This window comes from Aeromonas sp. 75A (assembly GCF_051919425.1).
Taxonomy (GTDB): Bacteria; Pseudomonadota; Gammaproteobacteria; order Enterobacterales; family Aeromonadaceae; genus Aeromonas; species Aeromonas veronii.
Map to the genome: position 1 here is coordinate 4122452 of NZ_JBQBES010000002.1, position 113620 is coordinate 4236071.

The 113620-nt window shown below is 59.6% G+C and carries 100 protein-coding genes, 7 tRNA genes and 3 pseudogenes (2 of these 110 cut by a window edge); 51 read left to right on the forward strand and 59 right to left on the reverse strand.

Features of this window, described 5'->3' with window-relative positions; all coding sequences use genetic code 11:
* Positions 1-284, forward strand: the final stretch of a protein-coding gene (locus ACTG2T_RS19135; RefSeq protein ID WP_330124590.1) for a SpoIIE family protein phosphatase. It extends 1207 nt beyond the left edge of the window; 284 of the gene's 1491 nt are visible here — the last part of the coding sequence; its start codon lies off the left edge, out of view; it ends in the stop codon at positions 282-284.
* 80 nt (positions 285-364) lie between these two features.
* Positions 365-1366 carry a glycosyltransferase family 4 protein gene (locus tag ACTG2T_RS19140; RefSeq protein ID WP_330124591.1) on the forward strand — a complete coding sequence of 334 codons (1002 nt, stop codon included), beginning with the start codon at positions 365-367 and terminating at the stop codon, positions 1364-1366.
* 286 nt (positions 1367-1652) lie between these two features.
* On the opposite strand, the gene ACTG2T_RS19145 is transcribed toward ACTG2T_RS19140, so the two are convergent.
* From ACTG2T_RS19145 to ACTG2T_RS19155, 3 genes are read right to left on the reverse strand one after another with little or no spacing between them, the layout of a single operon-like run.
* A complete protein-coding gene (locus tag ACTG2T_RS19145) occupies positions 1653-2288 on the reverse strand; it encodes a sugar transferase (protein WP_216955256.1) in 636 nt (211 codons plus the stop codon).
* Positions 2285-3478, reverse strand: a complete 1194-nt coding sequence (locus ACTG2T_RS19150) for a glycosyltransferase family 2 protein (protein WP_279496140.1) — start codon at positions 3476-3478, stop codon at positions 2285-2287. The genes ACTG2T_RS19145 and ACTG2T_RS19150 overlap by 4 nt, the downstream gene beginning before the upstream one ends.
* A gap of 31 nt (positions 3479-3509) precedes the next feature.
* Positions 3510-4625 carry a glycosyltransferase gene (locus ACTG2T_RS19155; protein ID WP_323917115.1) on the reverse strand — a complete coding sequence of 372 codons (1116 nt, stop codon included), beginning with the start codon at positions 4623-4625 and terminating at the stop codon, positions 3510-3512.
* Positions 4626-4782: 157 nt separating this feature from the next.
* Between ACTG2T_RS19155 and ACTG2T_RS19160 the strand changes: the two genes are divergently transcribed.
* The 3 genes from ACTG2T_RS19160 to ACTG2T_RS19170 all read left to right on the forward strand — a co-directional run bounded on the left by ACTG2T_RS19160 (position 4783) and on the right by ACTG2T_RS19170 (position 8278).
* Positions 4783-6198 (forward strand): GumC family protein, encoded by a 1416-nt coding sequence (locus ACTG2T_RS19160; RefSeq protein WP_021230256.1) that lies wholly within the window; start codon positions 4783-4785, stop codon positions 6196-6198.
* 377 nt (positions 6199-6575) lie between these two features.
* Positions 6576-7406, forward strand: coding sequence for a hypothetical protein (locus ACTG2T_RS19165; protein ID WP_330124592.1), 831 nt, complete (start codon positions 6576-6578; stop codon positions 7404-7406).
* A gap of 245 nt (positions 7407-7651) precedes the next feature.
* The gene (locus ACTG2T_RS19170; protein ID WP_330124593.1) at positions 7652-8278 is read left to right on the forward strand and encodes a tetratricopeptide repeat protein; all 627 of its coding nucleotides are present in this window, start codon (positions 7652-7654) and stop codon (positions 8276-8278) included.
* A 103-nt stretch (positions 8279-8381) separates the two neighbouring features.
* Here the strand turns inward: ACTG2T_RS19170 and ACTG2T_RS19175 are convergent, their stop codons facing one another.
* The gene (locus ACTG2T_RS19175; protein WP_139433629.1) at positions 8382-9227 is read right to left on the reverse strand and encodes a DUF1194 domain-containing protein; all 846 of its coding nucleotides are present in this window, start codon (positions 9225-9227) and stop codon (positions 8382-8384) included.
* Between the two features lie 157 nt (positions 9228-9384).
* Between ACTG2T_RS19175 and ACTG2T_RS19180 the strand changes: the two genes are divergently transcribed.
* Both ACTG2T_RS19180 and ACTG2T_RS19185 read left to right on the forward strand, forming a co-directional pair.
* Positions 9385-10152: a hypothetical protein gene (locus tag ACTG2T_RS19180; RefSeq protein ID WP_330124594.1), complete on the forward strand. Its 768-nt coding sequence runs from the start codon at positions 9385-9387 to the stop codon at positions 10150-10152.
* Positions 10136-10585, forward strand: a complete 450-nt coding sequence (locus ACTG2T_RS19185; RefSeq protein ID WP_330124595.1) for a hypothetical protein — start codon at positions 10136-10138, stop codon at positions 10583-10585. Before ACTG2T_RS19180 ends, ACTG2T_RS19185 begins: the two co-directional genes overlap by 17 nt.
* Here the strand turns inward: ACTG2T_RS19185 and ACTG2T_RS19190 are convergent.
* The 4 genes from ACTG2T_RS19190 to ACTG2T_RS19205 are packed head-to-tail and all read right to left on the reverse strand — an operon-like array spanning position 10563 to position 15533.
* Positions 10563-11039: a hypothetical protein gene (locus ACTG2T_RS19190; protein ID WP_330124596.1), complete on the reverse strand. Its 477-nt coding sequence runs from the start codon at positions 11037-11039 to the stop codon at positions 10563-10565. The genes ACTG2T_RS19185 and ACTG2T_RS19190 overlap by 23 nt on opposite strands.
* Before the next feature lie 11 nt (positions 11040-11050).
* Positions 11051-13585 carry a hypothetical protein gene (locus ACTG2T_RS19195; RefSeq protein WP_330124597.1) on the reverse strand — a complete coding sequence of 845 codons (2535 nt, stop codon included), beginning with the start codon at positions 13583-13585 and terminating at the stop codon, positions 11051-11053.
* Positions 13582-14781 (reverse strand): glycosyltransferase, encoded by a 1200-nt coding sequence (locus ACTG2T_RS19200; RefSeq protein ID WP_330124598.1) that lies wholly within the window; start codon positions 14779-14781, stop codon positions 13582-13584. The genes ACTG2T_RS19195 and ACTG2T_RS19200 overlap by 4 nt, the downstream gene beginning before the upstream one ends.
* Positions 14778-15533, reverse strand: coding sequence for an acyltransferase (locus ACTG2T_RS19205; RefSeq protein ID WP_330124599.1), 756 nt, complete (start codon positions 15531-15533; stop codon positions 14778-14780). Before ACTG2T_RS19205 ends, ACTG2T_RS19200 begins: the two co-directional genes overlap by 4 nt.
* A 299-nt stretch (positions 15534-15832) precedes the next feature.
* Between ACTG2T_RS19205 and ACTG2T_RS19210 the strand changes: the two genes are divergently transcribed.
* From ACTG2T_RS19210 to ACTG2T_RS19225, 4 genes are read left to right on the forward strand one after another with little or no spacing between them, the layout of a single operon-like run.
* Positions 15833-17152: a lipopolysaccharide biosynthesis protein gene (locus ACTG2T_RS19210; protein WP_043819779.1), complete on the forward strand. Its 1320-nt coding sequence runs from the start codon at positions 15833-15835 to the stop codon at positions 17150-17152.
* Complete coding sequence (locus ACTG2T_RS19215; protein ID WP_330124600.1) at positions 17140-18546, forward strand: O-antigen ligase family protein; 1407 nt, start codon at positions 17140-17142, stop codon at positions 18544-18546. The genes ACTG2T_RS19210 and ACTG2T_RS19215 overlap by 13 nt, the downstream gene beginning before the upstream one ends.
* Positions 18543-19814, forward strand: coding sequence for a glycosyltransferase family 4 protein (locus ACTG2T_RS19220; protein WP_330124601.1), 1272 nt, complete (start codon positions 18543-18545; stop codon positions 19812-19814). The genes ACTG2T_RS19215 and ACTG2T_RS19220 overlap by 4 nt, the downstream gene beginning before the upstream one ends.
* Before the next feature lie 12 nt (positions 19815-19826).
* A complete protein-coding gene (locus ACTG2T_RS19225) occupies positions 19827-20963 on the forward strand; it encodes a glycosyltransferase family 4 protein (protein ID WP_330124602.1) in 1137 nt (378 codons plus the stop codon).
* Positions 20964-21013: 50 nt separating this feature from the next.
* Here the strand turns inward: ACTG2T_RS19225 and ACTG2T_RS19230 are convergent, their stop codons facing one another.
* The 3 genes from ACTG2T_RS19230 to ACTG2T_RS19240 form a co-directional block, all read right to left on the reverse strand.
* Positions 21014-22054, reverse strand: coding sequence for a GGDEF domain-containing protein (locus ACTG2T_RS19230; protein ID WP_330124603.1), 1041 nt, complete (start codon positions 22052-22054; stop codon positions 21014-21016).
* A gap of 302 nt (positions 22055-22356) precedes the next feature.
* Complete coding sequence (locus ACTG2T_RS19235; RefSeq protein ID WP_330124604.1) at positions 22357-25269, reverse strand: HD domain-containing phosphohydrolase; 2913 nt, start codon at positions 25267-25269, stop codon at positions 22357-22359.
* Between the two features lie 239 nt (positions 25270-25508).
* On the reverse strand, positions 25509-27125 hold the full coding sequence (locus tag ACTG2T_RS19240) for a response regulator (RefSeq protein WP_151286394.1): 1617 nt from the start codon (positions 27123-27125) through the stop codon (positions 25509-25511).
* 374 nt (positions 27126-27499) lie between these two features.
* Between ACTG2T_RS19240 and ACTG2T_RS19245 the strand changes: the two genes are divergently transcribed.
* From ACTG2T_RS19245 to ACTG2T_RS19310, 14 genes and pseudogenes are all read left to right on the forward strand, one after another.
* Positions 27500-27676, forward strand: coding sequence for a hypothetical protein (locus tag ACTG2T_RS19245; RefSeq protein WP_323891698.1), 177 nt, complete (start codon positions 27500-27502; stop codon positions 27674-27676).
* Positions 27673-31701: an ATP-binding protein gene (locus ACTG2T_RS19250; protein ID WP_330124605.1), complete on the forward strand. Its 4029-nt coding sequence runs from the start codon at positions 27673-27675 to the stop codon at positions 31699-31701. Before ACTG2T_RS19245 ends, ACTG2T_RS19250 begins: the two co-directional genes overlap by 4 nt.
* Before the next feature lie 955 nt (positions 31702-32656).
* Complete coding sequence (gene hybO / locus ACTG2T_RS19255) at positions 32657-33790, forward strand: hydrogenase 2 small subunit (RefSeq protein ID WP_005345182.1); 1134 nt, start codon at positions 32657-32659, stop codon at positions 33788-33790.
* Between the two features lie 2 nt (positions 33791-33792).
* A complete protein-coding gene (hybA, locus tag ACTG2T_RS19260; protein ID WP_330124606.1) occupies positions 33793-34839 on the forward strand; it encodes a hydrogenase 2 operon protein HybA in 1047 nt (348 codons plus the stop codon).
* Complete coding sequence (hybB, locus tag ACTG2T_RS19265) at positions 34832-36019, forward strand: Ni/Fe-hydrogenase cytochrome b subunit (protein WP_005351459.1); 1188 nt, start codon at positions 34832-34834, stop codon at positions 36017-36019. The genes hybA and hybB overlap by 8 nt, the downstream gene beginning before the upstream one ends.
* On the forward strand, positions 36016-37719 hold the full coding sequence (gene hybC / locus ACTG2T_RS19270; protein WP_216955265.1) for a hydrogenase 2 large subunit: 1704 nt from the start codon (positions 36016-36018) through the stop codon (positions 37717-37719). The genes hybB and hybC overlap by 4 nt, the downstream gene beginning before the upstream one ends.
* Complete coding sequence (locus ACTG2T_RS19275) at positions 37719-38249, forward strand: HyaD/HybD family hydrogenase maturation endopeptidase (RefSeq protein ID WP_204483671.1); 531 nt, start codon at positions 37719-37721, stop codon at positions 38247-38249. Before hybC ends, ACTG2T_RS19275 begins: the two co-directional genes overlap by 1 nt.
* Entirely contained in the window at positions 38231-38770 is a 540-nt protein-coding gene (gene hybE / locus ACTG2T_RS19280) for a hydrogenase-2 assembly chaperone (RefSeq protein WP_330124607.1), read from the forward strand. The genes ACTG2T_RS19275 and hybE overlap by 19 nt, the downstream gene beginning before the upstream one ends.
* Before the next feature lie 131 nt (positions 38771-38901).
* Positions 38902-40512 carry an ABC transporter substrate-binding protein gene (locus ACTG2T_RS19285; protein WP_330124608.1) on the forward strand — a complete coding sequence of 537 codons (1611 nt, stop codon included), beginning with the start codon at positions 38902-38904 and terminating at the stop codon, positions 40510-40512.
* Complete coding sequence (locus tag ACTG2T_RS19290) at positions 40497-41507, forward strand: ABC transporter permease (RefSeq protein ID WP_208736286.1); 1011 nt, start codon at positions 40497-40499, stop codon at positions 41505-41507. Before ACTG2T_RS19285 ends, ACTG2T_RS19290 begins: the two co-directional genes overlap by 16 nt.
* Positions 41497-42312: an ABC transporter permease gene (locus ACTG2T_RS19295; protein ID WP_330124609.1), complete on the forward strand. Its 816-nt coding sequence runs from the start codon at positions 41497-41499 to the stop codon at positions 42310-42312. Before ACTG2T_RS19290 ends, ACTG2T_RS19295 begins: the two co-directional genes overlap by 11 nt.
* Positions 42306-43093, forward strand: a pseudogene (locus tag ACTG2T_RS19300) (ATP-binding cassette domain-containing protein). Before ACTG2T_RS19295 ends, ACTG2T_RS19300 begins: the two are co-directional and overlap by 7 nt.
* On the forward strand, positions 43093-43725 hold the full coding sequence (locus tag ACTG2T_RS19305) for an ATP-binding cassette domain-containing protein (protein WP_330124611.1): 633 nt from the start codon (positions 43093-43095) through the stop codon (positions 43723-43725). Before ACTG2T_RS19300 ends, ACTG2T_RS19305 begins: the two are co-directional and overlap by 1 nt.
* Positions 43726-43959: 234 nt before the next feature.
* Complete coding sequence (locus tag ACTG2T_RS19310) at positions 43960-44808, forward strand: hypothetical protein (protein ID WP_139411675.1); 849 nt, start codon at positions 43960-43962, stop codon at positions 44806-44808.
* Between the two features lie 158 nt (positions 44809-44966).
* Here the strand turns inward: ACTG2T_RS19310 and hypB are convergent, their stop codons facing one another.
* Complete coding sequence (gene hypB / locus ACTG2T_RS19315) at positions 44967-45851, reverse strand: hydrogenase nickel incorporation protein HypB (protein ID WP_330124612.1); 885 nt, start codon at positions 45849-45851, stop codon at positions 44967-44969.
* Here hypB and ACTG2T_RS19320 point away from each other — a divergent pair.
* Entirely contained in the window at positions 45732-46130 is a 399-nt protein-coding gene (locus ACTG2T_RS19320) for a hypothetical protein (RefSeq protein WP_330124613.1), read from the forward strand. The genes hypB and ACTG2T_RS19320 overlap by 120 nt on opposite strands.
* Here the strand turns inward: ACTG2T_RS19320 and hypA are convergent.
* From hypA to ACTG2T_RS19405, 17 genes are all read right to left on the reverse strand, one after another.
* A complete protein-coding gene (gene hypA, locus ACTG2T_RS19325) occupies positions 46108-46449 on the reverse strand; it encodes a hydrogenase maturation nickel metallochaperone HypA (RefSeq protein WP_330124614.1) in 342 nt (113 codons plus the stop codon). The two genes, ACTG2T_RS19320 and hypA, sit on opposite strands and share 23 nt — an antisense overlap.
* Before the next feature lie 69 nt (positions 46450-46518).
* The gene (gene hypE, locus ACTG2T_RS19330; protein ID WP_330124615.1) at positions 46519-47523 is read right to left on the reverse strand and encodes a hydrogenase expression/formation protein HypE; all 1005 of its coding nucleotides are present in this window, start codon (positions 47521-47523) and stop codon (positions 46519-46521) included.
* Positions 47520-48632 (reverse strand): hydrogenase formation protein HypD, encoded by a 1113-nt coding sequence (gene hypD / locus ACTG2T_RS19335; RefSeq protein ID WP_330124616.1) that lies wholly within the window; start codon positions 48630-48632, stop codon positions 47520-47522. Before hypD ends, hypE begins: the two co-directional genes overlap by 4 nt.
* Positions 48626-48877 (reverse strand): HypC/HybG/HupF family hydrogenase formation chaperone, encoded by a 252-nt coding sequence (locus ACTG2T_RS19340; protein ID WP_043819819.1) that lies wholly within the window; start codon positions 48875-48877, stop codon positions 48626-48628. Before ACTG2T_RS19340 ends, hypD begins: the two co-directional genes overlap by 7 nt.
* 5 nt (positions 48878-48882) lie before the next feature.
* Positions 48883-51321 (reverse strand): carbamoyltransferase HypF, encoded by a 2439-nt coding sequence (hypF, locus tag ACTG2T_RS19345; protein ID WP_330124617.1) that lies wholly within the window; start codon positions 51319-51321, stop codon positions 48883-48885.
* Positions 51318-53201, reverse strand: coding sequence for a selenocysteine-specific translation elongation factor (gene selB, locus ACTG2T_RS19350; protein WP_330124618.1), 1884 nt, complete (start codon positions 53199-53201; stop codon positions 51318-51320). The genes hypF and selB overlap by 4 nt, the downstream gene beginning before the upstream one ends.
* A 4-nt stretch (positions 53202-53205) precedes the next feature.
* Complete coding sequence (selA, locus tag ACTG2T_RS19355; protein WP_330124619.1) at positions 53206-54684, reverse strand: L-seryl-tRNA(Sec) selenium transferase; 1479 nt, start codon at positions 54682-54684, stop codon at positions 53206-53208.
* Positions 54685-54998: 314 nt separating this feature from the next.
* A tRNA-Sec gene (locus ACTG2T_RS19360) sits at positions 54999-55090 on the reverse strand.
* A gap of 213 nt (positions 55091-55303) precedes the next feature.
* Positions 55304-55795, reverse strand: a complete 492-nt coding sequence (gene hycI / locus ACTG2T_RS19365; RefSeq protein ID WP_064336151.1) for a hydrogenase maturation peptidase HycI — start codon at positions 55793-55795, stop codon at positions 55304-55306.
* Positions 55795-56208 carry a formate hydrogenlyase maturation HycH family protein gene (locus tag ACTG2T_RS19370; protein WP_330124620.1) on the reverse strand — a complete coding sequence of 138 codons (414 nt, stop codon included), beginning with the start codon at positions 56206-56208 and terminating at the stop codon, positions 55795-55797. The genes hycI and ACTG2T_RS19370 overlap by 1 nt, the downstream gene beginning before the upstream one ends.
* Positions 56201-57016 (reverse strand): NADH-quinone oxidoreductase subunit B family protein, encoded by an 816-nt coding sequence (locus tag ACTG2T_RS19375; protein WP_005301886.1) that lies wholly within the window; start codon positions 57014-57016, stop codon positions 56201-56203. Before ACTG2T_RS19375 ends, ACTG2T_RS19370 begins: the two co-directional genes overlap by 8 nt.
* Entirely contained in the window at positions 57016-57594 is a 579-nt protein-coding gene (locus tag ACTG2T_RS19380; protein ID WP_005333322.1) for a formate hydrogenlyase complex iron-sulfur subunit, read from the reverse strand. Before ACTG2T_RS19380 ends, ACTG2T_RS19375 begins: the two co-directional genes overlap by 1 nt.
* Before the next feature lie 9 nt (positions 57595-57603).
* The gene (locus ACTG2T_RS19385) at positions 57604-59322 is read right to left on the reverse strand and encodes a hydrogenase large subunit (protein ID WP_040065714.1); all 1719 of its coding nucleotides are present in this window, start codon (positions 59320-59322) and stop codon (positions 57604-57606) included.
* 80 nt (positions 59323-59402) lie between these two features.
* Entirely contained in the window at positions 59403-60356 is a 954-nt protein-coding gene (locus ACTG2T_RS19390) for a respiratory chain complex I subunit 1 family protein (protein ID WP_330124621.1), read from the reverse strand.
* A 1-nt stretch (position 60357) separates the two neighbouring features.
* Positions 60358-62229 (reverse strand): hydrogenase 4 subunit B, encoded by a 1872-nt coding sequence (gene hyfB / locus ACTG2T_RS19395; RefSeq protein ID WP_330124622.1) that lies wholly within the window; start codon positions 62227-62229, stop codon positions 60358-60360.
* Positions 62229-62894 carry a 4Fe-4S dicluster domain-containing protein gene (locus tag ACTG2T_RS19400; protein ID WP_043170826.1) on the reverse strand — a complete coding sequence of 222 codons (666 nt, stop codon included), beginning with the start codon at positions 62892-62894 and terminating at the stop codon, positions 62229-62231. Before ACTG2T_RS19400 ends, hyfB begins: the two co-directional genes overlap by 1 nt.
* Before the next feature lie 388 nt (positions 62895-63282).
* Entirely contained in the window at positions 63283-64188 is a 906-nt protein-coding gene (locus ACTG2T_RS19405) for a LysR substrate-binding domain-containing protein (protein WP_127007745.1), read from the reverse strand.
* 102 nt (positions 64189-64290) lie between these two features.
* Here ACTG2T_RS19405 and ACTG2T_RS19410 point away from each other — a divergent pair, with 102 nt between their 5' ends.
* The 4 genes from ACTG2T_RS19410 (at position 64291) to ACTG2T_RS19425 (ending at position 68731) form a co-directional block, all read left to right on the forward strand.
* Complete coding sequence (locus tag ACTG2T_RS19410; RefSeq protein ID WP_005352390.1) at positions 64291-65283, forward strand: TDT family transporter; 993 nt, start codon at positions 64291-64293, stop codon at positions 65281-65283.
* Between the two features lie 255 nt (positions 65284-65538).
* Positions 65539-66528: a lauroyl-Kdo(2)-lipid IV(A) myristoyltransferase gene (lpxM, locus tag ACTG2T_RS19415; RefSeq protein ID WP_330124623.1), complete on the forward strand. Its 990-nt coding sequence runs from the start codon at positions 65539-65541 to the stop codon at positions 66526-66528.
* A gap of 151 nt (positions 66529-66679) precedes the next feature.
* Positions 66680-67675: an LpxL/LpxP family acyltransferase gene (locus ACTG2T_RS19420; RefSeq protein ID WP_330124624.1), complete on the forward strand. Its 996-nt coding sequence runs from the start codon at positions 66680-66682 to the stop codon at positions 67673-67675.
* A 195-nt stretch (positions 67676-67870) separates the two neighbouring features.
* A complete protein-coding gene (locus tag ACTG2T_RS19425) occupies positions 67871-68731 on the forward strand; it encodes a PA4780 family RIO1-like protein kinase (protein WP_330124625.1) in 861 nt (286 codons plus the stop codon).
* A 60-nt stretch (positions 68732-68791) separates the two neighbouring features.
* Here ACTG2T_RS19425 and ACTG2T_RS19430 read toward each other — a convergent pair whose 3' ends face one another.
* The 3 genes from ACTG2T_RS19430 to ACTG2T_RS19440 form a co-directional block, all read right to left on the reverse strand.
* Positions 68792-69316: a GNAT family N-acetyltransferase gene (locus ACTG2T_RS19430; RefSeq protein ID WP_330124626.1), complete on the reverse strand. Its 525-nt coding sequence runs from the start codon at positions 69314-69316 to the stop codon at positions 68792-68794.
* Positions 69313-70551, reverse strand: a complete 1239-nt coding sequence (locus ACTG2T_RS19435; RefSeq protein ID WP_330124627.1) for a GGDEF domain-containing protein — start codon at positions 70549-70551, stop codon at positions 69313-69315. Before ACTG2T_RS19435 ends, ACTG2T_RS19430 begins: the two co-directional genes overlap by 4 nt.
* A 263-nt stretch (positions 70552-70814) precedes the next feature.
* The gene (locus tag ACTG2T_RS19440; RefSeq protein WP_330124628.1) at positions 70815-71309 is read right to left on the reverse strand and encodes a prolyl-tRNA synthetase associated domain-containing protein; all 495 of its coding nucleotides are present in this window, start codon (positions 71307-71309) and stop codon (positions 70815-70817) included.
* A 166-nt stretch (positions 71310-71475) separates the two neighbouring features.
* On the opposite strand from ACTG2T_RS19440, the pseudogene ACTG2T_RS19445 reads away from it, so the two are divergent.
* Both ACTG2T_RS19445 and ACTG2T_RS19450 read left to right on the forward strand, forming a co-directional pair.
* Positions 71476-73901: pseudogene (locus ACTG2T_RS19445) on the forward strand (DNA polymerase II).
* A gap of 74 nt (positions 73902-73975) precedes the next feature.
* Positions 73976-74227: a DinI family protein gene (locus tag ACTG2T_RS19450; protein ID WP_005352362.1), complete on the forward strand. Its 252-nt coding sequence runs from the start codon at positions 73976-73978 to the stop codon at positions 74225-74227.
* Between the two features lie 175 nt (positions 74228-74402).
* On the opposite strand, the pseudogene ACTG2T_RS19455 reads toward ACTG2T_RS19450, so the two are convergent.
* The 5 genes and pseudogenes from ACTG2T_RS19455 to dcuC all read right to left on the reverse strand — a co-directional run bounded on the left by ACTG2T_RS19455 (position 74403) and on the right by dcuC (position 80863).
* A pseudogene (locus ACTG2T_RS19455) lies at positions 74403-75076 on the reverse strand (DUF2927 domain-containing protein).
* Between the two features lie 215 nt (positions 75077-75291).
* A complete protein-coding gene (locus tag ACTG2T_RS19460; protein ID WP_204419065.1) occupies positions 75292-75795 on the reverse strand; it encodes a M48 family metallopeptidase in 504 nt (167 codons plus the stop codon).
* A gap of 144 nt (positions 75796-75939) precedes the next feature.
* Positions 75940-77583 (reverse strand): hypothetical protein, encoded by a 1644-nt coding sequence (locus tag ACTG2T_RS19465; protein WP_330124631.1) that lies wholly within the window; start codon positions 77581-77583, stop codon positions 75940-75942.
* Between the two features lie 189 nt (positions 77584-77772).
* The gene (locus ACTG2T_RS19470) at positions 77773-79419 is read right to left on the reverse strand and encodes a bifunctional metallophosphatase/5'-nucleotidase (protein WP_330124632.1); all 1647 of its coding nucleotides are present in this window, start codon (positions 79417-79419) and stop codon (positions 77773-77775) included.
* A 91-nt stretch (positions 79420-79510) separates the two neighbouring features.
* Positions 79511-80863 carry an anaerobic C4-dicarboxylate transporter DcuC gene (dcuC, locus tag ACTG2T_RS19475; protein ID WP_005336914.1) on the reverse strand — a complete coding sequence of 451 codons (1353 nt, stop codon included), beginning with the start codon at positions 80861-80863 and terminating at the stop codon, positions 79511-79513.
* 195 nt (positions 80864-81058) lie between these two features.
* On the opposite strand from dcuC, the gene ACTG2T_RS19480 reads away from it, so the two are divergent.
* Both ACTG2T_RS19480 and ACTG2T_RS19485 read left to right on the forward strand, forming a co-directional pair.
* Positions 81059-81523, forward strand: a complete 465-nt coding sequence (locus ACTG2T_RS19480; RefSeq protein ID WP_330124633.1) for a hypothetical protein — start codon at positions 81059-81061, stop codon at positions 81521-81523.
* 183 nt (positions 81524-81706) lie between these two features.
* Complete coding sequence (locus tag ACTG2T_RS19485) at positions 81707-82303, forward strand: DUF922 domain-containing protein (RefSeq protein WP_330124634.1); 597 nt, start codon at positions 81707-81709, stop codon at positions 82301-82303.
* Positions 82304-82398: 95 nt separating this feature from the next.
* Here ACTG2T_RS19485 and mnmC read toward each other — a convergent pair whose 3' ends face one another.
* Positions 82399-84417 (reverse strand): bifunctional tRNA (5-methylaminomethyl-2-thiouridine)(34)-methyltransferase MnmD/FAD-dependent 5-carboxymethylaminomethyl-2-thiouridine(34) oxidoreductase MnmC, encoded by a 2019-nt coding sequence (mnmC, locus tag ACTG2T_RS19490; RefSeq protein ID WP_330124635.1) that lies wholly within the window; start codon positions 84415-84417, stop codon positions 82399-82401.
* Between the two features lie 90 nt (positions 84418-84507).
* Between mnmC and fabB the strand changes: the two genes are divergently transcribed.
* The gene (gene fabB, locus ACTG2T_RS19495; RefSeq protein ID WP_330124636.1) at positions 84508-85719 is read left to right on the forward strand and encodes a beta-ketoacyl-ACP synthase I; all 1212 of its coding nucleotides are present in this window, start codon (positions 84508-84510) and stop codon (positions 85717-85719) included.
* 325 nt (positions 85720-86044) lie between these two features.
* On the opposite strand, the gene ACTG2T_RS19500 is transcribed toward fabB, so the two are convergent.
* Positions 86045-87730 (reverse strand): aspartate:alanine antiporter, encoded by a 1686-nt coding sequence (locus ACTG2T_RS19500; RefSeq protein ID WP_019445829.1) that lies wholly within the window; start codon positions 87728-87730, stop codon positions 86045-86047.
* Between the two features lie 137 nt (positions 87731-87867).
* Between ACTG2T_RS19500 and ACTG2T_RS19505 the strand changes: the two genes are divergently transcribed.
* Positions 87868-88032 carry a hypothetical protein gene (locus tag ACTG2T_RS19505; protein ID WP_181224028.1) on the forward strand — a complete coding sequence of 55 codons (165 nt, stop codon included), beginning with the start codon at positions 87868-87870 and terminating at the stop codon, positions 88030-88032.
* A 472-nt stretch (positions 88033-88504) separates the two neighbouring features.
* Here ACTG2T_RS19505 and ACTG2T_RS19510 read toward each other — a convergent pair.
* Positions 88505-88580 (reverse strand) — tRNA-Asn (locus tag ACTG2T_RS19510).
* 133 nt (positions 88581-88713) lie between these two features.
* Between ACTG2T_RS19510 and uvrB the strand changes: the two genes are divergently transcribed.
* From uvrB to ACTG2T_RS19525, 3 genes are all read left to right on the forward strand, one after another.
* The gene (uvrB, locus tag ACTG2T_RS19515) at positions 88714-90726 is read left to right on the forward strand and encodes an excinuclease ABC subunit UvrB (protein WP_330124637.1); all 2013 of its coding nucleotides are present in this window, start codon (positions 88714-88716) and stop codon (positions 90724-90726) included.
* A complete protein-coding gene (locus ACTG2T_RS19520; RefSeq protein WP_213388687.1) occupies positions 90723-90980 on the forward strand; it encodes a YkvA family protein in 258 nt (85 codons plus the stop codon). Before uvrB ends, ACTG2T_RS19520 begins: the two co-directional genes overlap by 4 nt.
* Positions 90981-91159: 179 nt before the next feature.
* Positions 91160-91807 carry a DedA family protein gene (locus ACTG2T_RS19525; protein WP_019445832.1) on the forward strand — a complete coding sequence of 216 codons (648 nt, stop codon included), beginning with the start codon at positions 91160-91162 and terminating at the stop codon, positions 91805-91807.
* A gap of 77 nt (positions 91808-91884) precedes the next feature.
* Here the strand turns inward: ACTG2T_RS19525 and dsbB are convergent, their stop codons facing one another.
* Together dsbB and nhaB are read right to left on the reverse strand one after the other, a co-directional pair.
* Positions 91885-92406, reverse strand: coding sequence for a disulfide bond formation protein DsbB (gene dsbB, locus ACTG2T_RS19530; protein ID WP_139734721.1), 522 nt, complete (start codon positions 92404-92406; stop codon positions 91885-91887).
* Positions 92407-92504: 98 nt separating this feature from the next.
* The gene (gene nhaB, locus ACTG2T_RS19535; protein ID WP_120414355.1) at positions 92505-94085 is read right to left on the reverse strand and encodes a Na(+)/H(+) antiporter NhaB; all 1581 of its coding nucleotides are present in this window, start codon (positions 94083-94085) and stop codon (positions 92505-92507) included.
* Positions 94086-94418: 333 nt separating this feature from the next.
* Between nhaB and fadR the strand changes: the two genes are divergently transcribed.
* From fadR to ACTG2T_RS19565, 6 genes are all read left to right on the forward strand, one after another.
* Positions 94419-95132, forward strand: a complete 714-nt coding sequence (gene fadR / locus ACTG2T_RS19540; protein WP_026034983.1) for a fatty acid metabolism transcriptional regulator FadR — start codon at positions 94419-94421, stop codon at positions 95130-95132.
* A gap of 264 nt (positions 95133-95396) precedes the next feature.
* Positions 95397-95537: a TIGR02808 family protein gene (locus tag ACTG2T_RS19545; protein WP_005345965.1), complete on the forward strand. Its 141-nt coding sequence runs from the start codon at positions 95397-95399 to the stop codon at positions 95535-95537.
* A gap of 188 nt (positions 95538-95725) precedes the next feature.
* A complete protein-coding gene (locus tag ACTG2T_RS19550) occupies positions 95726-96283 on the forward strand; it encodes a YaeQ family protein (RefSeq protein WP_005352343.1) in 558 nt (185 codons plus the stop codon).
* 12 nt (positions 96284-96295) lie between these two features.
* Positions 96296-97180, forward strand: a complete 885-nt coding sequence (locus ACTG2T_RS19555; protein WP_330124638.1) for an AEC family transporter — start codon at positions 96296-96298, stop codon at positions 97178-97180.
* Positions 97181-97356: 176 nt separating this feature from the next.
* Positions 97357-97821, forward strand: coding sequence for a hypothetical protein (locus ACTG2T_RS19560; RefSeq protein ID WP_330124639.1), 465 nt, complete (start codon positions 97357-97359; stop codon positions 97819-97821).
* 283 nt (positions 97822-98104) lie between these two features.
* Entirely contained in the window at positions 98105-99940 is a 1836-nt protein-coding gene (locus tag ACTG2T_RS19565; protein ID WP_330124640.1) for a sigma 54-interacting transcriptional regulator, read from the forward strand.
* Between the two features lie 170 nt (positions 99941-100110).
* Here ACTG2T_RS19565 and ACTG2T_RS19570 read toward each other — a convergent pair.
* The 7 genes from ACTG2T_RS19570 to ACTG2T_RS19600 all read right to left on the reverse strand — a co-directional run bounded on the left by ACTG2T_RS19570 (position 100111) and on the right by ACTG2T_RS19600 (position 102494).
* Positions 100111-100187, reverse strand: a tRNA-Val gene (locus tag ACTG2T_RS19570).
* 38 nt (positions 100188-100225) lie between these two features.
* Positions 100226-100302, reverse strand: a tRNA-Val gene (locus tag ACTG2T_RS19575).
* A 34-nt stretch (positions 100303-100336) separates the two neighbouring features.
* Positions 100337-100413, reverse strand: a tRNA-Val gene (locus ACTG2T_RS19580).
* A gap of 18 nt (positions 100414-100431) precedes the next feature.
* Positions 100432-100508 (reverse strand) — tRNA-Val (locus tag ACTG2T_RS19585).
* Positions 100509-100521: 13 nt separating this feature from the next.
* Positions 100522-100598 (reverse strand) — tRNA-Val (locus ACTG2T_RS19590).
* Between the two features lie 159 nt (positions 100599-100757).
* The gene (locus ACTG2T_RS19595) at positions 100758-102137 is read right to left on the reverse strand and encodes an MATE family efflux transporter (protein WP_005360967.1); all 1380 of its coding nucleotides are present in this window, start codon (positions 102135-102137) and stop codon (positions 100758-100760) included.
* A 150-nt stretch (positions 102138-102287) separates the two neighbouring features.
* On the reverse strand, positions 102288-102494 hold the full coding sequence (locus ACTG2T_RS19600) for a YaeP family protein (protein ID WP_005352334.1): 207 nt from the start codon (positions 102492-102494) through the stop codon (positions 102288-102290).
* 130 nt (positions 102495-102624) lie between these two features.
* Here ACTG2T_RS19600 and ACTG2T_RS19605 point away from each other — a divergent pair, with 130 nt between their 5' ends.
* Both ACTG2T_RS19605 and ACTG2T_RS19610 read left to right on the forward strand, forming a co-directional pair.
* Positions 102625-103527, forward strand: a complete 903-nt coding sequence (locus ACTG2T_RS19605; protein WP_330124164.1) for a DMT family transporter — start codon at positions 102625-102627, stop codon at positions 103525-103527.
* A 103-nt stretch (positions 103528-103630) separates the two neighbouring features.
* A complete protein-coding gene (locus tag ACTG2T_RS19610; RefSeq protein WP_330124362.1) occupies positions 103631-104248 on the forward strand; it encodes a riboflavin synthase subunit alpha in 618 nt (205 codons plus the stop codon).
* A gap of 174 nt (positions 104249-104422) precedes the next feature.
* Here ACTG2T_RS19610 and ACTG2T_RS19615 read toward each other — a convergent pair whose 3' ends face one another.
* From ACTG2T_RS19615 to ACTG2T_RS19630, 4 genes are all read right to left on the reverse strand, one after another.
* The gene (locus tag ACTG2T_RS19615) at positions 104423-104626 is read right to left on the reverse strand and encodes a CPXCG motif-containing cysteine-rich protein (RefSeq protein WP_005336871.1); all 204 of its coding nucleotides are present in this window, start codon (positions 104624-104626) and stop codon (positions 104423-104425) included.
* 271 nt (positions 104627-104897) lie between these two features.
* Positions 104898-105557 (reverse strand): hexitol phosphatase HxpB, encoded by a 660-nt coding sequence (hxpB, locus tag ACTG2T_RS19620; protein ID WP_330124165.1) that lies wholly within the window; start codon positions 105555-105557, stop codon positions 104898-104900.
* A gap of 126 nt (positions 105558-105683) precedes the next feature.
* A complete protein-coding gene (gene purT, locus ACTG2T_RS19625; protein WP_330124166.1) occupies positions 105684-106862 on the reverse strand; it encodes a formate-dependent phosphoribosylglycinamide formyltransferase in 1179 nt (392 codons plus the stop codon).
* An 85-nt stretch (positions 106863-106947) separates the two neighbouring features.
* A complete protein-coding gene (locus ACTG2T_RS19630; protein WP_100653666.1) occupies positions 106948-107838 on the reverse strand; it encodes a DMT family transporter in 891 nt (296 codons plus the stop codon).
* Positions 107839-108064: 226 nt separating this feature from the next.
* Between ACTG2T_RS19630 and ACTG2T_RS19635 the strand changes: the two genes are divergently transcribed.
* The gene (locus tag ACTG2T_RS19635; protein WP_005352326.1) at positions 108065-108652 is read left to right on the forward strand and encodes an FMN-dependent NADH-azoreductase; all 588 of its coding nucleotides are present in this window, start codon (positions 108065-108067) and stop codon (positions 108650-108652) included.
* 199 nt (positions 108653-108851) lie between these two features.
* On the opposite strand, the gene ACTG2T_RS19640 is transcribed toward ACTG2T_RS19635, so the two are convergent.
* From ACTG2T_RS19640 to ACTG2T_RS19655, 4 genes are all read right to left on the reverse strand, one after another.
* Positions 108852-109031 (reverse strand): hypothetical protein, encoded by a 180-nt coding sequence (locus tag ACTG2T_RS19640; RefSeq protein WP_005336860.1) that lies wholly within the window; start codon positions 109029-109031, stop codon positions 108852-108854.
* A 163-nt stretch (positions 109032-109194) separates the two neighbouring features.
* Entirely contained in the window at positions 109195-109383 is a 189-nt protein-coding gene (locus ACTG2T_RS19645; protein WP_019445848.1) for a DUF4250 domain-containing protein, read from the reverse strand.
* A gap of 2 nt (positions 109384-109385) precedes the next feature.
* Positions 109386-109850, reverse strand: coding sequence for a MarR family winged helix-turn-helix transcriptional regulator (locus tag ACTG2T_RS19650; protein ID WP_005336856.1), 465 nt, complete (start codon positions 109848-109850; stop codon positions 109386-109388).
* Positions 109851-110020: 170 nt separating this feature from the next.
* Positions 110021-111235 (reverse strand): UPF0149 family protein, encoded by a 1215-nt coding sequence (locus tag ACTG2T_RS19655; protein ID WP_330124167.1) that lies wholly within the window; start codon positions 111233-111235, stop codon positions 110021-110023.
* A 231-nt stretch (positions 111236-111466) separates the two neighbouring features.
* On the opposite strand from ACTG2T_RS19655, the gene ACTG2T_RS19660 reads away from it, so the two are divergent.
* Positions 111467-112327, forward strand: a complete 861-nt coding sequence (locus ACTG2T_RS19660; RefSeq protein WP_005336853.1) for a CvfB family protein — start codon at positions 111467-111469, stop codon at positions 112325-112327.
* Position 112328: 1 nt separating this feature from the next.
* Positions 112329-112640, forward strand: coding sequence for a DUF1289 domain-containing protein (locus ACTG2T_RS19665; RefSeq protein WP_107683055.1), 312 nt, complete (start codon positions 112329-112331; stop codon positions 112638-112640).
* Positions 112641-112697: 57 nt separating this feature from the next.
* On the opposite strand, the gene ACTG2T_RS19670 is transcribed toward ACTG2T_RS19665, so the two are convergent.
* Entirely contained in the window at positions 112698-113021 is a 324-nt protein-coding gene (locus tag ACTG2T_RS19670; protein WP_005336851.1) for an HI1450 family dsDNA-mimic protein, read from the reverse strand.
* A gap of 147 nt (positions 113022-113168) precedes the next feature.
* On the opposite strand from ACTG2T_RS19670, the gene ACTG2T_RS19675 reads away from it, so the two are divergent.
* Positions 113169-113297, forward strand: coding sequence for a hypothetical protein (locus tag ACTG2T_RS19675; RefSeq protein ID WP_019445852.1), 129 nt, complete (start codon positions 113169-113171; stop codon positions 113295-113297).
* Positions 113298-113300: 3 nt separating this feature from the next.
* On the opposite strand, the gene mtgA is transcribed toward ACTG2T_RS19675, so the two are convergent.
* Positions 113301-113620, reverse strand: the end of a protein-coding gene (mtgA, locus tag ACTG2T_RS19680) for a monofunctional biosynthetic peptidoglycan transglycosylase (protein ID WP_439973812.1). 472 nt of this gene lie beyond the right edge of the window; only the last 320 of its 792 coding nucleotides appear in the window; its start codon lies off the right edge, out of view — the gene reads right to left on this strand; the stop codon is at positions 113301-113303.

Consider the following 113620-nt stretch of genomic DNA (forward strand, 5'->3'; position numbering starts at 1 on the left):
TGACCGGCCCCTTGCCCGGTTTGCGCCCGGATCCCCACTTCGTGACCAATGAGCGTCAGCTCAAGCCCGGCGAGATCCTGCTGTTCTGGACCGACGGCCTGCTCGATAGCCGTGATGCCGCAGAGCGCCAGTGCTGGGAGGCGCAGCTCAAGGCGATCTGCCTGACCTCGGGGCCCGGTCTTGAGCAACTGGCTCATCGCATTGCCCGCTGGTTTGATGAGCGCATCAATGATGCCGCCCTCGATGACATGACCCTCTTGCTGGTCGCCTGTCCCGGCGCCTGATCCTGCCCCTCTTTGCCTGACTGGCCCGCTCTATGCAGCGCCTCATTTCAGGTGGCATGGAGCCACGGGAGGAGGGCCTTATGTTACCCATGCAGCAGATCTGGCTGGCCATCGATGCGCGTCAGGTCGGTGGAATTGAAGTTCACATTATCCATCTCGCCAACGATCTGCTGGCCAGGGGATTTCGCCCCACCATAGTGCTGGTGAGCAACCATGGTATGACCCCTTTTACGACCCTGCTCAAACAACAGAGCTTGCCCTACGAGGTGTGCCAAAACAGCCGCGATTTTATGCGCCGTCTGGCCCGCCAGCCGGCTTCTGTGCTGGTCCACACCCACGGCTACAAGGCCGGGGTGCTGGGGCGGCTGACAGCCTGGTTTACCGGTAAATCGGTGGTCTCGACCTTTCACAGTGGGGATGACGGGGAAGGTTTGCTGAAGCTTTACAGCTGGCTGGATCGCACCACAGCGCGTTTTGCGAAGTGTATTGCAGTAAGCGAGCCCATCGCTCGCAAATTGCCTGTGCCAAGCACGGTGATCAGCAACTTTGTCCCCATGCCTGCGACGCCTGCATCGGTAACTGGCAACCGGATTGCCTTTGTCGGCCGCCTCTCGCCGGAAAAGGGGCCGGAGGCATTCTGCCAGCTGGCCGCCTTCTGCCCGGAGGGAGCGTTTCATCTCTACGGGGATGGCCCCATGAAAAGTGCCTTGTTGCAGCAGTATGGTGATCGCGTCCAGCTTCATGGTTTCCAGAACATGGCCAATGAGTGGCACAACATCGACCTGCTCTGCATCACTTCCCGCTTTGAAGGGTTGCCGCTGGTGGCCCTGGAGGCGATGGCCCACGGCATACCGGTTTGTACCTTTGCAGTGGGGGGCCTGGTCAATCTGATCGACCATAAATCCAATGGCTGGCTGGTGGAGCCCGGCCATGTGCGGGATATGGCGGAGCTGGTCAACTACTGGCTGCGCAGCGATGGGGTGGTGCGCAGCAAAATGAGTCAGGCGGCCAGCAACACCATCGCCCGCGGGTACAGCGTCAACAACAGGGTGACCGATATTCTAGCCGTCTACGGCGCCTGAATCACGGAGAAACCTGTCAAAACGAGTGGCCGTTGGCTACTCGTTTTTTTATGTGCCGGTGTTAGGGGTTGCTGGGGGCGGATTGCTTCTGTGATCACGCAACGCTCGGGTTTCTGCGGTTGGTCAAGCGGACATCAGGCCTTTGGATGAATGGGGCCAGATGATGGCGATCAGGCCGCTGGCTTCTCTGTGATCACCGCGGACGTGCCACAAAGATGCGCCATAAAAAAGGCCATTGCAGTGGCAATGGCCTGATGGTCTCGAGGTGTGGCTGAGATTGGCGGGATTAGCGCCCCTTTTTGCCAACCATGATGGCGATCGTCTTGCCAATGATATGTACATCCTGCACCAGCCAGCGCCAGGGGTGGAGCAGGGCGACCGAGTAGGCCAGATCGAACGCCAGCTTGCTGCGCACATCATCGAGCGACTCGTCGTAACCCTGATTGACCTGTGCCAGACCGGTAATGCCGGGGGCCACTTCATAGGTGCGTTCGATAAAGTACGGCACCGCATCTTCCAGCCGGTTGGCGATCCCAGGTCGCTCCGGACGGGGGCCGATCAGCGACATCTCCCCCTTGAGCACATTGATAAACTGCGGCAGCTCATCGAGCCGGGTTTTGCGCAGAAAGTCGCCGCTGCGGGTGATCCGGCTGTCCCCCTTGCCACACCAGACTGGCCCGGTGGCCGCCTCGGCGTCGGCGTGCATGGTGCGAAACTTGATCATGAAAAAGAGCTCGGTATGGGTGGCGTGGCTGCGCCCGATCCGCAACTGACGAAAGAACACTGGCCCCGGGCTATCGAGCCGGATGGCCAGCATGATCAGTGGCCACAGCGGCAGCGTCAGCAGCAGGCCAAGAGTGGCACCGAGCAGATCCATGCTGCGTTTGACCACCAGGGTCAATCTTGGAATGGGGTGTGTCATACGGCTTTCTCCTGTGACATGAAACGTATGGGGGCGCGCAGGCAGTAGCGCAGGGTGCCCATGCCGTTGTACCAGTGTCCGAGTACCAGATAGTGGATCTTGCGAAACAGATTGGGCCAGGGGTGGACAGGGGTCAGCTGGATCAGGATGACCAGCAGATACCCCAGCAGTTGCAGCCCCAGCAGCAGCTGAAACAGCAGAGATTGGGTAGCCAGCGGGATGGCGCAGAGCCACAGCAGGGTCAGGCAGAGCGGCATCAACACCCGCAGCCCCTTGCCACTGGCAAAGTTGAAGGCAACCCAGCCGAACTTGGGGTGCAGCAGGGGCAGCAACCGCAACAGCTGCTGGGTGTTGCCAGCCCCGATCCGCTTGCGCCGTGTCGCCTCCAGCGCGGCATCGGAAACTTCCAGCTCCAGTGCGGCGCAGCGATTGTCATAGACCGCCCGATACCCCTTGGCGATGGCCTGCATCGGCAGGATGAAATCGTCGTTGATGGTATCGGCGGCCAGTGGGGTGAGGCACTCCCGGCGCATCATGTAAAAGGCCCCATGGGCCCCCAGCATGCCGCCAAGGGCCGACTCGCAGAGCTTGATCTGGCTTTGATAGTGCCAGTAACTCTCCTCGCCCTGAGAGCCCGGTTGCCAGAACCGGTATGCTTCCCCGACCACCCCTACCTTGGGATCGGCAAAATGGGCGACCGCCAGCAGCAGGCTGTCGATGGGCAGTAGGGCCGAGACATCGGTGAGGGCCACCAGATCGCTGTGCACCCGGGTCATGGCCTCGTTGAGCACGGCGACCTTGCCGCGATTGCGGGGGTGATCAAACAGCCTGATCTGCAACTGCTGCAGGGCGGGATCACCGAGCTGGCTCAGCGCAATGGGGTAGCTGTTGTCGCTGCAACCATCGAAATGCACATGCACCCACAGCTTGTCGGCGGGGTAATCGAGGCTGGCGAGGTTTTGCAGCTTGGCCGCGATGGTCGCCGCCTCGTTGTAGACCGGCATCAGCAAAGTGATGGTCGGCAGCGCCTCATCGGCGGCCTCTGTTTTGAACCCTCGATCCAGAGGGCGCGGTGGATTGGCTACCTTGCGCGCCTGCCGACCACCAAATTTGAGCAGCAGGGGATAGCCGACATGGTGGTAGACCACCAGTACAGTGCACAGCCAGAACACGATCATGATCCATTCCATGGGATGCTCCTCTGGTCATCGGGTCGCTTGATCAGCGGCTGTAAAGCTGCTGATAGGCCTGAGCCATCCGGCTCAAGCTGCTTTGCTGGCACACAAACTCTCGGGTGACGGCACGCAGGCTATGGCACTGCAGCAACCCTTGTGCCAGAAGCTGGGCAAGGCGGCCGGGATCCCGCTCCGACAGGATATGGCCGCTGGCCTGGCAGACGATCTCTCTGGCCGCCCCCACGTCGCTCATCACCACCGGCACCCCGCAGGCCTGCGCTTCCAGCACGCAAAGCGGCATCCCTTCCGCCAGCGAGGGGAGGCAGAAGAGATCCAGCCCCTGATAGAAGCGCGGCATGTTTTCGACCAGCCCCAGAAAATGGACCCGATGGGCGATCCCCAGCTGCTGACACTGTTGTTGCAACGCATTTTGCAAACTGCCGACCCCTGCCAACGCAAGATGCACCTCCTGTGGCAGGGTGCGGATCGCCTCCAGCAGCAAGGTGTGACCCTTGACCGACTCAAGGCGGGCGGCGCACCCAATCAACTTGACCCCTTGCGGCAATCCCATCTCCTGACGGGCGAGGGCGGCGGCGCCCGGGGCAAAGCGCAGCTCATCGATGCCGTTGGGGATCACGGTTGGCGAAAGCTGGCCCAGCTTGGCCAGCAGCTGGTTGGCCACCGGCGTGGCATCGGCCACCAGAATGGGTTTGAAGGCGCGCAGTCCCCACAGGGCCAGCGTGCGCTGATGGGGATCATCGAGATACCAGGCATCGTGCTCTGTGTGTACCAGGGTGGGCACCCGGGCCAGCCGACTGGCCAGACCGCCATAGAGCATGGGCCCCAGATGGTGGGTATGTACTGCGACGGGCTTGAGTTGGCGCAGCAGTCGGGTGAGCCGCCAGAGGGTCGCCAGCGACCAGCCTGCGGGCTTTTCCAGGCAGTGAATATGGTCTGCGAAGGGATGCAGGGCGGGCCATGCACTTAGTACATCCCCTTTGTGCCCTTCGAGGGAGATGATATGCACCGGTTGCTCGGCAGGGCTCGCCTGCGTGAGGTTGAGCACCATGGTCTCCAGCCCGCCGGGCTGCAGGTGCTGCACTATTTGAACGATGGAGCTTCTGCGGGGATGGGGTCTGTGCGACGGGGTTGATGACAACATGGTTCGCGCTCCGGCAAGGGAAGGGGTAACACCCCGGATAACGGGAGAATGCGAATCTTGTACCACTCTTGCGATCTACCCACAGAGGCGATCAGCTCCTCTGGTGGCACTGCCTTTGCATCGTGCGAGGGGAGCGCTTTTCTCAGGGAGTGATGCCATGCCTGTCCAGTTCTATTACAACCTCTACATCATTCTCTTTGCCGCCTGGCGCCGTCGCTATCTGCTGGTGATCCCGGTACTGGTGATGCCGCTGGTGGGCGTGACGGTCGGCCTGCTCACCCCCAAGGAGTATGAGAGCCGCACCACCTTTATGGTGCCGCAAGATGCCAACCAGACCCCGACCCTCAAGGATCTGATCACTCAGGAGAGTCTCAAGGATCGCTTTGCGGTGCTCGAAGCCCTGCTGCGCAGCCGTTATGTACTGGATGGGGTGGCGCGGGATCGCGGTCTGGTCAATGACGAGACCCCGCCAGCCCAGCGTGATGCCATTATGGACTGGCTCTCGAGTGCCGTCTCGCTGCGGCTGATCGGTGATGAGGTGATCGAGATAAAGGTAAAAGCGGATTCGGCGGCCAACAGCGCCGGGCTGCTCGAAGCCATTTCGCGGCGTTTCTTCTTCAACCTGCTTAGCAAGGGGCGCCAGTCGGCGGAGTCGTCCGAGCGTTTCCTGCAAAGCCAGCTCGACAGCCGCCGCAGCGAACTGCAAGCGGCCGAGCAGCTGCTCGCCGACTTCAAACGGGAGCATGCCAGCGCCTTGCCCCAGCAGCAGAGTACCAACGTCGCCCGTCTCTATGGTTTGCAGGAGCGCTATGCCGAGAGCCTGATCACCCTGCAGCAGGCCAAGGCACGGGTCGATCAGCTATCGCTAGGGCAAGAGAGCCAGCTGGCCCGCCAACTGGATGAGAAGCTGCAGCTGATGCGTACCGAGCTGGTGTTGCTGCGAGCCCGCTACAGCGACGAGCACAGCAAGGTTCAGAGCCTGCGCTATCAGATTGACCAGTTGCAGCAGGAGTTTGAGCAGCTCAAATCCCAACCGGATATGGCCCGCGGGCCCGAGTGGCAGTTGGCCCAGACGCAGCTGACGGAGGCGGAGCAAAACGCCGCTGGCTTGAAGAGTCAGCTGGATGGGCTGGACAAGGTGGTCGACTCCCAGGGCGATACCGAGCGCCAGCTCGCCGAGCTGGAGCGGGATCTGGCGGTCAAGCGCACCCTCTATCAGGATTTGCTGCTGCGCTATGAGAAGGCCAAGGTGACCGGCGATCTGGGCAACTTCGAGCAGGGGGAGCGGATCAAGGTGATCGACAAGCCCTTTGCCCCCAGCAAGCCGAGCAACTACCCGCTCTGGCTATTTTTGCTGGCGGGCATTGTTGGCGGGCTGGGGCTGGGCTGCGGTCTGGCGCTGGTGGCCGAACTGGCGGATGCCAGCCTGCGCCGCTCCGATCAACTGGCCGCCCTGGTCAAGGCGCCGGTGCTAAGCCGCATTCCCTACTGCGAGCCGGTGCCGGACTATCCATCCAATAGTGATCATGCGCTGGATGGGCAGGTGCTGCCCTTGTCACCAGAACCGGGTTGATTGCCGTAAAAGCGGGCTATCAGCCGGAATCTGAATATTTCTGAAAAGGCCTTTTGATAAGGCCTTTTTTATATCGTGCAGATAGCGGAGTAAACACCGCGGCAAGCCGATAAAAGAGGAAATAGGCTGCATTTTCTATTTCCGTTTGTTGACTGTGGTTTTATCCAGTGATACAAGTGGAGCCGGCTCAAATCTATTGATAATGGACTCATAAATCAGTCGCTGGTTGGTAATACAGTGATTTTAATATTATCTATTGGTTGTGATGACGAGTGGTAGAGCGGAGTTAGATGGAAGGCGTTACTAACACATTAATAGCGCTTTCCATCTAATTACTGTTATGTGAATTATTGGAATCCTACGTAAGTGATTGAAATATGATTTCTGAAGACAACTGGCAAGATCACTATTGGAACTATCTGGCTCGCCTCGAAGTCGGTGCAATCGACCGAAGTTTTGAAGACTTAAAGCCTTGGGATTCTTTAGCTGAAGATTGTATGAACTTAGCTATTAAAGCTCCATTTCTCAAAGGTAAAAACTCAGGTTCAAAATCCATCAAACTTTCTGCTGCATTTTTGAAGCGTACCATGAGTGATTTTAGAGGTGCGTGGTTATTGATTAATTGGGGTTATCCTTACCAAGCTGCATGTGTCGCTGCTTCGCTTTATGAAAATGCACTTGTTGTTAATTGCCTTGTTGAGTGTCAAGACTTGGCTGATGAAGTTCTACTTAACAAGAATGGTGATGTTCCTTGGGGGGCTCAAAAACTTTGCAAAATGGCAGCATACAAAGATTTATACGGGAGCGTTCCGGATGAATTTCCAAATAATGATGAATTTAATACGGCTTGGAAAATGTGTTATCACAACTACAAGCTATTGTGCAAAATGAAGCACCCTACGTTACAACAGGTAGCAGATGAGACAAGGTCTGCCTTGAATCATAAAGGTGAGTTTGCAGTTATCCCATTACCGGACACTCGTAACGAAAGCCTCGCTTTGAAGCATATGTTGATGATTATCTGTATTTCCAAGCTGTTCTCTGCCACCAAATGTTTTGCAAAGGCTGTCGATTGTGCTTCTGATGATCCTGAATATGAGCAATTTTACAGTGAAGCACTAAAAGTGTACTCAAATTTAAGAAGATGTATCGGTGAAAGTAAAATTAAGGATATTTCGATCAAAGCATATGGGTTTAAATTCACATAACAAACTGTTTAAGAGTGGTGAAATTACATGTCAATATGGCAATAACGTCACGACCGGAGCCAGTTCGAGAGTAAGTGTTTTTGGGGAGGGGCGAAGTGGCAACCTGGGAGGGTTTTGATGAGTTTAATAGAAATATTGTAAAAAGACCGCGAATGTCCGATTACGCTTCGCTAATCGAACCTACAGCCCTTGCTTCCGGAAAATATCGAATGCTGCAAGGCAGCTTATTTTAAACTTGAGGATCGATGAATCAACCCATGGCGCTCACTGATGGCTACACGTTCTGCATCGCAGGCACCGGTACGGAATACCGCTTGTGCGCTCCCAATCTGCTCCCCGAAGCGGTAGACCCAATAGCCATGCAGGCTGCTGCCAATCAGTCCCTCGACCTACATCCCTGTGCTGCATTGTCACGAGCTGCTTCAAGAGCTCGGAGCGCTGCCGCCTTTATGTTGCTATGTGTGGGACGAGCCGCGCAGGCAGAAGCCATTCTCCGAGAGGTGATCTCCGCGCAGATGGTTTCAGAGGACGATGTTGCTCGCGTTAGCTCAGAACTACGCCTGGTGCAGGTTTTGCAGCGGCTCGACCGTTTGGACGAAGCTGTCAGCTTGGCCTCCCAAGTAGTTGAACGGTTGCAACCAAACTCCCTTATGCTGCATTTCGCACTGCATCATCTTGGCAAGGCTCTCGTACAGACCGGCGCCTATGATAACGCTCGCGCCGTGCTCTCAGAGGCTCTCTCTCTACGCCAGGCTCTTGGCAAGAGTGAACTTATTGCATCCACTCAGGAGGCGTTATCGTTGTTGCCCTCAGAAGAACAAGAGGCTCAGCATCCATATGGTCAGACCTGGCATATTGGTCAATCGGGCTAATTTCGTCAGGGCGACTAGCCTTTGTGCTCTGCATTCAGATCATCACCGTCACAAAAAAATCAGGGAGCCATAGCTCCCTAATCGCGACACACGGGGTGATTCACTAGCCGATGGCTGGCGTTTGTTGCCAGTTAGCTTGCTGCAGGCGTCCCTGATTACGGCGTTGATAGCGCCAGGCCAGCAGTAGCGGCATACCGAGCAGCAGCTGGGCGGCCAGCGGGATCTCCTCGATGGGGGCGGCCAGTGCCCCTTCCGGAATAATGCCCCCCTCAATTTCGGCCGCCAGTTTGAGCTCCAGCGCATTGCCAAAGTCGGCGAAGGTGGTGGCATTGATGACAAATGCATCCTGACCGCCCGCCACGTTCTCCACATACCACTCTTGCAGTACCCCATCGGCATAGTCCTGACCTATGGTGATGCCGTTGATGGTATCGATGCCGGAGGCGAGCAGTTGATCCCGCACGGTAGAGGTATCCAGCCCGTTGTTCTGGATACCGTCACCCGACACATCCATCACCTGGCGGGCGGCGGTGAAGTTGTTGGTATCAAACTGCTGGGCACCAAAGGCCATGGCCGAACCGGGGGCCGTCATCCCCGCATAGGGGCGTACCAGGGCATCCAGAGTGGCGGCGAAGTTGTTGATGGAGGTCATGTCGTAGAGGTGGAACCAGTCGGTCATCAGACTTTGCTGGTTGCTGCTGCTCCACATGATCATCTGTACGGCGATGGAGCCGAGTTTGCCGCCACTGGTGTCGAGGATGGCGCTTTGTACATCCTGACTGTAAAAGGCGTCCACATACCCCTGTAATTGCAGATTGAATTCCGATGAACTGACGCTGCCTGACACATCCATCAGCAGTTGCAGTTCGGTATCGACTTCGGTCAAGGCGTATGCGGGGGAGGTTACCAACAACATCCCCAGCAGCCCTGCCAACGGTTTGAGTTTCATTGCTCACTCCTTCTCCCTGGCGCTAGTGCCAGCAGGGGGAATGAATAAAGCGTGCCAGCTTTGTTGCATCCTCTGACTTGGCTTGATCCGGGTGAGGCCGGGCAGGCATGGAACTTGCGACAGGGGTCAAAAGCGCTGATAACCGGCAGGAGTTACGATGGAGATCCGTCCCTGGCAGTGGGCACCCAACTGGCTGCTACTTGGTTTGGCCAATCAGTGGGGCATGGTGTGGCTCAATATGGGCCACTTCAATCTGCTGGTGGTGTTGCTGATTGCTATCTGGTGGCAAATTGCATCGCGGGTTGCACCGAGCTGGCGCCCGCATCCACTGGCGCTCGCCCTCTTTATCCTGCTGATCCTGATCCCCAGCGCCAGTTGCAAGGCGCTGGCCTGTCTGCTGTTGGTGGCCTCGCTGTGGCGCCGTCATCAGAGTGGCGATGAGCGGGCGGTGTTGCAGATTGTGCTCGCCTTTACCGTGGCGGTGTTGTGGGGGCAGCAGGTGTTTGCCCTGCTCTCCGGCCCTGTGCTGGCGCTCGATGCCTGGGGGGTGGGCCAGTGGTTGCAGATGCTTGGCTGGGAGACTCGTCTTGATGGCAATCGCATCGAGCGGTTGGGGGGCCATGCCTTGATTGTGCTCAAGGGGTGCTCCTCGTTTTCTCAACTCTATCTGGTGGTGCTCTCCTGGCTGGTCTCCTGCTGCTGGCTGGCGCCGGAGCGCCCACTCTACCGGCAGTGGCCCATGTTGCTGCTGGTTTGCCTGCTCTATATCGGGGCCAATCAGCTGCGGCTGGTGCTGATGAGCCTGGATCTGCGCTGGTATGGCTGGCTGCATACCGGCTCGCTGGCCCAGCTCTATCAGTGGGCCATCATGTTGCTGGTGATGACCATCCTCTTTCTAAGGGAGCGCCATGATTCATCTATCTAGGGGATATCTGCTGCTGTTGCTGGTGGCGCTGCTCAGTGCTGCCGCCATGGGCTGGCGTTATCAGAACCGGGCAGTTAACGAGGGGGCCAAGCCCATGCTGCTGGAGCTGGTCCAGTTGGGATGGCGCTTGCGGGTGGCCACGCCGGTATTGGGCGGCACCTATGTCAGCTATCAGCTGGCCCATCCCCGCTGTGACGGCCTGTTGCAGGCCATGCTGGTGGCGCCGGATCAGGAGGCGATGTCAGTGACGCTGGCGAGTGAAGGGATGAGTCAGGGGGTAATGTTTTTAGGCGAGTTGCACCAGAGCCCGCCGCTGCTCTCGTACCGTCTTACCCAGGGTTGGCGCAAATTGTGGGGGCTGACCCCTTATCCCCTATATCGGGTGGCCTTGCCGACCACCTGCCTCGGCCTTATTGCGCCGCCGCTGGGGTGACCGACCCCGATTCACCGTTTGGCAGAATGCGGATCAGCAAGGTATTGGGGGCCAGCATGGGGTCATAGCGGGGCTCCAGTTCAATGGCGCGAGCTCCCAGCAAGCGGGTGAGTGCGGTCAGCCGCACGCTCGCCATCCGCGCACTCTCCAGCATGTCGGTTTGCAGCCCGGGGCCGCTTACCAGCGCAATCCGGGCCGGATCCTTGCGTCCTAAAAACTGATGCAACTGCTGCTCCTGATCCGCTGGCAGTTGTGTCTCCGCTTGCTGGTACTGCAGTTGCAGCTGGGGCTGTTCAGCCATTTGCTGTTCCCGCAACTGGTTGAGGATCGGCAGGGTCTCATTGACCGGCTCCTGACGGGCGCAACCGGTGAGGATCAGCAGCGGCAACATCAGGGGCAACAGGCGGCGCAGGGCGCAGTCTTTGGCTGTGGAGCGGGGAATCTGGTTGGCCATACGCAGTCACTTCAGGAGGATGAGTTGGCACCAGTTTGCAATGTTTTCAATCCCTTGGCCAGTTGTTCAATCTCGCGGCGCCACTGGATCCAGGCGGCAGAGGGCAGTTGCTCTGCCACCTGCCAGCGGGTCGGCAGCTGATCCCGCAGGCGCTCCAGCAGCAGGGCGGCTTCCACCTGATAGCGGGCCTCCTGCTCCAGCCAGGCGAGCCAGCGCAGATCCTCGATGGCTTGCTGCAACAGCAACAGATCGTGGGAGAGGCGGTGCGCCTCGCAGGCTTGCGGGCCGAGCAGCATAAAGTCGCTCTCCCGCCCGTCGGTGGGGTCATAGGGCAGGGCGGTGGGCATGCGGCCATGCCACTGCAAATAGCCCTCGGCGCCGCTTTGCCACAGATAGAACCCGGCGGCTCTCGGGGTGCCCAGATTGTAAAACCAGGGGGTGACCTTGTGCTGTCGCACCCGCGCCACATCGGCCTTGTCGGCGCCAAAACCTGCGTTGATCAGGGCAATCTCCACCTCTGCCAGCAGACCAACTTGACCCGGATGATTGAAGTGGCCTGCGCGGATCACCGCCGGATCCCGCCGTTTCATCTCCCGCGCCAGGCTGGTGATGGCGGGCAGGGTGGCGAGATCCGGCTCATCAAACAGGCTCCATGCCAGCGGGGGCAAGCCGCTGGCGGTCAGTGCCTGTTGCCGCGCCTGCCACTGATCAAGCTGGCTGGCAGGGTCACTCCCCCAGCGCTTGAGCGGGGTATAGGCCAGCAGGGGCGGCACAAAGCCGAGCCCGGCCGCCTCTCCCATGATCTCCCGCATCCCCGCCTCATCCTGTGGCAGGGCGGGTGAAAGGCCGCTGATCCCGAGCTTGGCGAGCCGCTCCAGATCGCAGCGACTGGCCTCTGCGATCTGCTGCTTTAGCGCCTCGGGGTCGGGGTTCAGCCAATTCAGATACGGGGGGGCTTCGACATAGATGCCGACCGGCTTGCTGGCCGCGGGCAGAGTCAGCGGCAGCACCTCGATAGTCAGCGGTAACTGCACCAGTTGCTGCTGGCTGAGCAGCTGAATATTGCCCAGATAGTGACCGGCAGGCGCATCGCGTGGGACGGTGATCTGCAGTACCAGACGCCGAGGTACGCCTGCCAGCAGGGTGAGTCCGACGATCCCCTCGACCAGCTCCTGATCCGAGGGGGCTAGCAGGGTGCCGCTCGCCTGCGGGCGAACCAGATGCCACTTGCCGTAATAGGGGGTCAGCGCCAGCGGCGATCCTGCCTGTTCGGGGGGCTGGATCACCAGCAATGGGGCCGGATCGTCGGTGGCGGCGTGGATGGCAAACTCCAGCAACAGCTGGCTGCCACGGGCGGCCAGCACCGGTTGCGCAGCTTGCGTCAACGCATCGGCTGCAGATAGCGGGGCGATCTGCAGGGTTGGGGCGGCATCCGTAATCGGCGTGAGGCTTAGCTGCTGCGAAGCTGGGGTTGGGGAATAGGGGGCCAGAGTCCACTTTTCCAAAAACAGCTGGCGCTGCTTGGTCAGCACGCTTGCGGTAGCGTCGGCCAATACGGCGAGATCTTTTCCACTATTCGGGAGAGCCTCTTTGCTGGTGCTGGCCGGATAGGGGGCAAGCAGCAGCCCCGCTAGGTATTTGGCATCCGGTGAGTGACCCACCAATGTGATAGTGAGCGGGCCGCCGCGGTGGTTCAGGGTGACATGGACCGGGCCGCCTTGACGCGCCCCGAACAGCTGCCAGGGATCCGGATTTGGCAGTGCCTCGCGGGATTGTCCCGCCAGATAGCGCTGCGTGAGCCACTCCTGTGGTTGCCACTGTTCGGCCCAGATGGGCTCGCCATTGACCAGCACGCTGCGCTCGAAGGGATGGGGCAGGTACTCCCATTCACCTGGGTCATCCAGCCAGAGGGTGAGCTGGTAGCGCCCCTTGGCGACCTCCAGCCGTACGCCATCCAGATTGCGCAGCCCATCGCGCACAAGGGCATCGCCGGAGGGGCGCAAGATGGGGGTGGGATGGCCAATCAGCCGGGGATCCCCCGGGCTCAGGGGCTCAAAGCCGGTAAAGCGGGGGGCGGTGGAGGCCCCCAGATCCAGCGCAATGGTGCCCTTAGGCAGGGTCAGACCGGGCACCCAGTACCAGCGGTGAATGGTCATGGAGGGGGCGTTATCGGCCATAAAGAGATAGAGCTTGGTGATTTTGTCCAACGCCAGCGCTCTGGGTTGGCTGGTGCGCCACTCGCTCAAGGCAAAGCGCTGGGTGAAGGGGCCGGGTGCGACAATCCGCTCCAGATTGACCCGGCTGCGGTAGTTGACCGAGGCCTCGTCGTCGATACGCAGGATCAGGGTTTGCGGGTGGGCGCTGGGGTTATGGCCCTCGATCACCAGTTCATCATCGCTGCCTATTGGCCAGTTGTGGGTGCTCAGATCGAGCCGCTGGGGTGTCTGGTTACTGGTTAGGGGCAGCGGGGTCTGCCCCTCCAGCCGGGTGGCGGCCATTGCTGCATGGCAGCAGAGCAGGATAACCAGCCAGAGCCCTCTGCTCATCTGGCCAGCCCCTTTAGCCAGTTGTTCAGCTCGGCAGCCTTGTGATCCCAGCTTTGCAGGGCCACCTGCTGTTGGCGAGTGTGGCGCCCTTCGCTGCGGGTGAGCCCCTCCCAGCCACTCTCCTGAAACCAGCCCGGATTGGATTGATCAAAGGCGGCCCGATTGATGGCCTGGGCCAGGCTCTCTCCATCGTGGGGCAGCTGGATCTGATCCCGATAGCCATCGAGAGCCGGAAAATCGGTGCTGACGATGGGGCGCCCTGCGGCCAGATACTCGCGCAATTTCAATGGATTGCAGGCACGGATCTGGGCGTTGTCGACAAAGGGCAGCAGACTCACCTGCCAGTGCTGGGCATAGGCCGCCAGCGTGTGATGGGGACGGGGCCCCAGCAGATGGATATTGGGGAGCCCCTTGAGGGGGGAGATATCGGTCTGGACCGGGCCAATCAGCACCAGATCCCAGTGAGGCAGGGCGGCAGCCGTCTCTGCCAGCAGGGGGATATCAATCCAGTCGCTCAGGCTGCCGTAAAATCCGGCAATGGGGCGGCCGGAGGGGAGATCCGCCGGGCGTTCTCTGGGGGGCATAAACAGCTCGAGATCCACGCCGTGGCTGAGGAGCCGGGTTTTATGGGGGGGAAAGCGGCTGGCCAGCGCGGGGCTGGCGGCCAGAATGAGATCGGCTTTTTCCACCAGTCGGGCTTCGCAGTGGGCAATGGCTTGATGATCCACCCCTGCCAGCGCCGAGAAGTCATCGCCGCAGTAGTAGATCACCGCCCTCTCATCCAGCTTGCCAATCAGATCGACGGCGCTGGGCAGGGAGATCCAGAGCAAGGGGCGATCCAGCTCGGGCAACTGGCGCCGGATCTGCGCCGCCAGCCAGTGGCCATTGATCTTGCCCGCCAGCCGACTGCCCGGCAGTGGCAAGGCGAGCGGCGGCAGAACCCGGGGGCTGCTGACCTCTGATGGCGCAACCGACTGGCTGCCAGCATGGCGCGCGCCGCACAGCACCGCCCCCAGTTTGCGGACGATACGGGTGAGATCATGGAGGGTAAAGCGGGGACAGCGCATGCCGATGGAGTTGACCCAGAGCACTTGATAATCGGGCAACAGACGCTTGATCAGGTGCTGGGTGCTGGAGGGGTGCTGGCCCCAATCCTCGCCCAATACCACCAGTTGCGGCAGTGAGTGTGGTTTCATGCAAAGGTCTCCGAAGCGTGTGCGGGGTCGCTGTGATCTTGTGGCTGCAAGGGGCGCAGTACGGTGGCCGGTACACCCGCAGCCAGCACACCTGCGGGCAGATCCCGGGTGACGACGCTGCCTGCGGCGACAATGGTGCCGGCGCCTATAGTGACACCGGCCATCACCATCACCCCGGTGCCAAGCCAGACATCCTGCTCCAGCACAATGGCCCCCACCTGTTCATCGCGATCCGGTTTACCAAGAGCGCGGTCGCGGGCGTTGACCGGGTGCCCCGGGTAGCCCGCCAGAAAGGCACGCCCTGCAATCCGGACGTTATCCCCCAGCACTATCTTGCTGCCTACCGCCAGGGTGGTCTGCCAGCCAATGCCGACATTGCGGCCAATCACCAGCTTTGGCGTCTGGCTCGATGCCCGGCCGCTGATGGTCATGGCGGCGCTGAGGCGGCAGTCGGCACCAATTTCGATGGTGACCGGACCGCTGATATAGGGGATGCCGCCATAGAGATAGAGGCGCGGGGCGGGGGCCGTGAGGCGAGATTGAAACAAGGGTGTCCACCAGAGGGTGCGGGTCAGGGTCGCCAGCGCGTTGTTGCCCAGCAGATAGAGCCGATAAAGCAGCCGATGCAGGGGTGGGATCACGGGGAGTGACCAGTGGCGGGCGCTTTTGGCCAGACGCCATACCCGGCGAGCCAGTGGCGTCTCTCCCTGTTTGGCCCAGCTTTTCATCCGGTGCAGGTTGATGGTGTTCATGGCGACCTCTCCCTCTGGTGCAGTCCGTTGCTCGCTAAGCAGAAAGCAGGGATCGGGCCAACAGGACGACCCCAGCGTGATCGGGCCAAATGGGGATAAGAGGAGAGTCAGATTGCGCCGGTCGGTGCAATTTGCAGCCAGCGTTGTGCAAAACGCAAATGCCAGTCTCATTCTGGGCTTGTTCAGGCCGGTTAAGCCGCACAGAGGGGCTATCGCTTCAGGGCGGGAGTGAGTGGCGTGGGCTTTGCATTAGCGGTAGCTGACCCGAAGCGGGATGCTTCGGGAGGCTGGGAGGCCCTATGAAACTTGGTGTAAACCAGATTGCCATGCTCTATTACGCCGGCGGCTTGCTCCTGATGAAGGGGATCTCCCTGCTGATGTTGCCGGTGCTGACCCATCAGCTGCTCCCTCGTGAATACGGTCAGCTGGAGGTGCTGCTCACCCTTATCAATCTGGGCTCCCTGATCCTTGGCTTCGGGCTGGTGGATGCCCTCTACCGCTTTGCCGGACTGGCGAAAGATGAGCAGGAGCGCCAGCAGGTGGTGGCCCGCATGTTTGGGCTGGTCTGGCTGATCGCCCTGGCCAGTCTGGTGCTGCTCTGGCTGTTGGCACCTGTGGTGCAAGCCTGGCTGCCGGTGGAAACCCGCCTTGCGGATGTGCGCTGGGTGCTTTGCGCCCTGCCGTTTGAAGGGGTGATCGGCGTGCCACTTGCATGGCTGCGGATGCGCAATCAGGCCCGGCTCTTTTTCGTGGCGACCGCAGGCAAGGCGGTGATCCAGTCGGTGCTGACCGGCTGGTGGCTTTGGCTCGGCTGGGGCGTGAGCGGGGTGCTGGCTTCCGGCACCCTGACCTGCGTTGCACTGGCGCTGCTGCTGAGCCTCTGGCAATGGCGAGATAGCGGGATCCGCTTTGACTGGCAGCACTATCGGCCGCTGCTGCGCTATGGATTGCCCCTGGTGGTGAGCGGGCTGGCAGGCTTTGCCCTGAGCGGACTGGATCGCTGGCTGCTGGCCGATGTGGTGGGGGAGGCGCTGCTTGCCTACTACGCGGTGGCGGGCAAGCTGGCGCTGGCGGTGGGGCTGTTGCTGCAACCCTTTGCCCTCTGGTGGTATCCCCGCCGTTTCATGCTGCTGCGCGAGCCGGATGGACTGCGGCTCAATGCCCACTACAGCGTGATGGGGTCGGTACTGGGGTTTGTCACCGCGGGCATCGTCGGGCTCACTGCCCCCTTGCTTATTCGCTGGCTGACTCCCGAGAGCTATCATGGAGCGATCGCCTATATTCCGCTGCTGGTGCTGGGTATGGCGGTGCGCAATGTTTCGGACTTGCTCAATGTCGGCTGCTTTAGCGGCGAGAAGAGCAATGCCCAGATGGTGATCAATCTGGGCTGCAGCGCCCTTGGGGTAGCAGGCTTTCTGCTCGCCATCCCCCCCTTCGGGGTCGCCGGGGTGATCTGGACCCTGCTGCTGGTCTATCTGGTACGGGCGCTGGCCTTTTATCTGGTGAGCCAGCGGTTGCTGCCGCTGCCGTATCGCCTCTCGACCCTCTGGGCCAGTTCCCTCGGGGCGCTGGCGATGGTCTGGCTCGGCCAATGGTGGGCAGGATCATGGCTCGTCTAACGCCAGCCATCTGGGCAAGCGCCATCTGTCTGGTGCTGGCCCTGCTCTGGTGGCGGTTGCCCCATCCCTTGCTGCTGCCGGTGCTCGGCCTTGCCATTCCCGCTATCTGGTTTGCCCTGCGCTGGCCCTTCTTGATGGTGCTGGGGTTTGTCACCTTCTCCTTTTTTCGGCTGCATGAGGTGTTCCCCCAGCTCTATCCCCTCAAGATCCCGCTGCTCTTCTCGCTGGCCGCCATCGGCGCACTGGTCTGGCACATTTTGCTGACCGGCCGGATCAAGCCCTACTGGAGTCCAGCCCTGAGCTGGCTGACGGCCTTCTTTGTGATGGTTTCCATCGGTGTGCTGTTTGCCAGCAACCGGGGCGAGGCGATCGCCACCTGGACCGGCAGCTATAGCAAGATCTATCTGATGACCCTGGCCTCCGCCTGGCTGGTGCGCACCCCGGGGGATTTTGCGCTGGCGGTGCGCACCTTCGTGGTAGCGGGTTGTCTGGTGGCGCTGGTGGCCCTCTACAACAAGGCGAGTGGGATCGGGCTGGTGGAGGGGACCCGGGTGACCATAGGGCGCGAGCTGGGCTCTGTGCTGGGGGATCCCAACGATCTGGCGCTGGTGCTGCTCTTTCCTGCCGGCTTTTCGCTGAGCTTGCTGCTCAATCAGGGCAATGGGGTGGGAGGGCGTTTGCTGGGGGGGCTTGGCTTTGCGCTGACTGCGGCCGCCATTATCGCCACCCAGAGCCGGGGTGGTTTGCTGGGTATCTGCGCCGTTGGTGGCCTGTTTGCCTGGCAGCGGGTGAAGTCGAAAACCCTGTTGATCTCGCTGGGTATGGTCGCGCTGGTGGTGCTGTTTGCCGCCGCCGGGATCAGCGATCGGGCATCTGGCGGCGCCGCCGAGAGCGGGGTCGATGCCTCGGCCATGGGGCGGATCTACGCCTGGCAAGCGGCCTGGGGCATGGCGCTGGGCCATCCGCTGGTGGGGGTGGGCTTGTCCAATTTCTATTACAACTACTTCTTCTACAGCCCCCATTGGGATGGACTCAATCATGCGGTGCACTCCACCTGGTTCGGGGTGCTGGCTGAAACCGGCTTTGTCGGGCTGGCGCTGTTTATCGGCATGGTGGCGGTGACCCTGCGCGGTGGCTGGCGTTGCCAGCTTGCTGGCATGCCTCCTGCAGTGATCACTGCGATGCAGGGGGTGATGGCCAGCATGGTTGGGTTTGTGATTTCGGGATCCTTCCTGACCCAGGGCTTTACCTGGCCCATCTATCTGGAATTGGCGCTGGCCGTCGCCGCCATCAAGTACGTGCAGCAGGCGGCCAGAGAGGTGAAGGCCACCTCTGAGGATCATCAGGAGGCAACCCGGTTGCCGGCAGTGCTACCAAAGGGAGCAAGAGGATGAACGCAACCCCTGTTTTGCTGGTTCACTACGGAGAGGACTGGATCCGCGGCAGCGAACGCTGCCTGCTGGATCTGCTGGCCCACCTCGATCGCAGCCGCTTTACGCCGTTGCTCTGGTGCAATAGCCCGACGCTGGCGGCAGAGGTGGCCACCCTCGGGGTAGAAACCATGGTCGAGCCGTTCAGCCTGCTGCTGGGATGGCAGGCGCCCCGTTTTGATCTTGCGGCCCATCGGTGCCTCTCCCGGCGAGCCAGAGAGCTCATCACCGAACGGCAGATTGGGCTGGTGCACGCCAACAGCGCGGCTCCTTGTCAGTGGCTGGCGGGGGTCTGTCGGGCGTTGCAGGTACCGCTGGTGTGCCACCTCCATGCCCGTTATCAGCCCAGAGACAGATTCAGCTTGCGGGTCCATCGGGCAAGTGTGCTGATCGGGGTGAGCGAGCCGGTGTTGACCGGTTGGCGCCAGGATGGCTGCGCGGCCGATCGGTTGATCCGGGTACCCAACGGGGTCGATGCCGCTCGCCTGAATGGCGGTGCTCACTGGCCGGTCGTCGGCATGCTGGGCTTGCCACCGGGGGATATGATCATCGCCACCGTTGGCTCCCTGATCAAACGCAAGGGGATTGATCTGCTGATCCGCTCGCTGGCTGCCCTGATGGCATCGGGGGAGGAGGCTCAGTTGCTGATTATTGGCAGCGGCCCGGAGCGGGAAGCATTGATGGCGTTGGCTGTCGAGCTCGGGGTGGCCGAGCGGGTCCACTTTTTGGGCGAGCGGCCGGACAGTGCCGCTATCTTGCGGGGCGGGGTGGATCTGCTGGTCTCCGGAGCCCGTGAGGAGGTGTTTGGTCTGACGTTGGCGGAGGCGGGCATGTTGGGGCTCCCGGTCAGTGCCTATCGGGTGGGCGGCATCCCCGAAGTGGTGGAGGAGGGGGTGACCGGCTTGCTGGCAACCCCGGGGGATTGGGCCGAGATGGCTGATCACTGGCGGCAATTGAGCAATCCGCAGCGCCGATGTGAAATGGGGCGGGCCGCTAAGTTGCGTGCCGCACAGTTGTTCACGGTGGCGCGCTATGTTGACGAGGTCACGGCGGTTTGGGACGCCGCGCTGGCTGGTCGTTGGCACGCAACGGCCCCCACACCCTTCCGACCACTCATTCATTGGGCGGGGCAACGACTCCTTGCCAGAGGTCGCAATATGCTGGCGAGTGGGATGGCAAGAGTGGCGCAAAAAGTGCAACTGGGGTTTGGCCGCCGCAAGGTGCCAGAGTAAGGGAGCAGCAAGATGAGCATGCAAACTGAGCCGGTGTTTGGAAAGATCATCGTCGTGGATCCCATCCCGTTTCGCGGTGGCTCCAAGGTTGCGACCGAAGTGCTGCTCGATGAGTTGGCCAAGCGGATGCCCGGGCTCACATGCCATGTGTTGACCCAGGATCCCGACTCCTGGTCCCGTTGTCAGCATCATCCTCTTTGGCTGCCCCACATATTGAAGGGGCGGGAGTCCGGCATCGGCTATCTGCTCAAACAGGGGTGGCAGACCCTGCTGATCCTCTGGCTGGTGTTTCGTCTGGGGGAGGTGAAGTGCCTGGTGGCGGCGTCCGGGCCGGGGGTGGATCTCTGCTGTTACTGGGCTGCCCGCTGGTTGCGGTGCCGGGTGGTTCAGCTGATCCATGGCCCTGTGGGGTGCTCGGGGCTCTCTGCCAGAGCCTTGCAACGGGCGAGTTTTGTCTTTTATCTGGAATCAACCCGCAGCTCCCTGGCGGCATTGCTGGCCCGGCTTGGCGAGACCGAGTTTCCGTCACACTGGCAGCCATTTACCAACGGCTTGAGCGAGATTGATTGGCCCAAAGCGACCCTGGGGGGGACTCGTATTTTGTGGGCGGCCTCGTTGCTACGCTGGAAAGGGCTGGAGACCATGCTGGCCGCCCATCAGATGATCCCTGACGCTCGCCCCGAGCTGATGGTGTGCTATCTGCAACCCAGGGGCACGCTGCAGCCCTGCAGCCAGCCTCAGCCACAGCTGCCAGACACGCACTGGTATGCCAACCCCGCCAATCTTGACGAGATCCGATCTCAATGCGGCATTTTTGTCTCCACCAGTCATCTGGAACCCTTTGGTCTCTCCATTCTGGAGGCCATGGCGGCAGGATTATGCGTAGTGATCCCGGCCGATGGCGCCTGGTGGGATCGACACCTCACCGATGAAGTGAATTGCCGCAAATATCAGCCAAACGATCCCGGCGATCTGGCGCGGGTGCTGGCCAGCCTCAATGCCATGCCCGACGTGATCAAGCGACTTGGCCATCATGCCCGCCTGCATGCCATGGCCCATTACAACGCGGCGGATACCTATCAAAGCACACTGGATCAGTGGGAAGGCATGTTGCGATGGGATGCGTTGAGCCTTGCCGTGCATGGTTAGCGCGCAGTGATTCCCCACGGGAAGGATGGTGGCGTATGAGGGACTTATGGTCAGACTGGTTGCGGGAGGCTGGGTGACTCCGCCACTCTGATGCAGTTACGGCCGGATGATTTGGCGGTGTAGAGCGCAGAATCAGCCAGTTTTACCAGTTCAGATGGCTGCCAGTGACTCGATGGTCTGAGGCAGGCAACACCCATGCTAACGGTCACCAGACCGGTGGCATTTTGTGCGTGTGGCTGCGCCAGTGCAAAAATCAGTCGCTGGATATGTTGGGCAATTTCATAGGCGGATTGACGCTCGACATGTGGCAGCAGGATGACAAATTCCTCTCCGCCGTAGCGAGCCACCAACTCCCCCGAGCGGCGCCCGGATTGCGCCAGGGTATGGGCCAGCAATCGAAGGCACTCGTCACCGGCAACGTGGCCATAGAGATCGTTGAACTGCTTGAAATGATCGATGTCGAGCATGATGAGCGCAATCGGCATCTCTGTCTGAATACAGTGTTCCCAGGCCTGGTTCAATGAGTTGTCGAACAGACGACGGTTGCCGATATTGGTGAGCCCGTCGGTATTGCTGAGCGCTTTCAGTTTCCGGTTCGCTTCCGCCAGCTCCTTGGTTCTGAGCTCGATAATGAGCTCCAGCTCATGTTGGCGCTCCTCCAGACTGGTCATCGGGTAAATTTCGCTTTCCCGAGCAGCACTGTAAGGGATGGAGATACTGCTGTGAGCAATTTTCCACACCATGGCTTCGTGTCGAAAAATCAGCACCAGTCTGGCGGTTCTGCGGGAGAGGATAGGTTCTGATTTCGGTAGATGGATATGGAAGAAGGCGGTCACAGCCACCACATCCGCGGCCAGATCTTGCAGGGTCACATCGAGTATTTCCAGGCGGATCCTGCCCGGGATCTGGGCAAAATCGCGGCGGGTTATCCGGATCCACTCATCCCTATCGGTAACCAGAACATCACTGCTGCCGGCAAAACCGCTGAAATTGTCGCTAAACCGCGTGGTGAGCCGATCATCCCGTGATGAATACATCTCGATGTACTCGTCAAACAGTGAGCGGATCAACTGTTCCCGTTCAGTGGTCATTGCGCTGGGCCCATGTGAAGTGGTCACGTTTTTCAAACGTTCGATTGAACTATAGTCAATTATGTCATTTTAATTGGCTATCTATCTTGATTTTTCTCGTTTTTTTGTTCAATTTCCGCACTTGGCAAGTGTCCGTAAGGTCAGTCAGAACAAGGTGCCATGTAGAGGGTTAGCATGGCTGTCCGGTGCATATCCTCCCCATCTCTATTGCGCATCGGGGTGACCACCGGTGACAAGACGGCGGGTCTGCATGCAGATCCCCAGACTGCAGGCATCAGGTAACTCAGAGTGCCTCGCGGCGATCAATGGCTGGCGAGATAGGGGCTGATATCCACCTCGTCAATGAGCTCCGGGCTCATGTAACGCTTGGCATAGCGCAGGTAGACGCCAGAGCGGAGAAAGAGCGCAAACAGCTCGGGGTCGATATGGTGATCCTGTTGCATGAATCCCATGATGCGGATGGCCTCCGAAAGAGATTTGGCTTTCTTGTAGGGGCGATCGCCGGCGGTCAGCGCCTCGAAGATATCGGCGATGGCCATCATCCGGGCAGGGATGCTCATCTCGTCCCGTTTCAGCCGCTTGGGATAACCAGTGCCATCCATCTTCTCATGGTGTCCCCCTGCGATTTCCGGCACCTGTTTCAGGTTGGCGGGGAAGGGGAGTTTTTCGAGCATGATGATGGTCTGGATCATGTGCTCGTTGATCTTGTAGCGCTCCTCATCTGTGAGGGTGCCCCGGCGGATGGCGAGGTTGTAGAGCTCGCCGCGGTTATAGAGGTATTCAGGGGTGTTGACCTGAAATCCCCAAGGGTTGTCAGGGGCAAGGCGGTCGCGGTTGCTGCGGGTGAAGAGGTGATCCGGGCGATCGGCCAACAAGGGTTCGGTGACCGGCAGCGGTGGCTCCGCGGCCCGCTCTTTGCGCGCCAGTTCATCCTGAGAGATCCCAATCCGATCGGAGAGCGTGCGCTGCCAGGTGCGGCCCGCGATCTGTTGCAGCCTTGCAATATCCTCTGTGGCCATAAATTCGCCCCCTTCGTTGCAACGGGCGATAAAGGCAAACTCCTCATCCAGCTGTTGCCACTGCTGTTGCAGCGTGGCCTGTAACGTGGCCTCATCACCCCCATGGAGACGTGCCTGCCAGTAGGCAATCTCGGCATCCCGTTTCAGCACTTCAAAGCGCATCCTGACCTCGTGAATGCGATCGCACAGGGTTTCCAGCTTGGTGGCCTTGTCGACCACAAACTCCGGAGTGGTGACTTTGCCGCAATCGTGCAGCCAGGCTGCGATATGTATTGCTTCCCACTGTTTTTCATCGAGCGAGAAGTGTTGGAAGGGGCCCTCCTTGGCCTCACATGCCGCTTCTGCCAGCATCTTGGTCAGTTCGGGGACTCGTTGACAGTGCCCACCGGTATAGGGGCTCTTGGCATCGATGGCCCCTGCGATGAGCTGGATAAAGGCTTCCAGCAGATTGCGCTGCTCCTCCAGCAGTCGCTGGGTGGTGAGTGCCACGGCGGCGGTGGAAGAGAGCGCGTTGACAAATGCCATCCGCTGCGGGGTCAGGGACTTCTTCCGTTCATCGATCAGAAACACCAGGGTGCCGAGCAGTTGGCCATCACGGTTATTCAGGGCAATCGGCCAGAAGGTCAGCGGCGTGTCGCTCTCCTCAATGTAGGGAAACAGGATCTGCAATTCGCTGGTGACCAATGCAACGGGTTCCAGTTCTACCCCTTGCAAGCTCTGGAACAGTGGATGTTTTGGCTGATTGAGGGTTCCGATACTGTGGATCGGCGTTTGCTCCTGCACCTCGCCATTCCAGCACAACCCTGCCAGATCCAGCGTCTTGTTGCCGCTATCGGAGAGGTAGAGCATGCAGCCTGTTGCACCGGTCAGTTGCTGCATTTCGGTGAGCAGCCGCACCAGCAAGCGGGGGAAACTGGTCTCGCTGGAGAGGGAGGTGGAAAGCTGCAAAAAGCGCTGGATGGTCGATTTCATGTCGCCCATGGCCTGGGAGAGATCGATGATTTCAGCAATATAGGAGTTGACTCTGATCGGATCGTTGAAGTCGAAGTGGGCGATTTTTCCTGCTTCTTGAGTCAGGTCATCAAGGGGCCTGGCGGCGGTTCTGGCGAGCTTGATGGCCGCGAACAGGGCAAAGATCAGGAAGATGCCCGACAGAAGGAAGGTCTGATTGCGAATGGTGAAGGCGGTGGCCAGCAACTCATCGACAGGTGCTGCAATCCAGAGGGTTAATTTTGACCCATCGGCTTCCGGTAAAGTGATACGCATTCCTTGCCAATCATTGCCCTCTGATTTAAAGGAAAGACTATCTGCCTTCTGATTCTGACTGGCATTCATCAAGTGTTGGATCATAGGCAGGTCGGCTTCGGTCACTCTTGCAAGTCGATAAGCGCCATGTTCATGAATCACCATCCCACCTTTATGACTTGTCATTAGCTCGCCCTGCTCATTGACGATGGCTAGACGCATATTGGGGGTTATCTTGGCGGATTTGAGCAGGCGCTCGATAGCTCGGAGGTTCAGGCTCATCCCTATGACGCCAGCCCCATTTTGCATTGGTTCGGCAAAACTCAGGTACATCTCCTGAGTATCGTGCGAGATATAGAGAGGGGATTGCACCAGCTGTCCACTCTGCTTGGCCTGAATAAACCATGGATGCTCTATTGGATCAAAAAATTGTCCTGATTCCTTTTGCCGTTCAATGATGGTGAGATTGTCGGCCAGCGCGAAGGTCTCCGTAAGAGTGGTTGCCTCTTGATGCCGGATGCTCTTCACGATCCAGCGGGTATTGGCGGGCGGCGTTAGGTGTTGTACCTCGGTGTCGGCAGGCCAGCGCATGAGCCAGAATAGATCGCCGTTGTTGTAACCGGCATACACCGCGTTGGCAGAAGGTTGTCCTTTGAGCAGGGTTGTCATGTAGGGAAGGCTGGCCATCCGCTCTGACAGGGTCTTGGCTTCGGTCAGGCGCTGTTGGGCGAACAGATTGACGCTTAAAGCTGAGGTGCTGAACAGCCCTTCTAAAGCCTGAGTGGTGATTTGGCCAATCAGGGTGAATCTGTCTTCAGCCTCTTTCATCAGCATGGTTTTGGTTTGCCGATATTGGTGACCAAGAGTGATCAAGGCAAACACCAGCAATAAACCCAGAAACAGATGGGCAATATGAACATACAAGGGGATAACGCGGCGAATGAGATTCATGTTATCTCCTTAAATGGATGGGTTTGTTGAGTGGGGTATAAATGAGATAGCCCAACAGGATAATAGGTAGCTTCATGGTGTTCGCCCTTGCTGCATGCATTAAAGAGACCCCGTTGCGTAAACCACCAGATGACGATAAATGGAAAGGGGTGATAAATCCTTTTTTTTATTCACCCATCGCACTAGCCAAAAATGATCCACGGCGATGTTACCGCAGAGTTCTGTGATCGTGATTCTTTTCACTCTGGATATGGATTGAAACCCTCTTTTTGCGGGAAGTGCGCCGAGATATTCAGCAGCCTGGTTTCTTCATCCAGCGACACAGTAACGGTGGCGCCATGGGCTTCCAGCATGATTTTGCCATGATAGCCATTGTGACTGTGTGCTTCTTTGTTGTTATTAGAGGATGGGAATCTGTCGAACAGAGAGAGGACATTGTTGATATCCAGCAAGGTCGAGCTATCAATATTTAAAATAATGCTGTCGGGGTATTTCAGACAGACAATTTCCACGCAGGAGGAGGGCTCCGCATGCTCACAAGCGAGCCGTGTCAATATTTGAAACGCGGAATAACAGAGAAATTCGTCACCTGCGATGAATAGCTCGTCATAAAGGTAATTTTTGGGTTTGGTCAGCTTGATATCGAGCTTTTTCTCGGCATAGAGATTTTTGAATTGCACCGCAAGCCGGTTGAAAATATTAAAGAGCTGGACTTTACCCGCTTTCAAAACAAAGGTGCCGGTTTCAATCTGGTAAATCTCGCTGGCCAGCCGGGTCAATGCCAGTGCATCGCCTACAGATTTTCTGGTGATGGATAGCTGGGTTTTTTGGAGCATGTTGAGCGATGAGTCGGCCGCCAGCTCTTCCAGCAGGTGTAGCGCGTTGAGCAGGGGCTCCCGAATTTCATAGCGGATATTGAACTCGAGGCTCTCTTTGAGCGCATTGAGCTCAAGCATCTGATCGAACTCTTTTTGCAGATCTCTTCTGGCATGCACCAGCCGCATCAGATTGGCAATGCGAAAACGCAGCATCTCGATGTCGATCGGCTTGGTGATAAAATCGACGGCCCCCAGTTTCATCGCCCGTTTACGGGAATAGATATCATCCAGTGCCGTCATAAAGACGATGGGGATGTGCTCTGAGTGGGGATGTTCACGCAAAATTCTGGCGACATCGAATCCGTTCAGGTTGGGCATCATGATATCGAGCAGCACCAGATCGGGTGGATTATCTGATTGGCAGATCCTGATCGCTTTTTCGCCATCCTTGACCAACTTGAGATGAAACTCTTTGCGAAATACCGAGGTGATCAGCATCAAATTATCTGGAACATCGTCAACCACCAGAATGGTTGGACTATCCTGATTGCTGGCGACCAGATCGCTGTTGGAAAAACGGTGCAAACGACCGAATTCAAATTGTGAAAGTGGGGGCTGCGACTGGCTGGTTGCCAACAGCAGCCGAGTGATCCTGGTTTTAAGGGTATCGGGCTTGAGCGGGGTCAAGATAATGTCAGAGACTTTCGCCTGGACAAATTGTTCTATCAATGGGCGATCTGTCCCTGAGGTCAGGGTCAAAAATGGCAGTGTGTGATGAGGTGCCCTACTGCGAATATTTTTCAGCAGCGTGAGCAAGTTTGCCGAATCGAGATCGATATTGCAGATGATCATGGCGGCAGGGCCATCAGCCACGCAACGTTCCAGCGCCTCGACACTCTCCACCACCGTAATCTGGCTTATGCCAATGGCTCGTAACTGATTGCATAGCGCATCGCTGTGCACATTATCTTTTTCCAGTACCAGCGTGGGCCCGGAAATTATTTTTGCTATGTCCATATGGCTATCTGATGTGCCCATCTGTCGCTGTATCCTGCCAGCTCATTTTGAGCATGATAATATAGGGTGCATGACCCTGGTCAACCGATACCTCTGCTACCTTGCGCTGGAAATATAAATCTGCAAGCTGGCTCATCACCCAACGTGATAAAGAGAGCAATCCGATATCATCATACCGTTGGTGCTGACCCATCTTCTGATGGTGTACAACCGCCATTACCCCATATCCACTTTTTTCTTGTATCCGGTTTATCCCTTGTGAGTTGCTGGCTCCTGTCGGGTTGTGCGCACATTTCAACCGGGTTGTCATGGCTGCCTGTCGGGGGATCCGTTATGGTGTGAGAAAGGTTGGCAGGGGTCGCCATCCTCCATCTTGGCAGGGAGAATCACGAGATATGGAACATCTTGCCCCGAGCGCGGCTCATCCTATGGTGCTGCTGGTTGATGATAAGAGTGGCTGCCACAAGTTGATGAATGCGCTGCTCGGTGAGTGCCTTTTATTGCACGTCTTCTCCTGTGAGGCGGTGCTGATGATGGTCAGGCAGAACGATGGAGCATGCTGTCAACCATGAAATCGCGTCTCTGGCACATTACTGCCGTGCTGTTGCTCTCCCTGATGTTGGCCACGCTGGTCGATGCCTTCTATCTGGAGCTGGAGCGGCAGGAGTATCGCCAGTCGCTGGATACCCGCATTCAGCGCGAGGGCGACAATCTGCAGCAACTGACCCTCTCAAGCAAGGGGATGGGGGCGGTGCAACTGGCTGGCCGCCTCAACCGCGAGATCCAGCAATCGTCACTGCTCGAGCGGGGGGAGCTGAGCCCGAGCGAAGCTCTGCAGGTGTTGGCGCAGGGGGTGAAGGCCAATCATGCCTTTGTTACCAATAAAGCAGGGGTGATTGTCCGTGATTGGGATGCGCTTGGCCGCCATGTCGTCGGGCAGGATGTGTCGTTTCGCTCCTACTTCAGGCAAGGGCTCAAGGGGCTGGAAACAGTAGATGCCGGGGTTAGCCTCAATACCGGCAAGCGGATGATCTATGTGGCGGCGCCAGTCTCTCACGATCGGGCGCAAGGAAGCGACATTACTGGGGTGGTGGTGGCGCGTTACGAGATGGCGCTGCTCGATACCTTTCTGGCCGGGTGGGGCGATACCATCGGTTTGCTGGTCTCGCCAGATGGAGTGGTGATGGCCAGCAACAAGAGCGATTGGCAAATGGCGGTGGTGGGACCGAACTCTGCCGCCAGGCAACAGCAGCTCTTTGCCTCTCGCCTATATGGACACTACTTTGCCCCGGATCGCAAACCGGTGATCCTGCCTGCACTCGATGGCAGTGAAGTTCGGATAGGGAAAGATAGCTATCTGGTGAGCCGCTTGCCTATCGAGTGGCACGATGCCAAAGGGCAGTGGACGCTGCTGCTGTTGGGCAATGTGGAACAGGCCGTGTCAGGATGGCGGCGAGTGGCCTTGTTCGGCACCGCCCTGTTGATATGTCTGAGCTCGGCCCTGCTCTGGCAGGGGCGGATGTTGCGTCGCCGCAGTATCCGCGAGCGCAACGAACAGTTTGCCTTCCAGCAGGCATTGATCGATACCCTGCCACATCCTCTCTTCTATACCGATAATCAGGGTCGCCTGCTGGGGGTAAATCGCGCCTTTACCAGCTCATTTGGTGGTGCCCGCCCGCTTGAGGGCAAGCGGTTGGCGGAGTTGCCCCAACTTGCCGGGTTGGACTCGGCGGATGAGGACAACACCTTGTTGAGGGTGGCTGGCAGCCAGGCCAGAACGCAGCATGAGGTGCGCCTGTTTTCGCCGGATGGCCGTCCTCTGGACATGCTCTATTTTCTCTCGGGGATCGAGCTTGCCGAGAGCGAGCGAAGCGGTGCGGTCGGCAGCCTGGTCGACATCACCCCGATCCGTGCCGCCGAGCAGGCCATGCGGGAGGCTCATGACCGGATAGCGGCAGATCGCCAGCGGCTGCACGAGAGCGAGCAGCGGATCCAGTCCATGGTGCGCAACGTACCGGGTATGGTCTATCGCTGCTTGCCTCATCATCCCTGGACAATGTTGTTCGTCAGCGACGAGGCGGAAAAATTAACCGGCTATCCCGCCAGCGATTTTGTCGATAACAGCCGCGATTTTGGTGACTTGATCCATCCTGATGACCTCGAACTGAGCAACCGCAACACCATCGATGCCATTGCCGAACATCGGCAATACATCAACGAGTACCGCATCTTCGATCGCTGGGGTCAGCTCCGCTGGGTCTACTCCATCGGACTCGCCACCTATGATGCCGAGGGTAAGGCCATCTATCTGGACGGGATCATCTTCGATTTCAGCGACCGCAAGCAGGCTGAGGCCGCCATGCTAGAAGCTAGGCAGATCGCCGAAGATGCCACCCGAACCAAGAGCGAATTTTTGGCCAACATGAGCCATGAGATCCGCACGCCAATGAATGCCATCATCGGCATGGCCCATCTGGTGCTGCAAACCTACCTCTCCCCCGAGCAGCACAACTATGTGAGCAAGATAGACAGAGCGGCGAACAACCTGCTCGGGATCCTCAACGACATCCTTGACTTCTCCAAGATGGAGGCGGGCAAGCTGCAACTGGAGAAGGTGGATTTCCAGCTCAACGAGGTGTTCGAGTGGCTGGCGGATCTTACGGCGTTTCGGGCGCGGGAAAAGGGGCTGGCGCTGCTGTTCGATCTGGCCGCTGATCTGCCTGACCGTTTGTGCGGCGATCCCCTGCGGCTTGGCCAGATCCTGCTCAACCTGACCAGCAATGCCATCAAGTTCACCGAGCAGGGAGAGGTGATTGTCCGGCTGGCACGCAGTAACGAGCGAGATGGCAAGATCTGGCTGCAGGGCAGTGTGCAGGATAGCGGTATCGGGATGACAGCCGAGCAGTGCCAGCGTCTCTTCCACTCCTTTGAACAGGCTGACAGCTCGACCACCCGCAAATATGGTGGCACCGGTCTTGGTTTGGCCATCACGCACAATCTGGTGCAACTGATGCACGGGGAGATCCGGGTGGAGAGCACCCCGGGGCAGGGCAGCGAGTTCCACTTCCGTATCTGTCTCGCCACCCTGGCGGATCAGGGTAAGGAGAAAGAGCAACGTGTGGCCATGCCGCTGGCGCCGCAGCGTCTGCTGTTGCTGGAGTCGTATCCTGCTTCGCGAGCGGCCATTCTCCACCAGCTGGCGGCGCTGCCTGTTGAGCTTGTCTGCGCGGACGAGCTCGCCGCGCTGCTGGCACTGCTGCATCAAGGCATCGCGGCGGGCAAACCCTGTGATCGAGTTGTGCTGGGCTGGCAGGAGGGGGAGAGCTGGTTGTCAGAGGTGCTGCAGGAGGTTGGCACGCTGGCAGCGCCGCCCGCGATCTTGCTGATCACCTCGGGCGATCCCGCACCGCTTGCCAGCAATGTTGCTGCGCTGGGGTTGGCGCCGTGTGATGTGCTGGCCCATCCGTTTACCCCGCAGGCACTGTGTCAGGCATTGTGTAAGGCGCAGGGGGGCGATGCCGTGGGACGAGAGGCGTTATCGGATGCAAGCCCCCATCATCAGGTTGCGCTGCCCGCTCATGGGCTGGCGGGGGCTCGTCTGCTGTTGGTGGATGATAACGACATGAACCGGGAGGTGGCGCTGGCCCTGCTGGGCAAGGAGCAGATCTCCCTGGTCTGTGCTTGCGATGGGGCACAGGCGCTCGCCCTGCTTGCGCAAGATCGCGGGTTTGACGGTATCCTGATGGATTGCCAGATGCCGGTGATGGACGGGTACACCGCGACCCGGTTGATCCGCGCCGATCCAGCGCTGGCCCGGATCCCCATTATCGCCATGACCGCCAGCACCATGGCCGGGGATAAAGAGAAGGCGCTGGCGGCAGGCATGAATGACCACATCGCCAAACCCTTGAATATGCCGCTGTTACTGGCGACCCTCTCGCACTGGATCAAGCCTGCCAGACCACTGGCTGCCGCCAGTAAGTTGCAGGTGACTGACGATGTGGCCCCTTGGCAAGAAGTGCCCGGCCTTGACGTGCCGCGGGGCATGGCCGTGATGGGGGGCGACAGTGCGCTCTACCACAATATGTTGCAGCGCTTCTGTAACGGGCAGCAGGGGTTTGAAGCCAGTTTCCACTCGGTATGGGTATCGGATGACAAAGTCACGGCCCGGCGTCTGGCTCACACCCTCAAGGGCAGTGCCAGCACCATAGGGGCGACCGGTGTGGCGGATCAGGCGGCGCTGCTCGAGCAAGCCTGTGAAGAGGGGGATGATGCAGGGGTCGCAACCCGCTTGCCATCCCTGATGGCCGAGCTGAAGCCCCTGCTGTCTGGGCTGGAAGCCGCGCTGGCAGTGTCCCCTGTGACGATGGGCGCTTCCCGAGGCATCGATGCCGGGATGCTGGCGGCGCAACTCCAGCAGTTGGGGGCCTTGCTGGCACAGAGCGATGCCCAGGCGTTGGCGCTTTGTCAGCAGATTGAGGCTGATCTGGCTGGCAGTGCATTGCCGCTGCGTGCTGCATTTCAAGAGGTGAGCCGGGCGGTCAACGAGTTCGAGTTCGATAAGGCGCTGCAGTTGCTGGCACCACTGCTTGGGTGATGGTTAACACCCTTATCGCTTGTCATGTTCATCGTCATCCCAACTCATTTTTTAGGGTTGCCATTGAACAAGAATAATTATCATCTATATCGATAGATATGGATATTTACGCTATGGTTAATTACGCAGGGTGACGTGAAGGTAAATAGTGTGAATACGTGCAGTAACATCTGTAACCGGATGAGCGAATGTATCGCGAGTTAAATATGATCACTATGTTGAAGGCAGCCTTCCACCTTGCCTTTTCTCTCTCCATTAATTTGAATGCAGATTCACGATGATGCGTAAACATATCCGTGAGTGCGATATTTTACTCACCAGCATCCAAGACAATAAAGAGTGGGGGGAGCGTATTGATATGCATACCTCTGCGGCACCTTTTCATTAAGCGGTGTTAAACGGCAGGGAGGCCAAGCGGGGTTGTGCTGTGTGGGCTCGCAGTAGAACGTGTCGCACTGAAGCGCAGGTAAAATGCAAACTGAAACCAAGCTACATGCAGGTAAATCGTGCCGTGCAGGCCGTGCTTGCTACCGGTGGCAGCTGGCCGTGAGACAGTTCTGGTGTGGGGAGGCAAGTCAGGAGGTTGTCCCGTGGATGACTGCATGAAATATGCAATGAGATGAGTAAAGATATATTCAATGGATCATTTATGGGTGGGCATCAGTATTGTGAAATGAGCGGTATAGCCAAGATTTCAATCATGTTAATTTGGCTCACAGTGAAAGAGAGGATATGCGGTGATTAATTATTTAATATCCAATTAAGTTCATAAAATTTACGGTATCGCTAAATATCTCTTAGGGGGTAATTAATTTCATTTGTGATGTGGCTCGCTATGAAAATAGGGGTAAGCCGGTCGAAATTGATAGAGATCAATACTGCAGGGTGGGTGAGTCCTTAGCATTTCCGCTATTAAGCATTTATCAAACAAGTGCTCACTACGGGAATAAGTAGAATGGTCGAGGATAATTTTTTATCGGCTCATGGGATTAATCGCCGTGATTTTATGAAATTGTGTGCCGGGATGGCCGCAACCCTGGGATTAAGTCAGCATGCCGTCGCCAAGATGGCCACTGCGCTCACCAGCCCCGAACGGCCGCCGGTGATCTGGATTGGGGCGCAGGAGTGCACCGGTTGTACCGAATCGCTGCTGCGCGCCACCCACCCCACCATCGAGAACCTGATCCTCAACACCATTTCGCTGGAGTACCACGAGGTACTCTCGGCGGCCTTTGGTCATCAGGCGGAAGAGAACAAGCACAACGCCATCAAGCGCTATAAAGGCAAGTATGTGCTGGTAGTGGATGGCTCCATTCCGCTCAAAGATGGTGGCGTCTACTGCATGGTGGCCGGTGAGCCTATCGTCGACCATATTCGCCGTGCTGCCGCCGACGCGGCTGCGGTGATCGCCATAGGCTCCTGTGCTGCCTGGGGCGGTGTGCCTGCCAGCGGCGGCAACCCGACCGGCGCGGTCAGCCTGGAAGAGGCGCTCGGCAATATCGGCACCCCGATCATCAATATCCCGGGATGCCCGCCCAATCCCCACAACTTCCTCACCACGGTTGCCTACTACATCACCTACGGCAAGCTGCCGGCGCTGGATAGCAAGAAGCGTCCGCTGTTTGCCTATGAGCGGCTGATCCACGAGAACTGCGAGCGCCGTCCGCACTTTGACGCAGGGCGTTTTGCCAAGGAGTTTGGTGATGAGGGCCACCGGCAGGGCTGGTGTCTCTACCATCTGGGCTGCAAGGGGCCGGAGACCTACGGCAACTGTTCAACTCTGGAGTTCTGCGATGTGGGCGGCGGCATCTGGCCGGTCGGCATCGGTCACCCCTGTTATGGCTGTAACGAGCAGGGGGTCGGTTTTAGCAAGGGGATCTTCCAGCTCGCCAAGGTAGAGAATCCGACTCCGAGGGTGGATAAACCCGATGTGAAGATCCAGGAGGGGGGCTATACCTCGCCCACCGCGACCGGCCTTATCGGTGGCGCCCTCGGGGTGCTGGTAGGGGTGAGTCTGATGACGGTGCGTGAACTCGGTCGCCAGCAGAAACGCCACGAAGCCGGGCAGCACCCATCACGGGAGGAGTAGCCGTGAACAGACGAAACTTCCTCAAATTTGCCTCCGTCGGCGCGCTGGCGGCGGGCACAGCCGTACCCGGCACCGCACTGGCGGCGGCCAAGAACAAGCCGCCCATTCCCGGCGCACTCGGCATGCTCTACGACTCCACCCTCTGCGTTGGCTGTCAGGCCTGTGTGGCGGAGTGTCAGCGCCTCAACGGCAACCCGGCCAATCCAGCCGGGGCGCAAACCTGGTCCAACAACGACAAGCTGACCCCCTACACCAACAACATCATTCAGGTGTGGAAGAGCGGCACTGGCGAGCACAAGGATCAGCTGGTGGATGGCTACGCCTACATCAAGAAGCAGTGCATGCACTGTGTCGATCCCAACTGCGTCTCTGTCTGTCCGGTGCAGGCTCTTAAAAAAGATCCCAAGACCGGCATCGTTCACTACGACCCGAGCGTCTGCACCGGCTGTCGCTACTGCATGGTGGGTTGCCCGTTCGATGTGCCCAAATATGACTATGACAACCCGCTGGGGGCGATCCACAAGTGCGAGCTCTGCAACCAGAAGGGGCTTGAGCGGATCGATCAGGGCAAGTTGCCTGGGTGTGTCGAGGTGTGCCCCACCGGCGCCGTCATCTTCGGCACCCGCGAGGAGCTGATGGCAGAAGCCAAGCGTCGTCTGCTGGCGACTCCGGGCAGCGAATATGCCTATCCGCGCCAGACCCTCTCTGCCAACGACCCTTACCTGCACGAAGTGCCCAACTACCAGCCTTACGTCTATGGCGAGAAGGAGGGGGGCGGCACCCAGGTGCTGGTGCTGGCCGGGGTGCCCTATACCAAGCTCGATATGCCCGATCTGCCGGAGCTCTCCTCCGGTGCCCGCTCCGAGCATATCCAGCACACCCTCTACAAGGGGATGGTGCTGCCCATGGTGGTGCTGACCGGCCTTTCGGTGCTCATTCGCCGCAACACCAAGAATGGTCACGATCACCATCACGATGATGGCCATGATCAGGTGAGTGCGCAGATCAAGGATCAGGGCACCACAAAGGGAGGCAAGGATCATGAGTAATCACAAGGCACATCCCCTCGGCGGCAAGCTGGTCAGCTGGCCTGTGCTGGTGCTGGCCCCCTTTGCCGTGTTGTGCGGCATGTTGATTTTAAAACGCCTCGTCTTCGGGCTGGGCTCGGTCACCGATCTGAATGGCGGCTACCCCTGGGGGCTCTGGATCTCGTTCGATCTCTTGATCGGTACCGGTTTCGCCTGTGGCGGCTGGGCGCTGGCCTGGGCTGTCTATGTGTTCAACAGGGGCGAGTATCACCCGCTGGTGCGACCGGCCCTGCTGGCGAGCCTGTTTGGCTACTCGCTGGGCGGCCTCTCCATCACCATCGACGTGGGGCGTTACTGGAACCTGCCGTACTTCTACCTGCCTGGGCACTTCAACACCTCCTCGGTGCTGTTCGAGACGGCGGTCTGCATGACCATCTATATCGGGGTGATGGCGCTGGAGTTCGCTCCCGTGCTCTTGGAGAAGTTCGGCTGGAAGGCGTCGCTCATTCGCCTCAACAAGATCATGTTCTTCGTGCTGGCGCTGGGGGCTCTGCTGCCCACCATGCACCAATCCTCCATGGGATCCTTGATGATCGTCGCGGGGGAGAAGATCCATCCGCTCTGGCAAAGCTACGAGCTGCTGCCGGTCTTTTCGCTGCTGACCGCATTTATCATGGGCTTCTCCATCGTGGTATTTGAGGGCTCTTTGGTGCAGGCCGGATTGGCGGGGCGGGGCCCCAACGAGAAGTCGCTCTTCTACAAGCTGACCCAGGTGATCGACATCTTCCTGATCCTGTTTGTGGCGCTGCGTTTTGCCGAGATCGTCATCCACGACAAGTCGGAGTATCTCTCAGAGTTCAATCGCTTCTCCATCATGTTCTGGAGCGAGATTGCGCTGATGATCTTCCCGCTGCTGGTGTTCCACTGGGACAAGAGCCGCCGGGATTCGCGCATGTTGTTCCTGGGGGCCCTCAGCATGCTGCTGGGCGCCGCCCTCTGGCGGCTGGATTACTCCCTGCTCGCCTTCAACCCCGGCAATGGCTACCACTACTTCCCCTCCGCGGAGGAGGTGCTGATCTCTCTGGGCTTTGTTGCCATCGAGGTGTGTGCCTATTTGCTGTTGATCCGGCTGCTGCCGGTACTGCCATCACTTGAACGTGTTCACCAAGATTATCAGGCCCGAGGGAAAGCCAACGTATGAGCCAACGTATCACCATAGACCCCATCACCCGCATTGAGGGGCACCTGCGTATCGACTGCGAAATCGAAGGCGGCAAAGTGACCAAAGCCTGGTCGTCCGGCACCATGTGGCGCGGGATGGAGGAGATCGTCAAGGGCAACGACCCGCGCGATGCCTGGATGATAGTGCAGCGCATCTGCGGGGTATGTACCTCCATTCACGCCATTGCCTCGGTGCGGGCGGTGGAGAACGCTATCGGCGCCAAGGTGCCGGTCAACGCCCAGTTTATCCGCAACCTCATCATCGCGGCCCACAACATCCACGATCACATCGTTCACTTCTATCAGCTCTCCGCGCTGGACTGGGTGGATATCACCGCAGCCCTTGAGGCCAATCCGCAAAAAGCGGCGGACATGCTCAAGGGGGTATCAACCTGGTCTCTCAACAGTGCTGATGAACTGACCAAGGTGCAGGATAAAATCCGCGCCCTGGTGGCGAGCGGCCAGCTTGGCATCTTTGCCAACGGCTACTGGGGTCACAAGGCGATGAAGCTGAGCCCGGAGGTGAACCTCATCGCCGTGGCCCACTACCTGCAGGCACTGGAGTGCCAGCGCGATGCCAACCGCATTGTCGCCATTCTGGGGGGCAAGAGCCCGCACATCCAGAATCTGGCGGTGGGCGGCGTGGCCAACCCCATCAATCTGGATGCGCCCAGCGTGCTCAACCTGGAGCGGCTGCTCTATGTGAAGAGCTTTATCGACCGGCTCGGCGAGTTTATCGAGCAGGTCTACAAGGTGGATGCCGCCATCATCGCCGCCCACTACCCCGAGTGGCTGAGTCTGGGGCAGGGGGCCAAGCACTATCTGAGCGTGCCGGAGCTGCCCACCGACGCTAACGGCGGCAGCTTCCTGATGCCGGGCGGCTATATCGAGAATGGCAATCTGACGGGTTATCGCCCCATCGAGAGCCATCAGGATGGCTGGCTGATGGACGGCATCGCCGAGAGCAACAAGCACGCCTGGTACAAGGATGACGAGCCCCTCAAACCCTGGGAGGGCAAGACCGAGCCCGATTACACCGGCTGGCAGGATGACGGCAAATACTCCTGGGTCAAATCCCCCACCTTCTACGGCAAGGTGGTGGAGGTGGGGCCGCTTGCAGACTTGCTGGTGAAACTGGCCGCCAAACACCCGGAGACGGTGGCGCATTTCGATCAGCTGAACGGCATTTATAAAGCGCTGACCGGCTCGGCCATCAAGACCGAGCAGCTGCACTCCACCATGGGCCGCATCATCGGCCGCGCGGTGCGCTGCTGCGTGCTCAAAGATACCCTGTCCCATCAGTGGAAGGCGCTGGTGGACAACATCGGCAAGGGGGATACCACCGCCTATATCAAGGCCGAGATCCCGGCGGACAAAGAGTTTCGCGGGGTGGGCTTTGAAGAGGCGCCGCGTGGCATGCTCTCCCACTGGATCGTCATCAAGGATGGCAAGATCGAGAACTATCAGGCGGTGGTGCCATCGACCTGGAACTCGGGCCCGCGCAACTTCAACGATGAACCCGGCCCCTACGAGCAATCTCTGGTGGGCACCCCGGTGGCGGATCCCGCCAAACCGCTGGAAGTGGTGCGCACCATCCACTCGTTCGACCCCTGCATGTCCTGCGCGGTGCACGTGGTTGATACCCAAAATGGCGAAACGACTCAGGTGAAGGTGCTGTGATGAACACCCTGATCCTAGGCGTGGGCAACCTGCTGTTGAGCGATGAGGCGGTGGGGGTTCGCATTGTCGAGGCGCTGGGGCGGGAATACCGTTTCGCCCCCGGCATCGAGCTGCTCGATGGCGGCACCGCCGGCATGGAGTTGCTCGAAGCGATGGCCAGTCGCGATCACATCATTCTGGTGGATGCGGTGCGCAGCGGTAATCCGCCGGGCACCGTGGTGACCCTGAAAGATGAGGAGATCCCGACCCTGTTTGGCCGCAAGATCTCCCCGCACCAGCTGGGACTGGCGGATGTGCTCTCGGCACTGCACATGACGGGGGAGTCGCCCAAGCGGCTCACCCTGATCGGGGTCGAGCCCGAATCCCTCGAGCCCCGCATCGGCCTCACCCCCGTGGTGGCTGCTGCCATGGGGGAGGCGACGGATCGGATTTTGACCCTGCTGGCAGCCGTTGGTGCGCCCGCGATTGCGCTCTCTGAGCAGGAGAAAGCTGAACAAGCACGGGAGGGCCTATGGCGCAGTCCCATTTAAGCGAGGTTGAGAGAGTGCTGGAGAGAGTACCGGAGACGGCGCAGGAATTTGCCGGTTTTGCAAGCGATCCCGCACCTCTGCTGGTAGCCCAGTACGAGCGGATCGCTCGCGAAGAGATGCAGGCGCTGCCCTTCTATCACGCCACCATGCCCATTGTGGCCGAGTGCACGTTGTTTGAAGGTCAGTGGCTCGGCTGCGTGCTCACCCCCTGGATGTTGAGCGTGGTGGTGCTGCCGGGGCCGGATCAGCTTTGGCCGGTACGCAGCAACAGCGATCGGCTCGCCCTGCAGCTCCCTTGCGGCAACATGACCTTTATGGTGGGTGAACTGCCCGAGACGGGACAGCTGCTGGCTTGCTCCCTGATGTCGCCGCTCGATCCCCATCTCGGTGCCGAGGAGGGGCGAGCACTGGTGAGCAGCACCCTCAAGATGCTGTTCTCCTTGCCGGTGCAGCAAGGGGCTGGCGGCGTGGATCTGGGTCGCAGACGGCTATTCGGTGCCCGGCGTGCTCAACCGGCATAGTCGCTAGGTTTCACGCGAAATCAAGTTTAGAATAGGGGGCCATTTTGGCCCCTCACTCCCATGTTCAGACACGCATTCCACCTCTTTTTTGAGTGATGATCCGTGAGTGGTACAAAACAAGAAGGATCCCCATGATTGTTCCACGCAATTCCCTTCGCCATTACTGTGGCACCAGTGCTGCCGCCCTGTTGACTCTGCTGCTGGGCACTGCCTCTCACGCGGCGCTGGCCGCAGCCCAACCTGTGCCTGCCGAGCTCAAGCTCGCCATCGGAGCTGAACCCACCGAAGGGTTTGACCCTCTGCTTGGCTGGAGTCACGGCAGCTATCTGCTGTTGCACAGCCCGCTGCTCAAGCAAAACGCCGACCTCAGCTGGCAGAACGTGCTCACCCAAACGGTGACTCCGAGCCAGGATGGCAAGGGGTGGCTTATCCGCCTCAAGCCGGATTTGAAATTCTCCAATGGCGCGCCGCTCACCGCCGAGGATGTGGCCTTCACCTACAACAGCGCAGCTCAGGGTGGCGGCAAGATCGACATGGGCAACTTTGTCTCGGCCAAGGTGCTCTCGCCTACCGAAGTTGCCATTACCCTGAGTGCCCCCCAGAGCACCTTCGTCAACGTGCTGGGATCCTTGGGGATAGTGTCGAAGCGGGATTACGATCCCAAGCGCTATGCTCGCGAGCCGGTCGGTGCCGGCCCTTACCGGTTGGTGAGCTTCCTGCCCGGTCAACAGCTGGTGGTGGAGGCGAACCCCTATTACGCCGGCGGCAACAATGACTTCAAGCGGCTGGTGTTTGTCTTTATCGATGAAGAGAGCGCCTATGCCGCCGCCCAGAGCAGCCAGCTTGATGTGGTGCGCATTGCCCCGTCGCTGGCGCCAACCGTGCCTGCTTCCCTTAAGCTCTGGGTGCGGCCGAGTGTCGAGAACCGCGGCATCGTCTTCCCCATTCCTCCTGCTGGTAAAAAAGATGCCAAGGGTTATCCCATCGGCAACGACGTGACCTCGGATGTAGCGGTGCGCCGCGCCATCAACTACGCCATCGACCGCAAGCTGCTGGCCGATCAACTGCTGGAAGGACATGCTATCCCCGCCTACAGCGCGGTAGAAGGCCTGCCCTGGCTGAACAAAGCCACCGCCTTCAAGGATGGCGATGCGGCCCACGCCAATGCCCTGCTCGATGAGGCGGGCTGGAAGATGGGCAGTGACGGCATTCGTCACAAAGGCGACCTGCGCGCCGCCGTTACCCTCTGGTACACCAGCGGTGACAGCACCCGCCGGGATCTGGCGGAAGCGGTGCGCGCCATGCTCAAACCAATCGGCCTCGAGGTGAGCCTCAAGTCCGGCAGCTGGGAGCAGGTGGAGCGGGAGATGCACGCCAATCCGGTGCTGATGGGGTGGGGGAGTCTGGATCCCATGGAGCTCTATCACCACTACCAGAGCGGCTCCGGTGGCGTGGAGTTCTACAACCCGGGCTACTACAGCAATCCTGTGGTGGATGGCCACCTCAAGCAGGCGCTGGATGCTCCGAACTGGCAGGCGGCCGTGCCGTTCTGGCAACAGGTGGAGTGGGATGGCAAAACGGGCGCCGGAGTGCAGGGAGATGCCGCCTGGGCCTGGCTGCTCAACGTGCAGCACACCTATCTGGCCAACCGCTGCATCGATCTTGGCAAGGGGGCGCCGGAAATTCACGGTAGCTGGTCACTCCTCAACAACCTGCAGGATTGGCGGTGGACGTGCCGTTAAGTTCGCCTTTGAGTCATTCAGGTTATCTGTTGCTAAAAGCCCTGCTGCGTCTGGCAGGGCTGCTCTGTCTGGTCTCGGTCGCCACCTTTGTGCTGCTGAGTTACTCCCCCATCGACCCCATCAAGGCCTATATCGGCAACGATCTGCTCCATGTGCCGCCGGAGCAGTACGCCCGCATTGCCGCTCGCTGGGGGCTGGATCAACCGCTCTGGCTGCGCTACTGGCACTGGTTTACCCAGGTGCTGCAGGGGGATCTCGGTTACTCCATGCTCTACAACGCGCCTGTGGGTGAAGTCATAGGCCAGCGCTTTGCTGCCTCCTTCCTGCTGCTGGCGGGCGCCTGGCTGCTCTCCGGCTTTTTCGGGATTTTGCTGGGCCTCTGCGCCGGTCGCTATCTCAACCGCTTGCCCGATCGCCTGATTTGCCGTTTTGCCTATCTGCTCGCCTCCTTGCCCACCTTCTGGGTCGGCCTGTTGCTGCTCGCCCTGTTTGCGGTGCACTGGCCGCTACTGCCGGTCTGCTGCGCCTGGACGCCGGGGCTCGCTGCCGATGAGGCGGATTGGGTCATGCGGTTGCGTCATCTGCTGCTGCCGGTGACCACGCTCGCCTTGCTCGGGCTGGGCAATATTGCCCTGCATACCCGAGCGCGGGTGGCCGAGGTGCTGGAGAGCGACTTTATTCGCTACGCCCGCGCTCAGGGGGATGGCGGCTGGCCCATGCTGCGTTTTCATGTGCTGCGCCACGCCCTGACCCCGGCGCTCTGCCTGCAGTTTGCCTCCCTTGGCGAGCTGATTGGCGGATCGCTCTTGGCCGAAAAGGTCTTCTCCTATCCGGGGCTCGGCCAGGCCACCGTGGATGCGGGGCTGCGGGGCGATATCCCCCTGCTGATGGGCATAGTGCTCTTCTGCACCCTGCTGGTCTTTATTGGCAACACTGTGGCCAGTGTGCTGTTGGCCCGCATCAATCGGGGCTGGGAGGGTGAGCATGCTGTTTAATCCGTTTCCCTCCATACTGCGGCTGGTTTTTGCTCTGCTCGGATTGGCGCTGCTGGCCACTTACGGCTGGAGCCTCTCTCATCAGGATGTGCCGATGGATCTGCTGGCCCGTCAGCAGCCCCCCTCGCTGGCCCACTGGTTCGGCACCGATCAGATGGGGCGGGATCTCTGGTTGCGGGCCTTTCAGGGCACCCTCACCAGTCTGGAGCTGGGCATCAGCACGGCACTCTGCAGTGGCCTGCTGGCCATGGTGGCGGCAAGCCTTTCGCTGGTTCATCGCAGATGTGATGCGGCGGTGCGAATGGTGATCGACGCTATGCTGGCGTTGCCCCATATGCTGCTGCTGATCCTTATCTGCTTTACCGTGGGGGGTGGTATGCGCGGGGTGATCCTGGCGGTGGCGCTCACCCACTGGCCCAAGCTGGCGCTCATTCTCTGCGCAGAAGCGCGGCGGATCGCCTGCAGCGACTATGTGGTGCTGGCCCGCTGTCAGGGGATGGGGGCGCTGCGTCGCTGGCGTACCCACCTGTTGCCGGGGCTTTTGCCTCAATGGTTTATCGGCACCCTGCTGATGTTTCCCCATGCGGTGCTGCACAGCGCGGCCTTGAGCTTTCTCGGCTTTGGTCTGGCGGCCCACGAGGCCTCGCTGGGCCTGCTGCTGGCCGATGCCCTGCGTTATCTGGCCGGCGGTGGCTGGTGGCTAGCCCTCTTCCCGGGACTGATGTTGCTGCTGCTGGTGTTGCTGTTTGATCAGGCTACCCGCGCCTTGCAACAGCTGTTGTGGCACAGGAGTGAACCATGCTGAGTTTTGACCATGTGACCATAGAGGCGGCCCACTACTCCTGGCTGGGGCGGCGCAGCTGGCAGCCTTTGCTGACCGATATCAGCCTGCAACTGGCGCCGGGGGAGATAGTGGCGCTGGTGGGGGGAGCGGCGAGGGCAAGAGCCTGTTGCTGCAAAGCGCCCTGACCCTGCTACCGGACAACCTGAGGATGCGCGGCACCATCTCCCTCGATGGCGTGCCCCTGTGTGATGCCAGTAGGGCCGGTCTGCGCGGGCACACCCTCTGCTATGTGCCACAGGGGGTAAGCGCCCTCAATCCATTGCTGACGGTGGAGCGTCAGCTGGGGCGTGCGGCACGCCTCTGCGGCCAGAGCGGTTCCCGCGAGCGGCTCGGCGAGCAACTGCTGCGCTACCAGTTGCCCGCGACCACCTTGGATAGCTATCCGCGCCAGCTCTCCGGCGGCATGGCCAAGCGCATTCTGGCCTGCACTGCGGCCCTCGGCGGCGCTCGCTACATTCTGGCAGACGAGATCACCGCCTGGCTCGACGAGGAGCTGGCCTGTCTGCTGCTCGGTCAGTTGCGTGAATTGGCCAATCAGGGCAGCGGTATCCTCTGGGTCACCCACGATCTGGCGCTGGCGGCCCGCTTTGCCGATCGCATAGTCGCGCTCCATAAGGGCCAAGTGAGCGATACCTTGAGCAGCCACCATCTGCGGCAAGGGCAGGGGAGCGAGATGCTCAGAGCCCACTGGCAGGCGCTGCCCGAGTTCAACGCGCTCTTCTCTGTGCCGGAGGTTTCCTGATGTTGGAAGTACGAAATCTCACTATCGCCCAGGGGGAACGTCCCCTCTGGCAGGGGTTATCGCTGACGGTGAAAGCGGGCGAGCGGCTCGGCATTTCTGCTCCGAGCGGCCATGGCAAGACCACGCTGGGGCGGGTATTGGCGGGTTGGCAGCCTGTTCGGGGAAGCGGGGAAATACGACTGGATGGGCAGCCGGTGCCTGAACAGGCAAAAGGTTATAACCCCATCCAGCTGGTGCTCCAGCACCCGGAACTGACCTTCAATCCCTATCGCACCACTGGGCAGGCGCTGTGGGATGTGTGGCGCCCCGATGACGCCATGCTGGCCCGCTTTATGGTCAAGCCTGAATGGCTCGGTCGCAAGCCCGGTCAGCTATCCGGTGGCGAGCTGGCCCGCATAGCGCTGCTGCGTGCCCTCGATCCTCGCACTCGTCTGCTGATTGCCGATGAGGTGACTGCCCAGCTGGACCCGCAAATTCAGCGCCAGCTCTGGCGGGAGTTGATGGTTGAATGCGAGCAGCGCGGGCTTGGCATGCTTGTCTTCAGTCACCAGCAGGCGCTGCTGCGCCAGGTCTGCCATCGGGTGGACATATTTGATATGTGTCCATTTATCTCAAAAGCCTTAACTAACTGAAATCGTGTTTTAATGTTTCTCATTAGTTGGGATGAAAACCTTTCGGATTTGGCTGATATTTATTAGAATTCCATCTAAAACGATGACTTGGTAAACCAAAATAATAAAATTGTTATTTATAGTTTTTGATTTGAAAGCGCTGTACATGTTAGTCGATATATCTTATCTTTCGTGGGCCTCAATGGAGGCTTTACGTGAAAATTGATGTGATTTATGTCACGCATGGGATGAATTATGAAGGCTATTTACATTTCTATTTTAGCTATGGCATTTGGTGTTAATGCAACAGTCGTCGAATACCAACTAGAGCAAGATGGTATTGTCGATGGAGTGGTAACTGAAGGGACTTCTATTGCTTTAAAAGTCAACAAGCAACAGGGTGCATTCTCTGGATATGATGAATCCTTTGTCACACGGGGATCATTTTCGGACAATGAGAAAGTTATACGCTTTGATAAAACAACAAAAGACAATGTTAGTTACTATATTGGGACTAAGTCTGAAGATGGTCAGTATAAAGGTAACTGGTACGATTCGAATGGAAACGGTGGTGATTTCCGTCTTTTAAGTCCCGATGCTGAAAGCGAAGGATGCTCTGGTGCAATTCAAACTGGCTGGTACAATGGCCAGTACTGTAATATGGATGTTGATGGCGGAGGCTGGCAACTTGTTGCTATCCGAATGGGAGGTAGTGTTGGTAGTTCAGTCGATAAAATAACGACTCTTGATAAGAGTCAGTATATTAGAAGTGAAGAATGGATAAGTCTCAAGAAAAAAATGAAAGAGATCCTTTTCGTTCAACCAAATACTGGCGTTTGGGGTGTTATGAATATATTGTCTGCAAGTGCAAAAGATATATGTGAACCACTATCTGATGATCTAGGTTCACGGGTACTTCTGCATGCAGAGGATTCTGGATGTGATGGGAGTGGTCTGGATTATATTTATGTCGGACATCCTCAAGAAGTGTATCAAGGAAACTTATATTTTCATTCTAAAAAATTTCCACTTTGGACTATCGATGGTAGGAGTAATAGCCAAGAGTACTCTTATAGCGACCAGTTAATGGTGTATGTGAGATAAAAAAGACTATATATCTCTTCTTAATAGTGGGTCAGTGCAGAAGGTATTGAATGCTTAAGGCCCTACTATTTAGCAATCAGCATATAGAAGAGGGAGGCATCAGCCTCCCTCTCTCTCTTGTTATCCGCCACTGGTAACGGTATTTAACCGGTTCTGGTTCAGGCCGTGGCCAGCCAGTTAAGCCAGGCATCCATCCCTTCGCCTGTGGTGGCGCTGACCTGGATCACCTGGATATAGGGGTTGACCCGTTTGGCGTTCTCGATGCAGCGGGCCACGTCAAAGCTGACATAGGGCAGCAGATCGATCTTGTTGATCACCATCAGCTGGGCGGCGGCAAACATATCCGGGTATTTCAGCGGCTTCTCTTCCCCCTCGGTGACGGAGAGGATCGCCACCTTGTACTTCTCGCCGAGATCGAAGCTGGCGGGGCAGACCAGATTACCCACGTTCTCGATAAAGAGAATTCCCCCCTCATTGGCGGGCAGCTGGTGGCAGGCGTCGTGGACCATCTTGGCATCCAGATGGCAGCCCTTGCCGGTGTTGATCTGCACGGCAGGGACGCCGGTGGCGCGGATACGGTCCGCATCGGCGCTGGTTTGCTGATCCCCTTCGATCACCGCGCAGGGGCGCTTGTCGGCCAGCTGGCGCAGAGTTTCGCACAGCAAAGTGGTCTTGCCTGAACCCGGGCTAGAGACCAGGTTGAGCACCAGCTGGGCCGCCTCGTCGAAGTGTTCGCGGTTGTGGGCCGCCAGCGCATTGTTCTTGGCCAGCACATCCATCTCGATGGCGATCAGCTGGCGCTGCCCCATGCCGGGCACCGACAATCCCGCTTCCCCTTTGCCGTAGTGCAGATCACCCTGCTGATGGTCATGGTCATGGTCATGGTCATGGTCATGGTCATGGTCATGGTCATGGTCATGGTCATGGTCATGGTCATGGGGATGCGCGTGGGAATGGCCGTGGTCATGAGAGTGGGCATGATGATGGTCGTGGGGGTGATCATGCTGGTGCTCATGCGGGTGATCATGCCCCTCGTGGCTCATCGGTGCCCGGACCCCGTGGTAGTGGTGATGGACATCCCCCTGATGGTGATAGTGGTGGTGAATGATCAGGGTGCGCGGCGCACTCTGCTCGTGGTCATGATGGTGATGGGCGTCATGAGCATGATGATGGCCATGCTCATGCTCATGCTCATGCTCATGCTCATGTTCATGGTGATGTTCATGTTCGTGATGATGCTCATGATCGTGCTCATGGCTGGCGATCCGCGCCTGGCCGCATCCGCATACGCTACACATATCAACTTACCTCGATGTCGGTGATGCGCAGGCTATCACCCTGCGCGACTCGTAATTTGTATCCGCCACACTCGGGGCAGGCTTGCCCGCGCTCGGTGAGGGTGACCGTCTGGTTGCAGTCGTAACACCAGGCCTCTGCCGCCTGGTGCTGAAAGTGCAGTTGGGCCCCTTCGACGGCGGTGCCCTTGGCGGCCGCCTCGAAACAGAAGGCAATGGTGTCCGGGTCGACGCAGGAGAAGCTGCCGACTTCGAACCAGAGGGCGGTCACCCTGGTAAAGCCCCGCTGGGTGGCCTGCTCGGCGGCCAGATCGATGGCGGCCATGGCCAGAGACATTTCGTGCATGGTGGCTCCTTAACCGATATGGAGAGGAGCAGTGACTCCTCCCTGTAATTGACGGAACGGCATGGCTGCTCAACAGATCCGCGGCAGCAGCTCCCCTTGCGGCAGCTCCAGATAACGGCGGCTGCCCCAGGGGTTGTTGAGGATCACCTTGTGGCGATCGCTCGCCTGCGCCACGCCGATCTGGCTGGCGGCGGAGTTGAATTGCCGCAAGATGCCCAGCGCGTCCTGCGCCTGTTCGGCAGGCAGGGCCAGCACCATGGTTCCCTCGTTGGCGAGATCATGGGGCTCGAAACCGTAGAGCTCGCACAGGCCGCGCACCGGGTCGCACACCGGAATGGCGGACTCCTCCAGCTCGATGGCAACGCCGGAGGCGCTGCTCCATTCGTTGAGCACGGCGGCAAGGCCACCGCGGGTGGCGTCGCGCAGGGCGTGCGGGGTAATGCCAGCCTGCAGCAGCGCTTCGACCTGCGGCCAGAGGGTGGTGCAGTCGCTCTTGAGATCGGATCCCAGTTGCAGGGCGTCACGGGCCATCAGGATGCAGGCGCCGTGGCTGCCGATATCCCGCGACACCAGAATGGCGTCACCGGCCTTGAGGTTGCGTACCGAGATGCCCCGGCTCTGCTCAGGCAGAGGGAAGGTGCCGACCCCGCTGGTGTTGATAAAGATCTTGTCGGCTGCCCCCTTGGGCACCACCTTGGTGTCGCCGCAGACGATGCGGGCGCCGCTTTTGGCAAGCTCTGCTGCCATCGACTCGACGATGCGGGCGAGATCGGCGTAGGGGAACCCCTCCTCGATGATAAAGCTGGCGCTCAGATACTCGGGTTTGGCCCCCATCATGGCGAGATCGTTGACCGTCCCGGCGATGGCCAGCTTGCCGATATCGCCCCCCTCGAAGAAGAGCGGCGAGACGGTAAAGCTGTCGGTGGTGAAGGCTACGGGGCCGTTTACCGGCAGCAGGGCGGCATCTTCACCGCGCAGCAGGATCTCGTTGCCAAAGTGGCGAAAGAAGAGCTGGTTGATCAGCTGGTTCATCTCGACACCGCCGCCGCCGTGGCTTAACTGAATTTCTCTCATTGGATCCCCATATATCGGTAGTAGGCATTGCAGGCCCCTTCGGAGCTGACCATGCAGCTGCCCATGGGCTGGGTCGGGGTGCAGCCCCGGCCAAAGACTTTGCACTGGTTCGGTTTGGCCAGGCCGCGCAGGATATCGGCGCACTGGCACGCTTTGTGGTCATCGATGGGGGTCTGATTGAGCGCAAAGTGGCGCTCCGCATCGCGCTTGGCAAAGGCATCCCGCAGGCGCAGGGCGGAGGCGTTGATATCCCCCAGACCTCGCCAGCGAAAGTGCTCGCGGGTCTCGAAAAAGCGCTCGACCAGCCGCTGGGCGGCTTTATTGCCGCTGGCGGTGACGGCACGGCTGTACTGCACCTCCAGCGCGTAGCGACCCTCCACCTTCTGGCGCACCATCATCAAGAGCGCCTCCATCACATCCACCGGCTCGAAGCCGCTCACCACCACAGGCACCTGATAGCGATCGACGATGGGCAGGTAGATATCGGCGCCGGTGATGACGCTGACGTGGGAGGGGCCGATAAAGGCGTTCACCTTGGCCACCCCGTCGGCCATCACCGCATGAATGGCAGGGGGCACCAGCACATGGTTGATATGAAACAGCAGGTTCAGGGCCCCTTGCTCTTCCGCGGCAGCCAAGAGCGCCGCAGTCATCGGGGTGGAGGTCTCGAAGCCGATGGCGAAGAAGACCACGGTTTTCTCCGGATTCTCACGGGCGATGCGCAGGGCGTCGAGGGGGTCATAGACCGGGCGGATATCGCTCCCCTTGGCCCGCTGCTGGGCCAGCGTGCCCTTGGAGCCCGGCACCCGGATCATGTCCCCCAGGGTGACCAGAATAACGTTCGGTTGGCTAGCCAGCTCGATGGCCTGATCGATGCGTTCTTTCGGCATGATGCAGACCGGGCAGCCGGGGCCGTGAACGAACTCGATGCTGGCTGGCAGCAGCTGGTGCAGGCCGTACTTCATGATGGTGTGGGTATGGCCGCCACACACCTCCATCACCCGCAGCGGTTCGGGCAGATTTTTGGCCAGTTCGGTGATCTGGGCGGCGAGGGCGCGGATCACCTCGGGCTGGCGAAAGCCCTGGAACAGATCATTCAAGGTCAGCATGGCAAGATATCCTGTTTGGGCATCAGGGCCACCATCTGGCGGAAGCTCTCGAGGCTGGCCTGCGCCTCCTCTTCGTCAATCTTGCTCATCACAAAGCCGATATGGAGCAGCACATAGTCGCCAATGTTGAGAGGCTCTTCGAGCAGCATGCAGCTGACGCGCCGCTGCACTCCCAGGGTGTCGACGGTGACGCAGTTGTCTTCGGGGTGCAGCTGCACCACCTGAGAGGGGATGGATAGACACATGGATTTCAGGACTCCGACAAGGTGGCACAGCCGGCTGTGGTTGGGCGGTGCGTGGCAATATGGTGGATGGCAAACCAGAGCTGACCGGCGGCGATGCCACCGTCATTGAGCGGCAGGGTTTCGCTGGTCAATACCTGCCGGCCAGCCGCTTCGAGAGCGGGCACCAGCTGGTCCATCAGCACCCGGTTTTGAAAAACGCCGCCCCCGAGCGCCACCGGATAGCCGGGGAAGCGCTCGGCAAGGGCAACAACCAGCTTGCTGATGGCGCGGATAAAGCCGGCGGCCAGGCTAGCGGTGGAGGTGCCTTTTCTCTGCTCGCTGATAAGGGTATTGATGAGCTCTGCCCACTCGATCTGCAGTGGCCCCTCTGTTGATTGGCTGAGATCAAAGGCGAGGGGGAAGGGTTGTTCGTCGGGGGTGAGCTGCAAGGCGGTCGCCTCCAGCAGGAGCCCGGCTTCGCCCTCGTAATCCGGGGTGTCGATCAGCCCCAGCAGCGCCGCCACCGCATCGAACAGACGGCCGATGGAGCTGGTGTAGGGAGCGTTGCGACCCAACTGCCAGAGCTGGTGCAGGTTGCTGATCCGCTTAAGGGGCAGTTGCTTGATCAACGGAATATCGAGGGCGCTGATCTGCTCCACGCCATAGGATTCGAACAGCAGCCCCAGTAGCTGGCGCACCGGCTCGCGGATGGCCGCCTCGCCGCCAATCAGCTTGAAGGGTGCAAGGTGAGCAACCCGCTCAAATCCATGAACGTCTGTGATCAGCAGCTCGCCGCCCCAGAGGGTGTCGTCATCGCCAAGGCCGGTGCCATCGAAGGCAACACCCAGCACCGGGCCCGTGATGTCGTGCTCGGCCATCACCCCCAGCAGGTGGGCGTGATGGTGCTGCACCTCGAGGTGGGTCGCACCCTGATCGCGGCAGTAATTCTTGGCCCACTGGTGGCTGAGGTAGCCGGGGTGGCGATCCGAGACCAGCAGTTCTGACTTGAGATCGTAGAGTTCGCGAAAGGTGGTCAGGGTCTGCTCGAAGTGCTCCTGCATCGGCAGGCTGTGCAGATCGCCGATATAGGGGCTGTAGATGCGCTGGCGACCGAAGGCGAGCGCCAGCTGGTTCTTCTGCTGCGCCCCGACCGCCAAGAGCGGCACCCTGACCGCCTCTTGCAAGCTGGGAGTGCAGGGGGCATAGCCCCGGGCGAGGCGCAACGTCTGGCGCCGCCCGCCTGCCCACTGCACCAGACTGTCGTCGCACGGGTGCAGGATGGGGCGGTTGTGATCCAGGATGCCGCCAATCTCGCTGCCGAGTTCCCTGACCACCTCTTCACACTCGATAAGGATCGGGCTGCCGCGACCATTGGCGCTGGTGGCCACCAGCGGCATGGCACAGGCATCCAGCAGCAATTGGTGCAGCGGGGTGTAAGGGAGCATGACCCCAAGGTAGGGGATGCCGGGGGCGATCCCCTCGGCCAGCGGTGCGGTTGTCAGTAGGGATTCTGAGTGCCGATCATCATTTTTGCGCTTGCGCAGCAAGGTGATGGGTCTGGCCTGAGAGGCGAGCAGCGTCCACTCTGCCCCGCAGCCGGTGACATGCAATTTGGCCTCGGCAAGGGAGCCCATCATCACCGCCAGCGGCTTGCGCGCGCGCCGCTTGAGCGTTCGCAATCTGGCAACACTCTGTTCATTGCGGGCATCACACATCAGGTGATAACCCCCCATCCCCTTGACCGCAATCAGCGCCCCCGCTTGCAGGGCGCTTGCAGCGGCCTGCAGGGCATCCTCGCGCTCGGCCAAGGCATCGCCACGGCCATTCCGCCAACTGAGGTGGGGCCCACACTCGGGGCAGCTCACCGGCTGGGCGTGGTAGCGTCTGTCCAGCGGATTTTCATAGGCCGCCGCACAGCGCGGGCACATGGCAAAGCCTGCCATGGCGGTATGGGGTCTGTCGTAGGGGAGGCGGCGGATGATGGTGTAGCGCGGGCCGCAGTGGGTGCAGTTGGTAAAGGGGTAGCGATGGTGGCGATCGTTGGGGTTGGCCACGTCCGTGGCGCACGCCTCGCACATCCCCTGATCCGGCGAGATGGCGACCGTGGCCGCGCTCTGCTGCTGGCTCGCTTTAATTCGAAACTGGCCATGAAATTGGCCATCGAAGTCGGGATCATGAGCAAGGGGCAGTTCCCGCTCGCTGAAGTGATCGATGCGGCTCAGTGGCGGCGCCAGTTCCCGCAGTTCGCGGGCAAAGCTGACCAGCTGCTCAGGCGATCCTTCGGCGCCGATGGTGACGCCGTTGGCATCGTTCAACACATAGCCGGCAAGGCCGTGGCGCAGTGCCAGTCCATAGACGAAGGGGCGAAAGCCGACCCCCTGCACGATCCCGTCGATATGAAATTCGCGGCGTAGCCGGTTGGCCACAGGATTGGCAGAGCCAGAGGGGGCGATGGTGGCGCTCATGCAGGCTCCATCTCATCTTGAGTCTGCGGCAAACGCAGCACCCGGCGCTCGTTCTCCTCGCGCCGCACCCAGCCATCCATCTCCATGCGCAGGCAGAACGGAATGGCGTATTTGCGCGACAAACCGGTGATCTCCTTGAGGGATGCCATGTCGATCAGATCTCCCACCTGCTGGCCCGCCAGCACGGCGGTGACCATCTGGTTGTAAAGGGCGGCGTCGTAGTAGATGGGGCCATCGAGCTGCACCAGATACTTGAGTCGCGCTAGATTGCGCAGCTGCTTTTGCAACGCGCCTTTTTGTTGCAAGCCCTGCTGCAGGGCGGCGGGCAGCTTGCGGGTGATAAAGGGATCCAGCTCCACGCCGCCGGGGCCCAGTTTACCGGGCTCGTAACCCTCCTTGCCTTGATCTCGCACCACCTTGAGCACCAGCTGCGCCTCTTCCCCCAGATCATCTTCCGACTCGCCGCTGCCCGGCTGCCACTTGTCATGGTGCAGGCGAATGTGCTGCTCGCTCTTGAGCTGCTGGAGCAGGGCCTGAGTGACCGGCAGGGCGATGCCAAAGCGGGTTGCCAGCTCCGCAGCGCTGAGCGGTTCGCTGGCCATCGTGGCGAGCAGCTGGTCGCGGCTTTGGGCCAGCCAGTGGTTGTCCAGCAGCCACTCACCGAGGGGAGTGACCTGTTCGGGCTGCTGGTCAAAGCGGCCGGCCAGCACATAGCCGTTGAGCCCCAGTTGCAGGGTGGCCGGGTTGTAGTGTTCGAGTTCATCTGGCAGCTCGCCCAGCAGGGCGTGCAGCGTCTTGCGTCTGGTGGGGTGGATGTCGCCGCACCAGACGATGCAGGCGCCGTGCAGCAGTTCGCTGCTGCCGTGGCGAATAATGGCGAGCGGCTGACCAAAGAAGCAGGGAATGGGGCTGGCAAAGATCAGCCGCGCCAGCCGGGTATCCTTGATGGGAACAAAACGGGCCCGGCCATGCCAGCTGCCAAGGGCCACTTCCACCTCCTGCGTGCGCAGTGTCTTGCTACTCAGGCTCTCGGCGTTGAGCCGCACGATAAGGTGGGTGGCCGCCTCGCACTGGCCAGCGGCGCTGGTAAGGCAGTGGCCGCGTGCCACCTCCTTGTGGGGCACTTTTTTAAGGCCCACCGCCACCCGGCAGACGGCGCCAATCTCGTCGACGCTCTGGTGATAGGCCTGCAGGGAGCGCACCTGCACCTCCCGATCGGCGGGGTAGAGGCGCAGCTTGTCTCCCACCTTGAGGCTGCCCTGTTGCAAGGTGCCGGTGAGCACGGTGCCGGTACCATTGGCGGTAAAGACCCTGTCCACATACAGTCGCGGGGCGCTCTGCTCGCGGGCAGCGTGTGAGGCTGGCAGTTCGGCAAGCTGGCGCACGATGGCGGTGTGCAGGGCGGCCATATTGGCGCCGGTCTTGGCACTGACGCTGACGATGTCGGGCACCATGCCGCTCTCGTCCATCACCCGCTCCAGCAGGCTCTCTTCAAGGAGCTCCAGCTCGTCGGGGGAGACCAGATCGCACTTGTTGATGCAGACCAAGAGGCGCGGTACCCCCATCGCCTTGAGCAGGCGCAGGTGATCGCCGGTCATCGGCATCCACCCCTCGTCGGCGGCAATGACCAGCAGCACCAGATCCAGACTCCAGAGCCCCGCCACCATGTTGCGGATATAGCGCTCGTGGCCGGGCACGTCGATGACGCCTATGGTGTTGCCCTGACCGTCATCGAAGTGGGCAAAGCCGAGATCCTGGGTCATGCCGATGGCCTGCTCGTGGGCGCGGGCCGTGGTGATGCCGGTGAGGGCCTTGATCAGCAGGGTTTTGCCATGATCCACGTGGCCGGCAAGACCGATAACGGCGCGATAGGGGGTCATGGGATCAGGGCTCCTCGGTCGCATTTGTTGCATTGAACGGGGCGGGCAGCAGCAATTCCTTGAGTTGGGCGATCAGCAGTTCCATTTCGGTCGGCAGCAGGGTGGCCATATTGAGCAGCACCTTCTGCTGGCGCACGGTGGCGATGACCGGCACCGGCAGTTCGCGCAAATCATCGAGCAGCTGCTGGGCCGGGCGCGAGTCGGTGCACTCCAGCGCAGGGGCCGGGTAGAACTCGTCCGGCAAGGTGCCACCGCCCACCACCAGCTGGGCGGGGACCGGCACAAAACAGCCGGGCAGGGCGGCCATCAGCCGGGAGGCTCTCGCCTGCATGGCGGCAGAGTTGCTCAAGGTGCGCTGGGCGATACCCTCGCCGACGGGAGACTTGTTGAGCTTGTGGATGAGCAGGCGTTCGAGCAGGGAGTAGACGATGCGGCTCGGGCGGAAGGTGCGCATCATAGGGTGTTTTTCCAGCCGCTTGATAAGGTCGCTGCGGCCGCTGATGATGCCCGATTGCGGGCCCCCCAAGAGCTTGTCGCCTGAGTAGCAGACCAGATCCGCCCCCGCCTTGATGTACTGGCGCACCGAGGTTTCATCCGGTGCAAACTCTTCGGTGGTCAACCCCGAGCCCTGATCCACCGCCAGCACTACGTGCTCGGGCAGGGCGCGGGCCACTTCGCCGATATCGGGGGATTCGGTAAAGCCGCGAATGGCGAAATTGGATCTGTGCACCATCAGTACCAGCGCGGTCTGATCGGTGATGGCATCGAGGTAATCTTTGGCGGTAGTGATATTGGTAGTGCCCACCTCCACCAGTTTGGCGCCGGAGAGGGCCAGAATATCGGGGATGCGAAAGCCGCCGCCAATCTGGATCTGCTCGCCGCGCGAGACGATCACCTCGCGCCCCTTGGCCACCTCCTGCAGCAGCAAAAAGAGCGAAGCGGCGTTGTTGTTGACCACCAGCGAATCCTCGGCCTGGGTGAGGCAACGGAGCAGGGGAGCGATCAGCCCCTTGCGCCCGCCGCGCTTGCCGGTGGCGAGATCCAGCTCCAGATTGTTGTAGCCGGTGTTGAGGTCACGCACCTCGTCCCACAGATCGGCACTTAACGGCGAACGCCCCAAATTGGTATGCACCAGGGTGCCGGTGGCGTTGATCACCCGGGTTTGACGCTGGCGCAACTGCTGTTGGCAGCGTTTGGCAATCAGCGCCTCGATCTGCTCGGGGGCGACGCCGTGCTGGCGAAAATCTTCGCTCTGGCGCAGCTCGCTCAGGGTGTCGCGCACCGCCTGAGTCACCAGCGGGCGGCTCAGCGCTTCGATAAACCCGGCGAGAAAGGGTTGCTGCAGCAGCTGTTCCACTTGCGGCAAACGGCGCGTTGGTTGCTGGCCGGGCTGTTGCTGTGAATCTGGCAGTGAATCGTCGGCAGCCGTACCTGATGCGGGCTGGCGGTGGGGGATAGCTGACGCGTGAGACGAGTTCGGCATGGGATTACCAGTGCAGTGCGTGGGTTCGGGATGCGCACCGGTTTGCCGATAGAGAGGCCGAGCTGACGGGTTATGGCACTGCTGGCGATTTGCGGATGACTGCAAATTGGGTGCATCAATGAGCGGGTATAAATTAAGGCTGCATCGATGTTGATAAATTAATTTTTGGCCAGCGAGATAACCTGAGTTCGGATTATATTGGCAAGCGGCAAGCACCTTTTTTAAGGTATTACTTCAAACATATTGAACAAACAATGGAAATAACATTCAGGCCGACAAATTCAGCGAGAGAGTATTTGTTCAATAGATAAATTTGGCGGAAGAGGCAGGAATCGAACCTGCCAAAGCCTTCTCGGCTCACATCGGTTTTGAAGACCGAGGAGGCCACCAGACCCCATCAACTTCCGTAACGGTCGCCATTTTGTGGCAAATTTCTGTGACTGGCAACGCTTTTTTTGTCATAAAAAAGCGAGAGTTAGCGATTTTTTGAAAAAATCAAAGAACCTTGTTTTATATCAAGTTCAGCACAATTAGCCCGATGTTTTTAATTTAACATCGGGCCTTGATCACATTGCCGTAACCGTCGATCAATAACGGTCGTTAACAACTCGATAAATAATCACCGGTTGGCGTTGGCAATATTCCACTGATCCAGTTTATCTATTAACAGACCGGTATCCCTGGCGGCATCAAGATGCTGATAAAGATAATCCATCGCCTCGCTCACCATCTCGGTCATCGGGAAGGAGAACGCCACGATGGCCGGTTGTACCCCGACAAAGATCACCTCGGGGACAAAGGTCTTGAGCTCGTCGATCAGGAAATTGAGCGGCATATTGTGGGTCGAGAAGATAAACATCTCGGCGATGGTCTCGGGGGGGATCACCTGCAGGGTTCCCGCCTTCTCGCCGATCTCGGCGGCATCCACCAGCACCACCCGCTCCGGTTGCAGCTCCCGCACCTTGTAGACCACATTTTCCGGCGCGATGCCGCCGTCGATATGGATCCAGCCGGGCAGGGGTGCGGCTTGCAGCTTGTCGGCGAGATAGGGGCCGGCACCGTCGTCCCCCATCATGGCATTGCCCACGGTCAACACGAGATTGCAGCCCATCAGCGGCTCCTTACCATCAAGTACATATGGGGGTCGTTAAAGAGGGCGGTGAGCTGATCCATAAAGGTGTTGGTCCAGCCCAGCTCCTGCTCATCGAGTAGATTGTCGGCTTTGCGCAGTCGGTCGAAGGCGTAGGCCAGCATATGGCAGTGCTCGCGATAGATGGTGATCTCGCCAAAGGTGAGAAATCCCTCCATCTTGCGGCGCGCTTCACTCCCCTCTGGCAGCTTGGCCACCCAGTCGCGATAACCGATCAGCGAGCAGACCAGGTCTGCTCGCAGGCAATCGACGATACCGAGGTGGTGGCCGATGGCGAGGCTGTAGTACATCACCTCCTTTGCCTCTTCCGGCACGTCAAACTGCTCGTCGACGAACTTGCGCGAGAGGCGATAGAAGAAAACCTCGTCAGCCATGCACCGCCTCTCCCTTGCCGGCCGCCCGGTTGAGGCAGGCATTTGCGAGGTTGTTGACGATCTCCGCCAGACGGGGATCGTCGTGCTGATCGAGGTAGCTCTGGATGCGCAGATCCACATCCTGCTGGGTCGCCCCTTCGAGCAGGGCCATAAACTCGTCGGCGATGATCCGCCCCTGCCGATAACCGGCCATGCGGCGCGCTTCGCGCTCGATCATCACCCGAATTTCGTTGGGGATGCCGGTGTGGCGCAGCTCGACCCGTTCACCCGGTTGCACCTCGTGGCTGGTGGCTTTGAGTTTCTGCTCAAGCAGACCGAGCGCCACCGCAAAGCCGTAGATGGTGGCTGCCGGTGTGGGGGGGCAGCCGGGGATATAGACATCCACCGGCACAATCTTGTCGGTGCCGCCCCAGACGCAGTAGAGGTCGTGGAAGATGCCGCCGTCACAGCCGCAGGCGCCGTAGGCGATACAGATCTTGGGATCGGGCGCCGCCTCGTAGGCGCGCAGGGCCGGAACCCGCATCGCCCGGGTCACCGCGCCGGTAAAGAGCAGGATGTCGGCGTGGCGGGGGGAGGCGACCACCTTGATGCCGAAACGCTCGGCATCGAACAGCGGGGTGATGGTGGCGAAGATCTCGATCTCGCAGGCGTTGCAGCCGCCGCAATCGACCCGGTAGACATAGGCCGAGCGGCGAATGTCCTTGAGCAGGGTCTTCTTGAGTTTGGTGATCTCGGGATCCTGTGCCAGCGGTACAGCGCGGGTATGGGCATGGCCGACAACCGGTTCTATGCCTTTGATCTTGCTCATCACATCCACTCCTTTTGTGCGGCCATCGGTGTGGCTATCGGTGTGATCAGGGCCGAGTCAGGCTGGCTCAGCATGCTCTGTTTTCGTTTGCAGTCGGGGCAGTGGTGCAGTCGCTCTGGCGGCGCTAGCGGCTTGGCATCGCGAGCCAGCGGTGTGCCTGCCTGCTTGAGTGTGTCCTCCACCAGCGCCACCAGCTTGCTCGGGGCAAAGTAGGTGCCGCACAGGGTGCAGGGGGCCAGCGCGAAGCGGGCCTCCTCATAGAGGTCCGCCTTGTTGGTCACCGCCAGCTCGAATTCAGGGGAGAGGGCGATGGCGCGGGTCGGGCAGACCTCCTCGCAGCGGCCGCAGAAGATGCAGCGCGCCATGGAGATCTCCCAGCGCCGTTCGCCGGTCTCCATGTCAACTTCCATCACCAGCGCATTGGCCGGGCAGGCCTTGGTGCAGGCGGCGCAGGCGATGCACTGATCCGCCTGATATTTGGGTTTGCCGCGAAAATCCCGGTTCACCTCATAAGGGGCGAAGGGGTACTTGGCGGTCGGGGTGCCAGCCTTGAGGATGGTCTTGAACAGCTTGATCATGATGACCCCTTATTTCAGCGGAGAGTTTTTGCGATCGATGCCGTAGCGCTCGATCTCCTTGTAGGAGACCACGGTGGATTTGCCCTTCTTGGGGTCGACCAGGGTGACCCGGTCGGTACAGGAGTAGCAGGGATCCAGACTGCCGATGATGAGCGGCGCGTCCGCCACGGTATTGCCGCGCAGCATGTAGCGCAGAGCAGGCCAGTTGGCGTAGGTGGCGGCGCGGCAGCGCCAGCGGAACAGCTTCTGGTTGTCCCCGGTCATGCTCCAGTGGACGTTCTCGCCGCGGGGCGCCTCGGTAAAGCCCAGCGCAAACTTGCCCGGCTGGTAGGTGAAGCCTTCGGTGAGCAGTGGCCCTTCCGGCAGGTGCTCAAGGCCGAACTCAATCATGTCGAGGGAGTCGTAGAGCTCGTGGATCCGCACCAGTACCCGGGATTGCACGTCGCAACCCGCCTTGGTCTGGATCTCCATCGGCAGCTCGCGATAGCCGGCAAAGTCGTGGACCCGACGCACGTCGCGCTTGAAGCCGCTCGCCCGCACCATGGGACCGACGCAGCTGAAATCGCGGGCAATTTGCGGCTCGAGCTTGCCGATACCGATGAGGCGGGAGGAGATGTTGGCGGTATCAAGCAGCATGGCCACCAGGGGTTTGAGCTCATCACGGAGCTCGCGCACCAGCTGGGCACCCTTGATGCGATCTTCCTTGAAGATGTCGCGGCGCACCCCGCCAATCAGGTTGAGACCGTAGGTCTTGCGGGCGCCGGTCAGCAGCTCGGCCAGGGTCATGGATTTCTCCCGCACCCGGAAGAACTGCATAAAGCCGGTGTCGAAACCGGTGAAGTGGCTCGACAGGCCGATGTTGAGGATATGGCTGTGCAGGCGCTCCACCTCCAGCAGCACGGCGCGGATCATCTTGGCCCGCTCCGGCACCGGAATGCCCATGGCGTTCTCCACCGAGGTGGTGTAGGCGACGCTGTGGGTAAAGCCGCAGATGCCGCAGACCCGGTCGGTCAGAAACGCCACTTCGTTATAGCCCATGCGGGTTTCCGCCAGCTTCTCCATGCCGCGATGGACATAGAAGAGGCGGTAGTCGGCATCGATGATGTCTTCCCCATCGACGAACAGACGAAAGTGCCCCGGCTCGTCCGAAGTGATATGCAGCGGGCCGACCGGCACGATGCGGTTGGCATCACTGCCGAGCTCATTGACGAAGGGGTAGGTCTCGGTGTCGGTGGTGGGCATCGGGCGCTGGCGATAATCCATGGCGTCCTTGCGCAGCGGGTGGATATCCTCCGGCCAGTCATCCGGCAGTACCAGACGGCGTTCGTCCGGCAGGCCGATGGCGCGCAGGCCATACATGTCGCGGATCTCCCGCTCGCCCCATACCGCCGCCGGAATGGTCGGGGTGATGGAGGGGTACTCCTGGGTATCGGCATCCACCAGCACCTTGACGGTGATCCAGCACTTGGTGTCGCCCTCCATGGAGAAGACGTGGTAGACGGCGAAGTGGCCGTTGAGGCTGCGCTCGTCATTGGCAAAGGAGAGCGGAAGCCAGCCCCCCAGCTGGTGGAAGATCAGGCTGGCCGTCTCGACCAGACTGGTGGGCTTGACGGTAATGGTGGCCTGATCGGCGGTTTGCCACTCCTCGTCGACGATGGCGTGGGGCAGTTGTGCTCGCACCTGCTGGATGTAGTCGCAGCCGATGCGATCCGAAATGGCGATGGTCATGCAGTTCTCACTTTAATGTTCGGGAATGAGCATTCGGTAAAGGTGAAATCGGAAAAAGTTGCTGTGCTGGCGGGCATGGCTCAGACCCCGACCAGATAGGCGAGCAGCGCCAGCAGGGCCAGCCCCAACCCGTAGCGGGTGAGCTTGTGGGTGCGCACGAACTGGGTGCGGGCCATGGCGTTTTCGATGATGCCGGCCAGCAAAAAGGCCACCAGCAGCTTGCAGGCGAGGATCAGCGCCGCGCCGATGAGCGCGGGCAGACTCCAGTTGGCCGCCTTGCCGAAGGGCATGAAAATCACCAGAAAGAGCTGCACCACCACCAGTTGCTTGAGGCCGATGGAGAGCTTGAGCAGGGCGAGGCCCGCACCGGAATACTCGGTGAGTGGCCCCTCCTGCAGCTCCTGCTCGGCTTCGGCGCAGTCAAAGGGCAGCTTGCCCATCTCGACAAACACCGCGAAGGCGCAGGCAGCGCCAGCCAGCAGGGTGGCGATGGGCGCGGCCAGCGGCTGGGTCGCCACATAGCTGCTGATATTGCCCAGATCCGAGCTGCCCACCATCATCGCCATGATGAAGCAGGCGAGTACCAGAATGGGCTCCACCAGAATGCCCAGCGTCAACTCGCGGCGGGCACCGATCCCTGCAAACATGCTGCCGCTGTCGAGCCCCGCCAGCGAAAAGAAGAAGCGGAAGATGGCGAACAGGTAGATGTCGGTGATGAGATCCCCGGCGATGGGGAAGGGGGACTCGTGAGTCAGGGTTGGCAGCGCCATCCCTACCAGCAAGAGGGCGGCGATGAGCAGCGCAGGCATCAGGTTGAAGATGATGCCGGCAGGCTCTGGGGTCACCTCCTGACGGCGCAGGAGCTTGGCGATATCCCGGTAATCCTGCAGCAGGCCCGGCCCCTGACGGGAGTGCATCTTGGCCCGCAGCACCCGGTTGAAACCGGTGGCGAGCGGCGCCAGCGCCAGCATGGCGATGGCCTGGGTCAGGGCGAGGGCAACCATGCCCCAGCTCGGCATTTCAAGAACAGGCATATCAGACTCCTACAGCCATCAGGATAAAGAGCGCCAGCACAACGCCGTGCAACAGCCAGCCGGTTGTCCCGCTGGTATCGCTCACCCCGTGCAGGGCGCTGGCCAGATCGAGCTGCGGCTGCTTGCGATAGAGCGGCGCGCAGAGTTGGCGCAAGGTGTGGGTGACACCGCCCGAGGTGAGGCTCATGCGCTCCTCATAGGCGTAACCACAAGCCCACGGGGTGCCGGCGTGACGACGACCCAGCTTGGGCCCCTTGAAGATGGCCAGTACCAGCAGCGGGATGAGGAACAGCCCCAGCAAGGTGATGGCGATAACGGGTGGGGAGAGGATCGCTTGTGAGCTGTCGAGTGGCAGCAGGGTGGCGCCAGTGGCGACACTCATCTGGCTGGCAACCAAGGCTTGGCCATAGCTGGCGATATGGGGGGCAATCCAGGGGGCGCCCAGACCCAGCACCAGACAGACGGCAGCCAGCAGCAGGGTGCCTGCCACCATGGCCCCTGGCACTTCGCGGGCGTGGCTCGCGTGTTCGCTGCGCGGTGCGCCGCAGAAGCAGATGCCGTAGACCTTGACGAAACACATCACCGCCATGGCGCCGGTTACCGCCAGCATCACTACCGCGAGCGGCGCGACGACCGAGGTGCCGAGTTTGGTCATGGAAAGGAGCGACTGATAGATAAACCACTCGCTGACAAAGCCGTTGAGTGGCGGCAGGGCCGAGATGGCCATGGCACCGATGAGAAACGCCAGCGCGGTCCAGGGCATCAGCTTGGCCAGCCCCCCCATCTTGTCCATGTCGCGGGTGTGCAGGCGGAACATCACAGAGCCGGTGCCCATAAAGAGCAGGCTCTTGAAGATGGCGTGGTTGAGCAGGTGATAAAGCGCGCCGAGTAGCCCCAGCACCACCAGTGCCGGTTGCTGGTTGGCGATGCCGATCATGCCGATGCCCATCCCCATCAGGATGATGCCGATGTTCTCCACCGTGTGGTAGGCGAGCAACCGCTTGAGATCATGCTCGGCCAGCGCAAACAGCACCCCGAGCACTGCCGAGCAGGCACCGAAGATCAGCACCACATAGCCCCACCAGAGCTGGCTGGCGCCAAGAAAATCGATACTGACTCGCAAGATGCCAAACAGACCCAGCTTCACCATCACGCCGGACATCAGCGCCGAGATATGGGAGGGCGCAACGGGCTCGGCCACCGGCAGCCAGCCGTGCAGCGGCACAAAACCGGCGCGCAGGCCAAAGCCGCAGAAGCTGAGCAGGAACACCAGAGAGGCCAATCCGCCCGCCAGATGGTGCTCACGCAGCGCGGCGAACTCCAGCGAACCGCTTTCGCGGCAGAGCAGCCAGAAGGCGATCAGCACCAGTGCCATGCCGATATGGTTCATCACCAGATAGAGGCGGCTCTGTTTGGCGGCTTCCGGGTTGGTCTTGACCAGCCAGTAGGTGGTGAGGGTCACCAGCTCGTAGCAGAGCAAGAAACCGAGCGCATTGTCGGCCAGCACCATGCCCACCATGGCAAAGAGGAAGAGGTTCATCAGCGCGCCGATGGCCACATCGCCCTTGCCCTGATATTCGCGGATATAGGCAAAGGAGTAGAGGGCGACGGCGACGCCGACGGTGCTAATCACCAGCAGCATCAGCGCGGCCAGCATGTCGAGGTGAACCGAACCCAGCAGCCAGAGTTGGCCATCGACGGGTGCGCCATGAGCAAAGGTCTGGATGGCGGCGACCAGGCCCGAGAGCGACCCCAGCAGGGCAAGGCCACTGTTGAGGCGGTTGGCCAGTGCGGGCAACTTTTGCAGGAGCAAACCGGCGGCAGCGCCCAGCAAAAAGAGCAGGAGCGTGGCCATAACAAGGGGGGACAACATCAGCGGGCTCCCTCTGTGGTGGATAAATCGGATGCAGGGAGCGCTGTGGCAGGCGCCGAGAAGGCGGAGGCCCCTTGCGGGTTGGTGTCGGCCGCTTGCTGGCGACGGATACGGGCGGCGCGTTCGGTGTCGCCGTCATTGACCAGCTTCAGTGCCTGGGAGGGGCAGGCACCGACACAGGCCGGGCCATCGGCGCGAAACTCGCAGAGGTCGCATTTGACCGCGATGCTGCGCACCCCCGGCTCCCAGCTCAGCAGATCCTCGCCAAAGCAGCGCAGGCCAGCGGAGGTGGAGGGGTTGCTGGAGCGGATGGAGCAGGGGATATAGGTGTCGTAACTGGTGGCCACGGCCACCGGACGGCTGCCGCCGCTCTGGATGGCGCCAAAGGGGCAGGCCACGGCGCAGAGATTGCAGCCGATGCAGAGCGACTCGTTGAGTTGCACGCAATCGCCGGTCTGGCGAATTGCCTCGACCGGGCACACCTTGATGCAGGGGGCATCGTCACAGTGACGGCACTGAACCGGCATGGTCGCCTGCTCGTGTCGCATAACGGTTAAACGGGGGGCTTGCTGCAAACCTTGCGCCTTGTGTACCTCGCTGCAGGCCGCCATACAGGTGCCACAGCCGATACAAAGCTTGGGGTCAGCGATAACGAAGCGGTTCATAGCCTACCTTGTCGTGTCGCGAACGGAGAAAGTAGGGGCAGGTTAGCAAGATACGGGCCAGAATGATTTTTGCAGAGGAATTGGCTTTAAGCGGCTGTTTTTAAATGAATAAAAATCTTGGTGTGGTTGAGTGAACGCGCTGATATGGCAGTCGAACTGTGACGTTCATCACTTGTGACGAAGCCATCGGGAGGGTTCGTCACCCCCGAACAACGGCGTCGACACGGCTGAATGCGGGGTCGTGATACGGGGAGAAAGGGTGACTCGTCTGCGGTAGGTAGTAGGTTGCACAGTGTAGTGATCAAAGGGATGGAGCAACGGTTCCATCCCTGCATTTTGCTTTTCCGCCATAGGCGCTCTGGTTTGCTAGCGATGATATGACCGGGGGCTAGTCCGGGCTGATCACCTCGGCATCATTCACCTGAGCCCGGCAGAAGTGGATAAAGTGGCGCAGGGAGGTGGAGTGGTACTTCTGCTTGTGCCAGATAAGGGAGAGCTGGCGCGGGAAGCGGCGGGAGAGGGGCAGGGCGATCAGCCGCCCATCTGCCAGGCGATCCGAGGCTGCCAGCCGGGAGATAAAGGAGATGCCAAGCCCCTTCTCCACCGCCAGCATCACCGCCTCCAGGGTGTTGAGTTCAAGCCCTGGTTGCCAGCGGGGCAGCTCGGGCTGGATCTGCTGGATAAACTGCTCGCGGCTGCCCGATTGCGCTTCACGCAATACCCAGGTCTCGCCCCCCAGACGGGAGAGGGAGAGCTCCTTCTTGTTGGCAAGCGGGTGACCGGGTGGGGCCACCACCAGCATCTCGTCCTGCAGCCAGGGTTCGGCGAGCAGGTCGGGGTGATGGTTCTCCCCCTCGATCAGTGCCATATCCAGCTCGAAGTTGGCCAGCGCATGACAGAGCAGGTGAGTGTTGTTGATGGTCACCTTGGGGGGGAGCCCCAGCTCTTGTTTGCTGCTGGCGAGCAGGGTGGGGAGCAGGTAGTTGCCGATGGTCTGGCTGGCACCAAGGCGCAGCTGGCCGCTCGGCTCGGCATCGGGGCTGAACAGGTTCTCGATATCCTGCATCCGGGTCAGCAGCTCTTCGGCGGCCGGTTGCAGCAGGCGCCCCTCGTTGTTGAGCTGCAATCTGGGGTGAATGCGGTCAAACAGCGGGGTGGAGAGCTGGCGCTCCAGCTCCTGCAGCGACTGGGAGACGGCCCCCTTGCTCAGGCAGAGCTCGTTGGCGGCAAGGCCAAGGTTTCCATAGCGGGCAATGGTGGCGAACACTTTCAGCTGCTGCAGGGTCAGTTTCATCGTGTTTGGTTTTCCTGAATGATTGATTTAATTCATTTAGATATCGTAAACGATAAGGGGGCATTATCCTATCGCCATAGTCATCAATAGAAAGGTGTCATCATGATCGCAAGAACCCGTAAATCACTGGCTGCCGCCCCAACCCCCATGGCGGGTTTGGCGCTGGGCATCGCCAGCCTTGGTTGGTGTTGGGAAAATGCCGGTCACTTCGATGGCCGGATGCAACTGCTGGGCGCTGCCATCGCGGCCGTGCTGCTGGTGATCCTGACCTTCAAGTTTCTGCTCCACCCCCGCCTGCTGTTGCAGGATCTCGCTCACCCCGTGGTGGGCAGTGTGGTTCCGACCTATGCCATGGGCACCATGGTGGTCTCCAAAGCGCTGGGTATGATTGCGCCGCAAGCGGGCGAGGCCCTCTGGCTGTTTGCCGTGGCGGTTCACCTGCTGTTTCTGGCCACCTTTATCTGGCATCGCGCCAAAGAGTTTGAAATCCACCACATGGTGCCGAGCTGGTTCGTGCCGCCAGTAGGCATCATCGTGGCGGACGTCGCCTTCCCGGGTGGTCAGTTTGCCCCGCTGGCCAACGGTCTGCTCTGGTTCGGGATCATCTGCTACGGCCTGATGCTGCCGCTGATGCTCTATCGCCTGATCTTCAGCCATGAAGTGCCGGATGCCGCCAAACCGACCATCGCCATTCTGGCGGCTCCTGCCAGCCTCTCTCTGGCCGGTTACCTGACCGTCAGCCAGGAGCCGTCACTGCTGCTGGTGGCCGTGCTGTTGGGGATTGCCATCCTGATGACCGGTATCATCTATCTGGCCTTCATCAAACTGCTGCGTCTGCCCTTCTCGCCGGGTTATGCCGCCTTTACCTTCCCGCTGGTGATAGGTGCTACCGCCCTGTTCAAAGTGGCCCATCTGGTTGAAGGGTTTGCGCAAGGCAGTCACTACGTCGAGCAGATCAGACTGCTGGCCCACTTCGAGCTTGGGGTGGCTACCGTGATCGTCGGGTATGTGGCACTGCGTTACCTGATGTTTTTTCTGCCGCAGCGTAATACCGAAATGAATAACGGCATGGCCCGCCAGGGTGCTCACCGATAAATCTTGATGATGTGACATCGGGAAATGGATAAGCAGTGCGCTCCGAGAGCGACGGGATAAACGACCAGTCATACGATGGATGGACAAAGAGCCTCCACCCTGGTTGTGTAACGAGCAAAATGCCCCGCAGTGCGGGGCATTTTTTTATGGTTTTTTGATGTGGCACCCGTGGTGGGCTATTTGCCATGGATTTAACTGGTATTACCTGTCAGGACGACTACAATGCAGCACCACTTTTTCGCTCGACCCCAATACATGTCGTCCCAAGATCCCGTATTTGACTCCTCTTTTGAAGCCCGTTTTCTCCATCCCCGCTACTGGTTCAGCTGGCTGGCGCTCGGCGTGCTGATGTTGCTCGCCTTTGTGCCGGTGCGATTGCGCGACCGTTTGGCCGAAGCCTTGGCTCCGCTGGTGTTTCGTATCTCGAAAAAACAGATTTATATCGCCAGAACCAATTTGGAGATCTGCTTCCCGGACAAGAGCCCGGAAGAGCGGGATGCCATTGCACTGACCTCGATCCGGGTCGGCCTCAAGAGTCTGTTGGGATTTGGCGAGTTCACCATGCGCAGCCAGCGTTATCTGATGAGCCGGATGCAGGTGATCGGTTGGGAGCATATCGAGGCGGAGCGGGAGGCCGGTCGCCCGGTGATCCTGGTGGTGCCCCATACCTGGCCGGTGGATGCCGCCGGTTACTGCTTCACCCAGCGCGGGGTGCCCATGTGCACCATGATGAAACGGGCGCGCAATCCGGTGTTTGACTGGCACCTCAACCGTGCACGAGCCAAGAACGGTTGCCGCGTCTATGAGCGCAGCGCCGGGATCAAGGCAGTGATCAGGACCATCAAGAGCGGTCGCAGCTTCTTCTATCTGCCGGATCAGGATCATGGCCGCGAGAAGAGCATCTTCGCCCCCTTCTTTGGCTATCCCAAAGCGACCCTGCCTGCCTTGCCCCGTCTGGTGCAGGTCAGTGGCGCCAAGGCGGTGCCGCTGCTCGCCTGCTATGACGAAGCGAACCACTGCTACCGGCTGGAGATTGAGGCACCGTTCGACAACTATCCCACCGAGGATGTGATGGCCGATACCTGTCGCATGAACGACATGGTGCAACAGCAGCTGATGCGCCATCCGGGCCAGTACATGTGGTTCCTCAAGATCTTCGATACCCGTCAGGATCAGGAGGGGCTGGATGGCCTTTACGAGGCGGGGATCCAGCGGATCCGCAAGGGATTGTCGCCCCACGGCTGACCCAGAATTTGCGTTGATTGAAATGGCCCCAGGTGGGCCATTTTTTTATGATAACTCGTCTGATCAGTGCCTTGCGGGTCGATGGCCTGCCTCCCCAGGGTAGAAAAAAATGTCAGGATAACTACAATAACCGTTTGTTTTTGATGACTTGATGGCCGCCATGTCTGCGTTAGATCCGGTATTTGATACCTCATTTCATAGCCGCCTGCTGCATCCAAAATGGTGGGGCAGCTGGTGTGCGCTGGGCCTGCTCTCCCTGCTGGCATTTACTCCTGCGAGATTGAGGGATCGCTTTGCCGATCTGATCTCTCCAACCCTGCTGCGTTTTTCGAAAAAGCAGGCCTATATCGCCGATACCAACCTCAAGATCTGCTTTCCCGAGCTGGATGCCGCCGCACGGCAGGCGCTGTTGCTCAAATCGATCCGGGTCGGGCTCAAGACCTTTATGGGCTTTGGCGAACTCAGCTGGCGCAGCAAGGCGCGGCTGACCCGCCGCATCAAGGTGACCGGCTGGGAGCATGTGCAAGCGGAGCAGGCTGCGGGCCGCCCGGTGATCCTGGTGGTGCCTCATACCTGGGCGGTCGACATGATTGGCCGCTACTTCTCCATGATGGGCATTGAGATGTGCACCATGATGAAGAGCCCGAAAGATCAGGTGTTCGACTGGTACATCAACCGCGAGCGGGCCAAAGCAGGCAAGGTCTATGAGCGCAGCGCCGGGATCAAGCCGGCGATCAAGTCGATCCGCGCCGGTGCCAGTTTTTTTTACCTGCCAGATCAGGATCACGGCCGCGAGGCGAGCGTGTTTGTTCCCTTTTTTGGTCGCCCCAAGGCAACCCTGCCCGCGTTGCCCAAGCTGGTGAAGCTGACTGGCGCCAGGGCCGTGCCCATCTTCGCCAGCTATGACGAAGATGAGGGATGCTATCTGCTGGAGATCGAGCCGCCGTTTGACCCTTATCCCACCGCCGATCTGCTGGCAGACGTCAATGCCATGAACCGGGTGGTGGAGATGCAGGTGGCACGCCATCCCGAGCAGTACATGTGGTTTCTCAAGATCTTCGAAACCCTGGAGCATCAGGAGGGGGATGACGGCCTCTATGAAGCGGGGATCCAGCGCATTCGTCAGGGCTTGCCGCCCGAACCTTGAAAATTGGCCCGCTTGCGGGCCATTTTTGTTGGCACAGGCGCCTTTCGTATTTGGTCTGCTGCTGGTGGTTTTTAAGGCGAACGGGTGGACAAAAACAGCGCAAACAGGGGATAACAGGGTGTCTTATGAAAGGGAGAGGCAGGTGAGCGTGCGCGGAGCTATCTTCGAGAGCGGAAATAGGGTAAAAGGGCGGCCATGAAAATTCCAAATCGAATCCAACCTCTGGTTGATGACGGCCTGGTCGATGAGGTCGTCAGCCGGTTGATGAGCGGCAAAGAGGCCGACGTCTATGTGGTGCGCTGCGGCGACGAGATCCGCTGCGCCAAAGTCTATAAAGAGGCGTCCAAGCGCAGCTTCAAGCAGGCCGTGGTCTATCAGGAGGGGCGCAAGGTGCGTAACAGCCGCAGCGCTCGCGCCATGGAGAAGGGCTCCAAGTACGGCCGCAAACAGCATGAAGAGGTGTGGCAGAACACCGAGGTCGACGCCCTGTTCAAGCTGGCGGCGGCCGGTGTGCGGGTGCCACAGCCCTATGTCTGCCTCGATGGTGTCCTCTTGATGGAACTTATCACCGATGAGGATGGCAATGTCGCGCCGCGCCTCAACGATGTGGCGCTTACCCCCGAGCAGGCGGTTATTGATCACCACAAGGTGATCCGCTATGTGGTGCGGATGCTCTGTGCCGGTCTTATCCACGGCGATCTCTCCGAGTTCAATGTGCTGGTGGATGAACAGGGCCCCGTCATCATCGACCTGCCCCAGGTGGTGGATGCCGCCGCCAACAACCAGGCCAAGGCGATGCTGGAGCGGGACGTCAACAACATGCGCAACTACTACGGCATGTATGCCCCCGAGCTGCTCAAGACCCGTTATGCCCAGGAGATGTGGGCGCTGTTTGAAGATGGCAAACTCACCCCCGATAGCGAGCTGACCGGTCACTTTGAAGAGAGCCGCACCGCCATCGATCTCGAGTCGGTGCTGCAGGAGATTGAGAGCGCCGAGGAGGAGGCCTATGCCCGTCAGGCCCGGATGAAGGCGGAGCAGGAAGACAGCTACTAACGGTCTTGCCACGTTCGCAAAAAGAGCGCCTTCGGGGCGCTCTTTTTATTGCTGCTGCGGCTATGGTCGGCTGGGGCTGGGGGCTAGCTGATACATCTCCAGCCAGTGGCGATCCCCCGGATGGAAGCGCGGCCCCAGCAACACGCCCCCGGCGGCCGTAATGACCTTGCGGGAAGCCAGATTGTCTTGGTCACAGCAGATCAGCACCGGCGCTGCCAGCACCTGTTGTTGCACCCAGCGCAGCAGCACGGTCGCGGCCCCTTCGCCACGGCGAGAGGGGCGGGTTTCGTAACCGATATGACCCAGCCACTGGCGGGTTGCCTCATTGTCACCGTGACGAAGACGCAGGGTGGCGATGATCTCCTCGCCATCGAGGGCAAAATAGGTGGTGGTCGGCAGGTATCCACTGGGCAAGTTGCGCGCCTCTGCGTGATCCAGCAGGCTCTGTAGCCAGCTGTCCGGGTCAAATTGCGCCACCTGATAGAGCGGCTGTCCGTCCTCGGCGCATTCGGTGACATAGCGACGGTAAGCCGGAGCATCTGCCAGCCTGGCCTGTCGGCACTGCAGAGCGAGCACTGTGCTCATGACAGGAGCGCGCAGGGCGGCAGCGGTTGCGGTTCGCTGTGGTGGGGTTCCAGCACGCAGGCCCGTTGTCTTCCAGCCTGTTTGGCGGCGTAAAGAGCCTGATCCGCTCGCAGGTAGGCCGCTTCAAATCCCTCGTCAGGGTGCAGCGAGGTGAGGCCGATGCTTAGGCTGATGGGGCCACCAGCCAGCGCCCGGGTCGCCTCGGCGATCTGCTGTTGCAGGCTGTGACAGTAGTCGGGCAGGGTCTGCGGGTCCGCCATCAGCAGCAGGGCCAGCTCATCGCCGCCAAGCCGACCGGCCATGCCCTCGGCAGGCAGGGTATTGGCGATCACCCGACCCACGGCCCGCAGCATGGCATCACCGGCGGGGTGGCCGTGGCGGTCGTTGATCTGCTTGAAGTTGTCCAGATCGATCAGCAGCAGCTGGGCGGGGCTTGTCACCTCGCGGGCGCGCAGGGTCACCTGGCGTTCGAAATAGTGGCGGCTGAACAGACCAGTCAGCTCATCCTGATTGGCGCGCCGCTCCAGCTTGCGCTGGGTGGCCAGCAAGGCCTGCTGCTGGCGAGTGTGGACCAGGCTCAGCAGCAGATAACTGCGGGCGATGGTAAAGAGCAGGCTGAGCAGGATCACCGGCCCGAGCAGCGGGTCGGTGAAGGAGTTGGCCGCCTGCTCCGGCTGCCAGAGGTGTTTGGCGATCCGCAGCAGTTGCAACAGCAGTTGCAGGCCGAGCAGCAGAATGGCAAAGCGCAGCACCCGATAGACGGGGGCCAGCCGCTGGTAGCGCCAGAGCTGCCAGATAAGCAGCGCAATCTGCAGCGAGAGCACGCCGGAGAGCACGATGATCCGGCTATGCACATCAAAGAGGGGTTGCTGCAGGGCGGTCAGGGCAAACAGGACGAAACCGCCGAGGGTAACGGCGGGCAGCAGCCAGCCCAGTTGGTCGGCTTCACGGCGAAAGAAGTGGCGCATACCCCGTTCATAGAGCAGGGTGGTCGACATCAACAGCAGGTTGGTGTAGAGAATATTGGCAAGGGATGCATTTCCCTCAAGGGGGCGCAGCAGCAGGCAGCAAAAAGCCCCCGCGATAACCAGTTCCCCCGCTGACCAGTAGATCAATGCCCTGATCTGGCGATGGGTGTGCCACATGGCGGCGAAAATGGTGGCGACCCCCACATGTGACAGCGTGACGAACAGCACCAGACTCAACAACTGGGCTGAGGAAAACAGACTTGGCATCAAGGGGCTCTCTGGGAAGTCACCTGTGAACGAACAGGCGATGGGGTATCGCCCGCTGGCAGTCGCCGATCACAACATGAATCCAGCCTATTATCAATGGGTTAAATGGCCGAATGTGCTCACCTCCGACTTCTTGCACGATGGCAATTGCTGACTCGATTTATCAGCGCACAATGAGCCATTTTATTGTCTTGTCAGTCAATTTCGCTGCGTGAAAGGTGGTTGTGTTGGCGGCAGGGTGAACCCAACCGCCAGACGTTGTGCTAATCGCAGGTTGCAACAGGCAAGCGCATTACGATGGCCTCCCTGTCCAGATGGGTCAGCAGACGGCGCACGTCGTCGAGGCGGATGATCAGAGTCGCGGTGTTGACCAGCGGATGGCACTGCACCTGTTCGGCCTGCCAGATGGCCTCGTCCACCACCAGCTCTACCGCTTTTTCCCTGTCGCGCACCATGGCGAGCAGGGTCACCGAGCCCGGGGTAAGGCCGAGCACCGCATCGAGCCGCTCGGGGGAGCCAAAGCTCAGCCGCTTGACGCCGAGCATGGCTGCCAGCGCCTTGAGATCGACCCGGTGCTCCTCCGGACTCACCACCAGAAACAGCCGCTCGCTTTTCGGATCGCGCAAAAAGAGGTTCTTGGTCTTGGCTGCGGGCAGGTCGGGCAGCAACTTGCTCGCCTCCTCACAGGTAAACACCGGGGGATGATCAACACGCTGGTAGGGGATAGCCAGCTGATCCAACAGGGAATAGATTGCCACAAAGACTCCTTTCGTCGGCGAAGAGTGGTCAGAACGGGATGGGCGGGAATAACGACCGGATCGAGCTTACCAGTTTGACTCCCGCCTCGCAGCCAGCGTGACGATTGCGAGCAGGCACTGTATGAACGTACAATAGTCCCATTCTCGGACAGCCCCTTTACGCTTCATGACTGCAACCCAGCCCACCGTACCCGCCACTCCGCCCCTCGACGGTTTTATCCTGACCCGCCACGGTCGGGACGTGCGCGGCCGCAACGGGCTGCCTGCAACCACCGAAATCGTGATGTGGCTCTGGAGCGAGCAGGGGCCGGTGCGGGTGGTAGTGCCGGGGCAGGAGCCGGTTTTCTTTCTGCCGCAGAGCCATATGGAAGAAGCCGCCGAGCTGTTCAAGGGGGCCGGGGTGAGCGGGCGGTTTCGCCGCCTGCCGATGCACACCTTCGACGGTCGCCCCGTGGTGGGCTGCTATTTCGCCACCCTGAGCGCCTTTCACCGCGCCATCGAGCTGTTGCTCATTCGCGGTCTGGAGCACTTCGAGGCGGATATCCGGCTGCCGGAGCGCTTCCTGATGGAGCGTTTCATCACCGCTGGCGTGCGCTTCGATGGCCGGGCGGTAAAAAAGGGGGGCAAGCAGGGCTACTGGGAGGTGAACGAGGCGCGCTGCGCGCCGCAGGCGGTGACGCCAACCCTCTCCTGGGTGTCGCTGGATGTGGAGTGCGCCATGGACGGGGCGCTCTTCTCGGTCGGCCTTTACAGCGAGCAGGATGCACGGGTCATCATGATCGGCACCCCGGAGGCAGATGCCGAGAGCTGGGGAACCCAGGTACAGTGGGTAGAGGACGAGAGCACCCTGCTGAGTGCGCTGGAGAGCTGGTTCAGTCTGCATGACCCCGACTTGGTGATTGGCTGGAACGTGGTTAATTTTGACTTTCGTCTGCTGCTGCGCCGCGCCGAGCTTAACAAGCGGCGACTGCGGCTCGGGCGGGGGCGAGAGCTCTGCTTCTGGCGCTCGTCACGGGGCGATCCCCAAACCGGCAACGTCATTATCCCCGGGCGCATGGTGCTCGATGGCATCGATACCCTGAAAAGCGCCACCTGGCAGTTTGCCAGCTACAGCCTGGATGCGGTGGCGAGCGAACTGCTTGGCCGTGGCAAGGATATCGAGGATGTGGCCAATCGGGGGAGAAGATCACCGAGCTGTTCCATTCCGACAAGGAGGCGCTGGCCCGCTACAACCTGGAAGATTGCAAGCTGGTGTGGGAGATCTTTGACTACTGCCACCTTATCCCTTTTGCCATCGAGCGTGCCTCCCTCACCGGTCTTGAGCTGGACAGGGTAGGGGGCTCGGTGGCGGCCTTTACCAACCTCTATCTGCCGCGGCTCCATCGTGGCGGCTACGTGGCCCCCAATTTGCCAGCCGACGGGGGGCTCGCAAGCCCCGGCGGTTATGTGATGGACTCCAAACCCGGTCTCTATCGCCACGTGCTGGTGCTCGATTTCAAGAGCCTCTACCCCAGCATCATCCGCACCTTTTGCATCGACCCCATGGGACTTATCGAAGGGCTGCAGCATCCCGAGCACGCCATTCCGGGCTTTCGTGGCGCCATGTTTTCCCGCGAGCGGCACTTTTTGCCGGATCTCATCGCCACCCTGTGGGCGGCGAGGGACAGAGCCAAGGCCGCCAGCAACAAGGCGCTCTCCCAGGCCATCAAGATCATCATGAACTCTTTCTACGGCGTGCTGGGGTCGGGGGGCTGCCGTTTCTATGATCCGCGCCTAGCCTCGTCCATTACCCTGCGTGGCCACAGCATCATGCAGCAGACCCGCGAGTGGATTGAGGCGAAGGGGTTCGAGGTGATCTATGGCGATACTGACTCCACCTTTGTCCATCTGGGGCGCGAGACCAGCCCCGATGAGGCGGACGAGATCGGCCAGCGACTGGCTCAAATGATCAACGATAACTGGGCTGCACTGATCAGGCGCGAGTTCGACCTGCCGAGTTATCTCGAGATCCAGTACGAGACCCACTATCGCCGCTTTCTGATGCCCACCATCCGCGGGCTGGAGAAGGGCAGCAAGAAGCGCTATGCGGGGCTGGTTGGCAAGGCCAGTGAGGGGAGTGAACAGCTGGTGTTCAAGGGGCTCGAATCGGTGCGCACCGACTGGACCATGCTGGCCAAGCAGTTCCAGACCCGCCTCTATGAGCTGGTGTTTCACGATGAAGATCCCAGCGGCTATGTGCGCACCATGGTGGATGAGACTCGTGCCGGTCGTCACGACGATCTGCTTATCTACCGCAAACGGCTGCGCCAGAAGCTCGAAGAGTATCAGAAGAATGTGCCGCCCCATGTGCGGGCGGCGCGGCTGGCCGATGAGGAGAACCTGCGCCGCGGTCTGCCCCAGCGCTATCAGCATCGGGGCTCTATCGCCTATCTGATGACCCTCAATGGCTCCGAACCGCTGGAGTACCGGCGCAGTGCCATCGATTACGAACACTATATCGACAAGCAGTTGCGGCCCATTGCCGATGCCATCCTGCCCTTTATCGGCGAGTCGTTCGACCGGATCTGTGGTCAGCAGCTGGATCTTTTCTGATTGGTGCAAGTTGGCACTTTACTTCCCATGAATACTGGATAAAAATACAGTTATAAATCATGGAGAAGTTTCCTATGCGTCTTGAAATCATCATCGACAGAAAACATCAGATCCCGACCTCGACCATGGAGGCGCTGCGTCAGGAGCTGCTCAAGCAGCTTGGCGAAAAATTCCCCGACATCCATGTGCGTGTCGCGCCGGGCAGTGCCATGGCCCTGACCGTCAGCCGTGCCAGCAAGGAAGACAAAGAGCTGGCCGAAGCCATGGTGCAGGAGGTGTGGGAGAACGCCGACAGCTGGATGCCGGAAGAGAACGTCGCCTCCTGATCCCGCACTGTCAGTGGATAACTCGGGCGTTGGATAAATGGGCAGCTGAAAAACGGTCATGCCCGCTAACGATTCGCAGAGCCCCGGACAACAAAAAACGCAGCCAAGTGGCTGCGTTTTTTGTTGGTGGTGAGAGGCTCGCGGTGGTTAATGGCTTTGGGTTGAGCCAGGCCCGTTACAACCCCGCCCAGCTTTTCAGGCTCTGCTGCTGCACCCGGCGATTGGCTTCGCGGATCTCCCCTTTGGCGCGCAGGTCGGCCAGCGCAATGGGCAGTGCGGCGCGGATCTCGTCACTGCTCATTCCGGCTTTGAGGGCCGGGTGATAGGCCATCTTAAGCAGCACATAGTCCAGCCCGGTCAAAAAGCTGTCGATGCTGTTGTCATTGAAGATGGAGGGAAACACCTTGTCCGAGTCGTTGGGCAGCCCCATCACCTGGGTGAACTCCTCCACCACGCAGTCGAGAAAGCGTCCCTTGGCCCGGCTGTAGTCTACCGGAATGATGATGGTGGCACGGCTGATCTCGTGTTTCACATTGGTTGCGAAGTTGGCAAGGCAGAGCCCCTCCTTGAGCGCCATCTTGACCGATGGATCCCCCCCATGGTGCGGTTGGCCCAGCTCTTCATCTTGCTGTAGTCGGTCATGATCAGGGTGAGGTTGGGCTTTGCGGTCACCATGCTGATGGGGTGGCCGGTGATGCGGGCCAGATGGGCCGCCTGTACCTTCACCACGTCTGCCTGCAGCGGCTTGTCACCTGACTCGTTGATAAGTTGCAGCCGGATCGGCTGCTGCCAGCGGGCAAAACGGGTCTGCCTGGCTTCGCCATACTCCCGCTCCATGGCGATGGCCATAAAGCTCTCGACCAGATAGCTGTCGCTCTGCCAGCGCTCATCGGCACGGGCGCTGTGGCCTGCGAGCAGAATCAGCAGGGCCAGCAGCCCGCGTAACGTGAAGCGGGGATAGTCAGCGCGGCCCAAGCAGGCCATTACCAAAGTGGCAATAAAGCGGGTGGCACCAAAGGGGATGGCGGCAAATGGCATGTTTCCTCCCTGAAACGGTTGTCAGCCTAGCGGTTGGCCTTGTCGATATCGCGCCAAGTGAGCCAGAGCCTGAGATCAAACTCCAGTTGATGATAGTCGGGCTCCATGTGCTGGCAGAGCTGGTAGAAGCTCTTGTTGTGATCCTTCTCTTTGATATGGGCCAGCTCGTGCACCACGATCATTTTCAGGAACGGGGGCGGGGCCTCCTTGAACAAGGCGGCGATGCGGATCTCGTTCTTGGCCTTGAGCTTGCTGCCCTGCACCCGGCTGACGTAGGTGTGCAGGCCGAGGGCATCCTTGATCACGTTGATCTTGCCATCGAACACCACCTTTGACAGGGGCGCCGAGCTCTTGAGGTAGCGGTTCTTCAGCTCCATGGTGTAGGCGAGCAGCGCCTTGTCGCTCTGGATCTGGTGGCTCTCCGGATAGCGTTTGGCCAGCATCTCCCCCAGCTTGCCCGCCGCAATCAGCTGCTGTACCTGTGCCTTGAGAGGCTCGGGATAGCCGCCCAGATAAGTCAGTTCCGCCATGGTGTCACTCGTTACATCAAAAAGAGCGTCATTGTAGTTATCTCGGGCGGGCTTGCCTACTGCGGGCCGCTGCTGCAAGGGGCTCTGGCGCAAGAAAAAGGGCGGCCATTGCAACAATGGCCGCCCTGCGGGGCGTATTGACGATCAGCGTCGGCGATAGAGACCCGGATCCACCTCTTCGTAGTGGCTGGTCAGGTATTGATAGAAGGCGAGATGGGAAGGGGAGCTGGGTTTTTTCAGCTCTTCGCTCACCCGATCTGGCTTGGCTATGATGAACTTCGGGCTCTGGCGCTGGATATCGGCCAGCACCCGCTCGCGCACGTCATAGGGCGGATTGACGTTGGCAAAGAAGAGATAGGCGGACGCCGGCTGGCGATCGGTCCAGAGATAATATTGCGGCTGGATGCCATCGACCCAGATCTTGTCGCTCGGGAGTGTCTCGGCCTTGATGCGATCAACCCGTACCTGCGCGGCCGGATTGAAAGGGCGACCCTTGAGGGTGCCTTCCCAGGCGTTGTTGATCATCAGCAGCAGCATGGCCAGCGTTGCCAGCCAGGGGGTGGCACTGCGCACATCCCAGGCTCGCCAGAGGGGGATGAGGATCAGCACCGGCAGCGCCCACAGCAGGCTGGTACCGAGCACCTCGTTGACCCGCTCGAGGGACCACTCCTTGGTGCTCCAGCCAAAGGCGAGCTGCTGGGCCAGCAGCCAGCTGGCGGTGAGCACCACCAGCGAGATGCAGAGCAGGCCGATCGCATCGGCCTGCTGTTCGCTGCGATCCAGCAATACCGCCAGCGGCAGCACCGCCAGTTGCAGATAGAGCACGTCGTAGTGATCGAACACATGGCCGGAGACCGAGTTGGCGATCAGGGTAAACAGCACCCCAAACAGGGTTGCCAGCAGGGCGGGCAGATACCACTCCTGACGGCGGCTCAGCATCAGAATGATGAAGGCGGGCAGCAGCATCACAAGGCCTGTGCGCAGCAGGCCGACGGCGCCCACCATGGGGGAGAAGCCATTGCCGTAGCTCCCTTCGAAGAAGATGTCGAAGGCGTAGTATTTGAAGGCCGCCAGCAGATCATGCTGCTGGAAGTAGGCGTAAAGCGGGCCGCCAATCAGCGCCAGCCCCAGCAGGCTGGAGATGAGCAGCAAGATGGCATCACGCCACTTTTCGTGCAGGCACCAGTGGCAGAACAGCACCAGATACCAGGCTCCCCAGAAGGCGCCGTTGTTGGTGCGCATCCAGGCGACGATGGCGAAGGTGAGGGCCGCTACCAGCGCCGGCCACCAGCGAAATCCTTTGTCCAGCAGCAGGGTGATGAAGGCCCACTGGGCGATGAGGGCGAGGTGGAAGGTCCAGTCCTCGGTCATGTTGCCGTAGTAGTAACGGGTGCCGTAGAGAGCCAGTACCGCCAGCATGGCGCCAAGACGCGCCTTGAACGAGAGGCCAAGTTGGGCAAAGGCTTGCCAGCTGGCCAGCAGTCCGAGCCAGCAGAGCACCCACTCCAGTGCCCAAATCCCGACAAATCCCCCCAGTCCATAACCCAGCGCGTCGAGGGCGAAGATCATCGGCCCCTTGATGTCGATCATGTCGCGATAGAGCACGCCCCCTTCGCTCCACATCTTGCCCATCACCGCGAACAGCGAAGCATCGAAGCCCGGCGCCATGGCGTGGAAGAGCGGGTTGCGCAGACAGAAGAGCAGCGCCAGCAAGGCGGTCAGCAGCACAATGGCTGGCTTGATGCCTGGGTTGACGCGAGGAGGAGTGAAACGGATGGAGTGATTCATGAAGTCGCCTGTTCCTGCAGCTGGTCTTGAAAGCGGGCCTATCTTGCCGAGCTAGTGAGTGCGATGCAATGGGGCAGGCCGGTGTGGGGCAAATATTCTCGAAAAAGCCCGGTTCTTGCAGGGAACCGGGCACTGGCTGCGGCAATATTGGCCGTCTGGGGGATGTGGTAAAGCCATTCCCCCTCTGCATCAATGGATGTACTCAACCAGGGGCGGCTGCGCTTCCAGTGTCGGCAGGTGACGGGCCCAGCGGATAAAGGCGTCGGCCAGGGTGATACCGAGCTCCTGATTGTGCTGGGTCAGGGTGCGCGCCAGTGCGGTGTAACCCTCCTTGCCGGAGGCGGTATAGGCGCTCGACACTCCGCGATAGATCTGTTCGGGATTGACCGTTTGCCACTGGCCGGGAGCGGCTTCCCACTCCAGTCGGGTGATGCGCTGGCCCTTGGGCCGATCGGCCTGATAGGTGAATCGCACCCCCGCGGTGTAGGGGAAGCTGCCGTTGCCATTGCCGACCACGCCATTGTTGGTGGCATTGTCGATGGCATTTTCCAGCGCCTCCGCCAACTCGTGACCGTGCACCCGATAGAGGGTGAGGGGAATGGCAAACGGCAGCAGGCGACCGGCGATATCCGCTTCGCTCAGGGGGCCCGGCTCCAGCGAGCAGCGCACGCCGCCAGCATTGTGCAGGGCAAAGTCCACCTCGCCTACCTGTTCACGGGCGGCGGTCAGCATGGCGCGGGCCACCAGCGGGGCGAGTTGGCTGCCGTGGGGCAGGGTGGCATCCGGCAGTCGCTGATGGGGCAGTGGCGCCGCCAGTCGGGTGACGATGCGCTGGCTCATGGTTTCAATCTCCGGCCGGTAGCGTTTGGCCAGATGTTGTTCAAGTTGTGGATCCGGTTCGCAGAAGGTGAGTCCGACAGGTGGCGTAGAGGCAAATGGCCAGGGTTGCCAGGGGAGCCACTCCAGCTGCCCCTGACTTTGCACGACGCGGCCCGCCTTATCGAAGGTGAGCTCGCAGACGCCGAGGCAGAGGGCGCTGTGGCCTGCGTGCAAAATGGCCACTCCGTTGTTCATCAGCGGATAGCTGCCTTCGCTTGGCAGACCCAGCGGCGCGAGATCGCCGAGCAGGCTGTGGGTATGGCCGCCAATGATGAGGCTGAGCTCGGGGAAGCGCTCGGCCAGCAGTTTGTCCTGATCCAGCCCGAGGTGGCTCAGCAGCACGATATGCTGGATCCCTTCGCGCTTGATCTCCTGCAACACCCGGGTGAGGGTGTCGGCGACCGCGTGGAAACGGGTGTGGGGATCCGGGTTGGCGATGGCAGCCATCTGGGCGAGGGTGATGCCGAGCAGCGCAAAGGGAACGCCGTCGATCACCCGACGGTGCCAGGGCTGATGGGCGTCGTAGAGGTGGGGAATATCCCACAACCCAAGCGGCGTGTCGGCTGGCTCCTGACTGTTGTCCAGATTGGCGGCCAGCACCGGAAAATCGAGCTGGCGCAAGAACTCCACCAACGGGCCGTTGCCCAGATCGAACTCATGGTTACCAAGTACCATGGCATCGGGGGCCAGCATGGCGAGCAGGTCGGCGTTGGCGCGCCCTTTGAAACGGTTGAAATAGAGAGAGCCCTGAAAGGAGTCGCCACCGTGCAGAAACAGAAAACGCTGGCCGGCTGCTGCGGCTTTGGCACGCAGTTGGGTCAGTCGGGTCAGGATCCGGGCATAACCGCCGCACTGGGTGCGCCACTGGCCTTCACCGACAGGGGAGAAGCTCATGGGCGCGCCATCGAAGTGGGAGTGGCAATCACTGAAATGGGCAAGTTGAACCGTAATACTCATCTCGGTCCTCCTTAGGGGGAAAATGAGCACCGAGTCTACTGCAAAGGGGGGGGAGGATACCAGCCCGGCAGGGTGCCGGGCTGGTCAATGATCAGGCGGGTACCATGATCTGGGTGGCGACGATCACCACCAGCAGGCCGACGGCGACCGGCATACTGGTGCGCTTGACCACCTCGAACGGCGAGAGCTTACCCATCCCGGCGCAGGCGACCACCACCCCGGAGACTGGAGAAATGGTGCGACCCAGGTTGGAGGCTTGCAGCATCGGGATCACCAGATAGGCCGGGTTGATGCCAAGGCTGCTGGCCAGGTTGGGGATCAGCTCCACGAAGGCGTAGAAGGGGGCATTGCCCGAGCCGGTGGTGAAGGCGGCTAGGGTGGTGATCACCACCAGTGACAGCATCATGATCAGGCCGCCCGAACCGAGATCCTGCGCGTGAGCCAGCAGGGTGTCGATAAAGCCGATGGTCATCAGACCCTGGGCGAAGACGCCGGCACCGACCAGCAGCATGACCACACCGGCAAAGGCGTCAGCCATGTTGCGCCAGCAGACCTGGAGACCGTCCAGCAGCTCCTTGCCATTGCGGATACGCACCAGCTCCAGCAGGCTGGCCAGCACCATGCACATGACGATGATGGTGACGATATCCAGCTGCGGACCCCATTTGCCGTCAAACACCAGCACCCCGATGATGGGGGTAAAGGGCAGGATGGCGTAGAAAGCGGGGGCGGTAGTCACCAGATCACCCGGTGCGACCGGCTCGTTGTGCTCACCGGATTTCTGGTCAAGGTAGCGCTGCCAGAAGAAGTGGGTCACCGCCATACAGGCGATCGCCACCAGCGAGATGGGCAGGGTCAGCTTGAAGGCAAAGTCCAGCAGCGGCATGTTGGCGGCCTGAGCGGCCATCACCACGTCACCCGAGGTAGGTGCCAGAATGATGGCGGCTGGCGAGGCGCACACGGCCGCCGCCGCGCCACGGGAGATCCCCATGTTGACCATCAGCGGGAACAGGGTGGCCATCAACAACACGCCGAGGCCGGTAGCGGAGCTGACCGCCAGCGACATGGCACAGGCCACCAGATAGGCAGCCACCAGCAGGATATAGGGGGATTTGATGATGCCGAGCGGTTTGCTGGCCAGCTTGACCAGAATGGTGTTGGCGCCGATATGGCTCATGTAGCCGGCGAAGCCGCACAGCACCATGATCAGCATCCCCAGTCCACCGCCACGGTCATTGAGCAGGAAGCGGACGTATTCGAAGATATCGGTTGCGATATAGCCGGTGCTGACCACCTTGCTCGGCAGTACCGGCTTGCCCATCATGGCGGTGATGACCAGCAGCAGCAAGCCGCCGCTCAGCAGCACCCCGGTCGCGGAGTATCCTTTGAAAATGGCACGGCCCACCACCAGGGTGACCAGGGTGCCAACGATGAGTTCCAGCATATGTTGCCTTCTGATTGGATGAGAGTGGAGGGAGTCTATTCCGATAGGGGTAGAGTGGCGACTGGAAACAGGATGTTGTGTGAGCTAAATCAACGTTTAACCCCATGAACAGAATTAAAGAAAGGTAAAGGTACTTTACCCAGCGGGTTTGGCTACCTACCCTTGCCAGCCTTGGTTGTCTTTTGAGGCTTTTATATGGTGGTTGGTGATTTTTCAGGCATTAAACGCTATCTTTTTCTGCTTGCGATGCTATTTTCACCTACTTGCGTGTTTGCAGTAACCAATGACGGTTTTCATCAAACCGGCCCTCATCAGGCGGTCGCCATGCGGCGTCTCATGGCTCCTCACTCTTACGGCGTACTGGTGGTCGCCGAAGGGAACAGACCCCGTTTTGCCGCGCTGGCATCCAAAACCACGGAAGCAAACTGCCTGGCCCGTCATGCCATTCGGGTAGATGGGGTCGCGCTGCTGGTCACCCCGAGATTCTATGCCAGAGAGGAAAAACGGGGACTTTGCGAGCTGTGGCTCAATGAGGGGGCAGATCAGGACTTTTTTGCCAACCGTCTTAAAAATGATCATTTTATTCAGATAGATGGTCATGACATCAATGTGAAAAACTATCACCTCGACTGGCAGCGCATCAGCCGTCATGCTCAATAAAAATACAGTTTTGCCCTTGTGCCATACTCTGCTCACGCAACCTGTGAGCGTGCTCTGATTTCTGGGCGCATCATTGTATTGCGCCGCCTCGTCGTCACACATAGGCTATACCCGTCATCTGTGTGGCGGTGGGGTTCACCAAGGTTGGTACTCCGCCCGTGCAATCAAGGAAGGTAGTCTGGCATGGTCAGCAAGGTTTATGGAGTAGTGGGGGTCGGGTTGTTGCTGTTGCCCCTGATGAGTCAGGCTCAGCCGAGCCGGCCGCAAGTGGTGCCAGAGTCCCGCATCAATGTCCGTTTTTATGAGGTCAATGCAACCGGTCCGGAGCAGCTTGCCCGGGCGATTGCCCAGAGTGCTCCCAAGGTGAATGGCAAGCCCGTACTCGGCAAGGCGAGTTATCAGGTGGACTGGCAGCTGGATACCGAGCAGTTGCCGGGTCGCTGCCAGCTCAACCGGGTGACGGTGACCACCAACGCCACTGTGTTGCTGCCCCGCTGGCGTCAGAGCGCGAACAGTAGCGATCCTGCCCGCCAGCGCTGGGGGCGGCTGCTCTCCAGCATGTTTGACTACGAATCCCGCTTCAAGGAGATGGTGCTGCAAGGGGCCAATCAGGTGGGCGGTGCGATTGCGGCGTTACCGAGCCATGCAGATTGCCAGGCGCTGCGCTATGCCGCGTGGGCAGCAGGCAGTGGCGAGCTGAACAAGATCAAGGGACGGCTCGACGGATTCCAGCGTCAGACAGGTTACGGCGAACAGCTCGGGGTGCACTGGCCCAAGTGAGCGCTATCTCAAGACGCAATATCCAGCATCGCACGATTTGATAAATAGAATGGCCGCCCGATGGGCGGCCATTCTATTTGCTTACAGAGTCCGGTTCAGACCAGCGCCTTGCCTTTGAGCAGTTTGCGCACCCAGTAACGGGCTGGGTGGAGCGCTTCCAGCAGATCGGCGGCCAGCGGCAGGGGATCGCCGCAGATCTCGCTGGCGAGCAGCTCACCACAGAGCGGCGCCGAGCAGAGGCCCCGCGAGCCGAGCGCCCCCAGCACATAGAGGCCGGGGTGAAGGGGGAGCGGCTGGGCGTTGTGCTGATCATGCTGCAGCTGCGCATAGTGATCCGCCAGACCTTGCAATCTGGCCACTGGCCCCACCACCGGCAGGTGATCCCGACTGGCACAACGCACCCCTACGCGCGCCTCGTTGCCGCTCACATCCACTTCGGCGGGCCAGGTTTGCTCCGGCAGGCAGGCTTGTAACCGCACCTGATTCTGGATTTGCTCCTCGGCACGAAACTCAAGGCTGCTCTGGTTACGGCCATAGCTGGCACCAATACAGTGTTGAGCGTTGTGCATAGGTGTGAGGTAGCCATCGTAGCAGAGCACCGTGTTGAGCTGACTCAAGCTGGCTGAGGTTGGCACATGACTCACCTGACCGCGCACCGGATAGAGCGGCAGCTCGGCAAAAGGGAGCAGTGCTGGCAACTGGTGACCGGCAGCGACCACCAGATTGGGGGCCTGCCAGTGGCGGCCGTCCTGGCTCTCTATGTGCCAAGCATCGGTCTGCTCGGCTATGGTGACCACTTGGGTGTGGTATTCCACCTGCAGCAGGCCGCTGGCTTGCGCCTCTTTCAGGGCGGCTCGGGTGAGATCGGCCGGACAGAGCCAGCCTCCCAGCGGATAACCGACGCCGCTGTGGCCGCAGGGCAGGCCGACTACTTGTTCTACTTCCGCTGTCGATAGGGGTTGCATCAGTTCGGACGGGAAGGGGCCCTGACTCATCTTGGCCAGCTTGGCTGCCGATTTGTCGTCATAACCGAGCTGGGTTACCCCGCACAGTGCAAAAGCGATGGGGTGGTGTTCGGCCAACGCCAGCAGCCGTTGGCGGGCATAGCCAAAGGCGAGGGAATAGAAGCGTGACAGGGCATCGTGCTCGCCGTTAAGCAGTGGATAGAGGGCTCCTTGGCGGTTGCCCGAGGCGCCGGTGGCCGGTTCGCCATCTGCACACAGCAACGTCACCTTGCGACCCCGCTCCACCAGAGAGAGCGCCGTCATGGCCGAGGCGATGCCGCCGCCGATGATCACCACCTCGCCAGCGCGTCCGGCAGGACGGGCATACCAGGGGGCGATGGTCTGCTGCGGCTGCTTGTCGGTGCGATCCCCCACCAGCATCTCCCGCTTGCTACCGTGGCCCTTCACCTTCTTCATGGCAAAACCGGCGGCAATCAGGCCGCGACGGACAAAACCGGCACAGGTAAAGGTGGCGATGGAGCAATCGGGACGGGCGAGGCGAGCGAGACCATCAAACAGATCCTGTGTCCACATCTCCGGGTTCTTGGCCGGGGAGAAACCATCCAGATACCAGGCATCCACCAGACCTTCTGCCCGGTGAGGCACCTGCGGCAGCATATCCTTGATGTCGCCAAACCAGAGATCGAGGCGAATGCGGCCACCCGCAAAATGCAGACGGTGGCAGCCGGAGACCGGCAGCGGCCACTGGGCGACAAGATCCTGACTCAAGTGGCCAAGTTCAGGCCAGGCGGCCAGCGCTTTGCGCAGATCGTCTTGGGTCAGGGGGTATTTCTCGAAACTGATGAAGTGCAGACGGGAGCCGTTGCCGGATTGGGGCGCCTGTTCCAGGAAGGCTTGCATTGTCGCCAGAAAGTTAAGACCTGTGCCGAAACCTGTTTCACCTATCACGAAACTGTCACTATCGTGGTGCGAAAATCGCGCAGGTAGCCGGTTTTGCTGCAAAAAGACGTAGCGGGTTTCACTTAGACCGTTATCATTGGAAAAGTACACATCCCCGAAGTCACTGGAGACAGGAGTTCCCGCTTCATTCCAGTCCAATCGGGCATGATGTAAGGATGTTTGACTCACGTTTTCCTCGGCTCGCGTCACAAAATCGCGGGCATTCTACGTGAAAGCAGACCAGTTTGGCAGCCGAAAGCGGGTAGACTTGGCGCCAGTTTTTCCAGACGAGATGAATTAATGAGAAGAGCAGTGATCACCGGTATCGGCGTCATCTCCAGTATCGGCAACAACAAGGAAGAAGTGCTGGCCTCCCTGAAAGCAGGTAAATCCGGCATCACCTATTCCGAGCAGTTCGAGCAGCACAACCTGCGCAGCCGTGTCTGGGGTAACATCAAACTCGATCCGTCTGAACTGATCGACCGTAAAGTCATGCGTTTCATGGGCGACGCTGCGGCCTACGCCTACCTCTCCATGCAGCAGGCCATTGAAGATGCCGGTCTGGCGGAAGATCAGGTCTCCAACGAGCGTACCGGCCTGGTGGTCGGTTCAGGTGGTGCCTCCGGCAAGAACACCTCGGAATCTGTGGACATCGCCCGTGAGAAAGGGGTCAAGCGTGTGGGCCCTTACATGGTGCCGCGCACCATGTCTTCCACCACCTCTGCCTGCCTGGCGACCCCGTTCCAGATCAAGGGTGTCAACTACTCCATCAGCTCAGCTTGCGCGACCTCTGCGCACTGTATCGGTCACGCCATGGAGCTGATCCAGCTTGGCAAGCAGGATGTGGTCTTCGCAGGTGGCGGTGAAGAGTTGGACTGGACCTCAACTATCCAGTTTGACGCCATGGGCGCCCTCTCCACCAAGTACAACGACACGCCGGAAAAAGCGTCCCGTACCTATGATGCGAACCGCGACGGTTTCGTTATCTCCGGTGGCGGCGGTATTCTGGTAATTGAAGAGCTGGAACATGCGCTGGCCCGTGGTGCTCACATCTATGCCGAGTTGACCGGTTACGGTGCCACCTCCGATGGCTACGACATGGTCGCCCCGAGCGGTGAAGGCGCGGTGCGTTGCATGAAGATGGCGATGCAGGGTGTGGACAAGGTTGACTACATCAACACCCACGGCACCTCCACTCCGGTGGGTGATACCAAAGAGCTGGAAGCTATCCAGACGCTGTTTGGCGCCAACGGTCCCAAGATCTCTGCTACCAAGGCGATGACCGGCCATGCGCTGGGCGCTGCGGGCGTGCACGAGGCTGTCTACTCCCTGCTGATGATGGAACACGGCTTTATCGCCCCCAGCATCAACATCGAGACCCTGGACGAGAAGGCTGAAGGTCTGCCCATCGTGCGCGAGTACGAAGCGGCCGAACTCAACACTGTCATGTCCAACAGCTTCGGCTTTGGCGGTACCAACGCCTCTCTGGTGTTCAGCAAGTTCAAAGGCTGATATCCGGTTGATATGAAAAAAGCGCCTCAGGGCGCTTTTTTTGTCTTCGGGATCTGCCATCACTCATTGCAGAGCAGAGCAGAGCAGAGCAGAGCAGAGCAGAGCAGAGCAGAGCAGAGCAGAGCAGAGCAGAGCAGAGCAGAGCAGAGCAGAGCATCGGCAATTGTGGAATAGGAAGAGTGGGTTAGTGGCAGAGTTCAGCGCAGATGGTGGGGGGAGGTGACGCCACACCAATGAACCTGATCTACATCTCTCTAGCGGGGCAGATAGCAAGAAGGGAGCCTGAGGCTCCCTTCTTTGTTAGCGGTAATGTGATGGCTGTTGGCTAGAACCAGAAGCCGATGATAAAGGAGCCCGCCAGGGTCAGCATCACGTTGGCCACCGCATAGGTACCGGCATATCCGAGCGCCGGAATGGAGCTGTTGGCTGCCTCGTTGACCACATCCATCGCCGGGGCACAAGTACGGGCACCTGTGATGGCACCGAGCAGCAGCGCCGGGTTCATCTTGAGCACCCAGACCCCGAAAAGATAGCCTACCAGCACCGGCAAGGTGGTCACCAGCATGCCGGAGAAGAGCACTACCGTACCCACCTCGCTGAGGTGATCCAGAATGCCGCCACCGGCTTTCAGGCCCGTACTCACCATAAAGACCGCCAGACCGAGATCCTTGGCCAATCTGAGCGCGCCGGGCGGCACATAGCCGACCGTCGGGTGGTTGGCCCGCAGGTAACCCATCAGAATGCCCGCCAGCAGCAGGCCGACGGCGTTGCCGAGACCGAATTCGATCTGACCGAACACCAGCGAAACGGAGCCGATCAGCAGACCGAGTACGAAGAAGGTGGTGAAAGCCACCAGATCTGTGGTCTGGCTGTGGATGCTGATAAAGCCGATCTTGTTGGCCAGCAGTTTGACCCGCTGTTTCTCGCCACTGATCTGCAGCACGTCGCCCTTTTGCAACATGATGTTGCGATCGAACGGCATCTCGATCTGGGAGCGCACCACCCGGTTGAGGAAGCACCCTTTCTCGGTGAGGTTGAGCTCCACCAGATGGCGGCCGACCACTGAGTCGTTTTTCACCACTATCTCTTCGGTGACGATCTGCAGGTCGAGCAGGTTGCGGTCGAACACCTCTTTACCGTTGCGATAGTTGACGTCCAGCTTCTCGTGGCTCTCGGGATAGCCCACCAGAGCGATCTCATCCCCTTCCTGAATGACGGCATCGCCATCGGGACTGGCCAGAATGCCGTTGCGGCGGATCCGCTCTACATAGCAGCCGGTGTGGGGATAGATACCGGTCTCCCGCAGGGTACGGCCACCGATCCAGGCTGCCAGCTCGGGGCCCACCCGATAGGCGCGGATGATGGGCAGGTAGGTCTTGCGACTCTCGCTGTCGGAGAGACCCCGCTCGCGGGCGATTTTTTGTGCCTCGGTATTGAGGTCGAGGCGAGCCAGTGAGGGGAGGTAGCGCACCACCAGCATCAGACCCACCAGACCCACCAGATAGGTCAGGGCGTAGCCGATGCCCATATTGTCGAGCACCGCCTGCATATCGGTCTGATGGGGCAGGTTGAGCAGACCACTGCGCAAGGCATCCTGGGCACCCACCAGCGCCGGGGTCGAGGTGAGGGAACCCGCCAGGATCCCCGCCGCCATACCCGGCCCCAGATTGAAGAACTTGGCCAGCCCCACCGTCAGCAGCAGGGCGGTCAGCAAGATCACCAGGGTCAGGGTGATGTAGTGGATGCCGTCGCGCAGGAATACGCTGAAGAAGTGAGGGCCCGCCTCGATCCCCACACAGAAGATGAACAGCATAAAGCCGACGTTTTCTGTGGTGGCAGTAAACTCGAAGCCCATCTGGCCGAACAGCAGGGCGGTAAACAGCACACCTATGGTGTTGCCAATCTGAAAGTTGCCAATTCGCACCTTGCCAAGCAGCAGGCCGAAGGCCAATACCACGAACAGCAGCAGGGAGTCGCTTTGATGTAGCAGTGTCACGAAATCTATGGTCATGCCCGGAAAAACCGAGGAAAAAAGTGGGGTCGATATTGTGCCGGATCTATCCCCAATAAAGAAGCGCAAGGGAGCGATTAATCGGACGTTATCGGACGCTATTTGTGGAGCCGGCGGCGTGATAGGGAGACAAGCGGATGAAATCTGGTAATTTTTGCTGTAACCGCCGTTGTCAATTAGTGAAATCTGCTGCCCGCGACCGAAGTGCTCTGGCGCAGGCCGATATTTTAGATTCTGCTGTTCAGCCGCTTGGCGGGGATCTGTTTCAGCAGATTCAACCGATGGCCGCCATGGTTGGCTGAGGGGCAAGTCAGCTTGATATTTTCCCGTTCGCCCACGGGAAAAGGGTTGGCAAAAAGATGCCTCTGAAAAGTGCCAATAGAGCCTGTCACCCCGCTGTTCCTGAGGGGGCTAAAAAACAGCATAAAATCAGGTTGGCCAGCAAAATGACTCTTTGCCGGGAGCCATCAAGGGCAATCCCGCGTCCTGACAGGGCTTGCTGCACTTACCCACAGAATCTGTGGATAACCCTGTTTATGAAACTTGTTCATCGCCCTGAAAGCCGCGCCAGTACTGGGATGCAAGGGCTGTTCAAAAAATACCGGAAGAAAAATGTTTGTATAAAAATCAAATAGTTAGATGCGACAGGAGAAAACTCTGTCGAGCCGGGACGGGTAACAAAAGGGAGCGTCAGCAGCAAGAAGGATCTTGTGCATTAAAATTGGCAGAGGAGGGCACTAAAGTGGATAACTTGCACCGAGATGGTGAGGAATTTGGCTCCCCCGACTGGACTTGAACCAGTGACATACGGATTAACAGTCCGCCGTTCTACCGACTGAACTACGGGGGAACATCAGGCAAGGAGGAGCATCATACAGAAGGTGTCCGGGGTGGTCAAGCCATTCGCTGGATGATGGCACGGGTGTACCGCTGCCAAACCCTCGGTTACACTGCTCCTCTGCTGTTTTGTGTCGGGAGTGTTCATGAGCAAATTGTTCAAGTTAGCCAGCCAGTTTCAACCCGCCGGGGATCAGCCCACGGCGATTGCCCAACTGCTGGATGGCATCGAGTCGGGGCTGGCCCATCAGACCCTGCTCGGGGTGACCGGTTCGGGCAAGACCTTCACCATGGCCAACGTCATCGCCACCCTGAACCGCCCGACCATGATCCTGGCTCCCAACAAGACCCTGGCCGCCCAGCTCTATGGTGAGATGAAGGAGTTCTTCCCCGACAACGCGGTGGAGTATTTCGTCTCCTACTACGACTATTACCAGCCCGAAGCCTATGTGCCGACCACCGACACCTTTATAGAGAAGGATGCCTCCATCAACGATCACATCGAGCAGATGCGATTGTCGGCCACCAAGGCGTTGCTGGAGCGGCGCGACGTGGTGATCGTTGCTTCGGTGTCGGCCATCTATGGTCTGGGGGATCCCCAAGCTTATCTGAGCATGATGTTGCACTTGAAAGTGGGGGATGTGATCAACCAGCGGGATATCCTGCGTCGCCTCGCCGAGCTGCAGTACACCCGCAACGACATGGCGTTTCAACGCGGTACCTTCCGGGTGCGCGGTGAAGTGATCGACATCTACCCTGCCGAATCGGACAAGCTGGCCCTGCGGGTAGAACTTTTTGATGAAGAGGTGGAGCGCCTCTCCCAGTTCGATCCTCTGACCGGTGCCATAGAGCAGACGGTGGTGCGTTACACCATCTACCCCAAGACTCACTACGCTACCCCGCGCGAGACCATCCTGGGGGCTATCGAGCATATCAAGGAGGAGCTGCGTAGTCGCCGCGAGCAGCTGTTGTCCCTCAACAAGCTTGTGGAAGATCAGCGCATCAGCCAGCGTACCCAGTTCGACATGGAGATGATGCAGGAGCTGGGTTACTGCTCCGGCATCGAGAACTACAGCCGCTACCTTTCCGGTCGTGCGCCGGGGGAGCCGCCGCCCACCCTGTTTGACTACCTGCCGGGGGATGGCCTGCTCATCATCGATGAGTCCCACGTCACGGTGCCGCAGATCGGCGCCATGTTCAAAGGGGACCGCTCCCGCAAGGAGACCCTGGTGGAGTACGGCTTCCGACTCCCCTCGGCGCTGGACAACCGGCCGCTCAAGTTCGACGAATTTGAAGCGCTGATGCCGCAGACGGTGTTTGTCTCGGCGACCCCGGGCCCCTACGAGCTGGAGAAGTCCGGCGGCGATGTGGTGCAGCAGGTGGTGCGCCCTACCGGCCTGCTCGATCCGGAGATCGAGGTGCGTCCGGTGACCACGCAGGTGGACGATCTGCTCTCCGAGATCCGCAAGCGGGTCGCCGTCGAGGAGCGGGTGCTGGTCACGACCCTGACCAAGCGGATGGCGGAAGACTTGACCGAGTATCTGGCGGAGCACGACGTCAAGGTGCGCTATCTCCACTCCGATATCGACACGGTCGAGCGGGTGGAGATCATCCGCGATCTGCGCCTCGGCAAGTTCGATGTACTGGTGGGCATCAACCTGCTGAGGGAAGGTCTCGACATGCCGGAGGTGTCGCTGGTGGCGATTCTGGATGCGGATAAAGAGGGCTTCCTGCGCTCGACCCGCTCGCTGATCCAGACCATCGGCCGGGCGGCGCGTAACCTCAACGGCAAGGTCATTCTCTACGGCGATACCATCACCAACTCGATGAAGGTCGCCATTGAGGAGACCGAGCGGCGCCGCGCCTTGCAGCATGCCTATAACCTCAAGCATGGCATCACCCCCAAAGGGCTCAACAAGTCCATTGGTGATGTGATGGACATGGGGGGCAGCCGCACGGCAGGTAAACCAGGCAAGGGGATGCGCAAGGCGGCCGAGCCGCAAGGGGAGTACCATGTCCGCTCTGCCAGCGAGATTGCCAAAGAGATCAAACGGATGGAGGAGCAGATGTTCCAACATGCCCGGGATCTGGAGTTCGAACGGGCGGCGGCACTGCGGGATCAGATCCAGCGGTTGCGCAGCGAGTTGATCGAATCATGAGCCGCAAACGCTGGCTGATTTGGCAACGACTGCGTCGTCTCTATCAGGGCTTTCGCCATCCCGGTACCCCCTGGTGGGCGAGGGGGCTGGTGATCCTTATCCTGCTCTATGGCATCAGTCCGGTGGATCTTATCCCCGACGTGGTGCCCTTGCTGGGTTGGTTCGATGATGTGACCCTGCTGCTGGTGTTGCTATGGGGTTGGGAGCGTTGTTTGCCCTCCGCAGTGCGCAGCGATCTGGAACAGGCCTCCTAGTTCACCTTTTCAACACGGCGCTCGGCATCTCTCTTTGTGCCCCCACCCTCGAAGGAAGCGGAAAAACGGTTTCATTTGAAGGTGGGCGCTGCGGGATGAAAAAGAGGCAGGCCCGGTGATTGTCGCCCGGATGGCATTGGCGTAGACTCCACGCCGTTCACTTTATGGGTATGGAAAAAATGGATCTGATCCTCTTTGCAATCGACTTTATTCTGCACGTAGACGTGCATTTGAAAGAGCTGTTCGAGAACTATGGCGTCTGGGTTTACGCCATCCTGTTTCTGATCATCTTCTGTGAAACCGGCTTGGTAGTGACGCCGTTCCTGCCGGGTGACTCCCTGCTGTTTGCCGCCGGTGCGCTTACCGTGGGCAGCGTGCTGGACGTCCATACCCTGGCGGTCGTGCTGATCATCGCTGCCGTGCTGGGCAACGTGGTCAACTACACCATTGGTCACTTCTTCGGCGAGCAGCTGTTCCGCAACCCGGACTCCAAAATCTTCCGCCGCGACTATCTGGAGAAGACCCATGCTTTCTACGCCAAGCATGGCGGCAAGACCATCATCATCACCCGCTTCCTGCCCATCGTGCGTACCTTTGCGCCGTTCGTGGCAGGGATGGGGGCCATGACCTATCCGCGCTTCCTGGCGTTCAACCTGGTTGGCGGCCTGCTGTGGGTACTCTCCTTCGTTTATGCCGGTCACTTCTTTGGCAATCTGCCGGTGGTGCGTCACAACTTTACCCTGCTGATCTTCGGCATCATCGGTATCTCCCTGTTGCCCATGGTAATTGGCGCGGTCAAGGCCAAGATGAGTACAGCCAAGGCATAATCAGAAATACGGTCAACCAGAACGAGAAGGGGGAGCCATAATGGCTCCCCCTTTTTATCTTCACGCGGGCATGACACTCAGTTGCAGCAGCGCCCTTTCACCAGATTGCCGATGGCCACTACGGTGAAGACCAACAGGTAAGCGGCGAAGATGACGACCAGCCACTGGGGCATGGAGTAACCGAAGAACTGCCAGGTGATCTGGGCACAATCCCCTTCTGGCATAAAGAGCCAGGGGAGCCACTGATCGAGCGGAGCCCAGCTCGGGAAGTCGGCAAACGGGCTGCAGACGTTGAACGGGGAGGGGTTAACCTGATAGTCCACATGCTTAAGGGCCAGCTGGAAGCCACGGAAGGCACTGTAGCCCCACAGCAACATGGCACTCCAGCGAACATACCACTTATCCGGCGCCACCATGCCGAGCAGACCGGCGGCCAGCACACCCAGGGTCGCCAACCGTTCGTAAACACACATCACGCACGGGGAGAGGCCCAGCACATGCTGGAAGAAGAGGGCACACAACTCGAGGAACAGGGCTGATGCTGTCAACAAGCCCCAGGCCAGCCGATGGGCGGCGATACGGCGGAGAAACTCGATCATCTAATTGATCTCTCAGAAAAAACAGTGGCTGAATTAGAGCAGAGCGGGGCAGAAAAGAAAAGGGCCCTGAAAGGGCCCTCGGAAACCATATCAATGGATTAATGCAGCGCTGGCTGTACCGCTGGCAGCGTACTCTCCATCACCAGCCATCCGTGCTGATAGAACCACTCGGTGGCAGGGCCAAGCAGCAATTCGACAGAGAAAAAGCCGATCAGCCCCAGCACCAATGTGTAGGGCAGCGCCATCCAGACCATGCGGCCATAGGAGAGACGCAGCAGCGGCGCCAATGCAGAAGTGAGCATAAACAGGAAGGCGGCCTGACCATTGGGGGTGGCGACCGACGGCAGGTTGGTACCTGTGTTGATGGCTACCGCCAGCAGATCGAACTGGGCGCGGTCGATGGCACCATTGAGCATGGCCGTCTTCACCTCATTGATGTAGACAGTGCCGACAAAGACGTTGTCACTGACCATGGAGAGCACCCCGTTGGCCAAATAGAAGAGGGCCAGCTGGTTCTCCGGTTTGGCTGCCAGTACCAGCTGGATCACCGGCTTGAACAGCTGCTGATCGATGATGACGGCGACCACGCTGAAGAAGACCGCCAGCAGGGCGGTGAAGGGGAGTGCCTCCTGGAAGGCTTTACCCAGCGAGTGCTCCTCGGTGATCCCGGTCAGGGAGGTGGCCAGCACGATAACCGAGAGGCCAATCAGGCCAACGGCTGCCAGGTGCATGGCCAGGCCGACAATCAGCCAGACCGCAATCAACGCCTGAACGATCAGCTTGGCCTTGTCTTGCGGGCTGCGTTTTGCCTCTTCGTAGCGATTGTACTCCTCCATGATGGCACGCACCGTGTCCGGCAGGCGTGCACCATAGCCAAACCAGCGGAACTGCTCTACCAGCACGCAGGTCAGCAGACCGCAGATAAAGACGGGGACGGTGACGGGTGACATGCGAATGGCAAATTCGGCGAAGTTCCAGCTGGCTTGCTCGCCGATGATGAGGTTTTGCGGCTCGCCCACCAGGGTGCAGACACCACCCAGCGCGGTACCGATGGCGGCATGCATCATCAGGCTGCGCAGGAAGGCCCGAAAATCGTCGAGATCCTGGCGATTGAGCTCGGCGACTTCCTTATCATCGGTATGGTCATGGCTGTGACCAAACTCCTTGCCGGACGAGACCTTGTGATAAATGGCATAAAAGCCGGTGGCGACGCTGATCACCACGGCAATCACGGTCAGGGCATCGAGAAAGGCTGACAGGAAGGCGGAGACCAGACAGAAGGAGAGGGAGAGCAGGATCTTGGAGCGTACGCCGATCAGCAGCTTGGTGAAGACATAGAGCAGCAGCTGCTTCATGAAATAGATGCCTGCCACCATGAACACCAGCAACAGCAGCACTTCGATATTGGCGACCAGCTCGTGCTTGACCTGATCGGCGGAGGTCATGCCGATCAACACGGCTTCGATCGCGAGCAGACCACCCGGTTGCAGGGGGTAGCATTTGAGGGCCATGGCCAGGGTGAAGATAAACTCAACGACCAGTAACCAGCCCGCAATGAAAGGATCAAGGTGGAAGGCAATCGGATTGATCACCAGAAATAGCAAGATGGCGCTTTTATACCACTGTGGTGCATTGCCCAAGAAGTTCTTGGCGAATGCCTGCCCTAGGCTTATTGGCATGATAATGGGTCTCAACTTTGTTGTTAGGATCTGCTTCTATGCAGTCAAGGATGATTCGACCTGTGCCTCCCGATGTTGGCCTTTATCTGTCTGATTCCTCGTGATTTTAATCAAAAAGCGTGACGATTATAAATGATAGCCGATGGATCTCTGCCCATGTGTCTGTTTTATAACCACCTTGTCGGGGTTGGCTGGCTCCCCTGCGGCGATTAGATACATATTCCCAACACTATATTTGCCATATGTGAGCAGAGGACTGACCTTATGCTTGCCAGCCATCATCGCTTTGATATCATTCGTCAGCCTTTTTACGCATTACAACAGAGTCAATTCATGGTTATAAAAGCGCAGAGCCCAGCTGGGTTTGCCGAGGAATACATCATCGAGTCCATCTGGAACAATCGCTTTCCTCCCGGATCTATTCTGCCCGCCGAGCGTGAATTATCCGAGTTGATCGGGGTGACGCGGACTACCTTGCGCGAAGTGCTGCAGCGACTGGCCCGTGATGGCTGGTTGACCATACAGCATGGCAAGCCGACCAAGGTGAACAATTTCTGGGAAACCTCCGGCCTCAATATTCTGGAGACGTTGGCTCGTCTGGATCAGGACAAGGTACCTGATCTGATAGCTCAGCTGCTCTCCGCCCGTACCCACATCTGCACCATCTTTATCCGCGGGGCGATCCGTCACAATCCGGAACAGGCCGCCGAGATCCTGCGTGGCGCCGATGGGGTCGAGAACAACGCCCAGGCTTATGCCGAGTTCGATTATCGCCTGCACCACCAGCTGGCGTTTGCTTCCGGCAATCCGATCTACGCTTTGATCCTGAACGGTTTCAAAGGGTTGTACAGCCGGGTTGGCAGCTACTACTTCTCCGACAAGCAGGCTCGCGAGACCGCAGATGCCTACTACAAGACCCTGCTCAATCTGGCCGAGACCAAGAACCACGAAGCCGTGTTCATGACGGTGCGTCAGTACGGTATCGAGTCCGGCAAGCTGTGGACACGCCTGCGTCAGGACATGCCAAGCGATCTGTGCGACAACTGATCCCTTGCCTGTGCTGTCCAAGAAACGCGCCATTCGGCGCGTTTTTTATTCTGGCGTGTTTGTGTCTATCCTTGATTGGCGGTGGTAATTGCTTGAACTGCATGGATATTTGGCCAAAAAGCTTGATCCAGCGCAAATGAACCCTGCATTTATCACTTTGGTGGCATAGGACCCAACCGCTGATTGAGGTCAAATGGAGGCATCAAGAGCGGAGCCAATATCCGCCAGAAGGAACACACCTTTCACCGGATGAAGGACACAACAATGAGTCTTCTTGAACACACCATCTGGACAGTACTGGGATATGGGGCCATGCCCTTTATCTTTCTGAGCGGATTCGTGGCGGTGGCAGTGACCTGTTGCATGCTGCTGAATGCGTTCGGGGTACAGTCCGCCGAGAAGTGAGTCGCTTCTCCATGCCGCCAAATGCCAGTCTTCGGACTGGCATTTGTTTTTTGTGTCTTTTAAAGCACTTATCCCGGCAGGGAAGGGGAAATCTTTGGTCAGGATGGTCGAACCTGCCGCCGATTTTGATTACACTGGCGCCCGTATTTCTCACTCACCCTTCTCTTATCAGGTGTTCAAGGTTTTCTATGGCTCTCAAGGCAACCGTATTCAAGGCCCAGATCAGTTTGTCTGATATGGATCGCAATCTGTATCAGGACTTCTCCCTCACGCTGGCGCGCCACCCCTCCGAAACCGATGAGCGGATGATGATCCGGCTGGCGGCCTTTGCCTGGCACGCCGCTGAACGACTGGAGTTCACCAAGGGATTGAGCGCCGATGACGAACCCGAGCTCTGGTGCAAGAACTACTCGGACGAAATAGAGCTCTGGATCGAGCTGGGCCAACCCGATGAAAAACGGCTCAAAAAAGCCTGCAACCGCGCCCGTCAGGTGGTGCTCTATCTCTACGGTGGTCGTGGTACAGCCGTCTGGTGGAAGCAGAACCAGGGCAAGCTGAGCCAGCATGACAACCTCAGCATCATCGAACTCTCCGACAGCCAGACTCTGCCGCTGACCGCCATGGTCGAGCGCACCATGCAGCTCACCTGCACTATCTCCGATGGTCAGCTCTGGGTCAGTAACGGAGCACTGGAAGTGACGCTGGATCCGGTGGTGCTGATGGGCAAACCGGCCCGCGAACTGTAACGGACGCAGCCCATGTTCAGCGCCTTGCTCAATATCGTCATTCCGGTGTTCGGTGTGGTCGGGCTCGGTGCACTCTACGGGCGATTGCGACCGGGGGCTGCGCTCGGTTACGTCAATCGGGCCAATATCGAGCTGTTTACCCCTGCGCTGGTCTTCTCCGCGCTGGTCAAGTATCCGCTGGCGCTGGCGGAGCATCTGCCGCTGATTGCGGCGGGGGCACTGGTTATTCTGTTACCCGGTCTGCTGCTCGCGCTGCTCAAACTCAAAGGAATTGAGCGGGCAGCGCTGATCTTGCCCGCCATGTTCCGAAATACCGGCAATCTCGGTATCCCCTTGATGGTGCTGGCGTTTGGCGAGCAGCAACTGGGGGCCATCGTGATCCTCTTTGTGCTCTCCAATCTGCTGCACTTCTCGGTCGGCATGTTTATCCTCTCGGCCAATACCTCCCGCTGGCTGTGGCTGCGAAGCCCGGTACTGTGGTCCGCGCTGGCCGGTTTGCTGGTGGCCAACTTGCACATTACGCTGCCGGAATATGTGGTGACCACGGCCTCGCTGCTCGGCCAGATCTCGGTGCCCCTGATGCTCTTTGCGCTGGGCATTCGCCTGATGGAGGGAGAACTCGATCACCTTGGCCTCGCGCTCAAGTGCAACCTGCTCTATCTGCTGGCGGGGGGATTGTCGCTGCTGCTGGCGATCTGGCTGTTGCCGCTCAAGACGGAGTGGATCCCGCTGTTGATGTTGTCTGTTTCCTTGCCCCCTGCGGTGTTGAATTACATGCTCTGCGAGCAGTATCACTGTCAGCCGGACAAGGTGGCCAGTATCGTGCTCGGCGGCAATGCCCTCTCTGTGCTGGTGATCCCGCTGGCGGTCTGGCTGGCACTTCATCTGCCCGGCTAAGTCAGATTGCATTGGTGCGGCTCTTCTCGTGGAAACGGTTCGTATCCAATCATTGCCTCCGTAATATATCTGTCGTCCCCGTATCTGGCCCCTGAGCCCCTGGCCTAACGGCGACAGCTATAGTATGAAAAAGAGCTGACTGACACTGTTCAACCAATGCCAGTGAGGGAAACCGGATGAGTACAAGTGAGCAATCTGATCCTGTTGGACAGGCAAAATCGCGCTATGACCCGGCATTGCCTACCGGTTATGACTGGCGCAGACACCGCCGTTTTATCCTCAGTGGTGGTGGTTACAAGGCGGAATGTCGCCGTCGCAACTGGTTTCTGGAGTTGCTCAATCCGGTGCCCTATGTGGTGGTGCGAGACATAGCCATCGGCGGCATCGGCATTCTTGGGGCCATACGGTTGAAAGAGGGGGATGAGCTGGTGATTACCATTCCCTCTGGCGAGAAGCTGCGCGGTCTGGTCGTGAGATCCCAGCCAGACCCACTTTTTCCCAAACTCTATCGCACCGGTATTCGTCTGCATCGTTATCCGACGGCCGAGCTGTTTGCCCGCTGGCAAAGTTACATTCAGCCGCAAGATAAAGCGGATTTCGACCATGAGTGCCAAGTCTTGAAACAGGTACGTGGTGCGTGAACCAGATGCCATTTCAGAGGTTGTTTTCCCCACATTCAGCATGATCTGTCGATGGACTTTGCGGATCAGCAGGCTTGTCTGGCCCAAGTGATTTATCTTGCTGCATGTGTTTTCATCTTTATGTTTTTATTGAATTTTATCTGTGCCTCTGAAGTCACGGAGGATACGGATCATTTTCCCTTTTCGTGATCCCCCCCGAAGTAGTTCCCCCTGATATCCCTTAGTATCTGGCCAGCATGACTCCCTTTAGGGGGAGGATAACAAGAACAAAAAGGAATGATGGATGAGATCCGTGAGCAACCAGTGTCTGTTGATGCAGATCCAGCCGACCATCTTGCGCTTTGCCAAGATGCTGGCGAGTGTGCTGCAGCTTGAGGTCGAAATTGTGGATGCCGATATGGTTCGGGTGGCTGGCACCGGGCCCTATGGCAAGTTCTTCGGACGTCAGCTGGAGGGCGACTCCCGCCTGCTGCGCTATGTGATTGATAACCAGCGGGAGAAGATCGTTACCCACACCAGTGATGATCCTGTCTGTGAAGGCTGTACCTGCAAGGAGAGCTGCCGTGAGCGCGCCTTCCTCGGGGTGCCCATCATGGTGGACGAGCGCTGCATCGGGGTGATCAGTTTGGTGGCTTTCAGCGACGAGCAGCAGGCGCGCCTCAACAACAATCTGCAGGATGTGTGCGACTATGTGCGCCACATATCCACCATCTTTGTGGCCAAGTTGCTCGATTCGCGCGGGCTGTCGGACGGGGTCAACAAGGTGTTCCTCAATCTGATGACCAACATGGATCAGGGCTGCCTGCTGCTCGATGACAAGAGTCAACTGCTCTACGCCAACGAGGCGGCGCTCCATCATCTGGGTTGCCAGCAGGAACAGCTGCAGGGGCGCGAAGTGGGGATCCGCCCGCTCACTTTCTCCCAACAGGGGCTGAGTGGTCATCTTCAGCACATCATCACCTTTGAAGGTCGTCAGGAGCTGATCATCGGCCAGCTACATCATGTGCAGGGCCAGCAGCTCTTTCTGATGGCGTTTCACCAGTCCCACTCCGGTCAGGTTCAGGAGCCGGATCCGGATGTGCGGATCGATCAGCTGATCGGCGAGAGCAAGCCGATGCGCACCCTCAAACGACTGCTGCACCGCATCGCCCAGAGTCCCTCCAGCGTGCTGATTTGTGGCGAGAGCGGCACCGGTAAAGAGGTGGTGGCCCGCGCTGTCCATCGCCTGAGTCCGCGGCAGGATAAGCCGTTCATCGCCATTAACTGTGCCGCCATTCCCGAACAACTGCTGGAGAGCGAGCTGTTTGGCTATGTGAAGGGCTCCTTTACCGGAGCTTCCAGCGGTGGCAAGCAGGGCCTGATCCAGGCGGCCCATCAGGGCACCCTGTTCCTTGACGAGATTGGTGACATGCCGCTCACCATGCAGGCCAAGCTGCTGCGGGTGCTGGAGCTGCGGGAGGTGACCCCCATCGGGGCCAGCCGACCGGTGCCGGTGGATATTCGCATCATCGCCGCCACTCACCAGCATCTCGATCAATACATCGCCGAGGGGAAGTTTCGTGAAGATCTCTACTACCGCATCAACGTTATCCCCCTCAACCTGCCGCCGCTGCGGGAGCGGGAAGGGGACGTGGAGCTGCTGACCCACTACTTCCTCAACCTGCACACCAGCCGCATTGGCATTGTCTATCCTGGTTTGGCTCCCGAGGTGATGGCGCTGCTCAAGGGGTATCGCTGGCCGGGCAACGTCCGCGAGCTCAGCAACCTCATCGAATATCTGGTCAACGTCAGCCAGGCGGGCGAGGTGATTGACGCCAGCCTGCTGCCCCCCAACATCATCCGCAATCAGGAGCCCCATCGCATCACCGCCCAGTCGATCCCGGTGACCAACCTGGATGCGGCGTTCAATGTGCCTGCCACCGCTCCGCTCGCCGCCATGCCGGAGAAGCTGCCAGAATCCGTCCCGGGTGAGAGCGGCCTTGAGAGCATGGAGAAACAGATGATAGAAGAGACCCTGCAGCGGCTCGGCAACAAGAAACTGGCCGCACAGGCGCTGGGGATTGGGATTGCTACCCTCTATCGCAAGATAAAGAAGTACGAGATTGCCGTGCAGAGCTGAGGTGCTGGCGGCATCGATCTGGCCCGTGTCGTTTATCGGATGGCACGGGTTTTTTTATGGGAACAAGGCTCTGCGCCATTGACAAACTATGCTGAACGGATTGGCGGGGCAGGGGATTGGTTGGATGGCAGAATGCAAAAGGCCCGCTCGATGAGCAGGCTTTTTTAATCTGGTGCGTCCTAGTGGATTCGAACCACCGACCCCCACCATGTCAAGGTGATGCTCTAACCAGCTGAGCTAAGGACGCAGGGTGCGCAATGCGGCTTTTATTTCTTTATGCAGAAGTGGTGGGTTTAATTGGATTCGAACCAACGACCCCTACCATGTCAAGGTAGTGCTCTAACCAACTGAGCTATAAACCCACATCTGGAATAACTGCAAAGTATTTAAACTGAATGGTGCGTCCTAGTGGATTCGAACCACCGACCCCCACCATGTCAAGGTGATGCTCTAACCAGCTGAGCTAAGGACGCATAATCAGTGTTCTGTAATGGTGCGTCCTAGTGGATTCGAACCACCGACCCCCACCATGTCAAGGTGGTGCTCTAACCAGCTGAGCTAAGGACGCATCACAGAAAAAGTGGTGGGTTTAATTGGATTCGAACCAACGACCCCTACCATGTCAAGGTAGTGCTCTAACCAACTGAGCTATAAACCCACTTTCTATCACTTCACTACGCCAGCGCTGCTGACGTGGTCGGCATACTACCCATGCCCCCCAAGGCTGTCAACAGGCCATATGCACAAAGGAGACTGTTTGCCCAGTTCTTGCGCAGCCTGTTGATTTTGCAGGCGAGTTGTCGCTTGCCAAGCCCTGTTACTGAGATCGCGACAGGGTAGTGCAGGCTTCCGGAGTGGCAAAACGGCCATAGATGTAGCGCAATCTCGCCCCCAGCATCAGGGCCGCGCTGGTGAGACCGACGATAAAGCCGATCCAGAAGCCCTGCGGCCCCATCCGCGGCACCAGCCAGTCGGTCAGACCCAGGATCATGCCGGTGGGCAGCCCCAGTCCCCAGTAGGCGACGATGGTGACGTAGAAGATTGCCTGGGTATCCTTGTAACCGCGTAGTGCGGCGGCCGCGACCACCTGCACCGAGTCGGAGATTTGATAGATGGCGGCGAAGAACAGCAAAATGGCCGCCAGGACGATCACCTGTTGATCATCGGTATAGATGGAGGCGATCTGCTCGCGCAGCAGCACCGTCATGGCGGCAGTGGCAGCGGCAATGGCCATTCCCAGCATCAAGCCGGTGCGAGCAGCCACTCGGGCGTGATGGGGTTGCCCTTCGCCGATGCTGTGACCGACCCGGATGGTGACACCCACCCCGATGGAGAGGGGCAGCATAAAGACCAGGCTGGAGAAGTTGAGGGCAATCTGGTGACTCGCCACCGTCTCGGCACCGAAGGGGGCCAGCATCAGTGCCACCACGGTAAACAGGGTCACCTCGCAGAAGATCGCCATGGCGATGGGGAAGCCCAAGCGGAACAAGCGCCAGATCCGGCTGCCGTTGGGGCGAGCCAGCTGGGAGAAGAGGCGGATCTCGGTGAAGTGACGGGAGAGCTTCACATAGAGGATCATCGCCAGCAGCATGGCCCACAGCACGATGGCAGTAGCCACGCCACAGCCCACCCCGCCCAGTTTCGGCATGCCGAAGTGGCCGTGAATGAAGATGTAGTTGGCGGGAATATTGACCGCCAGCCCGACAAAGCCGATCACCATGGTAGGCATGGTGTGGGAGAGCCCCTCACTGAAGTTGCGCAGCACCTGGAACAGCACGAAGGCGGGCAGGCCCCACAGGATGGCGTGCAGATAGCCAGTGGTCTTGGCCGCCATCACCGGCTCCACATCCATGAACTGCAACGCCAGCGGGCTGTAATAGAGCGCAATCATCGCCAGCGGGGTGACGATCAGTGCCAGCCAGAAGCCCTGATGAACGGCTGGACGGATTGCCTCCCGTTTACGGGCGCCATTGAGCTGGGAGACGATGGGGGTGAGCGCCATGATGATCCCCTGCACCAGCAGGATCACCGGTAGCCAGAAGCTGGACGCCACCGACACGGCAGCCAGATCGACCGCACTCACCTGACCCGCCATCACGGTATCGACGAAGTTCATGGCGACCTGGGCCACCTGGGCGACCAGAATGGGGCTGGCTAGACGGACGAGCTGCTTCGCCTCGGACCAATAACGTTGCACTGACACCTCCGAGTGGATCAGATATAGAGTAAAAAAGAGCGGAAATCGGGAAGAGCCTTTGCACTTTCGGACGAAAGTGCAAAGGGTGGGGGAGGCATTCTAGCCTGAAATTCAGCCAGGACGAAATAGTTGCCACCCCAAGGGGCAGGATCAGGCGTCTTCGTGATCGCTGATCAGCAGGTTGGCTGCCGCATAGGCGGCCTGCTCGCGCAGCTCGGCGGGTACCCGCTCATCAGCGGCGACCGCGTTGAGGGCACGGATGGTGGCGGCGATGGCCTTCGGCACATAGCCCTGCTCGCCGGAGCCAATCTGGTTATAGGCGATACGGATCGCTTCACAGCACTCATAAACCATCATGATTTGCTTCCTTGAAAGTAAAAAGGCGAGCAAATATAGCGGTTTTGCTCCCATTTTGTCAGTATCGCGGTTGTAATTTGCGGCAAGCCCGTTAGTTTGGTTACCCCCTTTTCCTGTTTCGGCCTCTTTGATGCTGCTCTCTTCGCGCAACTCACTGGCGATCTTTCTGACGCTGTTTGCACTTCTCGCCCTGACGCTCAAGGATGGCGCGGACAAATATCTGGTACTCCATGGCTACTCCGTGATGGAGATGGTCTGGTTTCGCTTCTTTGTTCCTTTCCTCGGTCTGCTGCTGTTGTTGCCAAGGCGCACCATGTCGGCGCTGCTGGCGGTGGATCGCTGGCTATTGTTGCGCTCGCTGCTGTTTCTGGTCTGTGCGCTGGTCTCGGTGATTGCGCTGGCCCATGTACCGCTCAACGTCTACACCATCATTTGCCAGCTTGGTTCGCTGGCCTTCGTGGTGGCGGGCGTGATCTTTTTCAGGGAGCGTCTGACCCGGACCAAGGTGGCGGCCGTGCTGCTGGGGTTGTTTGGCGTGCTGGTGGTGACCCATCCTGACGGGGGCGACGCGAACCTCTACTATCTGCTGCCACTGGTCATTGTACTGGCCAACACCGGCTACAACCTTATCACCAAGCTGGTGGATCCACGTTTGACCACCCTCGATATCCTGATCGTCACCTGCTTCATGCTGGGGATGGTGGCAATGGTCGCACTCTGCTGGCAGCCTGCACTGTGGCGCTTCCCGGTGCTTGCCGACTGGCCCTATCTGCTGGCGCTACCGGTGGTGACCCTGCTCTCCCAATATTGCCTTATCAAGGCGATGCAGTATGCGCAGGCCTCTACTCTGGCGCCCTTCTTCTATTTCCAGATCTTTTTTTCTACCCTCTGCGGCTATCTGATGTTTGGTGAAATGCCGACCCTCAGTAGTATGGCGGGGTGTCTGCTCATCGTGCTGGCTGGCATAGTGGTCATCCATTCCCAGCGCCGGGCTCGTGTGCTGGCGCGGTCTGAGGCGGCAGAGCAGGTGTGACAGTTTGTACGAAACGAATTGTGTAAAAAACGGATTATGTAAAAGAAGCGGCCACAGGCCGCGATAAAAAACAGAGCGTGTTACCAGAAACAAAGAGGTGATGATGTTTACCGGAATTGTGCAAGGTGTGGCCGAACTGGTCGCCATCGAAGAGAGTGCTTCATTTCGTACCCACGTGATCCGCATGCCAAGCTCGGCGTGGGGGGAAGGGCTGGCCCTCGGTGCCTCGGTCGCTCACAACGGCTGCTGCTTGACCGTCACCCGGGTTGAGGGGGATCTGGTCAGCTTCGATCTGATGCAGGAGACTCTGCGTCTCACCAACCTCGGCCTGCTAAAGGTGGGGGACAAGGTCAATGTGGAGCGGGCTGCCCACTTTGGTGACGAGATCGGCGGTCATGCCATGTCTGGCCATATCATCGGCATGGCAGAGGTCACCTCGGTGATCGATACACCCAACAACCGTCAGGTGTGGTATCGCCTCGCCCCCGAGCTGATGAAATATGTGCTGACCAAGGGATACATAGGCATCGACGGCATCAGCCTGACCATCGGCGAGGTGCGTGAGCGGGAGTTCTGCGTCCACCTGATCCCCGAGACCTTGGCCCGCACCAACCTGGGTTGGGTCAAGGCTGGCTGGCAGACCAATATCGAGATCGATCCCCAGACTCAGGCCATCGTCGATACGGTGGAGCGGGTGCTGGCGGCACGCGGGGGTCACTGAAAGGAAACGGCTCGGTTTCAATCGCCTCATAAGCAAGGGCCTGCAGTGTGCAGGCCCTTGTTATTTATATGGTGAAAATATCCACTCAACTTTTTATGACTCGCAGTCACAACATCTGCTCAGCTCTTTGCGACTTGCAGGCACAGCACCTGCTCGGCTTTTTGTGACTCGCAATCAAAACAGTTGCTCGTCGTCTGCATCCACAAACAACTGCAAACAGTCGCGGGCTTCGTCGCGGTGAAGCCGCAGGTGGATCGGATTGCAACAGGCCATGCAATCTTCGTAAAACTCCTGATCACCCTGGCTGGCATCCAGCTCGACCCGGGTATGGTGGCCACAGTGAGGGCAGACGATGCGCTTGCTGGTGTACTCGATCATGATAACCTCCTCGGGCCCTGGGGCCGCCTATCTACCCTGATTCTAGTCGGGCTGCAGGGGGTTAACCGCGAGCAAACGCACGTTTATGACAGAGAGCAAGCCTGAGCGATTGCAAGGTGCAACCGGTTGGAGTGGTCGTGTGCGAGAGGAACAATCTGGTTGTGAATGACGGGTGAAAAGAGGGGAATTGCTAACGGTTGTTTGGCAATCACAGGGGGCAGGAGCCCCCTGCGGATATGAGAATGCGAGCGCAACAAGGCACCGATAGGCGCTACTTGACCCAGCTGGTCAACATGTCGGCATTCAGCTCGGCCAGCGAGCCGAGCTGGTAGTTGGCGATGGCCAAGCGTGGGTCACCCACTAAAGCAGGATCCGGCACGATCAGCGCTGTCATGGAGGCCGCCTTGGCTGCCAGCAGGCCGGTGAAGCTGTCTTCGATGGCTAGGCAGTGCACCGGCTCAACCCCCAGTTTCTCGGCCGCGTGGATATAGACATCCGGGTGCGGTTTGCCGAAACGCTCGATTTCAGCGGAGTGGACCGCCATAAAGCGATCGCGAATGCCGAGTTTGCCGAGCACCGCTTCTACCATCGCAAAGGGGGAGGAGGTGGCCAGACCCACTTTCAGCCCGCGGGCCTCGATAAGGTCGAGTGCTTCCAGCACACCGGCTTTGGCCTGACCTTCGGAGAGGATCAGGGCGTTGACCCGATCCAGAATGCGCTGTACCACTTCTTCCTGGCTCGGGCCGCTCCACGGGCGCAGGCGATACCAGTGGGCAACCAGCTGATCGATGCGCACGCCGATGGTCGATTCGCAATCCTCTACCGTGTGGGGGTGACCCAGTTCGGAGAACACGGCGATCTGGGCCCGTTGCCAAAAGGGTTCCGAGTCGATCAGAACACCATCCATATCGAAGATCACGGCAGCTAACATCTTGTACTCCTGACAAATTTGAAGAGGGGATTATAAGCCTGACGGGGAAATGCAAAAGGGGCATTGCCATGCCCCTTGCGCCCGATCACATCGGCAAACGTTTGTTTTGCTGTGGCAAAAAAGCCCTTAGAACAGTACTTCGACCTTGGCGGCCACGGCTTTGGCCTTTTCCACCGCATCAGGGCAATCCGCTGCGCGGGCCAGCGCCACGCCAAGACGGCGGCGACCTGCGATCTCCGGCTTGCCAAACAGCCGCAGCTGGGCGCCCGGCACCAGCGCCAATGCCTCACCAATTCCCTGATAGCGGATATCCTGGCTGTGCCCTTCGCGCAGTACCACGGCAGAGGCACTCGGCCCGTACTGGGTGATGGTGCCGACCGGCAGCCCCAGAATGGCGCGCACGTGCAGGGCGAACTCGGAGAGATCCTGCGAGATCAGGGTCACCATGCCGGTATCGTGGGGACGCGGCGAGACTTCGCTGAACCACACTTCATCGCCTTTTATAAAGAGCTCGACTCCGAACAGGCCGTAACCGCCCAGCGCCTCGACCACCTTGGCCGCTACCTCTTTGGATCGGGCCCGCGCCAGCTCGCTCATCACCTGCGGCTGCCAGGATTCGCGGTAGTCGCCATCTTCCTGCCGGTGGCCGATAGGGTCGCAGAAGTGAATGCCATCGACGGCGCGTACTGTGAGCAGGGTGATCTCGTACTCGAAGGGGACGAAGCCTTCGACGATCACCTTGCCACGACCGGCGCGGCCACCTTCCTGGGCGTAGGTCCAGCTCTCATCCAGCTTGGCGAGATCGCGCAGCACGCTCTGTCCCTTGCCGGATGAACTCATCACAGGTTTCACCACGCAGGGCAGGCCGATGGTCTCGACGGCGGCGACAAACTCCTCCTTGCTCTGGGCAAAGCGGTAGGGGGAGGTGGGCAGGCCCAGGGTCTCGGCGGCGAGACGGCGGATCCCTTCCCGGTTCATGGTGAGCTGGGTAGCGCGGGCGTTGGGCACTACCTTGACCCCTTCTTGCTCAAGGGCAGCAAGGGTATCGGTGGCGATCGCTTCAATCTCGGGGATGATGAGGTCGGGTTTAACCTCGGCAACCAGGGCACGCAGGGCGTTGCCATCGAGCATGTCCAGCACGTGGGCTGCGTGGGCCACCTGCATGGCGGGGGCATTGGGGTAGCGGTCGGCGGCGATCACTTCGATCCCGAACCGTTGCAACTCGATGGCGACCTCCTTGCCAAGTTCGCCGGAGCCCAGCAGCAGGGCACGGGTGGCGCCGGGGCGGGTTGCGGTTCCAAACATACGATCTCTCCTGATGTCGATGGTCATTGTTGATGATCGCTATTACACAAATAGCGGACAAAAAAAGAGGCACGCATGGCGTACCTCAGGAAACGGGTTTGTGAGCGCGCTGCTCCAGATGGGTCAGCAAGGTAATGGCGCCAATGATGATGGCGGCGCCAAGCCACAGACGGCCGGGGGGCGCCCAGCCAAATACCAGCCAGCCCGCCAGCACGTTCATCGGCAGCTTGGCAAAATCGAAAGGTTGTACGAAGGAGGCCTCCGCCACGCTGTAAGCGCGGGCGATGGACATCTGGGCCAGTGCCGTCAGCACGCCGGAGGCGGCAACCAGCAGCCACTGGCTCTCGCTTGGCCACTGCCACTCCGGCAGGGCCAGCATGACGTTGAACGGGGTACTGAAGATAAGCAGATACACCACTATGGTGTGGGATGATTCGTTGGCCGCCTGATAGCGCACCATCAGGGAGTAACCTGCCCAGAACAGCGCCGCCGCCACCGGCAGCAGAGAGGCCCAGTTGAATTCGTCAGTCCAGGGGGCGAGGATCAGCATGGCGCCGGCAAAGCCCGCCAGGGTGGCCAGAATGCGGGCGCGGCTCACCTGCTCCTTGAGCAGCAGGGCGGAGCCCAGAGTGGCAAACAGCGGTGAGGTCATCAGCAGAGCAATCCCCTGCCAGATGGGGACGGGGTACGCCAGTGCCCAGAGCCAGAGCTGGATGCCGATCACCGCCAGCAATACCCGCAACAGGTGCAACCGGAACTGATTGGTCATCAGGGATTGGCGCAGGCCATGACGAACCAGCCAGGGCAGCAGGCAGATCAGGGCGATCAGGTATTGATGAAAAGCGACTTGGGTCGATGGGAGGCCAAGCTTGAAGCTGACATACTGGCTTAGGCTGTTGACGGCGGCGAAGCAGAGTCCTGCCACCATCATCCAGACTGCACCGGCCAGAGGAGAGTGCCTGCGCGAGGGTATCATGGGATCCGGGTCGCTGGAAAAAAGTGCGGCGGATCATAACGGCAATCGTTTGTTCTGCCAAGGGTTGAAGCGCGGCCGCAAGGCTGGCTGGCGAGGAAGTGGCCTTGCATCAAAAAATTTGAACAAGTTGAGCATCTATTTTCGCTATCAGCAAATAAGCGCAATGTTTAGAGTGACCTCCATCGACAGCAACGCTGTTCAACCGACAACCAAATGGAGTTTCACCATGGCCAATATCCTCGTACTCAAATCCAGCATCCTGGGTCAATATTCCCAATCCAACGCCCTGATCGACGGCTTCCTGGCTGACCATCAGGATGATGCCGTCACCGTGCGTGATCTGGCAGCACTCAACCTGCCGGTGCTGGATGGCGAGCTGGCCTCCGGCCTGCGCGGTGGTGACAACCTCAATGAACGTCAACTGGCGGTGATCGCCCAGTCTGACGAGCTGATCGCCGAGCTCAAGGCGAGCGACTTGGTGGTAATTGCGGCCCCCATGTACAACTTCAACATCCCGACCCAGCTGAAAAACTGGATCGATCTGGTGGCTCGCGCTGGCGTCACCTTCCGCTACACCGAGACCGGTCCGGTGGGTATGGTTGAAAATACCCGTGCGCTGGTGATCAGCCCCCGCGGCGGCATGCACGTCGGCAGCGCCACCGATCTGGTCACTCCCTACATGCGTACCGTGCTCGGTTTCATCGGTATCAAAGAGGTGGATTTCATCTACGCCGAGGGGATGGGTATGGGCCCGGATGCCCAGAGCAAGGGGATGGAAGCGGCCAAAGCGCAGCTTGAGGCTCTGGCTATCTAAGGGCTCTCTCTATAAGGGCTATCTATACCGTCAGGGGTTATCTCTTCAAGGGGTTGCCCCGCCAGATACAAGAACGCAGCCATCAGGCTGCGTTTGTTTTTTGGCTTGGTGTGATTGCGACAGACGTTATTGCAACAAGACCGTAATGCTACAGAGAGTATCGCGGCAAGCGGTCGGTATAGACGTTCCGGCGAAATCGCTACTCCATCATAAAGCGACGACAACCACGCACCAGCAGCAATGCCACCGCGACCAGCAGGCCAAGCAAGAGGGTGGTCAGCCACTGTTCGGTACTTTGCGGCAAGTGGGGCGTGAAGAGGCTGATCATCAACAGGGTACAGAGCGTGATCAACAGGCTCTGTCGGGTCATCAATATCATGGGGTCATCCTTGGTTTGCTCACCTGAAACGATTTTAATGCCCTCTTGTGACAGGGTGATGTATCCGTGCATCACCCTGTTGGGGCTCTTCAGACCATATCAGGTTTTTACCGCAGAGCCAGCGCCATCACTGGCGCTGTGATCCCGATCCCGCTAGCTCTCTTTATCTGAACTGTTTCTGCGCTGGCTGGTAGTGAAAATCGCCGCTGGCGAGGCGAGCTTCCAGTGCTGCCTGATCGATCTCCTGCGCCTTGCAGAGATCATCCAGATCGTCATAGCGATCACGCAGTTGCATATTGACGACGCTCAGCAGCATGTTGATGTCCATGGTGGCGAACTTCTTCAAGTCCATGATTACTTCTCCCGATCCAGTGATTGCAGTTGCTCAATGGCGGCGCTGACGCTGTGCAGATGCTGGCGGATCGCCTCGCGGGATTCGCTAGGCAGATAGTCGGTCAGGGTGTGTTGCCAGCTGCCCGCTTCACTCTTGAGCTGCAGGAAGAGGGCGAGCCCGGCATTGGTGAGGGAGACCAGGCTGATGCGTTTGTCCTGCTCGCTGCTCTCGGTAAAGATGATCCCTTTTTCGACCAGACGGCGGATCTCGCGGGAGATGCGCACCTTGTCCATGCCGCTCGCCTCGACCAGCTCTTTCTGACTGATGGGGTAGTTGGGGCCGAGCACCATCATCAGGCGCCACTGCGGCACGGTCAGCTGGTAACGCTGCTCATAAAACTGTTCGAAGGTATCCCGTAGCATCTCGGCGGCATGTACCAACTGATAGGGCGGGTAGTGAGCGAGTAACGCTATGATTTTTGACATATTACACCCTGCTGTGACGGCTGCATCAGATGCAGTTTCTTTTGATACTTTGACATTGATGATACGAAACTCAAGCTGATTTGTCTGACCCGGCTGCGATGAAATGTGCGGTGGCGCACGCCCTCAAGGAAAAACCGGGTCTGACCGACGGGATTTTAAGCCAACGCTGTTCAGCCTTTACGCAACCAGATGAGGGCGTTCTGCTTGAGCCAGGCCTCGCGAGTGTGGATAGCGTAGAGTGCGGCCTCGTCGCGGCTGCCTGCTTGCCAGCTTTGTGGCTCCTGTTTGGGCAGCTTGCGCTGACCCAGCAGGCAGGCCGGAATGTGCGGGTTGGCCTCGATGGCGACCAGCAGATGGGGCTTGGCTGCCTCGGCACCCTCGGTGGCAAAGACCATCAGCGCCTTGTTGTAGAGCAACCAGCTGGAGGCTTCATCGAAGCGCACCAGCAGGGTGGCCAACGCCTGCCAATCCCCTTGCAGTGCATAGAGGGTGGAGAGGTTGTAGCGGCAACCCAGCTCATCGGCCATGCAGATTGTCAGCAGCGCCAGATACTCCGCTTTGGCCTCGCCCAGCTTGCCAAGGCGCAGCAGGCAGTCGGCGCGGCCGGCTCTGGCGGCCAGCAGAGGACGCAGCTCGGGGGCACTCCAGCCGTGGCCGGCGATTTGCTGCCAGAAGGCGTCGTCAAAGAGCGGAGTGGCATCGGCGATGATCTTCTCGAACCAGCCGAGGCGGGCCTGATGATCGCGGCAGCTGTCGGCCAGCTCGAACCAGGTCTGCCACTGTTGGGCCTGCTCGCCATTGAGGACCACATCGGCACTGGGGGTGGCCTGATACTGGTCGAGGTTGAGCAACTGGTTGAGGGCGGTTTTCATGTTCTGGCGCTGTCGTTTGCAGAACTCGACAAAGGGGAGTTCGCTGGCGGCGGCGCTATAGAGCATCTGGGCCATCTGCTTGTCGCGAAACAGGCTCAGCTCTGCGGCCAGACTGAAGCGGTACTGGGTGGTCGGGTCGTTCAAATCCTTCGGCTTGGGCCAGGTGGCAAAACCCATGCTGAAGCCATAACACCATTGACCGAGGGGGTGGCTCTGTTCGAACACCTGCTCGGGGTTATCGCTGGGCAGGCGGCACTGGCTGGGCAGGGCCAGCTGGGCGTCGTCGGCTTGGGATTCCAGCTCGGCGATCAGGTGGTTGAGGGCTTCTGCGCTTTTTTCATCCAACTCGGCATCCTGTTCCAGCAGACCAGCCAGCGGGCTTTGCCAGTCAGGGCTTTCCGGCCCCACCAGACGAGCACAGAGAAAACCGTGCAGGGCCGGGTAGGTCATGTCCTGATCGCTGTGGCTCTGGATCCATTGATTAAGATGGCGGGTACGAGTGGATGGGTTCATCGACAGTTCCTCTGGATTTGAACAGCCGCGAAGTCTACCTAAAAGTGGGGTTATTTGCAGCAAATGGCCGCCTGTTTGGCGATTTAATCACCATTGGCGGATAAGATAAGGGCGAAAGGGCGGCTCGTGGTGGCTTGGGGACTAGGCCGGATCACCGCTCTTGAGGTAACATGCGCGCCCATAGGGGCCATGTTCAGTTGGCCCATCCGGGTAATGAAAAAAGAGAGCACCATGATACAGATTGGCAAGATGAACACCCTCACCGTTGTTGAACTCGAAGACCGTGGCGCCTGGCTTGCGGCCGATGAGTACGGTGAACTGCTGCTGCCCAAGCGTCAACTGCCGGAAGGGGTGAAAGAGGGGGATAGCGTGCAGGTCTTCCTCTATCTGGATGCCGATTGCGAGCCGGTGATCACCACCGACAAGCCATTTGCCATGGTGGACGAATTTGCCGGTCTGAAAGTGGTCAATGCCAACAAGATTGGTGCCTTCCTCGACTGGGGCATGAAAAAGGATCTGTTTGTGCCCAGCCGCGAGCAGAACAAGCCGATGCAGGTGGGCCACGTTTATCTAGTGCGTCTGCAACTGGATAACGAAGGGCGCATGGTCGGCACCAGCCGCATCGAGCGTTTCCTGACCCCGGCCGGCAGCAACTTCAAGGTTGGTGACGAAGTGACCGCGCTACCGGGGGAGCACTCGCCCCTTGGCATCAAGGTGATCGTCAACGGTCAGTATCCCGGCATGCTGTTCAAGAACGAAGTGTTTGGCCGAGTGATGACCGGTCGGCCGCAAACCGCCTGGGTCAAGCAGGTGCGCGAGGATGGCAAGCTCGATCTGACCCTGCAAAAGCCGGGTCTGGCGCGGGTTGATGACGCTGGTGAGCGCATTCTGAGCCGGATGAAAAAGCAGGGCGGCAGTCTGGCGGTGGGTGACAAGAGCGAACCCGAGCTCATCTACAAGCTGTTCAGCATGAGCAAGGGTACCTTCAAGAAGGCGATCGGCGGCCTCTACAAGCAGGGCAAGATCGTCATCGAAGATAACGCCATCACTCTGGTGGCCACAGAGACCGACTCGGCCGTGGATAGCGAATAAGATGCCGAGCCCCTGTGTTGGCCTCTGCAAGGCGAAAGATGGGCTTTGCCTTGGTTGTGGCCGCACCCTGAGCGAGATCGGCCACTGGTCGGCGATGGATAGCAAGGCCCAGCTGGCGGTGATGGCCGAGCTGAATGGCTCGAAAAGCACCCACTGCTGTCCGGGTTGTGGCGAACCGGCCTATTGCGCCGTCTCTGCCGGTCAGACTATTGCGCAGTGCTGGTGCAGCCAGTTGCCGGTATTGCCGATGCAGGAGGCCAGCGCTTGCTGGTGCCGCCGCTGTCTGGCCAAGGCCATCGCGGCGCAGGATTAGCAGAGAGCAGAAATAAAAGAGAATACAGAAACAAGAAAGGCGCCGATGGCGCCTTTTTTATGCCTGCTGCTGGCGATGCCAGCGCACATGCACTTGATCTTCGGTCAACAGACGGGGCAGCAGGAAGGTGGCGAAGATCACCTCAAACTCATCCTGATGATCCAGCAAACCGACCCACACTTCGACCCAGCGCTCCATATCGACCGGCTCACCCAGCTCGGTCGACCAGTCGGCATTGGGCAAGGTTGCCTCCACGGCGCCACGCTGCTCAAACTCCAGGGTGATGTCGACTATTTGTTCGGGGGCCAGCATATCGGCGGCCTGCTCAAGAAACTGATCATAGGCCCATTCGACCAGCTGATCCGGGGTACGCTGTTCCATGAAATCACTCCAGATACATCGAGGTTCGCTACTGTAACAATTATTGGCTGTGGCGGCCAGACCAGTGCGCCGGGCGTGGCTGGCCTGTCCAAGTTGCCGTTGGGGGAGTATGGTTAAGGCGCGGATCATCTGGCAGGGAGTAAGGGGATGAAGCAGCGGGGACGGCGGCAACAGATCAAGCGACGGCGCGAGGCCTGGTGGTGGCACTATCTGCCACTCCACCGCGAGACGGTGGGCGGCCATCTGGGCCCACCGGAGAAACCCGATGAGCCCTGAGGATCAGTCGGCCTGATGCACCCGATTGAGGGTGATCTGACCCAGTTGACCCATTTGACGGCGGATCCAGACCGAGCGCTTCTGCACATAGGGTGAAGGGGGCTTGACCCGATAACGCCACGGATTGGGCAGGGCGGCGGCCAGCAGGGATGACTCGTAGCGGGTCAAGCGGCTGGCCGGTTTGCCAAAGTAGGTGCGGGCGGCGGCTTCGGCGCCATAGATGCCGGGGCCGAACTCCACGATATTGAGATAGACCTCGAGAATGCGGGCCTTGTCCCAACCCAGCTCCATCAGCAGGGTAAACCAGGCCTCCAGCCCCTTGC

Coding starts and splice junctions, on each gene's coding strand:
- hycI (WP_064336151.1), bottom strand. CDS start 55,795: ATGGGCTGCAATCTCGTGTTGACCGTGGGCAATGCCATGATGGGGGAC.
- ACTG2T_RS19305 (WP_330124611.1), top strand. CDS start 43,093: ATGTTGGAAGTACGAAATCTCACTATCGCCCAGGGGGAACGTCCCCTC.
- ACTG2T_RS19645 (WP_019445848.1), bottom strand. CDS start 109,383: ATGGACTTGAAGAAGTTCGCCACCATGGACATCAACATGCTGCTGAGC.
- ACTG2T_RS19205 (WP_330124599.1), bottom strand. CDS start 15,533: ATGAACACCATCAACCTGCACCGGATGAAAAGCTGGGCCAAACAGGGA.
- ACTG2T_RS19240 (WP_151286394.1), bottom strand. CDS start 27,125: ATGGGCACATCAGATAGCCATATGGACATAGCAAAAATAATTTCCGGG.
- ACTG2T_RS19505 (WP_181224028.1), top strand. CDS start 87,868: ATGAAATCTGGTAATTTTTGCTGTAACCGCCGTTGTCAATTAGTGAAA.
- ACTG2T_RS19295 (WP_330124609.1), top strand. CDS start 41,497: ATGCTGTTTAATCCGTTTCCCTCCATACTGCGGCTGGTTTTTGCTCTG.
- ACTG2T_RS19340 (WP_043819819.1), bottom strand. CDS start 48,877: ATGTGTCTATCCATCCCCTCTCAGGTGGTGCAGCTGCACCCCGAAGAC.
- ACTG2T_RS19370 (WP_330124620.1), bottom strand. CDS start 56,208: ATGGCTGACGAGGTTTTCTTCTATCGCCTCTCGCGCAAGTTCGTCGAC.
- selB (WP_330124618.1), bottom strand. CDS start 53,201: ATGACCCCCTATCGCGCCGTTATCGGTCTTGCCGGCCACGTGGATCAT.
- ACTG2T_RS19285 (WP_330124608.1), top strand. CDS start 38,902: ATGATTGTTCCACGCAATTCCCTTCGCCATTACTGTGGCACCAGTGCT.
- ACTG2T_RS19520 (WP_213388687.1), top strand. CDS start 90,723: ATGAGCCGCAAACGCTGGCTGATTTGGCAACGACTGCGTCGTCTCTAT.
- lpxM (WP_330124623.1), top strand. CDS start 65,539: ATGTCGTCCCAAGATCCCGTATTTGACTCCTCTTTTGAAGCCCGTTTT.
- ACTG2T_RS19655 (WP_330124167.1), bottom strand. CDS start 111,235: ATGAACCCATCCACTCGTACCCGCCATCTTAATCAATGGATCCAGAGC.
- ACTG2T_RS19660 (WP_005336853.1), top strand. CDS start 111,467: ATGATACAGATTGGCAAGATGAACACCCTCACCGTTGTTGAACTCGAA.
- ACTG2T_RS19235 (WP_330124604.1), bottom strand. CDS start 25,269: ATGAATCTCATTCGCCGCGTTATCCCCTTGTATGTTCATATTGCCCAT.
- ACTG2T_RS19215 (WP_330124600.1), top strand. CDS start 17,140: ATGGCTCGTCTAACGCCAGCCATCTGGGCAAGCGCCATCTGTCTGGTG.
- dsbB (WP_139734721.1), bottom strand. CDS start 92,406: ATGATCGAGTTTCTCCGCCGTATCGCCGCCCATCGGCTGGCCTGGGGC.
- ACTG2T_RS19550 (WP_005352343.1), top strand. CDS start 95,726: ATGGCTCTCAAGGCAACCGTATTCAAGGCCCAGATCAGTTTGTCTGAT.
- ACTG2T_RS19160 (WP_021230256.1), top strand. CDS start 4,783: ATGCCTGTCCAGTTCTATTACAACCTCTACATCATTCTCTTTGCCGCC.
- ACTG2T_RS19615 (WP_005336871.1), bottom strand. CDS start 104,626: ATGATCGAGTACACCAGCAAGCGCATCGTCTGCCCTCACTGTGGCCAC.
- ACTG2T_RS19565 (WP_330124640.1), top strand. CDS start 98,105: ATGAGATCCGTGAGCAACCAGTGTCTGTTGATGCAGATCCAGCCGACC.
- ACTG2T_RS19185 (WP_330124595.1), top strand. CDS start 10,136: ATGATTCATCTATCTAGGGGATATCTGCTGCTGTTGCTGGTGGCGCTG.
- ACTG2T_RS19165 (WP_330124592.1), top strand. CDS start 6,576: ATGATTTCTGAAGACAACTGGCAAGATCACTATTGGAACTATCTGGCT.
- ACTG2T_RS19200 (WP_330124598.1), bottom strand. CDS start 14,781: ATGAAACCACACTCACTGCCGCAACTGGTGGTATTGGGCGAGGATTGG.
- ACTG2T_RS19435 (WP_330124627.1), bottom strand. CDS start 70,551: ATGCCAAGTCTGTTTTCCTCAGCCCAGTTGTTGAGTCTGGTGCTGTTC.
- ACTG2T_RS19410 (WP_005352390.1), top strand. CDS start 64,291: ATGATCGCAAGAACCCGTAAATCACTGGCTGCCGCCCCAACCCCCATG.
- hxpB (WP_330124165.1), bottom strand. CDS start 105,557: ATGTTAGCTGCCGTGATCTTCGATATGGATGGTGTTCTGATCGACTCG.
- ACTG2T_RS19230 (WP_330124603.1), bottom strand. CDS start 22,054: ATGACCACTGAACGGGAACAGTTGATCCGCTCACTGTTTGACGAGTAC.
- ACTG2T_RS19610 (WP_330124362.1), top strand. CDS start 103,631: ATGTTTACCGGAATTGTGCAAGGTGTGGCCGAACTGGTCGCCATCGAA.
- hypF (WP_330124617.1), bottom strand. CDS start 51,321: ATGAGCGCCACCATCGCCCCCTCTGGCTCTGCCAATCCTGTGGCCAAC.
- hypD (WP_330124616.1), bottom strand. CDS start 48,632: ATGCTGACCTTGAATGATCTGTTCCAGGGCTTTCGCCAGCCCGAGGTG.
- ACTG2T_RS19555 (WP_330124638.1), top strand. CDS start 96,296: ATGTTCAGCGCCTTGCTCAATATCGTCATTCCGGTGTTCGGTGTGGTC.
- purT (WP_330124166.1), bottom strand. CDS start 106,862: ATGTTTGGAACCGCAACCCGCCCCGGCGCCACCCGTGCCCTGCTGCTG.
- nhaB (WP_120414355.1), bottom strand. CDS start 94,085: ATGCCAATAAGCCTAGGGCAGGCATTCGCCAAGAACTTCTTGGGCAAT.
- ACTG2T_RS19170 (WP_330124593.1), top strand. CDS start 7,652: ATGAATCAACCCATGGCGCTCACTGATGGCTACACGTTCTGCATCGCA.
- hypE (WP_330124615.1), bottom strand. CDS start 47,523: ATGAGAGAAATTCAGTTAAGCCACGGCGGCGGCGGTGTCGAGATGAAC.
- ACTG2T_RS19210 (WP_043819779.1), top strand. CDS start 15,833: ATGAAACTTGGTGTAAACCAGATTGCCATGCTCTATTACGCCGGCGGC.
- hypA (WP_330124614.1), bottom strand. CDS start 46,449: ATGCACGAAATGTCTCTGGCCATGGCCGCCATCGATCTGGCCGCCGAG.
- ACTG2T_RS19250 (WP_330124605.1), top strand. CDS start 27,673: ATGAAATCGCGTCTCTGGCACATTACTGCCGTGCTGTTGCTCTCCCTG.
- ACTG2T_RS19560 (WP_330124639.1), top strand. CDS start 97,357: ATGAGTACAAGTGAGCAATCTGATCCTGTTGGACAGGCAAAATCGCGC.
- ACTG2T_RS19670 (WP_005336851.1), bottom strand. CDS start 113,021: ATGGAACAGCGTACCCCGGATCAGCTGGTCGAATGGGCCTATGATCAG.
- ACTG2T_RS19180 (WP_330124594.1), top strand. CDS start 9,385: ATGGAGATCCGTCCCTGGCAGTGGGCACCCAACTGGCTGCTACTTGGT.
- fabB (WP_330124636.1), top strand. CDS start 84,508: ATGAGAAGAGCAGTGATCACCGGTATCGGCGTCATCTCCAGTATCGGC.
- ACTG2T_RS19145 (WP_216955256.1), bottom strand. CDS start 2,288: ATGACACACCCCATTCCAAGATTGACCCTGGTGGTCAAACGCAGCATG.
- ACTG2T_RS19465 (WP_330124631.1), bottom strand. CDS start 77,583: ATGAATCACTCCATCCGTTTCACTCCTCCTCGCGTCAACCCAGGCATC.
- ACTG2T_RS19245 (WP_323891698.1), top strand. CDS start 27,500: ATGGAACATCTTGCCCCGAGCGCGGCTCATCCTATGGTGCTGCTGGTT.
- ACTG2T_RS19460 (WP_204419065.1), bottom strand. CDS start 75,795: ATGGCGGAACTGACTTATCTGGGCGGCTATCCCGAGCCTCTCAAGGCA.
- ACTG2T_RS19375 (WP_005301886.1), bottom strand. CDS start 57,016: ATGAGCAAGATCAAAGGCATAGAACCGGTTGTCGGCCATGCCCATACC.
- ACTG2T_RS19425 (WP_330124625.1), top strand. CDS start 67,871: ATGAAAATTCCAAATCGAATCCAACCTCTGGTTGATGACGGCCTGGTC.
- ACTG2T_RS19665 (WP_107683055.1), top strand. CDS start 112,329: ATGCCGAGCCCCTGTGTTGGCCTCTGCAAGGCGAAAGATGGGCTTTGC.
- ACTG2T_RS19390 (WP_330124621.1), bottom strand. CDS start 60,356: ATGCCTGTTCTTGAAATGCCGAGCTGGGGCATGGTTGCCCTCGCCCTG.
- ACTG2T_RS19675 (WP_019445852.1), top strand. CDS start 113,169: ATGAAGCAGCGGGGACGGCGGCAACAGATCAAGCGACGGCGCGAGGCC.
- hybB (WP_005351459.1), top strand. CDS start 34,832: ATGAGTAATCACAAGGCACATCCCCTCGGCGGCAAGCTGGTCAGCTGG.
- ACTG2T_RS19310 (WP_139411675.1), top strand. CDS start 43,960: ATGAAGGCTATTTACATTTCTATTTTAGCTATGGCATTTGGTGTTAAT.
- ACTG2T_RS19635 (WP_005352326.1), top strand. CDS start 108,065: ATGGCCAATATCCTCGTACTCAAATCCAGCATCCTGGGTCAATATTCC.
- ACTG2T_RS19470 (WP_330124632.1), bottom strand. CDS start 79,419: ATGAGTATTACGGTTCAACTTGCCCATTTCAGTGATTGCCACTCCCAC.
- ACTG2T_RS19525 (WP_019445832.1), top strand. CDS start 91,160: ATGGATCTGATCCTCTTTGCAATCGACTTTATTCTGCACGTAGACGTG.
- ACTG2T_RS19500 (WP_019445829.1), bottom strand. CDS start 87,730: ATGACCATAGATTTCGTGACACTGCTACATCAAAGCGACTCCCTGCTG.
- hybC (WP_216955265.1), top strand. CDS start 36,016: ATGAGCCAACGTATCACCATAGACCCCATCACCCGCATTGAGGGGCAC.
- ACTG2T_RS19190 (WP_330124596.1), bottom strand. CDS start 11,039: ATGGCCAACCAGATTCCCCGCTCCACAGCCAAAGACTGCGCCCTGCGC.
- uvrB (WP_330124637.1), top strand. CDS start 88,714: ATGAGCAAATTGTTCAAGTTAGCCAGCCAGTTTCAACCCGCCGGGGAT.
- ACTG2T_RS19545 (WP_005345965.1), top strand. CDS start 95,397: ATGAGTCTTCTTGAACACACCATCTGGACAGTACTGGGATATGGGGCC.
- ACTG2T_RS19485 (WP_330124634.1), top strand. CDS start 81,707: ATGGTCAGCAAGGTTTATGGAGTAGTGGGGGTCGGGTTGTTGCTGTTG.
- hybO (WP_005345182.1), top strand. CDS start 32,657: ATGGTCGAGGATAATTTTTTATCGGCTCATGGGATTAATCGCCGTGAT.
- ACTG2T_RS19400 (WP_043170826.1), bottom strand. CDS start 62,894: ATGAACCGCTTCGTTATCGCTGACCCCAAGCTTTGTATCGGCTGTGGC.
- ACTG2T_RS19430 (WP_330124626.1), bottom strand. CDS start 69,316: ATGAGCACAGTGCTCGCTCTGCAGTGCCGACAGGCCAGGCTGGCAGAT.
- ACTG2T_RS19175 (WP_139433629.1), bottom strand. CDS start 9,227: ATGAAACTCAAACCGTTGGCAGGGCTGCTGGGGATGTTGTTGGTAACC.
- ACTG2T_RS19605 (WP_330124164.1), top strand. CDS start 102,625: ATGCTGCTCTCTTCGCGCAACTCACTGGCGATCTTTCTGACGCTGTTT.
- hyfB (WP_330124622.1), bottom strand. CDS start 62,229: ATGTTGTCCCCCCTTGTTATGGCCACGCTCCTGCTCTTTTTGCTGGGC.
- ACTG2T_RS19320 (WP_330124613.1), top strand. CDS start 45,732: ATGGTCATGGTCATGGGGATGCGCGTGGGAATGGCCGTGGTCATGAGA.
- ACTG2T_RS19195 (WP_330124597.1), bottom strand. CDS start 13,585: ATGAGCAGAGGGCTCTGGCTGGTTATCCTGCTCTGCTGCCATGCAGCA.
- ACTG2T_RS19640 (WP_005336860.1), bottom strand. CDS start 109,031: ATGATATTGATGACCCGACAGAGCCTGTTGATCACGCTCTGTACCCTG.
- ACTG2T_RS19650 (WP_005336856.1), bottom strand. CDS start 109,850: ATGTCAAAAATCATAGCGTTACTCGCTCACTACCCGCCCTATCAGTTG.
- ACTG2T_RS19225 (WP_330124602.1), top strand. CDS start 19,827: ATGAGCATGCAAACTGAGCCGGTGTTTGGAAAGATCATCGTCGTGGAT.
- ACTG2T_RS19420 (WP_330124624.1), top strand. CDS start 66,680: ATGGCCGCCATGTCTGCGTTAGATCCGGTATTTGATACCTCATTTCAT.
- ACTG2T_RS19380 (WP_005333322.1), bottom strand. CDS start 57,594: ATGATCAAGCTGTTCAAGACCATCCTCAAGGCTGGCACCCCGACCGCC.
- hypB (WP_330124612.1), bottom strand. CDS start 45,851: ATGAGCCACGAGGGGCATGATCACCCGCATGAGCACCAGCATGATCAC.
- ACTG2T_RS19275 (WP_204483671.1), top strand. CDS start 37,719: ATGAACACCCTGATCCTAGGCGTGGGCAACCTGCTGTTGAGCGATGAG.
- ACTG2T_RS19480 (WP_330124633.1), top strand. CDS start 81,059: ATGGTGGTTGGTGATTTTTCAGGCATTAAACGCTATCTTTTTCTGCTT.
- fadR (WP_026034983.1), top strand. CDS start 94,419: ATGGTTATAAAAGCGCAGAGCCCAGCTGGGTTTGCCGAGGAATACATC.
- hybE (WP_330124607.1), top strand. CDS start 38,231: ATGGCGCAGTCCCATTTAAGCGAGGTTGAGAGAGTGCTGGAGAGAGTA.
- ACTG2T_RS19150 (WP_279496140.1), bottom strand. CDS start 3,478: ATGGAATGGATCATGATCGTGTTCTGGCTGTGCACTGTACTGGTGGTC.
- ACTG2T_RS19155 (WP_323917115.1), bottom strand. CDS start 4,625: ATGTTGTCATCAACCCCGTCGCACAGACCCCATCCCCGCAGAAGCTCC.
- ACTG2T_RS19450 (WP_005352362.1), top strand. CDS start 73,976: ATGCGTCTTGAAATCATCATCGACAGAAAACATCAGATCCCGACCTCG.
- ACTG2T_RS19600 (WP_005352334.1), bottom strand. CDS start 102,494: ATGATGGTTTATGAGTGCTGTGAAGCGATCCGTATCGCCTATAACCAG.
- ACTG2T_RS19405 (WP_127007745.1), bottom strand. CDS start 64,188: ATGAAACTGACCCTGCAGCAGCTGAAAGTGTTCGCCACCATTGCCCGC.
- selA (WP_330124619.1), bottom strand. CDS start 54,684: ATGCCGAACTCGTCTCACGCGTCAGCTATCCCCCACCGCCAGCCCGCA.
- ACTG2T_RS19220 (WP_330124601.1), top strand. CDS start 18,543: ATGAACGCAACCCCTGTTTTGCTGGTTCACTACGGAGAGGACTGGATC.
- ACTG2T_RS19140 (WP_330124591.1), top strand. CDS start 365: ATGTTACCCATGCAGCAGATCTGGCTGGCCATCGATGCGCGTCAGGTC.
- dcuC (WP_005336914.1), bottom strand. CDS start 80,863: ATGCTGGAACTCATCGTTGGCACCCTGGTCACCCTGGTGGTGGGCCGT.
- ACTG2T_RS19385 (WP_040065714.1), bottom strand. CDS start 59,322: ATGACCATCGCCATTTCGGATCGCATCGGCTGCGACTACATCCAGCAG.
- ACTG2T_RS19630 (WP_100653666.1), bottom strand. CDS start 107,838: ATGATACCCTCGCGCAGGCACTCTCCTCTGGCCGGTGCAGTCTGGATG.